The sequence below is a fragment of the Roseofilum capinflatum BLCC-M114 genome, from assembly GCF_030068505.1.
GTDB lineage: Bacteria > Cyanobacteriota > Cyanobacteriia > Cyanobacteriales > Desertifilaceae > Roseofilum > Roseofilum capinflatum.
Genome location: NZ_JAQOSO010000002.1, coordinates 1 through 90,088, shown reverse-complemented (window position 1 = coordinate 90,088; position 90,088 = coordinate 1). Strand labels below are relative to the sequence as shown.

At 46.5% G+C, this 90,088-nt stretch carries 81 protein-coding genes and 2 pseudogenes; 46 read left to right on the top strand and 37 right to left on the bottom strand.

Going from position 1 to position 90,088, the window contains the following annotated elements; genetic code table 11:
• Positions 1 to 293: 293 nt before the first annotated feature.
• From PMG25_RS00835 to mnmG, 3 genes are all read left to right on the top strand, one after another.
• Positions 294 to 500, top strand: a complete 207-nt coding sequence (locus PMG25_RS00835; protein ID WP_283752753.1) for a hypothetical protein — start codon at positions 294 to 296, stop codon at positions 498 to 500.
• Positions 484 to 648 (top strand): hypothetical protein, encoded by a 165-nt coding sequence (locus tag PMG25_RS00830; RefSeq protein WP_283765017.1) that lies wholly within the window; start codon positions 484 to 486, stop codon positions 646 to 648. The genes PMG25_RS00835 and PMG25_RS00830 overlap by 17 nt, the downstream gene beginning before the upstream one ends.
• An 80-nt stretch (positions 649 to 728) precedes the next feature.
• The gene (gene mnmG / locus PMG25_RS00825; RefSeq protein WP_283765016.1) at positions 729 to 2,633 is read left to right on the top strand and encodes a tRNA uridine-5-carboxymethylaminomethyl(34) synthesis enzyme MnmG; all 1,905 of its coding nucleotides are present in this window, start codon (positions 729 to 731) and stop codon (positions 2,631 to 2,633) included.
• A gap of 248 nt (positions 2,634 to 2,881) precedes the next feature.
• Here mnmG and PMG25_RS00820 read toward each other — a convergent pair whose 3' ends face one another.
• From PMG25_RS00820 to PMG25_RS00795, 6 genes are all read right to left on the bottom strand, one after another.
• Positions 2,882 to 3,913, bottom strand: coding sequence for a M23 family metallopeptidase (locus tag PMG25_RS00820; RefSeq protein ID WP_283765015.1), 1,032 nt, complete (start codon positions 3,911 to 3,913; stop codon positions 2,882 to 2,884).
• A 152-nt stretch (positions 3,914 to 4,065) separates the two neighbouring features.
• Positions 4,066 to 5,238, bottom strand: a complete 1,173-nt coding sequence (locus PMG25_RS00815) for a cysteine desulfurase family protein (protein WP_283765014.1) — start codon at positions 5,236 to 5,238, stop codon at positions 4,066 to 4,068.
• Positions 5,201 to 6,358 (bottom strand): HNH endonuclease domain-containing protein, encoded by a 1,158-nt coding sequence (locus PMG25_RS00810; RefSeq protein ID WP_283765013.1) that lies wholly within the window; start codon positions 6,356 to 6,358, stop codon positions 5,201 to 5,203. The genes PMG25_RS00815 and PMG25_RS00810 overlap by 38 nt, the downstream gene beginning before the upstream one ends.
• Positions 6,359 to 6,455: 97 nt before the next feature.
• Entirely contained in the window at positions 6,456 to 7,115 is a 660-nt protein-coding gene (locus PMG25_RS00805) for a type I restriction endonuclease (RefSeq protein WP_283765012.1), read from the bottom strand.
• 9 nt (positions 7,116 to 7,124) lie between these two features.
• Complete coding sequence (locus tag PMG25_RS00800) at positions 7,125 to 10,640, bottom strand: hypothetical protein (RefSeq protein ID WP_283765011.1); 3,516 nt, start codon at positions 10,638 to 10,640, stop codon at positions 7,125 to 7,127.
• Between the two features lie 10 nt (positions 10,641 to 10,650).
• Positions 10,651 to 11,514: a DUF4007 family protein gene (locus PMG25_RS00795; protein WP_347178705.1), complete on the bottom strand. Its 864-nt coding sequence runs from the start codon at positions 11,512 to 11,514 to the stop codon at positions 10,651 to 10,653.
• A 255-nt stretch (positions 11,515 to 11,769) separates the two neighbouring features.
• Here PMG25_RS00795 and PMG25_RS00790 point away from each other — a divergent pair, with 255 nt between their 5' ends.
• Positions 11,770 to 13,128, top strand: coding sequence for an AAA family ATPase (locus PMG25_RS00790; RefSeq protein ID WP_283765009.1), 1,359 nt, complete (start codon positions 11,770 to 11,772; stop codon positions 13,126 to 13,128).
• Complete coding sequence (locus PMG25_RS00785) at positions 13,128 to 13,820, top strand: Rho termination factor N-terminal domain-containing protein (RefSeq protein WP_283765008.1); 693 nt, start codon at positions 13,128 to 13,130, stop codon at positions 13,818 to 13,820. The genes PMG25_RS00790 and PMG25_RS00785 overlap by 1 nt, the downstream gene beginning before the upstream one ends.
• On the opposite strand, the gene PMG25_RS00780 is transcribed toward PMG25_RS00785, so the two are convergent.
• The 5 genes from PMG25_RS00780 to PMG25_RS00760 form a co-directional block, all read right to left on the bottom strand.
• Positions 13,812 to 14,444: a rhomboid family intramembrane serine protease gene (locus PMG25_RS00780; protein WP_283765007.1), complete on the bottom strand. Its 633-nt coding sequence runs from the start codon at positions 14,442 to 14,444 to the stop codon at positions 13,812 to 13,814. The two genes, PMG25_RS00785 and PMG25_RS00780, sit on opposite strands and share 9 nt — an antisense overlap.
• A gap of 104 nt (positions 14,445 to 14,548) precedes the next feature.
• Positions 14,549 to 15,421, bottom strand: a complete 873-nt coding sequence (locus tag PMG25_RS00775; protein WP_283765006.1) for a DUF4435 domain-containing protein — start codon at positions 15,419 to 15,421, stop codon at positions 14,549 to 14,551.
• A complete protein-coding gene (locus PMG25_RS00770) occupies positions 15,418 to 16,764 on the bottom strand; it encodes an AAA family ATPase (protein ID WP_283765005.1) in 1,347 nt (448 codons plus the stop codon). Before PMG25_RS00770 ends, PMG25_RS00775 begins: the two co-directional genes overlap by 4 nt.
• A gap of 37 nt (positions 16,765 to 16,801) precedes the next feature.
• Positions 16,802 to 21,439, bottom strand: coding sequence for a hypothetical protein (locus PMG25_RS00765; protein ID WP_283765004.1), 4,638 nt, complete (start codon positions 21,437 to 21,439; stop codon positions 16,802 to 16,804).
• Between the two features lie 85 nt (positions 21,440 to 21,524).
• Complete coding sequence (locus PMG25_RS00760) at positions 21,525 to 24,032, bottom strand: hybrid sensor histidine kinase/response regulator (protein ID WP_283765003.1); 2,508 nt, start codon at positions 24,030 to 24,032, stop codon at positions 21,525 to 21,527.
• 129 nt (positions 24,033 to 24,161) lie between these two features.
• On the opposite strand from PMG25_RS00760, the gene PMG25_RS00755 reads away from it, so the two are divergent.
• Positions 24,162 to 25,853, top strand: a complete 1,692-nt coding sequence (locus PMG25_RS00755) for a peptide ligase PGM1-related protein (protein ID WP_283765002.1) — start codon at positions 24,162 to 24,164, stop codon at positions 25,851 to 25,853.
• Positions 25,854 to 25,931: 78 nt separating this feature from the next.
• Here PMG25_RS00755 and PMG25_RS00750 read toward each other — a convergent pair whose 3' ends face one another.
• The 4 genes from PMG25_RS00750 to PMG25_RS00735 form a co-directional block, all read right to left on the bottom strand.
• Complete coding sequence (locus tag PMG25_RS00750) at positions 25,932 to 26,282, bottom strand: carboxymuconolactone decarboxylase family protein (protein ID WP_283765001.1); 351 nt, start codon at positions 26,280 to 26,282, stop codon at positions 25,932 to 25,934.
• 169 nt (positions 26,283 to 26,451) lie between these two features.
• A complete protein-coding gene (locus PMG25_RS00745; RefSeq protein WP_283765000.1) occupies positions 26,452 to 26,634 on the bottom strand; it encodes a hypothetical protein in 183 nt (60 codons plus the stop codon).
• Between the two features lie 214 nt (positions 26,635 to 26,848).
• The gene (topA, locus tag PMG25_RS00740) at positions 26,849 to 29,443 is read right to left on the bottom strand and encodes a type I DNA topoisomerase (protein WP_283764999.1); all 2,595 of its coding nucleotides are present in this window, start codon (positions 29,441 to 29,443) and stop codon (positions 26,849 to 26,851) included.
• Between the two features lie 33 nt (positions 29,444 to 29,476).
• A complete protein-coding gene (locus PMG25_RS00735) occupies positions 29,477 to 29,644 on the bottom strand; it encodes a hypothetical protein (protein ID WP_283764998.1) in 168 nt (55 codons plus the stop codon).
• 311 nt (positions 29,645 to 29,955) lie between these two features.
• On the opposite strand from PMG25_RS00735, the gene PMG25_RS00730 reads away from it, so the two are divergent.
• The 7 genes from PMG25_RS00730 to PMG25_RS00700 all read left to right on the top strand — a co-directional run bounded on the left by PMG25_RS00730 (position 29,956) and on the right by PMG25_RS00700 (position 38,423).
• Positions 29,956 to 31,653 (top strand): SpoIIE family protein phosphatase, encoded by a 1,698-nt coding sequence (locus PMG25_RS00730; RefSeq protein ID WP_283764997.1) that lies wholly within the window; start codon positions 29,956 to 29,958, stop codon positions 31,651 to 31,653.
• A gap of 5 nt (positions 31,654 to 31,658) precedes the next feature.
• The gene (locus PMG25_RS00725) at positions 31,659 to 32,087 is read left to right on the top strand and encodes an ATP-binding protein (RefSeq protein ID WP_283764996.1); all 429 of its coding nucleotides are present in this window, start codon (positions 31,659 to 31,661) and stop codon (positions 32,085 to 32,087) included.
• A 32-nt stretch (positions 32,088 to 32,119) separates the two neighbouring features.
• Positions 32,120 to 33,097, top strand: coding sequence for a tRNA epoxyqueuosine(34) reductase QueG (gene queG / locus PMG25_RS00720; protein ID WP_283764995.1), 978 nt, complete (start codon positions 32,120 to 32,122; stop codon positions 33,095 to 33,097).
• A 142-nt stretch (positions 33,098 to 33,239) separates the two neighbouring features.
• Positions 33,240 to 33,761 carry a photosystem I assembly protein Ycf3 gene (locus tag PMG25_RS00715; RefSeq protein WP_283764994.1) on the top strand — a complete coding sequence of 174 codons (522 nt, stop codon included), beginning with the start codon at positions 33,240 to 33,242 and terminating at the stop codon, positions 33,759 to 33,761.
• Between the two features lie 34 nt (positions 33,762 to 33,795).
• Complete coding sequence (gene gatC, locus PMG25_RS00710; protein ID WP_283756037.1) at positions 33,796 to 34,083, top strand: Asp-tRNA(Asn)/Glu-tRNA(Gln) amidotransferase subunit GatC; 288 nt, start codon at positions 33,796 to 33,798, stop codon at positions 34,081 to 34,083.
• 144 nt (positions 34,084 to 34,227) lie between these two features.
• On the top strand, positions 34,228 to 36,195 hold the full coding sequence (locus PMG25_RS00705) for a bifunctional aldolase/short-chain dehydrogenase (protein ID WP_283764993.1): 1,968 nt from the start codon (positions 34,228 to 34,230) through the stop codon (positions 36,193 to 36,195).
• A 497-nt stretch (positions 36,196 to 36,692) separates the two neighbouring features.
• A complete protein-coding gene (locus PMG25_RS00700) occupies positions 36,693 to 38,423 on the top strand; it encodes an MASE1 domain-containing protein (protein WP_283764992.1) in 1,731 nt (576 codons plus the stop codon).
• Positions 38,424 to 38,506: 83 nt separating this feature from the next.
• On the opposite strand, the pseudogene PMG25_RS00695 reads toward PMG25_RS00700, so the two are convergent.
• Together PMG25_RS00695 and PMG25_RS00690 are read right to left on the bottom strand one after the other, a co-directional pair.
• Positions 38,507 to 38,620: pseudogene (locus tag PMG25_RS00695) on the bottom strand (hypothetical protein); the annotation flags it as partial.
• Positions 38,621 to 38,776: 156 nt separating this feature from the next.
• Positions 38,777 to 40,402: an ABC transporter ATP-binding protein gene (locus tag PMG25_RS00690; protein ID WP_283764990.1), complete on the bottom strand. Its 1,626-nt coding sequence runs from the start codon at positions 40,400 to 40,402 to the stop codon at positions 38,777 to 38,779.
• A gap of 217 nt (positions 40,403 to 40,619) precedes the next feature.
• Here PMG25_RS00690 and PMG25_RS00685 point away from each other — a divergent pair, with 217 nt between their 5' ends.
• Together PMG25_RS00685 and PMG25_RS00680 are read left to right on the top strand one after the other, a co-directional pair.
• The gene (locus tag PMG25_RS00685; protein ID WP_283764989.1) at positions 40,620 to 41,459 is read left to right on the top strand and encodes a DUF488 domain-containing protein; all 840 of its coding nucleotides are present in this window, start codon (positions 40,620 to 40,622) and stop codon (positions 41,457 to 41,459) included.
• Positions 41,460 to 42,278: a hypothetical protein gene (locus tag PMG25_RS00680; RefSeq protein ID WP_488199666.1), complete on the top strand. Its 819-nt coding sequence runs from the start codon at positions 41,460 to 41,462 to the stop codon at positions 42,276 to 42,278.
• A 19-nt stretch (positions 42,279 to 42,297) separates the two neighbouring features.
• On the opposite strand, the gene PMG25_RS00675 is transcribed toward PMG25_RS00680, so the two are convergent.
• Both PMG25_RS00675 and phnD read right to left on the bottom strand, forming a co-directional pair.
• A complete protein-coding gene (locus tag PMG25_RS00675) occupies positions 42,298 to 44,667 on the bottom strand; it encodes a response regulator (RefSeq protein ID WP_283764987.1) in 2,370 nt (789 codons plus the stop codon).
• A 70-nt stretch (positions 44,668 to 44,737) separates the two neighbouring features.
• Positions 44,738 to 45,637, bottom strand: coding sequence for a phosphate/phosphite/phosphonate ABC transporter substrate-binding protein (gene phnD / locus PMG25_RS00670; RefSeq protein ID WP_283764986.1), 900 nt, complete (start codon positions 45,635 to 45,637; stop codon positions 44,738 to 44,740).
• A gap of 233 nt (positions 45,638 to 45,870) precedes the next feature.
• Between phnD and PMG25_RS00665 the strand changes: the two genes are divergently transcribed.
• From PMG25_RS00665 to PMG25_RS00655, 3 genes are all read left to right on the top strand, one after another.
• Positions 45,871 to 46,092 carry a hypothetical protein gene (locus tag PMG25_RS00665; RefSeq protein ID WP_283764985.1) on the top strand — a complete coding sequence of 74 codons (222 nt, stop codon included), beginning with the start codon at positions 45,871 to 45,873 and terminating at the stop codon, positions 46,090 to 46,092.
• 23 nt (positions 46,093 to 46,115) lie between these two features.
• Positions 46,116 to 46,556 carry a hypothetical protein gene (locus tag PMG25_RS00660; RefSeq protein ID WP_283764984.1) on the top strand — a complete coding sequence of 147 codons (441 nt, stop codon included), beginning with the start codon at positions 46,116 to 46,118 and terminating at the stop codon, positions 46,554 to 46,556.
• Between the two features lie 168 nt (positions 46,557 to 46,724).
• A complete protein-coding gene (locus PMG25_RS00655; RefSeq protein WP_283764983.1) occupies positions 46,725 to 47,540 on the top strand; it encodes an SDR family NAD(P)-dependent oxidoreductase in 816 nt (271 codons plus the stop codon).
• Positions 47,541 to 47,659: 119 nt separating this feature from the next.
• Here the strand turns inward: PMG25_RS00655 and PMG25_RS00650 are convergent, their stop codons facing one another.
• The 3 genes from PMG25_RS00650 to PMG25_RS00640 all read right to left on the bottom strand — a co-directional run bounded on the left by PMG25_RS00650 (position 47,660) and on the right by PMG25_RS00640 (position 52,800).
• Positions 47,660 to 48,478 carry an SDR family NAD(P)-dependent oxidoreductase gene (locus tag PMG25_RS00650; RefSeq protein WP_283764982.1) on the bottom strand — a complete coding sequence of 273 codons (819 nt, stop codon included), beginning with the start codon at positions 48,476 to 48,478 and terminating at the stop codon, positions 47,660 to 47,662.
• Between the two features lie 184 nt (positions 48,479 to 48,662).
• Positions 48,663 to 49,298, bottom strand: a complete 636-nt coding sequence (locus tag PMG25_RS00645) for a class I SAM-dependent methyltransferase (RefSeq protein ID WP_283764981.1) — start codon at positions 49,296 to 49,298, stop codon at positions 48,663 to 48,665.
• 136 nt (positions 49,299 to 49,434) lie between these two features.
• Positions 49,435 to 52,800 carry a bifunctional diguanylate cyclase/phosphodiesterase gene (locus tag PMG25_RS00640; RefSeq protein ID WP_283764980.1) on the bottom strand — a complete coding sequence of 1,122 codons (3,366 nt, stop codon included), beginning with the start codon at positions 52,798 to 52,800 and terminating at the stop codon, positions 49,435 to 49,437.
• Positions 52,801 to 53,029: 229 nt separating this feature from the next.
• Between PMG25_RS00640 and PMG25_RS00635 the strand changes: the two genes are divergently transcribed.
• Positions 53,030 to 54,130, top strand: coding sequence for an isocitrate/isopropylmalate family dehydrogenase (locus tag PMG25_RS00635; protein WP_283764979.1), 1,101 nt, complete (start codon positions 53,030 to 53,032; stop codon positions 54,128 to 54,130).
• Positions 54,131 to 54,282: 152 nt separating this feature from the next.
• Here the strand turns inward: PMG25_RS00635 and lpxB are convergent, their stop codons facing one another.
• Positions 54,283 to 55,452 (bottom strand): lipid-A-disaccharide synthase, encoded by a 1,170-nt coding sequence (lpxB, locus tag PMG25_RS00630; RefSeq protein ID WP_347178704.1) that lies wholly within the window; start codon positions 55,450 to 55,452, stop codon positions 54,283 to 54,285.
• 139 nt (positions 55,453 to 55,591) lie between these two features.
• Here lpxB and PMG25_RS00625 point away from each other — a divergent pair, with 139 nt between their 5' ends.
• The 3 genes from PMG25_RS00625 to PMG25_RS00615 all read left to right on the top strand — a co-directional run bounded on the left by PMG25_RS00625 (position 55,592) and on the right by PMG25_RS00615 (position 58,142).
• Positions 55,592 to 56,398, top strand: a complete 807-nt coding sequence (locus PMG25_RS00625; protein WP_283764977.1) for a Uma2 family endonuclease — start codon at positions 55,592 to 55,594, stop codon at positions 56,396 to 56,398.
• A 65-nt stretch (positions 56,399 to 56,463) separates the two neighbouring features.
• Positions 56,464 to 57,312 (top strand): Uma2 family endonuclease, encoded by an 849-nt coding sequence (locus PMG25_RS00620; RefSeq protein ID WP_283764976.1) that lies wholly within the window; start codon positions 56,464 to 56,466, stop codon positions 57,310 to 57,312.
• 65 nt (positions 57,313 to 57,377) lie between these two features.
• Positions 57,378 to 58,142 (top strand): Uma2 family endonuclease, encoded by a 765-nt coding sequence (locus tag PMG25_RS00615; RefSeq protein ID WP_283764975.1) that lies wholly within the window; start codon positions 57,378 to 57,380, stop codon positions 58,140 to 58,142.
• A gap of 32 nt (positions 58,143 to 58,174) precedes the next feature.
• Here the strand turns inward: PMG25_RS00615 and lpxA are convergent, their stop codons facing one another.
• The 6 genes from lpxA to PMG25_RS00585 all read right to left on the bottom strand — a co-directional run bounded on the left by lpxA (position 58,175) and on the right by PMG25_RS00585 (position 65,629).
• The gene (gene lpxA / locus PMG25_RS00610) at positions 58,175 to 58,975 is read right to left on the bottom strand and encodes an acyl-ACP--UDP-N-acetylglucosamine O-acyltransferase (protein ID WP_283764974.1); all 801 of its coding nucleotides are present in this window, start codon (positions 58,973 to 58,975) and stop codon (positions 58,175 to 58,177) included.
• A 50-nt stretch (positions 58,976 to 59,025) separates the two neighbouring features.
• On the bottom strand, positions 59,026 to 59,520 hold the full coding sequence (gene fabZ, locus PMG25_RS00605; RefSeq protein ID WP_283764973.1) for a 3-hydroxyacyl-ACP dehydratase FabZ: 495 nt from the start codon (positions 59,518 to 59,520) through the stop codon (positions 59,026 to 59,028).
• Positions 59,521 to 59,609: 89 nt separating this feature from the next.
• Entirely contained in the window at positions 59,610 to 60,425 is an 816-nt protein-coding gene (gene lpxC / locus PMG25_RS00600) for a UDP-3-O-acyl-N-acetylglucosamine deacetylase (RefSeq protein ID WP_283764972.1), read from the bottom strand.
• A gap of 2 nt (positions 60,426 to 60,427) precedes the next feature.
• Positions 60,428 to 63,166: a BamA/TamA family outer membrane protein gene (locus tag PMG25_RS00595; protein ID WP_283764971.1), complete on the bottom strand. Its 2,739-nt coding sequence runs from the start codon at positions 63,164 to 63,166 to the stop codon at positions 60,428 to 60,430.
• Positions 63,167 to 63,311: 145 nt separating this feature from the next.
• Positions 63,312 to 64,040 carry a phosphoribosylaminoimidazolesuccinocarboxamide synthase gene (purC, locus tag PMG25_RS00590; RefSeq protein WP_283764970.1) on the bottom strand — a complete coding sequence of 243 codons (729 nt, stop codon included), beginning with the start codon at positions 64,038 to 64,040 and terminating at the stop codon, positions 63,312 to 63,314.
• A 287-nt stretch (positions 64,041 to 64,327) separates the two neighbouring features.
• A complete protein-coding gene (locus PMG25_RS00585) occupies positions 64,328 to 65,629 on the bottom strand; it encodes a hypothetical protein (RefSeq protein ID WP_283764969.1) in 1,302 nt (433 codons plus the stop codon).
• 194 nt (positions 65,630 to 65,823) lie between these two features.
• On the opposite strand from PMG25_RS00585, the gene PMG25_RS00580 reads away from it, so the two are divergent.
• From PMG25_RS00580 to PMG25_RS00560, 5 genes are all read left to right on the top strand, one after another.
• Positions 65,824 to 66,393 carry a Uma2 family endonuclease gene (locus tag PMG25_RS00580; protein WP_283764968.1) on the top strand — a complete coding sequence of 190 codons (570 nt, stop codon included), beginning with the start codon at positions 65,824 to 65,826 and terminating at the stop codon, positions 66,391 to 66,393.
• 360 nt (positions 66,394 to 66,753) lie between these two features.
• The gene (locus PMG25_RS00575) at positions 66,754 to 67,515 is read left to right on the top strand and encodes a response regulator transcription factor (RefSeq protein WP_283764967.1); all 762 of its coding nucleotides are present in this window, start codon (positions 66,754 to 66,756) and stop codon (positions 67,513 to 67,515) included.
• Between the two features lie 89 nt (positions 67,516 to 67,604).
• Positions 67,605 to 68,975 carry a sensor histidine kinase gene (locus PMG25_RS00570; protein ID WP_283764966.1) on the top strand — a complete coding sequence of 457 codons (1,371 nt, stop codon included), beginning with the start codon at positions 67,605 to 67,607 and terminating at the stop codon, positions 68,973 to 68,975.
• 220 nt (positions 68,976 to 69,195) lie between these two features.
• A complete protein-coding gene (locus tag PMG25_RS00565; protein ID WP_283764965.1) occupies positions 69,196 to 69,990 on the top strand; it encodes a pseudouridine synthase in 795 nt (264 codons plus the stop codon).
• A 57-nt stretch (positions 69,991 to 70,047) separates the two neighbouring features.
• A complete protein-coding gene (locus tag PMG25_RS00560; RefSeq protein WP_283764964.1) occupies positions 70,048 to 70,809 on the top strand; it encodes a helix-turn-helix domain-containing protein in 762 nt (253 codons plus the stop codon).
• 7 nt (positions 70,810 to 70,816) lie between these two features.
• Here the strand turns inward: PMG25_RS00560 and malQ are convergent, their stop codons facing one another.
• Positions 70,817 to 72,322: a 4-alpha-glucanotransferase gene (gene malQ, locus PMG25_RS00555; protein ID WP_283764963.1), complete on the bottom strand. Its 1,506-nt coding sequence runs from the start codon at positions 72,320 to 72,322 to the stop codon at positions 70,817 to 70,819.
• 286 nt (positions 72,323 to 72,608) lie between these two features.
• Here malQ and PMG25_RS00550 point away from each other — a divergent pair, with 286 nt between their 5' ends.
• Together PMG25_RS00550 and PMG25_RS00545 are read left to right on the top strand one after the other, a co-directional pair.
• Positions 72,609 to 73,040 (top strand): NUDIX domain-containing protein, encoded by a 432-nt coding sequence (locus PMG25_RS00550; RefSeq protein WP_283764962.1) that lies wholly within the window; start codon positions 72,609 to 72,611, stop codon positions 73,038 to 73,040.
• A 19-nt stretch (positions 73,041 to 73,059) separates the two neighbouring features.
• Entirely contained in the window at positions 73,060 to 73,449 is a 390-nt protein-coding gene (locus PMG25_RS00545) for a RidA family protein (protein ID WP_283764961.1), read from the top strand.
• On the opposite strand, the gene PMG25_RS00540 is transcribed toward PMG25_RS00545, so the two are convergent.
• A complete protein-coding gene (locus PMG25_RS00540) occupies positions 73,446 to 73,652 on the bottom strand; it encodes a hypothetical protein (protein WP_283764960.1) in 207 nt (68 codons plus the stop codon). The two genes, PMG25_RS00545 and PMG25_RS00540, sit on opposite strands and share 4 nt — an antisense overlap.
• Before the next feature lie 21 nt (positions 73,653 to 73,673).
• Positions 73,674 to 73,943, bottom strand: coding sequence for a hypothetical protein (locus PMG25_RS00535; protein WP_283764959.1), 270 nt, complete (start codon positions 73,941 to 73,943; stop codon positions 73,674 to 73,676).
• Between the two features lie 138 nt (positions 73,944 to 74,081).
• Here PMG25_RS00535 and PMG25_RS00530 point away from each other — a divergent pair, with 138 nt between their 5' ends.
• Together PMG25_RS00530 and PMG25_RS00525 are read left to right on the top strand one after the other, a co-directional pair.
• Positions 74,082 to 74,426 (top strand): helix-turn-helix domain-containing protein, encoded by a 345-nt coding sequence (locus PMG25_RS00530; RefSeq protein ID WP_347178703.1) that lies wholly within the window; start codon positions 74,082 to 74,084, stop codon positions 74,424 to 74,426.
• Positions 74,423 to 75,079: an ImmA/IrrE family metallo-endopeptidase gene (locus PMG25_RS00525; protein ID WP_283764958.1), complete on the top strand. Its 657-nt coding sequence runs from the start codon at positions 74,423 to 74,425 to the stop codon at positions 75,077 to 75,079. Before PMG25_RS00530 ends, PMG25_RS00525 begins: the two co-directional genes overlap by 4 nt.
• Before the next feature lie 92 nt (positions 75,080 to 75,171).
• On the opposite strand, the gene rpsU is transcribed toward PMG25_RS00525, so the two are convergent.
• Positions 75,172 to 75,354: a 30S ribosomal protein S21 gene (gene rpsU / locus PMG25_RS00520; RefSeq protein WP_271937305.1), complete on the bottom strand. Its 183-nt coding sequence runs from the start codon at positions 75,352 to 75,354 to the stop codon at positions 75,172 to 75,174.
• A gap of 1,096 nt (positions 75,355 to 76,450) precedes the next feature.
• Here rpsU and PMG25_RS00515 point away from each other — a divergent pair.
• The 4 genes from PMG25_RS00515 (at position 76,451) to PMG25_RS00500 (ending at position 84,166) form a co-directional block, all read left to right on the top strand.
• On the top strand, positions 76,451 to 82,510 hold the full coding sequence (locus PMG25_RS00515; RefSeq protein WP_283764957.1) for a S8 family serine peptidase: 6,060 nt from the start codon (positions 76,451 to 76,453) through the stop codon (positions 82,508 to 82,510).
• Positions 82,511 to 82,638: 128 nt separating this feature from the next.
• Positions 82,639 to 83,184 (top strand): transposase, encoded by a 546-nt coding sequence (locus PMG25_RS00510; RefSeq protein WP_283764956.1) that lies wholly within the window; start codon positions 82,639 to 82,641, stop codon positions 83,182 to 83,184.
• A 320-nt stretch (positions 83,185 to 83,504) separates the two neighbouring features.
• The gene (locus PMG25_RS00505; protein WP_283764955.1) at positions 83,505 to 83,825 is read left to right on the top strand and encodes a nucleotidyltransferase family protein; all 321 of its coding nucleotides are present in this window, start codon (positions 83,505 to 83,507) and stop codon (positions 83,823 to 83,825) included.
• A complete protein-coding gene (locus PMG25_RS00500; protein WP_283764954.1) occupies positions 83,822 to 84,166 on the top strand; it encodes a HepT-like ribonuclease domain-containing protein in 345 nt (114 codons plus the stop codon). Before PMG25_RS00505 ends, PMG25_RS00500 begins: the two co-directional genes overlap by 4 nt.
• Positions 84,167 to 84,233: 67 nt before the next feature.
• Here the strand turns inward: PMG25_RS00500 and PMG25_RS00495 are convergent, their stop codons facing one another.
• Positions 84,234 to 84,389 carry a hypothetical protein gene (locus PMG25_RS00495; protein ID WP_283764953.1) on the bottom strand — a complete coding sequence of 52 codons (156 nt, stop codon included), beginning with the start codon at positions 84,387 to 84,389 and terminating at the stop codon, positions 84,234 to 84,236.
• 39 nt (positions 84,390 to 84,428) lie between these two features.
• Between PMG25_RS00495 and PMG25_RS00490 the strand changes: the two genes are divergently transcribed.
• The 3 genes from PMG25_RS00490 (at position 84,429) to PMG25_RS00480 (ending at position 85,417) form a co-directional block, all read left to right on the top strand.
• A complete protein-coding gene (locus tag PMG25_RS00490; protein WP_283755536.1) occupies positions 84,429 to 84,755 on the top strand; it encodes a hypothetical protein in 327 nt (108 codons plus the stop codon).
• A complete protein-coding gene (locus PMG25_RS00485) occupies positions 84,752 to 84,934 on the top strand; it encodes a hypothetical protein (protein ID WP_283764952.1) in 183 nt (60 codons plus the stop codon). Before PMG25_RS00490 ends, PMG25_RS00485 begins: the two co-directional genes overlap by 4 nt.
• Before the next feature lie 225 nt (positions 84,935 to 85,159).
• Positions 85,160 to 85,417, top strand: a complete 258-nt coding sequence (locus PMG25_RS00480) for a hypothetical protein (protein ID WP_283764951.1) — start codon at positions 85,160 to 85,162, stop codon at positions 85,415 to 85,417.
• Positions 85,418 to 85,517: 100 nt separating this feature from the next.
• Here PMG25_RS00480 and PMG25_RS00475 read toward each other — a convergent pair whose 3' ends face one another.
• Complete coding sequence (locus tag PMG25_RS00475) at positions 85,518 to 85,721, bottom strand: type II toxin-antitoxin system HicB family antitoxin (protein WP_283764950.1); 204 nt, start codon at positions 85,719 to 85,721, stop codon at positions 85,518 to 85,520.
• Positions 85,722 to 85,935: 214 nt separating this feature from the next.
• Here PMG25_RS00475 and PMG25_RS00470 point away from each other — a divergent pair, with 214 nt between their 5' ends.
• The 4 genes from PMG25_RS00470 to PMG25_RS00455 all read left to right on the top strand — a co-directional run bounded on the left by PMG25_RS00470 (position 85,936) and on the right by PMG25_RS00455 (position 87,733).
• Positions 85,936 to 86,379, top strand: a complete 444-nt coding sequence (locus tag PMG25_RS00470) for an aspartyl protease family protein (RefSeq protein ID WP_283764949.1) — start codon at positions 85,936 to 85,938, stop codon at positions 86,377 to 86,379.
• A gap of 405 nt (positions 86,380 to 86,784) precedes the next feature.
• Positions 86,785 to 87,000, top strand: coding sequence for a type II toxin-antitoxin system HicA family toxin (locus PMG25_RS00465; protein WP_283764948.1), 216 nt, complete (start codon positions 86,785 to 86,787; stop codon positions 86,998 to 87,000).
• 11 nt (positions 87,001 to 87,011) lie between these two features.
• A complete protein-coding gene (locus tag PMG25_RS00460) occupies positions 87,012 to 87,233 on the top strand; it encodes a type II toxin-antitoxin system HicB family antitoxin (RefSeq protein WP_283753724.1) in 222 nt (73 codons plus the stop codon).
• A gap of 176 nt (positions 87,234 to 87,409) precedes the next feature.
• Positions 87,410 to 87,733, top strand: coding sequence for a nucleotidyltransferase family protein (locus PMG25_RS00455; RefSeq protein WP_283753718.1), 324 nt, complete (start codon positions 87,410 to 87,412; stop codon positions 87,731 to 87,733).
• 20 nt (positions 87,734 to 87,753) lie between these two features.
• On the opposite strand, the gene PMG25_RS00450 is transcribed toward PMG25_RS00455, so the two are convergent.
• Both PMG25_RS00450 and PMG25_RS00445 read right to left on the bottom strand, forming a co-directional pair.
• Positions 87,754 to 88,086, bottom strand: a complete 333-nt coding sequence (locus tag PMG25_RS00450; protein ID WP_283764947.1) for a XisI protein — start codon at positions 88,084 to 88,086, stop codon at positions 87,754 to 87,756.
• The gene (locus PMG25_RS00445; RefSeq protein ID WP_283764946.1) at positions 88,071 to 88,490 is read right to left on the bottom strand and encodes an element excision factor XisH family protein; all 420 of its coding nucleotides are present in this window, start codon (positions 88,488 to 88,490) and stop codon (positions 88,071 to 88,073) included. The genes PMG25_RS00450 and PMG25_RS00445 overlap by 16 nt, the downstream gene beginning before the upstream one ends.
• 54 nt (positions 88,491 to 88,544) lie before the next feature.
• Between PMG25_RS00445 and PMG25_RS00440 the strand changes: the two genes are divergently transcribed.
• From PMG25_RS00440 to PMG25_RS00430, 4 genes and pseudogenes are all read left to right on the top strand, one after another.
• Positions 88,545 to 88,739, top strand: a complete 195-nt coding sequence (locus PMG25_RS00440) for a hypothetical protein (RefSeq protein ID WP_283764945.1) — start codon at positions 88,545 to 88,547, stop codon at positions 88,737 to 88,739.
• Positions 88,740 to 88,803: 64 nt separating this feature from the next.
• Positions 88,804 to 88,878, top strand: a pseudogene (locus PMG25_RS24355) (aspartyl protease); the annotation flags it as partial.
• 404 nt (positions 88,879 to 89,282) lie between these two features.
• The gene (locus PMG25_RS00435) at positions 89,283 to 89,534 is read left to right on the top strand and encodes a type II toxin-antitoxin system ParD family antitoxin (protein ID WP_283764944.1); all 252 of its coding nucleotides are present in this window, start codon (positions 89,283 to 89,285) and stop codon (positions 89,532 to 89,534) included.
• Between the two features lie 32 nt (positions 89,535 to 89,566).
• A complete protein-coding gene (locus PMG25_RS00430; RefSeq protein ID WP_283764943.1) occupies positions 89,567 to 90,010 on the top strand; it encodes an aspartyl protease family protein in 444 nt (147 codons plus the stop codon).
• Positions 90,011 to 90,088 lie beyond the last annotated feature (78 nt).

Sequence of the window (90,088 nt, the reverse complement as noted above, 5' to 3'; positions counted from 1 at the left end):
AAAAGTTCACTTTTCTTTTAAAGATTGCCCCGGACTTTGAAAACCCCCTGCTTTTCAAGGGGGATTTAGGGGGATCGATGTGTATCTGATCAACTTGAGAAAGGCTATAGTGTCGCAGAACTGAACAGTAGAAAATCGCTACAATAAAAATCTAGGTTTTCCGTTCAACCGCAGTGCCATGACTCTTGTAGACTTAGTATTAGAGGAGATTTAAGCACCCAAGAAACCCTCTTTCTGACCCTGAGCGCCAAAATTAGCTAAAATGTCAACAACCCCTAGAACCCAACTCAAAAATGACTCAAACTATTGATATCACTGGACTCACCCCAGGACAAATCGAGCAAATTTCTCTGATGATAGAAACCTTTAAAACGCGAAATCAACAGCAGAAGCAATTAACCCCAGAAAATTCCTCAGAATCAGACCTAAATTCCTTGTTTTTTGCCAGCGAAATTCTCCAGCCCTTTAATCGGACGATGCTTTATGGCAACAGAAGCTAAACGAATTTATCTGGACACGAATATACTCGCTTATGTTGCTAATCTCAAAGCTCCTCAACATCAAGCCGCCTTAGAAATATTTAGACCTACCGACCGGGAAATTTTGCTTGGTGTTCTCAAATTGAGGCGATCGATCCGAGCAAGTTGATATCTTAACGAAAATCAAGTTCCTTCAGGTTGTCAGATTGCTACAATAAAAGTCTATGTTTTCCGTTCAACCGCAGTGCCATGACTCTCGTAGACTTCCAAGATGAATTTGATATCGTTGTTGTCGGTGCAGGCCATTCCGGGTGTGAAGCAGCCCTCGCCTCGGCCCGCCTTGGATGTCGCACCCTGCTGCTGACGCTGAATTTGGATAAAATTGCCTGGCAACCCTGTAACCCGGCAGTGGGTGGCCCCGCTAAGTCCCAATTGACCCATGAGGTGGATGCATTGGGGGGAGAAATTGGTAAAATGAGCGATCGCACTTATCTCCAGAAGCGCGTCCTCAATGCCTCACGCGGCCCCGCAGTTTGGGCCCTACGCGCTCAAACCGATAAGCGCGAATACGCTGCGGTGATGAAAAACATTGTCGAAACCCAAGAAAACCTGGTCTTGCGCGAAGGCATGGTTACCGACTTGGTACTGGGAAACAATGATGAAATTATTGGCGTAGAAACCTACTTTGGGGTTGCCTTCGGATGTCGTGCCGTCATTCTCACCACCGGAACCTTCCTCGGTGGTAAAATTTGGGTCGGTAAAAAATCCATGGATGCCGGACGAGCCGGAGAATTTGCCGCCGTGGGACTCACGGAAACCCTGAACCGCTTGGGGTTTGAAACTGGACGACTGAAAACCGGAACCCCTGCGCGTGTCGATAAGCGCTCCGTGGACTACGGCAAAATGGAGCGGCAACCGGGAGAAGATGCGGCTGGTTGGTTTAGTTTTGACCCAGAGGTGTGGATTCCACGGGAACAGATGGACTGTCACATTACCCGCACCACCGCCGAAACCCATCAACTCATTCGTGATAATTTGCACCTTTCCCCCGTCTATGGCGGATGGGTGGATGCCAAAGGGCCGCGCTATTGTCCCAGTATTGAGGATAAAATTGTCCGCTTTGCCGATAAGGACTCCCATCAAATCTTTATTGAACCGGAAGGGCGCACCATTCCAGAATTGTATATCCAAGGGTTTTCCACCGGTTTACCGGAAACGTTGCAATTGAGGATGTTACGCTCTTTACCCGGATTGGAAAACTGTGTGATGTTGCGCCCAGCCTATGCGGTGGAATACGACTATTTACCCGCCACCCAATGTTATCCCACCCTGATGACGAAGAAGGTGGAAGGCTTGTTTTGTGCCGGACAAATTAATGGCACAACCGGTTATGAAGAAGCAGCCGCTCAAGGATTAGTAGCCGGAATTAATGCGATGCGTTTAGTGCGCGGTCAAGAGCCGATTATTTTTGCCCGCGAACAAAGTTATCTGGGCACATTAATTGATGATTTGTGTACCAAAGAATTGCGCGAACCCTATCGGATGCTCACCTCTCGTTCTGAATATCGGCTGTTGTTGCGCTCTGATAATGCCGATCGCCGGTTAACCCCTTTAGGTCGAGACATTGGCCTGATTGATGACCGACGCTGGAGCCTTTTCACCCAAAAGCAAGAGAATATTATCGCCGAAAAAGAACGGCTGTATGAAACTCGCGTCAAAGAACACGATCCCATCGGTAAGCAGATTGTCGCCGATACCGGGCAAAAAATCAAGGGGTCGATTACCCTCGCTGATTTGTTGCGCCGTCCCCGTTTTCATTATGCCGATTTAGAGCGCTATGACTTGGGCAATCCAGAGTTAGCCTCGGAGGAAAAACAAGGGGCAGAGATTGAGATTAAATATTCCGGCTATATCCAACGGCAACAAAATCAGATCGACCAAATTCACCGTCATGCCAATCAGAAGTTGCCGGAGACTTTGGATTATTTCCAAATCGAAACTCTGTCGATGGAAGCCAGGGAAAAGTTAGACCAGGTGCGTCCGTTGACGGTGGGTCAAGCCTCTCGAATTGGCGGAGTAAATCCGGCGGATATGAATGCCCTGTTGATTTATTTGGAGGTGCAAAACCGGAGGAAAGTCACCCTTAATAATTAGTAGCTTCGCGGATATAGCTAGTCTCAATGAGTTGTGTAACTGGAAATGCCCTCTCCCTCAATCCCTCTCCCACGGGAGAGGGACTTACAGCAGTTTCCCTTGCTATGAGGTACATTAATGACTGTTTTTAACGATAGCTAAAATGGCTCAAAGTGCTACCGAGTCTGCTGTTTGTTCCCCCCATCCCCCCATCACAGCGCGAAGCGCTGTAACTTATTTAGGTTTGCTATACAGCACCTTGCGCTGTATTATTGGACTTCAATGGTTTCAGTGACATTAATCAGGGTGGTATTGCCCCGTTTAAGTTGATATTCACCGCGCCAAGTGCCGGGGATGAGGGGCCGATCGCGGGTGTTTCTTTTTCCCGCATAGGCTAAAATGATGCGGTTGGGGCGATCGCGAACAGTCTTGTTTTCGGCGATCGTCTGACCCTGGGGATCGACTACCCGCAAGTATTCCTCGTCCCCTTCCAAGACTCCGAACCCATGCACCCAAAACACCAAGGCCTCTCCCTGCAAAGATAACTGCTCTTGGCGAAACTCACCCGACCACACGCGATCGAGATCGGGCACTTCACTGGCAAACCCAGCCCGAATTAACCCCGTGGGTTGATACTCAATCTCCGTACTCCACAGAGAAGTCCCCGAAACATTACAGCCCGGCCCCGCTTCCGGCCCCACAAAGGGATCGACCACATTCCCCTGATAGCGCACCGTTAAATGGACATGGGGAAAGGAAGACTCACCCGAAGACCCCACCATACCTAATACCGTGCCTGTTTTGACCTCCGTTCCCGGTTGGACTGCCACACTTCCCTGGCGTAAATGACAATATTGAGTCTCCCAACCCTGACCATGATCGATGACCATACCATTACCACAATTCATACCTTCAATGGCTTCTAACTCTGCCTGAGAGGTAATCCGCCGATCTTCGACCCCATCCCGTACCCGCAACACCCGACCCGGAGCAGAGGCAAGCACCGGTACACCTTGTTGCATCACCCACTCATCCGGAATCCCAAAATCCGTTCCAGAGTGGCCATCCTCCGTCATCCGACCGCATCCCACATCCACAGCCCCCGGCCCCGGATCGCGGTCTACATAGCGGAGAATATAACAGTCATCCCCTAGAGAACACTGAATGGGTTGGGCGAATTTCGGCCAGGTTTGGGTTTGGGCGTTACTATTGCCGTTTAACAGGCTACAACTGGTAAAGAGGATTACGCCTAGAAGGATCAGCACTATGGTGGGTATACGGTTCAGTTTGGGGAGTTTCATAGATATCAATGAATAATTAACAATGAACAATTAACAATTTTCATGTCGGCGATCGCGGAAACAATGGATCTTGGATTCTGAGGAGTGCGAGCGTCTCGCTCGCTTGCTCTTTATCTTATCTTGATCGCTCTTTACAGCCCCATCTCTAGAGTTTAATTCAAGAGTTGGTTTAGTTGGGTAATAGCATCGATGAGAATGGAGGCAGCGCGATCGCTCTCGGTTTCTGTGGTAAATTTACCGAGGCTGATTCGCAGCGCTCCGTCCATTTCTGGCTCTGGTAGTTGCATGGCTCGCAGGACGTGGGAGGGGGCTGGGGTTCCGGAGGCACAAGCGGCTCCGGTGGAGATGGCGAGTTGGTTACGGATGCGGGCGATGATGGCGCTGTTGGGGATATTCGGGACGGAAATATGGAGATTTCCGGCTAAACGGTGGTTGAGGTCGCCGTTGATGCGGAGGTTGGGGATGTGTTGGGTGAGCAGGGCTTGCAGGCGATCGCGATTTTGGGCGATTTTGGTTTCATCTTGTTCCATTTCCTGCTCCCGTAAGGCACAGGCTTCTCCTAAGCCAACGATACCGGGAGTATTCAGGGTTCCGGGACGGATTTCTCGCTCTTGCGCTCCCCCATGGAGCAGGGAATAGAGGGAATAACGGGGACGGATGACTAATGCACCAATGCCTTTGGGAGCGTAGAGTTTATGACCGGAAATGGCCAGATAGGTCATTCCCCAGTCGGAAAAGTGGATGGGAATTTTACCCACGGCTTGAGAGCCATCACAGAACCAGGGGATGGAGTATTGTTTGACAATTTCACCAATGGTTTCTAGGGGGTAAATGTTGCCGACTTCGTTATTGGCTGCCATCAGGCACAGGAGAGCAGCCCCCTGGGAACAGAGGTGTTCGAGATGGTCTAGGTCAATTCGCGCTTGGCGATCGACTTTGAGCCACTCAATTTCAGCGAGTCCATCGTCTTCTATGGCTTGACAGGTGTCTAAAACGGCTTTGTGTTCCACGGGAGAAACAATGAGACGAGCTGGAGAAAAACCCGTACATTTGGGAAAGTGCCCTTGAATGGCTAGATTGATGCTTTCGGTGGCTCCAGAGGTGAAGATGATATCTTTGGGGGCAGCATGGACGAGGTGAGCGATTTGTTTACGCGCTCTTTTGACGGCTTTTGCAGCTTGGTCACCATAGCTATGATCGATGCTGCTAGGGTTGCCGAAGCTGGTGGTCATGGTTTGGAGGATGCGATCGGTGATCCGGCGATCGACCGGGGTCGTCGCCTGATAATCAAGGTAAATGGCTTGGTCTTTTTGCTTCATTGTCATACACCCATCCCTGGCTAAATCCTTGTAAACTCGCTAAACCGATCAAAGGGTTGATGGTGCGTTCATAAGCATGGCTTAAAATCTCTAAGTTTAATAAATCCTCGCCCTGACTGACTTTGAGTTCAGCAATAAAAGACTCAGTATACTTGAGCCATTTGTCTCTGGGATAGTTCTGGTGAGAGACCGTTAGCCCTAAATGTTGTAATGCAACAAATTCATCAAAATATTCTGGCGCAGGCAAGTGATTAGACTTAGCCGAATTAACCGAGGGCAGGGTCGGAATCAGATTCCAAAGGCGATCGTGAGCAACAAATGACCAAGGCAAATAATGATCTAAAGAAATTTGATTTGGATCTAATCGAGTTTGAGAGTAAATACAGTTAACTTCTTGATTGGTTAAAACCGTTTTCCAGTAATTCTTTTGTTGCGTCAGTGAATCTCGTTGCTGAGGCATAAACAGCTTATTCACCACATTGGGAATATTCGGGTTACGTGCCTGCATATACTTCAACCATTCCCACGAGATCCAGCCTCGAACGATCGCGTAATTATCCTGAATATATTTGACCCAATCCGGATGTAAAACAATGGCATTACAATCTTTTTGTTCTTCAGCATCAAAGCAATATAAAGGATTTTTGAGATTAAACTCTGCTTTCGCTAACTGAATGATTCGGCCATTGACTTCATAATCTTTTACTCCTCTCATCTCTTGCCCGAAAAAAGGCCGGATTAACCGATAGGGAACATAACGACTGATAAAAGCCACAATATCATCTATATTTTGCGCTGCAATCGTTTGACGCAATAACTGTTTATCCGTATCGGTAAATCGTAAAATTGGATCGGTAATCTCCAATTCAAGAGCATCTAATTTATTGGCGATCTGATCTTGTGTCCCAAACGAAAGCTTAAAGTATTGATGAGCGTACCAGGCATTCGCCAACATCTCAATTACCAGTTCTCGAAAGCTAACTGATTCTGTCGGATCAAAATCCCGTCTTTTGAGGATATCCAGGATCGACAAAAACCATAAATACTTATAAGAATTGGTAGTTGAGTTGAATAACCCCGATAGTGCGGCGATATTGAGTTGACTAGAATCCGGTAATTGATACATAAAGTGAATTAATTCTAACTGAGAGTGACTGAAATCAGGACTAAAAAGTTTTTCATTTTTATTTGATCCAATTTGGAGATCACCCCATTTTTCTTAATTATGGCTTGATCTTGGGTTCTAGATTTTTCAAAACCCTCAGCACTTCATACAATTCATTCCGTAAAGGCAACAGGGAAAAACTGCGAGAAATATCATATTGTCGCATTCCTTGACCACTGAGCTTGAGGAAAAAGAATTCTCGACCATTGGTTACCATTGCAAATACCGGTTTCCCTGGATCGGGATTTGCCATCATATAGGCAAGAGTTTGAGGAATTGCTGTATCGAGATTCAGTTGGCTACTTTTCGATTCTAATACTGCGATCCAGATTCCTTGGGAGATCACTAAAAAGTCAATTCTACCGCGTAAGACTTCCTCAGCCCCTTCACTCACAGCCACGGATGTATTGACTTCAACAGGAACTTCTGCTTGCATTTGAAACGGCGGATCGTAAAATCCTGCCAATTCTAACAAGGGAGATAAAACGACTAAATTCACTAATCCTTCAGCCAGATTTCCCTGAGCGCCATGATAACGATATCTAGCTTTAATGCGATCGAGTTCTGCTTTTTCTGTCTCGGTTAACTGGGGTAAGTCAACCTGCCATTCTGTAAAAAAATCAGGATCTACTGTCTGCACTAAGTTAAAGTGCTGCTCCCCTTCGACTTCGCTCAGGGCAGGGTCTGGGGGATGAGGGGCAATCGTTATATCACTCATGTAGGTTTGCTATAGGACTTGATCGGGTTTATCTTTAGGTTTACGCTTTTTTCGTTTTCTTTGTGGTTTAATGTTACTCTCTGTAACAGTTTCACCGAACACCTGTTCGCTCAGTTTAGCAATAAAGGCTCTCTGGAGTTTGGGATTATCCTTCAATTCTTCTAACTCTAGGGTTTTTTGCACTAAAGCTTGTAGTTGCTGATTGGGTTCGCGATCGAGCCAAACTACCTGATGAACTTCTCGACCATCGGACTCAGTGACGGTGATGCGCTTGGCTGTAAACTCTGAACTCTGAGCGTCCACATCTTTTTGCAGGCTCTCCAGATTCTTGAACCGGCGCACTAAATCGCTTAAGGTCATCTCAAACTGGGTTACATCTCCATCCGTGAGCGATCGCGGCGGTTTGTCGGCTATAATCATTACCACGCTCTCCAACCACTGCTGATCCGACTTCTGCTCATCCACCGCCGCGAGAAGAAACCGCTTCAAAGACGACTCCACACAGCGCCCGATTAAAACACGGGCACGAGTGGCTAAATCATCCCGCACCTTATCCTCATCCCGGACACCAAATCCCTCATGGAGCCGTTGCCGAAACTCACTCAATAGGCGATCATAGGCGGTTTGAATTTCGTGCAAAGCTTGCACCAACTTCTGGCGATAAACCTTCGCCGTGGCCAGGTCTTGATCCAGTTCATCCGTAAACGTAATTGGGGATAAACCGCAGGCTTTTGGCAAAGAATTAAACAATAAATCGTCAGGTTCCTGGGCCTCTTGCAACGCCTGTAACACCTGCCGCGCTCCTGCACTTAAACGCCCCGTCGATCGCGTATATTTCGGTAACTGAGCCACAAAACTCAACAAGGGTTTAGCCACCGCCAACAGGGACGCATTACGCAAAGATTGATTCGCCTGGAGTTGGGGAGAACTAAAAATCGATTGTAACTCTTTGAAGACCTGCGATCGCAACCCGACAATCTGAAAATACTTCACCCCAAAGCGGCCAGGATTTTTCAGCAACAATTCAAAATGCTCCACACCCAACATCGGGATAAACGTCCCATCCCGATAAATGCCCACATCATCACTGTGATACAACAAAACCGCCGCCAACAACACCGGAATCACCCCTTGCTTAATCCCAAAGGGAGGATGTTGTAATTCTTGCCCCAGTAAATCCAGAGATTTTTGAGACTCGTGAGCCGAAAAACAAAACTCTTCAATGGCTCTCCAGAGGGTATACACTCCCGACTCCTGATCCGGGGGATAAAAATCCCATACTCCGTCCTCTTGCCGATGAATCCCTGTAGTTTCCAACACCGAATAATAAATCGCCACTTCCGGCCCATATCCCGTGAACCCTAACCGCTCTTGGGAGGACTTTTCAATCATGGCCGAAATTAAAACTCTCCGCGCTTTCACCCCTTGACCGGTTAATTGCCGACGATTAATTAACTCATTGTCGAGCTTCAGTCCTCGATGGTAGATGCGATCGCACAAATCAGATAATTTAGACTGAAACTGTCGGTCTCGGCCAATGCTCACCCATTCTCCAGCAACCCAGCACTCTTGATTCCCCAACCAAGCAAGAGACTTAGCAAAGCTTTCATCTAACAACCGTTTCGCCTCAATGCGGCGGTGTTTGACCTCCCGTCGCGCCACCCCATCATTTTGCAATTCCGGAGCCTGTTTAACCCTCTCCAGCGCCCTAAATTCTCGCCCCCGCATCCCCAGCTCGTCTAACTGATGCACCTTCACCACCACTAAGGGTTTATTCTGGGCAACTTTATCCGGGATAACCGGGGGAAATTCAGGCCCTAACCAATAGAGAATCAAGCCATCATAACTGTCTAGGGTGCAACTCAACTCCTGTAAATTCGTGGACTGATCCCCATATTGGCGCTCAAAATAGCGCAGGGTTCCCGTTTTGGTATAGTGACGTTGAGCCACCAGAGGTTTTAAGGGGTAAACTTGACTGAGCAGCTCCAGTAAAGAAGAGCGGTCTTTTTCTATTTCATCATCGATCGCCACTTCCACATTAAAATCAGAGCCTTCCCAAATCCGCAATTCCTCCACCTGTCTGCGGTAGGTAATCAACCCTTGCTTCTGTAACTTGGCGATCGCCGTTTGCCACTGCTCTCGATCCTCCCTAGGGCGATCGCATAAAGCCAGAGCTACGAGATCTCGACTCGCCCGCAAGCCTCCCGTCGAAGTGACCAAATTAAAAATACCAATGGTTTTCAGCAGTTTTAGCGTGTCTGGAGAGCGGTCTTGTGCATCCTGAATTAAACCTTGAATTTCCACCCAACGCTGTAAATTAAACCGCGAGGTTAACCCAGTCACATTTTCCACAAAATAATCATAGAGTTGATACAGTTTCAGCGTCGGAAAGCGATCGCTTGACCGGTCAAATTCTGTAGTCTCTAAAAACCTCTGAAACCCATAGGGTTCATCACTGGTTAAAAACGTAAATAAAGAGCGGTCATTCTGAGCATAGCGGGTACAGAGCAAGGGCAACACCAGAGCGGTTAAGGGATGCAAAGGATAGGTTTTTTCGATTAATCCCGCTTTAATGTCCTCCTCTGACAACACCCCAGCCAAAACTGAACACCATTCCTCTGCCCACTGATGAACACCGCAGGATATTGGCTCGGCCTCACGAGTATCAATTGCCTGACCGATCAACCGCGTTATTTGACTAGGGGAGTCGGTAAAGGGAATATCTTCAAAGCGCCCTTGAATTTTAATCCATTCGTTCTGCTCACTGCTGCTCAGGCGATCGCCATAACCAGCAAAGGATTGATGGAGCAACCCTAATAAATAGACCTGTTGCTCAGGATCAGACCGAAGCTCGGCAATTTGTTGCAACAAATATAAATCGCTCACCCCCTTGTTCGTGCTGGCAAACTCTAGATTTTTGCCCAGTTCATCCAGAACCAATAAAATCGGGGTATTCGCTTCACGAGCCACTGTTTGCAGCGCTTGCACAAGTTGGCGATCGCTTATTTCACACTTGCCCTCATCGGCGGCAAATTGCCAATCATTCAACTGCATCAAAATCTCCGGTTTTCGCCTCTTCCCTTGCCAAAACCGTTCCGCTCCTAAAGCCAAACCACGGGCGATCGTCCAACTCAGGGGTTCACTGCGTCCTGTGGCAACTGCAATCACAAAACCGCGATCGGGCAATTGGGCGATCGCCTCCATCACTGGCGAATTCTCCCCAAACGCCTCCTGTGCAATGGCGATCGCTTCTGCTTGAATTGCACTCTCTTTCGGGTGGCATAACCCAGCCACATAGTGAGCAAACGCCGATTTTCCCGACCCATAAACCCCCGTTAACGTCCAAGATTGATGAGAGCCTTCCGCCGTTAGAGCCAAGGCAATTCGCTCCAAAGTAGACGCAGAACGCTCCGTAAAAATATAGCCTTGAATTGCCTCTGCTTTTTCAATATCTCGCTCCAAACTTACCGAGCGATAATAACGCCGATAGACCTGAAAATAATCGGATAAAACAGTCTGACTCATGGGTTCTCCCTTACCGAGCATCATAATAAGTTTGAAGGATGCTAAAAGCTAGGCTTTGTGGTTCATCATCAAACGCCAATTGTAACTTACCTGCCACATCCGTAATCTGAATCTTCTTAAACTGACGGCTCACCTGTTCAATCGCCCTACAAATCACGCTCTCAGTCAGCTTAAAAACCAAACCCGGACTACCCACATCATAGAGCAGATTAGCCAGAGCAATAGTACGCGCCGAAGACTCTTTTTGCGCCGCATAATCAAGACAAGCATAAACAATTATAGCCTCTGGTAAACTGGGTTTATAGCCAATCCGAAACGTATAATATTTAGACTCTCCCACCCGATGAATCAAGCCTAATTCCGCAAACGGACAATCGAGAGAGTCTTCCCCCTGGAAAGATCGAGAAGGCTGTTCTACATACATTCTTAACAAACAACTCACATCTTTACGCAGGGAAGAGTCCGCAATTTTAGAACTCTGGCGATCGCGATAGTCAACCAGATAATTAAACAAGTTTTCTGGGCTAAATTCAACCATACGAAATCCATTAAAAATCGCTTCCCAAGCTGTTCCTGAGCAAGGAGCTTTCAAGAACTGCCAATGCAAAAGCCACAAAGAAGCCGGATCTTCGAGGTAGGTATCCCAACCCTTTTCTGCCAAAAGCTGTTCACCAAACCCTGTGGGTTGATCGTTTGCTAAAATCTTAAACGCACCACACCAATAGCGAATTGAGCGTACCATGTTTTTGCCCACACCCAACCGAATGGTGGCATCCTCTGCCAGAAACACCTTATCATCTTCTTGGGCACAATCAAAACCTTTTTTGAGCCAACCAAAGCGAGGATGAAAGGTCTCATGACGCGCGAAAATCATGGGGGAATTCGGAGGATTAGTCGAGCCAATTTTGGGAAAGTTTTCTATAGCTAATTGATTCAAGACAGTTTGCGATCGCTTCTTGAACAACTTTCCCATTTTACTATGATTTTATAATCAATGCTGAAGTAGAGCGGCCCCAACCTCTGTATATTTATGTAAAGAAATAAAACAATTTTATTAAAAATCAGACTTTTAAATTTAAGTAAGTTACGATCCTGAATGTGAATCTATTATACTCACAGTCCTGACGTTATGACCCAATCTGCACTCCAGAAGGCTTGGTTATCCCTTCCCCAAAATGCTCAAGAATCGATTGTTAACCATAACTTCATGCCCGTTTTATTAGATGCCCTAGGGTTTGGCAATCATGAGTATTATCCCGAATATCCGACGGGTAGGGGCAATGATAAGGTTGATTTTGCTGCTCGTAAGAATAAAAACAATCAGAGTTTTTTAGACAAGCCTCAAGACCCTTTTTTACTGATTGAAATTAAAGGCAGAGAGGTTAACTTTAACCAGTCTACCCGATATCAGGCAACGGTGAATCAACTTAAGCGTTATCTTTCTCCGGATGCCATTAACTGTAAATCCGTGCGCTGGGGAATCATTACCAATGGAGACGCGATTCAACTCTTTCGCAAGCATGGAAAAGTGGTTTTTCCGGTTACCCAACTTACGTCCTTAAATGCCGAAAATATCGATCAAAAAGTAGCGGATCTTAAACAACACCTGAAACAGACAGCCAGGGCGCTATTTGTGGTTTGTTATAATAATAAAGGTGGAGTGGGGAAAACCACCACAACTATCAATGTTGCTGCTGCATTGAGTTTATGTAAACAAAAGGTTTTGGTAATTGACTTTGATCCCAACCAAAGAGATTTAACCCATACCTTAGAGATTGAGCCAGCATCGAATCAATTATATCAATGTTTACAGGATTATCGAAACTATAATATCAAAGATGCGATCGCTCAATATCGATACAAATTCAAATCAGGGAAAGAGTACGGATTTGATGTTATTCCTGCTGATGAAGCCTTTCTACGCTTGAAAGAACAGGAGTTAACGGCAAAAGTGACTAGGGGGAGATTAAGACAAGTGCTGCAAACCCTGCGGAATGAGTATGATTATATTTTTATCGATTCTCCTCCCAATTGGCAACTGTTTAGCCAAGAGGCAGTGATGGCGGCTGATGTAGTATTAATTCCGACGAAACATAATAATTTAGCTTCTTTAGAAAATGCGGCTTTAGCCATCTCTCAATTTTTGCCAGAGGTGGGCAGTCGCAGGCGAGATATTTTATCTCCGGATGCGGATAACCCCACGGCTTTACCGATATTCTATAATGGGGAAGCGATGACGGATGCCCAACAAAGACAGGCTCAGAGTGCGATCGTTAAAATCATTGATACTTATAAAAAAAAGATGAGTTTAAATTTGTATCCTTATTTTTTTCCAAAATATACCAAAGGAAATAAAAATCTGGATGTGTTTACGCTCAAGAATTATGCTAATATTTCCAATGCAGTATTTAAACGTAAACCGGCCACCTATCTCTATAAGGACATCTTTGCCTCCTATAAGGAATTAATTCAGGAGTATTTTATCTAATGAAACAGGAAATTGGCGCTCTCATCTATCTCTATTTAGAGGAAATTGAGCCGGGAGAACCGGTAAAGATCCATGAGTTTTTGATTAAGGAAACGGCTAAGGCAGTCAGTCGAGCAGGCGATCGCAACTGGCTCCCCATCATCGTCAAACAAATGGGTCAAGATCGCTACCAAGTGATCGGTAATATGTTCGCCTATGCCGTGGCTGAAGAAGCGGGCTTAGAAAAAGTCTGGTGTATCATTGCTGACGATTCAGAAGCGACTCAAACCGCCTGCGAGTTACTTTCGCAAGAGCGCTTACCGAAAATTGACTTAGCCACGGCAACGGTTGACGACATTCACCGGGGGTTAGATTACTTAATCCATCGTGCCGTTAATCCCTTAAAGGGGGTAAAATTGCCAGTTGCTACCAGTCGCATTTTTGAAGCGCCGCGCCCAACCTGGAAACCGAGTTTAATGGACGTAACTCAACTCAAGTGTGGCATCACCAAAGGGGCAAAGCTGAATGCGTTTAAGGAGGTTTTTTATTTGTCTGCTCAAGCCAGTAGCACCATGCAGGAACCGCAGGAGGAGATACAGCCGACGGATCTCAACAGTTTAACCGTTTCCCAGTTGAAGAAAATTGCTAAAGAACGGGGATTATCGGGCTATTCTAAGCTGAAGAAAGGAGAGTTAATTGATTGGTTACGTTAAACGCCGAGTGAAGGCGATCGCCATTCCCCAGCCTACAGCCAGCAGTTGTTGCAGCACATAGCCAGGGGTGAGCGGGTTAACCTGGAGATTTAACGAGCCAATACCGTAGGAAAACTGCTGCAAGAACCACCAAAACAGATAAAAAGCGGCTGGGAGTTGAATGGGGATAAACACAATGATCAGGGGAAGCAGGGTTTCAATTTTAGCTTTAGGAAACCGGATTACATACGCGCCGAGGAGAGCGGCGATCGCCCCATTTGCACCAATGATCGGTAACCCAACATCCGGATCGAGGAAAACTCGGATTAAACCCATGAGGAAGCCACTGAGCAAATAAAACCCCAGAAATCTCCATCGCCCCATTTCATTTTCGAGCCGTCTTCCAAACACGAATAAGAAGATTAAATTACCCAAAATTTGGGCATAGCTACCATGGATAAATATCGCTGGTAAAATTGAAAAACATCGCCAGAGAAACACTACCCATACCGCCGGATTATCGCTAACAATCACTTCTTGCCCCAATCCAGTAATCTCTCTGGGAATCATCCCCCAATATCCCACCCAATCGGACAATTCTCCAGCGAAATCTAAGTGAATTTCTGCTAGAAAAATTATTAACATTAACCCGATTAAACCATAACAGATCGGTGATGGGCGAGAGATGACTTGGGTATCGCGGATGGGAATCATGACAGCAGGGGGCAGGCAGCAGAGTATTCCCAATCTTAACAAAATCTTCGTGCGATCGTAAAATTTTTATTATCCCTTTCCCAAGCACAAATCTTGAGGTAAAGTTGAGTCTCTTGAAAATAAGCCTCTTCATAAGCCAACCGTAAGCAAATCTCCAAGCGATCGGCTTTTACCTCCGTCGGCTTTTGATTACCAATCGCTTTGCATAAGGCTAAGGAAAGAATGTCCACTAAGTGATGTCCACAGCAGACTTGCCAAGGATCATGATCGTCACTTTTCTGTTGATTCAGACGCTCCTGTAACTCTGAAACTTTTAGTGAATACAATTTCGACTTATTAATCACTTCTTGAATGAATGTTTGTGGATTAATATCCAAGGTTTTATCGTTAATAAATTTACTATACTGAATTCCTTCAAATTTAAGATTTAATCCATCTATTTGAGAAATCCATAGGAGATATCCCAGAACCATACCAGCCTCTCGTAAAGCCATCCTCACAGATTTACCCAATTTTTGAAACTGTTCCACTTTCTGTTCTGAACCTAATTCAGCAATCACTTTATCTAGAGCCGGAGATTCAAGCAGCATCGTCTCTAAATCATGGGTATCAGTACGCAACAGATTCGGACTAGAGGTTTCAATATTTTCTAGGCAATCAAAATCGGCATCCACAATCGCTAAAACACCTGCAAAATTGTCATTTTCTAAAAATTCTAAAACTTTTATCACTCGTTGTTTACTAGAAGGCTTACCTGAAAGAATTTCGATTTTACAGTTGTCATCAGTAAAGCGTTGATAAAATTTTTTATCCGATCCTCCTTCAACCAATAAAAAAGCACCCGTAAACGTTTGTCGTTTAAGCCGAATCGCATTAGCATCACGATCGGGAGTTAGTTGATCTCTCATGATTTTGGTCTTTTCAGTTCTACCGTCCAATCCCAATGATCTTGGATAATATCGGGTGAGTGAGTTGCCATAAGAATATCTATATCTGCCAGCTTAATAATGTCTTGCAAGTCCTGTAAAAACTCGGATTGCCATCCCACATGCAGAGAAAGTTCTGGTTCATCAATTAACACCAAAGAATTAGGTTTAACTTTGAATAATAGCTCATACAGTAAAACCAATTCATGTTGTTCACCAGAGGACAATTCCGCGAGTTCTAAATGTTGTCCATTGTACTCATCAGATAAGGGATGATCGGATACGCTAACCACAAATCCATTCTTTTGATTAAACTCTATTTTTTTATAAGAATATTGAAATTTATGATTAATGACTTTCCTGAGCAGTTCTATCTTATTGGCAATTTCTTGAAAAACGCCTAGCTTTCTCTTCACATCTTCAATATAAACTGATAAAACACTTTGAGTGCTTTCATCTATCTCTTTGAAAGCGATCTGAATTTCAATATTTTCACCCCTATCGAGTAATCCCAAACCTATTAAATGCGAGCGATATTTTTCTAGTCTATCCAATTGATCTTGTAGCTCCTCTTTAGTAAATTTAGGTTCACTTTCCTTTTTAACTAATCTGGCTGGAAATGTTCTGTCTAAAGATTGTGATACTCTACCATATTCACTCCGCGCATGTTGAATTGAACTTGCTAAATTTTCAGAATATTGTACAATGGTCGCTTCCATCCCAAATTCTTGATTCATTTTTTTAGAATTATTATAAGAATAAAATGATGATAATCGCTGAGATTTGACTAATTTTACAGGAATATTTTCTTGGATTTTTTCTAACCACTCTGGATTTTTGATATCCTTCAAAAAACCTTCAGGTATTCTATATTTTGCAAACCGATAAATAATTTCTTCAAGCGACAGAATATCATTAGTTGGGGTATATAGCCATTCGTTTCTACTGATTCTCTTAATTTCTGGCAGAAAATCTTCTAAGATATCACCAGGCATTTCAAGGTTAGATTTTATGGATTTTGGATAAAATTGCTCTTCACTTAAAGAAGAAAAAATGCAAAGTGTAGAGTCAGGGTGATGATCGATATCTTTTTTTGAGACTTCGAGGGTATTTCCATCATCGAAAGCGAGCTTAAAAGTGCTAAAAGGGATACTGTTCAAAACAGAATATTTGGCATTAAATAATCCATCTATTAAGCGGAGAATTGAAGTTTTACCAAAGCCATTGGGGCCGTGAATGATGGTGATGCGATCGTCCTGATTGAGAGGGATGACATGATCGAAGACACCAAATAAGCCAGTAATAGAAATTTGTTGGATTTTCATGGTTGATTCCATAGTTTTTTAAATTATACTATTAAAGTTACTCCCACTGTTGTAAGTCTTGGAACCAGGCTTGAATTTGGTCGCGGCGGGTTTCAAAGGTGGCGGCGATCCAGATGAGGGCAATTCCGACTCCTAGGGCGACTAACCATTTGGAGAAGGGATAATCAAAAATGAGGATGCCTAATTGATAGAAAATGTTGAGTAAAAAGGTGAGGGTTCCGACATAGAGAAAGGCGCGAGTTTTGAGGGAGAGTCCGGTGAAAATAGTGAGTAAACTTAGGCTTCCGGTGAGTGTGCCGATCCATTGTTGGGCAGTGAAGGAGATTAAGCTGATGATGACAGAAATTAGGGTGCGGAGGTTGTGGCGAAGTTTGCGGTTTTGGGGAGATTTGAGGAAGGGGTCAACTTGGATGATGTAGAGGAGGGAAAGGCTGAGGGTGAGGCTATACCAGAAGATTTCGGTGATGGGAACTTGGAGAAAATATCGCCAGATGATCCAGTTGAGGACGGCTACGGTGAGGTAGGTAAAGCGGATTTGTTTGGTGGCGATCGCCAATCCGATATAATAAGCGGCAATCACTACGAGACTGGCTTGATTCAAAATAGCGGGATTTTCCAACATGGCATACAAGGGAATCACAATGCCGGCCAGTTGCCAAGGGCGTTTTGGCCAGCCCCAGGTTTGCCAAGGGAGGAAGTAGAGAAAGTAGGCAAATAGGGTGGCAATGGCTCCTTTCCAAGCCACTAAGGGGCCGCCTAAGAGTTGGGCGACGGGGGTATTGAGCCAGTAGATTCGCATTCCTAGGGCTTCTAAAAAGCCGAGATAGACCCATAATTCTTGGGGTTTGACCTTTCCTATGGGAGGTGTGCCCTCTCCCCCAACCCCCTCTCCCACGGGAGGTGTGCCCTCTCCCCCAACCCCCTCTCCCACGGGAGAGGGGGCTATATGACTACGACCTTGATTGATGGCGTAGAGAACTAGGGTTGCACCGGTGGCAAATCCTAGGGTCATTCCTTTTTGAATGGGGTTAAAGGTGGCGATGATGAGGAGGAGGCTAGAGGCGAGCCAATGGAGATGACAAAGGGAGCGAAATTCTCTAGGGGTTAGATGGAAATAGGGGCGTAAAAATTTCCCTAATAGGCGATAGGCGTAGAGGATGCCACTGCCTAGGGTTGCCATGAGAATGAGTCCATCGCCGGTTGCTCCTGGGGGTTGCAAGGAGAGTTGATAAAAGAGGAGTTCATAGGCGCAAGCGGTGATTCCAGCGAGGGCAAGATAAATGAGGGGTTTGAATTTCGGCGATCGCTTGCCGATGCCGAGGATAATAAGAGCTAGGGCTAGGGTGGTGACTCCTGTCCAACTGGAAACGGTTCCCCAACGGAACAGCGCCCCCAATATGCCATAGGTTAGCGGGATAATGTGCCAAGCTGCACGAAGATTTTGGGATGCATTGGGCTGTTTTGAACTCCACCAGTCGCCGAATAATTGAGCGCCTAAGCCCAAAATGAGGTTGACTACGGCAAGGTTAATGATGGGTGATTCAAAACTTCCCAAGGTTTCCACGGCTAACAGTTCAATTGTCCAGCCGATCGCCAATAATTTCCAGTTGCTGATTGTAGGGGCGGGTTCACCAGTTTTTTGGCTATTTTCCCAAAATCTGGATAAACCCGCCCTTACGGAATGATCGGGGTTTTGGGTTTGACTATCTGGGGCAGGTTCACCCGTTGTCTGCCTATGTTGCCAAAATCTGGATAAACCCACCCCTACAGAATAACGGGGGCGTTTGGTTTGGCTGTAGAGAAGGGCGATAAAGAGCAGAATTAAGCTAATAAAAACACTGGTTTGGGGGAGGAGATCGTTGGTGTAAACGAGAACGGAATGGAGGGTGAGGAGGGTTAAGCAAAAGAGACAGAGGGCGATCGCCCATCCATGGAAACTTTTACGATAGAGTCGAGTTAACTGCCGTTGCCATGCCTGTTTACCCAAGCGCAGATTTTTGGCTCCTATCCATAATCCTAGAACATTGACTGCACCGACAATCCACCAAGCAGTTGAGGGAATATCAACCCAGTCAGAGAGGATGACGCGCTCGGTGACTAAGCCTAAGCCAACAGTCATGGCAGTCAGGTAAATTTTAGGAGAATAGCGACTATGAGCGATGAAAATCAGGGTGGCAACCAGTAAACTTAAACCCCTGAAATCGAATACTTGCATCGTCGGTAAGACTGCCACCATCACAGCCGCGCTACTCCATCCGATGGCGGCGGGTTGAGGGGTGGGATACCAACTGCGATAGGCGGTTGCCCCACTGAGGAGCATACTGGTACTGATGGAGAGCGTGTTGGGACTGAGTAAATCTTGACTTACCCAAGTTCCTTGAAGGGTGAGAACTGTTCCGCAGAGGGCGATCGCCCAAATATCGAGTGCTTGAGTGTAATGGGGAATACTTTTGGATAAAGTATAATGACGGACTCCCCATAATCCAGAAACGGCGATCGCCCCCAGCATCAACCACAGGGTACTGACGAGGGGAGGCATTCCGGGAACCCAATCCCACAAAGCTAACCCTAGGGTACTTAAGGCGCAACCGATGGTAATTCCAGCAGTGGCAACATTAGCCAGTTTACGGGTATTGAATACCATAATGAGAGTCGCAACAGCCAGCCCCAAAACGCGCCATCCTGGAGTTTCAAACACCAAGGTTTGAGCTAAACAGAGCATCACTAGACTTGATTTAGGCGTGAGATCGAGTCTGTGGGAATGGGGCGAATAGCTAATCAGGGTAAGGGTTGCAGGCAGGGCGAACCCAGTGAGATGAGCAAGAGTAAAGTAATACTCTTTGAGAGTAGAGAACAGCAGCAAATAGGCGATCGCCCCTAATCCGAATCCCATCAACCAAGCGCTTTGTTGCCAAATCTTTTCATAGTTATTCGCTTCTGGAGAACGACGCAGATCCGAAAACCACCATTCTATAACCGTAATTGCCAGCAAAATCAGCGCCCAAGTATTTAAGCTTAAGTCAGAATTCACATAATAAATCAGGCTTAAAAGTAGCCCCAATCCAGTGCAATGATTGAGATAAACAAGCAAGTGAAACGAATGCAAAATTTGCAGATCGTATCGCCGCTTAGTTACCCAAATCAGCAGAAACACCACATTAGTTAAACAGAAAATCCGTAAAATCACATTAGGAAAACTGAAGATCAGCAAGCTAATGCCTAACCCCAGAGCGACAAACTCGGAAAAATGGGCGAGTTTAGCTTGTTCCCGTCGATAGCAGCGATCGCCCGTGTTAACGATCCAGATGAGGTAAGGCAGTCCGATCGCACTAATCAGAGCGATCGGAAAATCTTGCGCTTGGGTAATTTCTATTGCTGTGGCAAGAATCCGTAATTGTAATATCTGGGGAATAAAGCTCCACACCAGCAGAGACATCTCAATCCCAATCAACCAAAAGATCGCCAGATCCCGCCGATGTTGCCAGCGAGAAATAAATTTTTGGTATATTTTTATAGCAATAAAACTAATGATTACGCCTTGCCAAGGAAAGCTCACCCAGATAGAAACTAACCAAGCAAAAAACAGGAGACTTAAGCCCAGTCTATTAATCGATTGATGGTAGTGAGAACGACGGGTAAAAGAGAGCCAAATCGTAAAAGTTCCGCAGAGAGCGATCGCTAATCCTAAATGGGGTAAAATAACCCCTTGCACAAAGATCGCCCGAAAGATGAGAATACTTATCGCATAAAGGCTTAAGCGGCTCAGTTGCAGCGTTTGTTTTAACGAATGTTCCGGATATTGAAATTGATTGACATAGAATCCTAAGCTGCCAACTATTGCCAAATAAACCGAAAAAATTGGGAAATTTGGGATACCCCAACCCCAATGGAGAAAGCTGGAAAAGCAGTAAATCAGAAAGGGGAAAGAAACCCGGCTTTCACTCTGCCATAGGGAGCCAGCAATAACAGTTAAATACACCGCCGATCCGAGACTTGCCAACCCATTAACAGGATTACTCCATAAGCCAAAGTCATCCATCGCCCAAAAATTGACCGGAATTAAGAGCAACGTCACCAATTTTAGGGCTTGTGACGTTAACCTTAAATTCTCTTTCTGGCTGGCTAAACGACTCATCAGCCAAAATAAAGAGGTATATCCTAACAGCACCCCATATTGGACAATAGCAGGAAAATTTTCCCATTGACTCGCGGCAAATACGCCAGACGAGAGAACGACAAGAAACAAACCTAAGAATAATAACCAGCGCACGCTTAATTCGGCTTTCAAAGACTCTAAGCGTTGTCCGATCCAACTGGGTTTAGTTGTAAGTTTAGGCTCAGGAACACTCGGTTCAGGTGTTAAAACCGGCGCTGATGGCATCGGGGGTTGCTCTGCAACGGGTGGCGCAATCACCTGGGGTTCTGGAATGGCACAACAGAGATGAGTTCGAGCAATTTGTTTTACCTGTAACTCATCAATTAAGCCTAAACGTAAGCCAATTTCTAACCCTTCTAAGAAATTGGCATGACGGGTATCAACTTTCAAGCAAAGATAGACCGAATCCTCGGTTAAAATTCCCAAATCTTGCCAAACCTTCAACCCTTCCAGTACAGAAGTAATCGGTAAGGCTGGATCTAGCTCAATTTCAGCGATCGACTCAGAAATAGGAGCCATGGTGTTATGTGCAGTTAGGATAGCACCAATCTTAACATTTTATGTCCTGCTTAAAAGAGGGTAAAGCGCTGTAGGCTAAAAGTAGCTACACTAAACGCCGTACTGTTTCTAATAATAACTCTTGACTAAATCCTCCCTTCGTTAAATAGGCACTTGCTCCGGCTTCTGCACCTCGATGTTTATCTTCATCAGAAGCCAAAGAGGTGACTAAAATAATTGGCAGATCTTCATATTCCTTATGCTCCCGAATTTTTGCGGTTAAGGATAACCCATCTAAGTTGGGCATTTGCACATCAGAAATCACACCATCAAAATGACGAGTTTTCAACTTATTATAGGCATCCAAGCCATCTACAGCCGTCACCACCTCATAACCTGCACTTTCCAAAATTCGTTTTTCTTGAGTCCGGGTGGCGATCGAATCTTCTGCTAATAACAAAACGGCTTGTTTTACATTTTCCTCTGGCGTTTTGATCGTCTCAGATGACTCGATTTTTCGTTGGATATTTTTCTTTTGGACTGACTTGACTAAATCTTGAGGATTTAAGACCATACAGACTTCGCCTGTTCCTAAAATGGTTGCCCCGGATACATTTCGCACCCGTTGCAACAGGCGACTTTGGGGTTTAAGGATAATATCCTGTTGATCGAGCAATTCATCTACAATTACCCCTAACAATTCTGGCCCTACTTGCAGGATAATACAGGGCAAAAGTTCTAGGGTTTTAGTTTTTGCAGATTCATCTTCAGATTGAAAAGGAGAGGATAATTCTAAAATGTCTTCCAGCCGGGCAATGGAAATGGGTTCCTGATCCATGGCATAAGTATCTCGACCCTCGATCGCAAAAATTTGATGTTCTGGAATGAGTAAAGTGGTCTTCACAAATTCTACTGGAATGGCATAGGTCGCACCCTGGACGGACACCAACAAGACGGAAGCGGTGGCTAAACTGGTACTCAGTTGAATGGTAAATTTACAGCCTTTACCGGGAGTGGATTCAACATGGATACTTCCCTTCAAATGCTCTACATTGGTGCGTACCACATCTAACCCAACACCGCGCCCAGAAACTTCAGTAACTAACTTACGAGTGGAAAATCCAGGGGCAAAAATGAGGGATTGAATTTGTGATTCGGTCATGGCTTCGAGTTCTTCGGGTCGTCGCAGCCCCTTGTTTTTGGCTGTACGTTTAATGTTGTCTATGTTTAAGCCTTGACCGTTATCCTCAAGTTCAATAATGATACTATTGCCAATTTGAGACCCTTTCAGATGAATGGTTGCTTGAGGGGGTTTGCCTTGGGCGATGCGTTCGGCTGGGGTTTCAATGCCATGATCGATGCTATTGCGGATCATGTGCATTAAGGGGTCTTTCATTTCTTCTAAGATGCGTTTATCGGCTTTGGTTTCTGCTCCTTCTAGGATTAAGTTGACTTGTTTTCCTTGTTGTTTCGCTAAATCTCGCACTAAGCGCCCAAAGAGGTTAAAAATGGTGGATAAGGGTAATAGGCGTAGGGTGCGAATGCCAGAATCGAGTTGATTGGCGATCGCCTCTAAACGAGCGACATCTTCGGAAGCTCGCGATCGCAACTGATTTAACAGTTTCCCCATCTCTTGTAAATACTCTTCATGGCGTTGTTTGAGCGCTTGCAACTTATCAACACTCTGCTCAAAACTAAGATTGCCATAGGTTTGCCGGTTCCACTCTTCCCACAACGAGACCATATCGTTCATCGTACTAATATGGTGAGCCATGCGGATTTTACTGACGGTTAACTCTCCGGTTTGCGTCATCAAATCATCTAGATTTTGAGTGGCAACCCGCACACTCTCAATCCGATAATTCGATCCCATGACCGGTGCTGCGGTCTTCGAGTTAGTCTTTTCTGGTACAGGGGGGGGAGAAGGAGGCTTTTCTGGTACAGGGGCAGGAGAGGGCGTTTCAGAAACCGGTTTTGCTGGGGCTGGTGGCTCCTCTGGCTGGGGTGCTGGCTCCGGTTCGGGAAGGGACTCCTCTGCTACCGATGGGGTCTCTGCTGGCTCTTCTGGCTCCTCTGGTTGGGGTACTGGCTCCGGTTCGGGAAGAGACTCCTCTGCTGCCGATAGGGTCTCTGCCGGCTCTTCTGACTCCTCTGGCTGGGGTTCCGGTGCGGCTCGATCGACCTCTGGGGGTTCCTCCTCCACCGGTTCAGCTTGTGCAGTGGAATGGCCAGGGAGATTTGCCCCCATGAGGACGGCTAAGACTTTATAGGCTTCAATACCTGAAGGTTCGCCAGTGACGGCTTCATGGACAACTTGGCGAATGGCATCTAAGCCATAATAGAGGCGATCGTCCATTCCCCCCTCAAGGGCCTTAGTATCCTCTTTGAGTTTACCGACCACTTGCTCGATTTGATGGGCCAGGGATTCCACATCCTTGACTCCCAACATCCGAGAGTCTCCTTTGAGGGTATGAGCTTCTCGGAGAACTTCTTGGAGTTTGTCTCCATCGTCTGGATGTTGCTCTAGGTGCAAAATACCTGCCTCTAGATTTTGCAGGTGTTCCTCGCTAGAGACTTTATAAAGTTGTCGCAGTTCTTCATCTTCGATGATCATGATTCACCTGGGATTGACTCAAAGGACTTAACTGTAAAAGGCCGGTAGTTGCTCAAAGATTATTCATCAAATAGCAGACATCCAATCTGATAGGGTTTTATTATATAGACGTTATAGTGGGTTGACCGAATGCACCACTCCAACCACGGAATCGAATGTAAAGATCGACCGGATGTCATTGACCAATTTCGATATCTTCAAACTCAGTGGCGAAATTCACTCTTTCATCAAAGTTGTGAGTTACCCCAACTCCTGGATCAAAGTGAGATTGCCCCGAATTGGCAGACTTCCCCCATAACCGAACCTGATGATTATGATATCTTGGTTATTCCCTCCCTGACCTTGGATCAACAAGAACTTCAGAAAGTTGAAGGGGTGATGCATTACGAAGAGCGGATGCTGTTTTCCCTGATTCGATTAAAAAATCCTCGCACTCGCTTAGTTTATGTGACCTCCGAACCCCTACCAGAGATCATTGTTGATTATTATCTCCACCTTTTACCCGGTATTCCCTTTTCCCATGCTCGCGATCGCCTGTTACTCTTTTCTGCCTACGATCGCTCCTGTAAATCTCTAACGGAAAAAATTTTAGACCGTCCTCGCTTAATCGAACGAATTCGGCGATCGCTCCGTTCCCCAAAATCTTATATGGTCTGCTTCAATTCTACCTCCTGGGAGCGGGAATTATCAGTCAGATTACAGCTTCCCCTGTTTGCTTGCGATCCGGAACTACTCTACTGGGGTACGAAATCGGGCAGTCGGGAAATTTTTGCCCAATGCAACATTCCCCATCCCGATGGCTGCCATTCGGTTTGGAATTCCCAAGACTTAGCGGAAGCATCGGCTAATTTATGGGAGCGACAACCCCACCTGAAGCGGATGGTGATTAAACTCAATGAAGGATTTTCCGGTGAAGGCAATGCCTTACTCAATTTAAGCCCCATTGCTGATTATCAACCCGGAAGGGCTAGTCATGGCGATCGCGTCCGCGCCATCAAAAACCAGTTCCAGCACCTCGCCTTTCAAGGCCCCGGAGAAACCTGGCCCACCTTTGGCTCCCGTATTCCCGAATTAGGGGCTATTGTGGAAGCCTTTATTGAAGGAGACAACAAGCGATCGCCGAGTGTCCAAGCCCAAATCAACCCTTTAGGAACCGTCGAAATTCTCTCCACCCATGACCAAATTTTAGGCGGCCCCGATGGCCAAATTTACCTCGGCTGTCAATTTCCTGCCGACGAACCCTATCGCCTTAAAATCCAAGAATATGGCCGCTTAATTGGCGAAAATTTAGCCCAAAAAGGAGCCTTAGAGCGCTTTTCTGTTGACTTTATTGCCCTCCCTTCTACTAACAGCCCTTCCTCAGATTGGGATGTATTTGCCATTGAAATTAATTTGCGCTGCGGTGGCACAACCCATCCATTTATGACCTTAAAATATTTGACCGGAGGATTTTATAATTCTGAAGATGGCTTATTTTATAGCCAAAAAGGACGACCCAAATATTATTTAGCAAGCGATAATTTACAGAAAAAACGCTATCAAGGACTCTTGCCCCACGATTTAATCGATATTATCGCCCATCATAATCTACATTTTGATACCGGAACTGAAACCGGAACCGTATTTCACTTAATGGGAACCTTATCAGAATTTGGGAAACTCGGATTAACCAACATCGGTGATTCCTTACCCCAATGTGAACTCTGTTATCAAAAAGTAAGTTCGATTTTAGATCGAGAAACTCAACTCTATAACGGAACGCCTACAACTCCTATTTTACCCAGCTCTAACGTTCCTGGGACTCCTCTCATTCCTCATTAAAATATGAGAGCGCTTCGGGCTTACAAAAAAAAATCCCTCTGCCAATTGGAGGCGAGGGACTTGTCATTGAGTTAATCTTTAAGATTTTTCTGCCATAAACTGGTCATAAGCCATCAAAGCCTCTGCACCATAAACCGTTGAGGGCCCGCCCCCCATCAGTTGACAAACCCCGATCATTTCTACCAGTTCTTCACGGGTTACTCCGGCTTTGATGCAAGCTTCTGTATGATGGGCGATACAACCATCACATCGGGCCGCAATCCCCAGAGCCAGAGCAATCAATTCTTTAACTTTGGGCGAGAGCGCTCCCTCTTTGGCCGTTGTGGCCATAATTAAGGTCTTAAACGCTTTCATGGTGTCTGGCTCTGCTTTCCCCAGTTCTTTACTCCCGGCCATAAAGTGTTTGCCGATTTCGGGATAGTTTTTCATCAGGCGATCTCCTAGGAATCTGAATCAGGATGATTGAAGAGTTCAAGTATAATTATAGCGCAATATATCTTTTTAGTGATTAAGTTTTCAATATCAACTCTGGGTCATCCATTAAACTACAGCTAAACGGACTGGATATAACCCGGCCATGCTGCCACTGCTTTCTCTGTTACAACTGGGGTTTAATCTGATTCTGGGGAATCTCTGGAGCCGTTTTAGTCTCTTTGAACTGATAGCCTTGTTGCTGAATCTCCTGGACAAAATCAGTTGTCTCTAAAGGCACAGTCTCCGGTTTAGCATCTGGAGACTGGACTTGATGGCGTTGATGTTTCAGTTTAGCTTTACGTCCCATAGAATCGGCTCTATCCTACTCAAGGGGGTCACTCCCTAGTTTAACAAAGAATTGGGTGATAGTCCGATCGCCGTATCATTTCCATCCAACAAAGACCTGTCCTCCGTTCTGTGGATCGGGTCTCTTTTTGGGAGAATTTCCACATTTTTTCCACAAGCTTTGGAAGTTTTCCACAAGAGTTTGAGGAAAAAGGGGAGAACTGGCCCTGTTGTCACTAAGCCTTTTTACGACTGCGGGAGCGGGTACTGGTCGTTTTAGTGCTTTTCTTAGCCTTGAGTAACTCTAGGGCTTCGTCTAAGGTCACCTCTTCAACCGGCCGCTCCTTGGGTACACTAGCATTGACCTTACCATGCTTCACATAGGGGCCATAGGGGCCATCATAAAGATTAACTGCCTCCCCATCCTCTGGGTGTGCCCCTAACGCTCGCAGGGGTTCCTTGGTCTTTCCACGACCCCCTCCCCGACTTCGCTTCGGTTGGGCCAGTAATTCCAGAGCGCGATCGAGGCCAATAGTTAAGATATCATCTTCTTTCTTCAAAGAGCGATAATCCTTACCTTCCTTACCTTGATCGTGGACAACATAGGGGCCAAAGCGACCTAAACCCGCTTTAATTTTCGCTCCGGTTTCGGGGTGTTGGCCCAACAGTCGCGGTAAGGATAACAAACCCACAGCCATATCCAAGGTGACATCTTCCGGTTTCATGCCTTTGGGGAGGGATGCGCGTTTGGGTTTTTTATTTTCTTCGGAAACTTCCCCAAGTTGCACATAGGGGCCATAGGTTCCATTGAGCATAAAAATCTCCTCTCCCATCTCCGGATGAACACCGAGGCAGTCAGGCCCCTCAGTTTTCTGCTTGATCAGGGTTTGCACCTGATCTTGATCCAGGGTATCGGGGGTGAGGTGAGGGGGAATAGAGGCCGTAAGCGGTTCATCCTCTCCATTTTCCACTACCACATAGGGGCCGTATTTCCCTAAACGGACTTTAGCCTCTAAGCCTTCCAATTCCAGAGTTTTCGCCGTATTCGGATCGATTTGACTCTCCCGTTCCTTCACTTGAGTTTCCAGACCCGTTTCTCCCTGATAAAAGGTTTTCAGATAGGGTAACCAGTCCACTTCCCCCGTAGAAATATCATCTAGGGTTTGTTCCATGCGCGAGGTGAATTGAGTATCCACCAGGTCGGGAAAATGTTGCTCTAGCAAATTGGTTACTGCAAAGGCCGTAAAGGAAGGGATCAGGGCCTTGTTGACCATTTGGGCATAGCCTTTGCCGATAATCGTATCAATGATGCTGGCGTAGGTACTCGGACGGCCCACCCCTTCCTTTTCCAGGGTTTTGACTAAGGAGGCTTCCGTATAGCGAGCGGGGGGTTGGGTTTGGTGACCGATCGCCTCTAATTGTTTACAATCAGGATGATCCCCTGCCTTCAGTTCCGGTAGAATCACCTCCTGATTTTCCAAGGCTGCATCGGGATCATCGGAACCCTCCACATAAGCGCGGAAAAAGCCAGGAAAATTAATCCGTTTACCAGAAGAGCGAAACTCAGCCGTTTCCACTTGCAGGTTAACCGCAATTTGGGTTAACTGGGCGTTGGCCATTTGAGACGCTACGGTACGCTTCCAAATCAGGTCATAAACTTTCGCTTCCCGACCTCCTAAACCGGTTTCTTGGGGGGTGCGAAACTGCTTTCCGGCTGGACGAATGGCTTCGTGAGCTTCCTGCGCTCCCTTGCTTTTGGTGCTGTATTGGCGTGCTTGGGGAGAGAGATATTCCGGGCCATACTTTTGTTCTACACAACTACGAGCGGCGGCGATCGCCTCCTTCGACAAATGCACCGAATCCGTCCGCATATAAGTAATATAGCCCTGCTCATACAAATTTTGTGCCGTCCGCATCGTCTCCTTCGCCGACAACCCCAATTTGCGGTTCGCTTCCTGCTGCAAAGTCGAAGTCGTAAACGGAGGCGAAGGTTTGCGCGTTGTCGGCTTTTCATCCACCTCCGTCACCGTCCAAGTTTTCCCCTCTAACTGTTTTTGCAGCGCCTTCGCTTCCGTCTCATTCAGCAGTTTAACCTGACGGTTTTTAACGATTTTCCCCGTTTCCGGATCAAAATCACTACCCGTGGCAATTTTCACCCCATCCAGAGTGATTAACCGGGCTTCAAACGCCGTTTTGGTTTGTTCCAATTCCGCCTTCAGATCCCAATAAGACCCTTGACGAAACGCTCGCCGTTCCCGCTCGCGAGCCACCAACAACCGCACCGCCACCGACTGCACCCGTCCGGCTGAGAGTTTCGGCGCGATTTTTTTCCACAATAAAGGAGAAATCGTATACCCCACCAAACGGTCTAAAATCCGCCGAGTTTCCTGAGCATGAACCAATTGCAAATCGATATCTCGGCAGTTTTGCAAGGCAGCCCGAATCGCCTCTTGGGTAATCTCATGAAAGACCATCCGTTTAATGGGAACCTTGGGTTTGAGCAATTCCTTCAAATGCCAGCTAATGCTCTCCCCTTCTCGGTCTTCATCTGTCGCTAGAATCAACTCATCGGCTTTTTTCAGAGCATCCTTGAGTTCTTTAACAATTTTCTTTTTATCTTTGGGAATCACATAAAGCGGTTCAAAGTTCGATTCTACATTGACTCCCAATTGGGCCCATTTCTCCTTTTTGAAACTGGCCGGAATTTCATCAGCAGCAGAGGGAAGGTCGCGAACATGACCCATGGAGGCTTCTACTTGGTAACCCGTGGGTAGAAAGTTGCGGATGGTTCGCGCTTTGGTTGGAGATTCAACAATAACGAGGCTTGACATAGGGCATAGGGGGAATGGATTGGCAGAGATGGGTTAATCTCTAGCTAGTTTGTCAACTTGAAAGATTTTTGGGAAATTGTCAAGGGGGAAAAGATTAAGATTTGGGGGAATGGGGAATGGGGAATGGGGAATGGGGAATGGGGAATGGGGAATAGGCAATAGGGAATGGGGAATAGGGAATGGGGAATAGGCAATAGGCAATACTGGGTTTTACCCTTTCCTTGTTATATCCGATTTTTCCCCATCCTCCCCATCCTCCTCATCTCCCCACTCCCCCATCCCCCTATTCAGGCCTAGTCCAGTCGGTGTAAACTGTCTAATAATGCAGATCAATATCCCCAAATATTCAACTGCTTCGAGCAAATGATCCTGTAGATTGAGATGACCTTGACAAACCTCATGAAATCTAGTAAAGATAGCAGCTTTGAATGGCCCGTGAAACCGAAAGTCTTATCCCCACTGGGTGAGATTATCTACTATAGTGTCAAACTAACCGGCAATGGGAGTGTGGCATGAGTCAGGGTGAACGCCGAGAACGACGGAGCAAAAAAGCCAAATTAATGGTCGTTGATGACGAGCGGGATAACCTCGATCTACTGTATCGAACCTTTCGGCGGGATTTTCAAGTTTATCGCGCCGAAAGTGCAAAGGCCGCTCTAGAGATTCTGGATCAAGAAGGAGAAATGTCGATCATTATCTCTGACCAACGGATGCCAGAAATGAATGGGACTGAGTTTCTAGGTAAGACCGTAGAACAGTATCCCGATACGATCCGCATCTTGTTAACGGGTTATACGGATGTGGAGGACTTGGTTGAGGCCATTAATGCGGGGAAGGTGTTTAAGTATATTGTTAAACCCTGGAACCCGACGGAACTGAAGGCCTTGATTGAGCAAGCCTCAGAGACCTATCAGGTCATTAAACAAAGTACCAATAATTTGAGGCGATCGCTACGACGGGAGTCCATTCAGAATACGGTGATGACGGCCCTCAGAGATAAGCTGGATTACAACAGCATGTTGCAAAATATCAGCGAGACAGTGGGCAAGAATTTTGAGGCGGATTTCTGCTGTCTCCAATCTGTGGAAGACAATAAGTTAACACAACATCGGTTTGCTTATCGTAATCCGTCTGAAGAGGCAGACGAGGCGAATTTACTCAATTCTCCAGACTCTCAAGCCTTAATAGAAGCGGCTCTAGAGAATCATCAAACCCAAAGTCAACGGTATGCAGAAGGCGATCGCCCCTATCTGCACTTAGCCGTCCCCCTCATCTACCAAGAAACCTTCTTCGGTATCCTCTCTCTCTATCAATATGACACCGATGGCCTGTGGCCCGATGAGGATGTTCAACTGCTAGAGAGCATCATCGAACAAGCCTCCTTAGCGCTCTCCCAAGCCAGACTCTATGAACGAGCGACTCAACTGGCTAATCAATTGCAATCGGAACTCGAAGTGGCTCGTCAATTTCAGGCGAACCTACTGCGGCAAAGTTGGCCTGAAATTGATGCAGTTGATGTGCAAGCCTATTGCTATCCGGCACGGGAAGTCGGCGGAGATTTCTTTGAAGTCTATGTGCATCCCCAAGGCGATATTTGGGTAGCCGTGGGTGATGTATCTGGTAAAGGGGTTCCGGCAGCTCTATTTATGGCCAGTGCCATTTCCGTACTGCGTCGCGAACTGTCCCAGGATACGTCCCAGGAGCCGAATGAAGTGATTCGCAACCTCAATAGTTCCCTGATCGATGATTTGACCAATAACAACTCTTTTATCACCATGGCGGTTGCTCGCTATCGTCCTTCGACTCAGGAACTCGCCTATGCCAGCGCTGGCCATGTTTATCCCCTGGTTTGGTCTCACAAAAAACTGATGGAGCAATTGGCGGCAAATGAGCCAGTTACAGTCGAACCGAATATTCTCAAAGTTCGCGGTATTCCGGTGGGTATTTTACCCGTTTGGAAAGCTCAGTCTGGACAGGTGAAAATGGAACCAGGAGATGTGCTTTTACTGACGAGTGATGGCATTACCGAAGCGAAAGATCACAGTGCTGGTCAAATCGATTCAGAAGCCATGCTGAATCAAGAAGGGTTATGGAAATTGTTGATTCAACAACCGGGCAAACTGAGTTTAACCCAACTGCTTGATAGTGTTCGAGCAGATAGTGCTATACAAGAAGATGATCAAACGCTGCTATCTTTGGAGGTTTTGTAGGTCTCATGAAAACGGAGCTAAATGTGCCAAGCGATTTGAAATTTCTGGGAATTGTTGAGTCCTGGTTATTAGGCTGTTTGGAAGTGGAGCTGGGGGAGTCACCGGATTGGTCAAGACAATCCACTCGGTTTCGATTGGCCTTAGTAGAAGCCTATTCTAATGTGGTGCGCCATGCCCATAAAGAGAAGGCGGAATTGCCTGTGGTGATGTGTTTGGAACTCAAAAATAGTGACATTGCCCTAGAGATTTGGGATCATGGCCAAGGATATGATCTAGCTACTTATTTGCCTCCCGATCCAGAACAAAAACAGGAAGGGGGTTATGGATGGCTGATTATGAATCGGTTGATGGATCGGGTAGAGTATCGCCTGCAAGTTGAAGGTCGTAATTGCCTAAAATTAGAGGCAAGTGTCCCCGCTTTGAAGAAAGAATAAGTTGGGTTGGCAAGGTGAGTTTGGGGGGATTGATGTCTGATGATTCTGGAACCTTAAGTTCAGAACAGGTGAAAGAAAAAGCGATTGAGCTTGGCTTTAGTCAAGTGGGGATAGCAGTGGTAGATCGGGCGATCGCCCAAAAAGCGGCTGAACGGCTCAATTCTTGGTTAGCCCAGGGCTATCATGCAGACATGGATTGGATGGCTAATCCCAAACGCCAAGAGATCCGCACCGCCTTCCCCCAAGTAGCTTCGATTATTAGTTTATCACTCAATTATTATGCTCCCTATGCTCAACCCCAAGGGCTAGAGTATGGCAAAATTTCTCGTTATGCTTGGGGACGGGATTATCATCGAGTCATCGGCAAAAAGTTAAAGGCTTTTGCTGCGTGGTTACAGCAGCAGGGGCAAGATATTCAACTTAAGGGCTATGTGGATACGGGGCCGGTTCAAGATAAACTCTGGGCCGAGACGGCAGGCTTGGGTTGGGTGGGTAAACATGGGAATCTGATTACCCGTAAATTTGGCTCCTGGGTGTTTCTGGCGGAAATTTTGACGAATTTGACCTTAGAGCCGGATCAACCCCATACAGAGCATTGTGGGACTTGTACGCGCTGCATTCAGGCTTGTCCTACAGGGGCGATCGCCGAACCGTTTGTGGTGGATGCCAATCGCTGTATTGCTTATCACACGATTGAAAACCGTGCTGAGGAACTTCCGGAGGCGATCGCCAAAAACCTCAACGGATGGGTGGCTGGATGTGACATTTGTCAAGACGTTTGCCCCTGGAATCAACGGTTTTCCCAACCGACGCAGATCGCAGACTTCCATCCCTATCCGGAAAACCTCGCCCCCAAACTCATCGATCTCGCCAACCTTTCCGAGCAAGAGTGGGATCGACGGTTTCGCGCTTCCGCCCTCAGACGCATTAAACCCGAAATGTGGAGAAGAAACGCCCGCGCTAACTTGCCAAGCGGAGACTGCGCTCAGGACGAGCAAGGTAAGCCTTAAAAAAGGGAACTGTCTTAACTCCCCCCTGGGTTAAGGTTAGCTCAGGGAGATCGGGTGCTGCTGTACCTCTTGAGAGTGCTTTGCGCTGTAACTGTCTATCCTTGTTACAATGAAAAATTGAAACCCTTTAATCTAAACGGTTATGCCCAGAACCCAGCGCAACGATAACTTTATTGATAAAAGCTTTACGGTGATGGCAGATATTATTCTCAAGATTCTGCCCACCAGCAATAAGTCGAAAACTGCCTTTGCCTATTATCGCGATGGGATGTCTGCCCAGGCTGATGGGGAGTATGCAGAGGCTTTGGATAATTATTATGAAGCTTTGGAGTTAGAGGACGATCCCAACGATCGCAGCTATATTCTGTATAATGTGGGCTTGATCCATGCCAGTAATGGGGAGCATGACAAGGCGATCGACTATTATGAGCAAGCCTTGGACTTGAATGATAAGATGCCCCAAGCCCTGAATAATATTGCCGTCATCTATCACTATAAGGGCGAACAAACAAAAGCAGCCGGTGATAATGAGAAGGCGGAAGAATTATTTGATATCGCCGCCGATTATTGGAGCCAAGCAATTAAAATGGCTCCCAATAACTATATTGAAGCCCAAAACTGGTTGAAAAATACCGGGCGATCGCAAGGCGAAGTCTTTTTCTAAGTATACTTTTTTGCTGTAGTCTTCCATAACCCCTATGCTCGACCAAGAACAAGTTCATAAAGTTGCCCATCTGGCCCGTTTAGCCCTGACTCCGGAAGAAGAAGCCCAGTTAAGTGGGGAACTGAGCCAGATTCTCGAATATGTGGAACAGCTCAATGAGTTAGATACTGAAGGGGTTCCCCCCACCACGCGAGCGATCGAATTAAGCAACATCACCCGCGAAGATTTACTCACCCCCGATGAGTTTCGGGAAGCCCTTTTAGACAATGCCCCCGATCGCGATGGGGACTTTTTTAAGGTTCCCCAAATCCTTAGCGAGTAAAGCCCTCATCCCCCAGCCCCTTCTCCCGTGGGAGAAGGGGAGAAAAGTTCCTCTCCCAGTGGGAGAGGGCAAGATCTTGGCAACTCACCAATCGACCCATTGTTAATTGTTAATTGTTAATTATTAATTGTTAATTGTATAATCATGGTTAAAAACTTATGGAATGGGAGCGAAGCCGCTCAATATAAAACAGATGTAGAACAAAGAGTTTATACCTCGCGCCTATTAGGAAAAGATCCCTCCCTCGTCCTCCATGGAGGGGGCAATACCTCCGTCAAAGTCAAAGAAAACAACCTCTTCGGAGAAGCAGAAGATATTCTCTACGTCAAAGGGAGCGGATGGGATCTCGCCACCATCGAAGCCGCAGGATTTGCCCCGGTACGCATTCCCCACCTGCTCAAATTAGCACAGCTCAAGCAATTATCCGACCCGCAAATGGTCAATGAACTGAAAACCCAGATGACCCGCGCCAGCGCTCCCTCTCCTTCTGTAGAGACCATTTTGCACGCCATCTTGCCCTACAAATACGTCGATCATACCCATGCAGATGCGATCGTTACGGTTACAAATACAGCCAATGGTAGAGAACGGATCGAAGAGATTTATGGCGATCGCCTCATCATCATCCCCTACGTCATGCCCGGATTCGACCTCGCCAGAGTCTGCGCCAGTCAATTCTCCCTAGAAGCCGGAGAACAGACCCTCGGCATGGTACTGATGAATCATGGTATCTTTTCCTTCGGAGCTACTGCCCAAGAATCCTACGAACGGATGATCGAGCTAGTCAGTCAAGCCGAAACCTACCTACAAAAACAAGGCGCAATGGTTTCCATCCCCAAACATCCGACCCCTGAACCCCCTCCCCTCAGTCAAACCCTCGCCCAACTGCGCCATACCCTCTCCACCACCGCCCAATTCCCCATCATCCTCAGCACCCACCGCACCCCCAAAACCCTCAACTTCGCCCAAAGAGACGACATTCAGCAGATCTCCCAACAAGGCCCCGCCACCCCAGATCACGTCATCCGCACCAAACGCCTCCCCCTAGTTGGCCGAGACATTCAAAGCTATGCCCAAGACTATCAAGCCTACTTCCGCGCCCACGCCACCCCAGATCTAACCATTCTCGACCCCATTCCCAGAGTCATTCTTGACCCAGAACTGGGCATGTGTACCATCGGCAAAACCATCAAACAAGCCCACATCGTCGCCGACATTTACGACCATACCATCGACATCATCAGCGCCAGCACCCAACTCGGCGGCTATCAGGCACTCTCTGCCAAAGACATCTTCGCCGTCGAATACTGGGACTTAGAACAAGCCAAACTCCGCAAAGGCGGCAAACCCCCCGTCTTCACTGGCGAAATAGCCCTCGTCACCGGCGCAGCCTCCGGCATCGGCAAAGCCTGTGTAGACTCCCTCCTAAAGCGAGGAGCAGCCGTCATCGGCTTAGATCTCGATCGCAACATTGAAGACCTCTACAACCGTGCAGACTTCTGTGGCATCACCTGCGATGTCACCGATGAAACCGCCCTCAATGCCGCCCTAGAACAAGCCGTGCAACAGTTTGGCGGTCTAGATATGCTCATCCTCAACGCCGGTATTTTTCCCGGTGGTTGTCCCATTGCCGACCTCAGCAGTAGCGAATGGCGCAAAGTCATGTCCGTCAATTTAGATGCCAACCTCGCCCTGTTGCGCCAAGCTCATCCCCTGCTCAAACTCGCCCCCCAAGGCGGTCGAGTCGTCGTCATCGGCTCCAAAAATGTCCCCGCCCCCGGCCCCGGAGCAGCCGCCTATTCTGCTTCTAAAGCTGCCCTCAATCAACTCATGCGCGTCGCCGCCCTAGAGTGGGGCAAAGATAACATTCGCCTCAACACCCTTCATCCCAATGCCGTATTTGATACGGGTTTATGGACAGAAGAAGTCCTCAATTCTCGCGCCGCCCATTATGGGTTAACCGTGGAAGAATATAAAACCAACAATGTCTTAAAAGTAGAAGTCGATAGCCATTCCGTGGCTGAACTTGCTGCCGAAATGTGCGGCCCTTTGTTCGCTAAAACCACTGCTGCTCAAGTCCCCGTTGATGGGGGCAATGACCGGGTGATTTAAGACCAAAGACTCTCCTGAGCAATCGTTGTGTCCTCTTCGTTAACCCGTTGATTCATAGATTTGAGTTGTGATTGCGACCGCAGGGAAGTATTCGCGCTCCGCGCAAGCGTCGCTTTCATGTCCGCGAAGCGGAAACGCACAATCCTCGAATCTTGGCGATTGCTTCATTCTGCTTCGCTCCATTCGCAATGACTCACATCAATAATACTGTACTCTGTTATAGCGTTTCGTACTGTATACACCCATTCCCCCACTACAGTGTGAAGCGCTGTAACAATTCAGGGGAGATGGGGTAAACTGGGAAGCATGAAAAAGAAGATACTCAATATAGAGGAGTATATAAGGGTAAACTCTTGCTTTTACTCTTTGGATAGTTACACAACAATTTAGTGATGCTTAGGTTTCAATTTCCAACATTCAATATTTTACCTCGACAGAAATTTGAGGCATGGTGTGCTGGGGTATGCGAGGGCAGAATGCTTCTATGGAATGGGCTAATGATTGTCATCTTGCACATTATCGGCACGTTTGCCTTTCAGTTTGCCAGTTTCAATGATGTAACTCCTGTTTGGCCCCTCTCAGGCATTTCTTTAGCAGCATTACTCTTGAGTCAATTTCGCATTTTACCCGGAATGCTGATCGGCTATTGGTGGCTAGACAGTAACCTCTATGAAAGCTGGTCTTTAGGGCTTCCCATCGGCACAGGAGAAACGATAGAGGCGTTAATTGCTGCGATTTTGATTTTATGGTGGAGTGGCGATCACAAAATTCTCAATTCGGTTAAAGCCACTTTGTTTTTTACGATCGCAGTCAGTTTTGCCCCCATTTTTAACGCCACTTGGGGAACCTCTATTCTCTATTTTCAAGAAGTAATTTCTACAGTAGACTATGCTGGAGTTTGGCGAACCTGGTGGACGGCAGATACTGTCGGATTTTTGGTCTTTGCCCCCTTTATACTCACCTGGGAACGAGGATTTCGCGGTCTCAAAACCAACCCACAACAGTTAAGGGAACTCATGCTGCTGATTGCATTTATCGCCTTTATCTCTTGGGAAACCTTCGTGCTAAGTTATTCCGTAGAATATATGTTTTTGCTGCCTATGGTTTGGGCAGCCTTTCGCTTTGGAAAGCGAGGTGCTACCTTATTGGTTGTGGTGTTATCGTTAATTTCTATCTTAACGACTGCCCAAGGAATTGGGGCATTTGCGAAAGAAACAGATCTAGACTCTATGCTGTTGTTGCAATCTTTTGTGGGTGTAGTGAGTCTCACTATTCTGATTTTGTCCTCAACCATTAGCGAACAAAAGGCCGCAGAGCAGCAACTCCGGCGGTACAATGAAGTCTTAGAAAGTCAAGTTCAAGAAAGGACGGCTGAATTATCCCAAACCTTAAAAGATTTACAAAGTATGCAAACTCAACTGGTGCAAACTGAAAAAATGTCCAGTTTAGGACAATTGGTGGCGGGAGTTGCCCATGAAATCAATAATCCTGTGAATTTCATTCATGGTAATTTAACTCATACTGAAAACTACACCCATAGCTTATTCAAGATTATTAGTCTTTATCAGCAATATTATCCTCAACCTCAAAACGAAATTGAAGAACTCATTGAAGACAGCGACCTCGATTTTATTCAAGAGGACTTCCCTAAACTCCTCCAATCGATGAAAGTAGGAGCCAATCGTATTCGTGAAATTGTTATATCTCTGCGTAATTTTTCCCGTCTCGATGAATCAGACTGTAAAGAAGTGGATATTCATGAAGGTTTAGAGAGTACCTTGATGATTTTAGAAAATCGCTTTAAGCGCAGTGTGGATCAATCGGAAATTCAACTCATCAAAAACTATGGTGAAATTCCTTTAGTGGACTGTTACCCAGGGCGGCTTAATCAGGTATTTATGAACCTGCTTACCAATGCGATGGATGCTTTAGATGAGTCTTCAGACCCAGACCGGATTGATACCATTCACCTAACTACAGAGTTAAAGGACTCTAATACGGTCAGAATTCGCATTGCCGATAATGGCCCAGGAATCCCAGAGAAAGTACAATCTAAACTCTTCGATCCCTTTTTTACCACGAAACCCGTTGGTCAAGGTACAGGTTTAGGTCTGACAATTAGTTATCAAATTATCACCGAAACTCATCAAGGAGCTTTATATTGCGATTCTACCCTGAATGAAGGTACAGAGTTTATTATTGAGCTGCCTGTGAAAAAAGTACATTGAAGACGAAAATGAAAATCCCCTGCTGTTTCAGTAGGGGATTTAGGGGGATTAAAATTTATCGCTTAGGAGCGAATACTGCTATATTATGTGCCCACGGCTTCTTTGGCAGCGTACATGACTTCAATGGTAATCTCATCCAAACCGCGATCGCGGGAAAATTTCTCCGTATTCCGTTTCACCTTACCGCGCACAAAGCCAGACTATTTTTTTAACTGATTTCGCTTTTTACTTCAAATATCCCTACTCCTTATAGCACGAGCGAGTCAGAGAAGATAAATCTAGAGATGAATCAGTTGTCAGCATTTTCGCAGAGTTAGAAAAAAATGCCAACAAGCATCAGTGTTTTTTGGGTCTTAGGAAGATTTGGCGAGTAAGGGAGCAGCAGCGAGGAGGGTTTGGGTATAAGGATCTTGGGGATGGGTGAAGATTTGGTGGGTGGTGTTGAGTTCGACGATTTTACCTTGATTCATGACGGCGATGCGATCGCATAAAAATCGCGCGACCCACAGGTCATGGGTGATGAACAGATAGGTTAAGTCAAACTCCCGTTTTAGGTCTAGCATCAGTTGCAGCACTTGCGCTTGCACGCTGGCATCCAGCATACTCACGGGTTCATCGCAGATGATTAGTTTGGGACGGGTAATCAGAGCGCGGGCGATCGCCACCCGTTGCTGTTGTCCCCCAGAGAGTTCCCCCGGATAGCGAGCAGTGTAGGTTTCGGTGGGGGTTAAGCCCACTTTTTCTAGCATCTCTGAGACCCTTAGCTTCGCCGTCTTCGGGGTTTCGAGACCATGAATGAGGAGGGGGTCGGCAATGCTCTCACCCACGGTCATGAGGGGATTGAGACAGGCGTGGGGGTCTTGGAAAACCATTTGCATCTGTTGACGCAGTTGGCGCAATGCTCTGGAGTTAATGGAGGTAATGCCATTGCCGAGGAATTCGACTTTGCCAGAGGTGGGTTTAATCAGGTGTAAAATCGTGCGCGATAGGGTACTTTTGCCACAGCCCGATTCTCCCACCAATCCTAAAATTTCTCCGGGATAGAGTTCAAAGGTTACCCCATCCACGGCTTTAATTGCGGTTGAGGTTCGGCTAAAGAGTTGTTGGATTAAATTACTTTCTAGGCTGTAATGTTTGTTGAGATCGGTAACTTGAAGTAAGGGTTGTTTTTCTGGGGGAGTGGTTACCGCTTTGGTTTCGATCGCGTGAATATGCAACGCTGCTTCCAGCAAGGATTGGGTATACTCCTGTTGGGGATGGAAGAGAACTTGCTGGCTTTGATTGCGCTCAATGAGTTTGCCTTGATACATGACGGCAATTTCGGAGCAATATTCCCCCACCAAAGCCAAGTCATGGGAGATGAGCAATAACCCCATTTCTCGCTCCGCACATAACCGGGTTAATTCCTGTAAAATTTGGGCGGAGACGGTGACATCTAAGCTGGTGGTGGGTTCATCGGCGATAATGAGCTTGGGGTTTAATAATAGCGCTAAGGCGATCGCCACCCGTTGACGCATTCCCCCGCTAAACTCGTGGGGATACTGAGACCATCGGGACGCGGGAATACTGACCGTTTCTAAAACGGCGATCGCCTGCTCTTTGGCTTCGCGATAGGATATGGACTGGTGAGACTGTAGGGTTTCCACACAATGATCGCCAATAGTCATCAGAGGATCGAGACGAGTCATCGGATCTTGGAAAATGAGCGCCACTTCTTCACCCCGAAACCGTTGTAGTTCTTCTGGGGTTAACTCTAGGACGGATTTTCCCTGTACCCGAATATCTCCCTGTATCTGGGACTGGGAGGGCAACAGACGCATAATGGCCCGTCCCAGGGTCGATTTCCCACAGCCGGACTCCCCCACGAGACCCAGGCGATCGCCCGCTCTGAGGGTCAAGGAGACATCTCTAGCGGCCCATTCTGAATTGGGAGTGTAGGCGATCGACAACTGGTCAAGCTGCAACAGAGGTGGAGTCATAGGAAAGGACATATAGGGAAATTGAATATCCTTGACTTTATACCATTTGTGATTTTACAGCAGGGCGACCCAAAGATCGATCTCGTCGTTTCTAGCCCTTGCGCGGTTGGCAGAAATTGCAGCAACAATCCCTGTAATACCAGAATTAAATGTTATAATTACAAAGAAAAGATATGACATAAATTTTATGCTTTATCGTCAAAGAATCCTCCTAACCATGATACAAAAAACAGGGGGCAATATTTCTTCATTACAACTGATGAAATGGTCATTTTTGCTGCATCAAGAAACTCCATCTGGTGGGGGGTCAACATTTTATGGCTTTATCCCTTATCGATACGGCCCTTATTCATTTACACTAAATCGTGAAATCGATGTCTTAGTCCGCAATGGTTTCTTAAATCAACAAGATTCCGATTGCTGGCAACTTACCCCCGTAGGGAAACAGCATAAAGTCCATTTACCCAAGCAAATTCATGAAGATATTTCTACCGTCATCAAGGAATATGAAAAGTTATCCATGTCTGAGTTAATAGATACAGTTTACGATCGTTATCCCTGGTTTACAGTCAACAGTTCTCTAGAGATCGAGTCCAAACCCAAACGACCGATTGCACCCCTGGCAATTTATACGGCAGGATATGAAAAGAAAACCGTTGATGATTTTCTCAATCTCCTGATGCAATCAGGAATTCGGAGGCTGATTGATGTTCGCTATAATCCGATTGCACGCCGCTATGGTTTTCATAAAAGTACATTGAAAAAGTTGTGCCATTCTGTTGATATTGACTATCAACATCTTCCCGGATTAGGAATTCCTGGAGCGGCTCGCAAAAACTTAAGTTCAACAAATCATTATCAATCTCTCTTTCAAGACTATCATGCCAGTCTATGTAATTGTACAGATGACATTGAGACAGTCATATCTCTCTTAACCTCTGAACCTAGTGTTTTAGTTTGTATGGAAGCCAATCCAGAATGTTGCCATCGCAACGTTCTAGCTCAGTATCTAGCGGGTATAATTAACTTACCCATTGAGCATCTTCGGTATTCCTAAATGAGCGATCGCCCCACAAAAACCAAAGTTTTGATTACAGTCATGACCTATCCTCATCCATCACGCAGTTATCAAGAATTAATTTGCACTGCTGGTATTACAGAGAATTATGAATGGGTGAGGCTCTATCCTATTGATTATCGGTATAGAGGTAGAGATCAACAATTTCGCAAATACCAGTGGATAGAAGTCGATCTTTTAGCTCATGGTGATAGAAACGATCGCCGTAAAGAAAGCCGAAAGCCTATTTTAGAGACTCTACGGATACTGGGAGAGCCTCTGTCAACCCAGAAGGGTTGGCAAGAGCGACGGGACATAATCGATCAAATGCCAATCTACACCATAAAACAACTGAAAGAATTACATGAATCCGATCGGACTTCTTTAGGAATTGTCCGTCCAACCCAAGTTCTTGATTTAAAGATTGAACCGGATGAATCTGAATGGAAACCTGAATGGCAACAACTATTTAATCAACTGAAACTATTTGGCCCAGCTCAAAAGCCTTTGCGTAAAATACCCTATAAATTTAGCTATGTATTTAAATGTGAAGATAGCGATAAACCCCATAAGGCAAGTATTACCGATTGGGAGTTAGGTGTTCTTTGGCTCAAGGAAGTGGAGCGATTAGGGGATGAGGAGCAAGCTGCTTTAAGTGTGCGAAATAAATTCTTGAAGGAAATTTGTAGCGACCAGAAAGATACACTATTTTTTATGGGAACAGTGTTTCCTTATAATACTTGGATTGTTTTGGGTGTTTTTTGGCCTCCCAAAACAATTAAGAAACAACCCGAATTTATTCAAGGGAGCCTATTTTAGCACTAAACTGTTAGAAATATCAAACTTTTGGGTTTGCATTTTGTACTGTAGCATCAATCATTTTAATAATACCTTGATCGTCAAACTCTTCAAGTTTTTCCATGACTTGTTGACAAAACCAATGATAAGTTCCATTGTAGTTTTTAAGAGATTGCACTACAATTTCAATCCCTTCAATATCTCCAATTTTTGCCGCTTCCATGATTTTTTCTAATGTCTCTAGGGGCGGAAGCTCTTGATTTTTAGGACAATCTCCTGATTCAACTGTAGGGGGATCTGGGTCTAAGGAGCGAGTTACCCAGTCTAAATGGAGATACTTTTTCAACAGAGTAAACAATTGCTGAAAATCAATTGGCTTAGTCAAAAAATCATCACATCCTGCTTCAATACTGGCGACTTGATCTTGGGTTAGCACACTAGCACTCGAAGCAATAATAGTGAGATCTTCAAACTCAGGTTGAGCGCGAAGTCTACGGGTCATTTCAAAGCCATCTAAAACCGGCATGACTAAATCGGTAATAATCAGATCGGGATGAAAGGTTTGGGCTAGAGCTAATCCCCTTTCTCCATTAGAGGCTTCGCGACAGTCAAAATCTAGAGAGCGTAAAACTTCTCGTAACATCTGTCGATTAACTTCTTTATCATCAACAATCAAGATTTTGCGTCGGGGGCCGAGATAACCTATAATTTCGTTTTGTTCCTCATGCAGAACGGTTCCCCAAGATTCGGCTGTGGGGAGTTCTAGGTCAAACCAAAACTGACTGCCTTCACCTAAAACGCTGGTGACTTGAATTTCACTGGCCATTAAACCGATAATTTGCTGACTAATGGCTAAACCGAGTCCAGTTCCTTGGGCTTGTTGACTTTTTGCGCCCACTTGTTCAAAGGGTAAGAAGATTTTTTGCAGTTGATCTAAACTCATGCCTACTCCGGTATCTTGAATAGTAAATCTTAACCAGAGGTGATTTTCGGAGGTTGTTGGCAAATCTTCTAGGGGTTCAACTTTTAAGATGACGCGCCCTTGATGGGTAAATTTAATGGAATTTCCTAAGAGATTTAAGAGAACTTGGCGCAGCCGTTTATCATCGGCAATGACAGCTTTAGGTAAGCCGGGGTGTTGGGTATATTCAAATTGAATTTCTTTTTTGTCTGCTCGAACTCTGGACATTTCGGCAATGCCGGAAAGAAAGGCGGGAAAATGAAATTCTTGGGGAATGAGGTCGAGTTTGCGGGCTTCGATTTTGGCTAAATCGAGGATGTCGTTGATCAGGTTGAGTAAGTGGGTTCCACATTGGTCGATAATTTTCACGCCGTGACGTTGGCTATTGAGGTCTTCGGTACGTTCCATGATTTGGGTATAGCCAAGAATGCCGTTGAGGGGGGTTCGCAGTTCGTGGCTCATGTTGGCAAGAAATTCACTTTTGGCTTGGTTGGCTTCATCAGCACTGAGGCGGGCTTTTTCGAGTTCTTGGGTGTAGGTGCTGATGCGCTCTACGAGTTGGTTAAAGGCTTGGGAAACGGTGGCAACTTCATCTTGGGTGGTGACGGGGCAACGGAGGTTAAAGTTGGAGTCTTGGGTAATTTGGGTGGCGACTTGTTCGAGGGACTGGAGGGGGCGGGCGATCGCCGAACTGGTGAGGAAAACCAGTACACTAGACAGGAGTAGGGAACTGGCGATACTGGCAACAATGATCCAGCGACGCAACTCTTCGGCTTGGATGCGTTCGACTTCCGCTCTGTGATACTGGTTATCAATCACTTCTTCGATCCATACCAGGGTTTCCAGTAAGCGGTCAAATTCGATCGCGATTTGCGTGGCTTCTTGGGAGGTGAGGGTATCGATAATCGTTTGTCGTGCGGGTTCAATTTGGTTAGCCGTGAGACTCGGAGGGTCAATTTTTCCCCAGAGTTTAAGGATCAGAGTTTTATAGTCTTGGGTAACTTGACGATATCTAGCGAGGGTATTTTGTAGTTTGGGCAGATCGACATCGGAGGCGTAAGCGTAGTTTTGTAAAAACTGCTCGAAGGCTTGGGTGGCTTCTTCCACCCGGTCGATATCGGCGAGGAATTTATCCGCTTCATAGCTAAACCAAATGGTATCTCCGAGGATACCAATGAGTCTCTGAGGATGTAAGCGGATAGCGAAGACGGCGTTTTCTTGATCTTTTAAGAGCAGTTGTTGGCGGGAGGCGATCGCCAATTCTTGATCGGCTCTATGCTGATAATATTCGCCAATAAATAATCCGGCTAAGGTTCCGAAAATGGCGACCCCCAAGGAAACTCCATACCCGATCGCAATTTTTTGACTAATACTCAGATGATTGATCGGTTCGATCGCTCGATCCCTAAAGGATGAGTGAGTCCACCACTGCTGAATTTTATTGATCATAACCCAATGTAGGGAGTCCTCAATACCATGATACTCAAGAGCCTTCCGGGATAGAAAATGACCCATCTCCTTAGAGGAAATTCCCTTCTCCGATCGCCCGATACACATTGCGGATCATATCGTAATCTGCATCGTCTACAGAAATTATAGTTGATTCTTTATACTTGCTATTCGCGGATGTGGAAGCTAAGGCACGAATGATCGCCTCTTGATCCACCAGCAGGCGATCGCGTAGACTTTCTATCTCCTGGGGTTTGGTACGACTATTAACAATGAACACATCACTCGGCAGAGCTGGCCCTTTGGCTAACAGCCGAAACTCATCAGCAGAAACCCCTTCTGCTTCTAAAAACTCTTCATAATCAATAATTGGCCCGGCCCAAGCGTCCACTTCTCCATTTTTCAGCGCCGCCAAAGACCCTTCTCGACCCAACATTTTCACCTGATAATCGGTTTTCGGATCGAGTCCAGCGCTCATAAATATCTCCGTGGGCCCTAAATGGCCGCTGGTGGAGCCAACTTTAACCATGGCAATGGTTTTACCTTTCAGATCTGGGATCGATTGTACTGGAGATTCTGGAGGCAGGGCGATCGCCGCATGATAATTGGGTCGGGTAATGGCAATGACGGGAATGGCATTAGTGCGAGCGCGAATTAACACATATTCCGAAGGGCCGACAACGGATAAATCTACGTTTCCCGCTTGCAACGCTGAAGCCACTTGAGTATAACTCTGGACGGGATAAAACTCTACCGATCGCCCCAAACTTTCCTCTAGGGCCACTCGAAAGGGTTCATAGTCTCTTTTAAGGTCTTCGAGTCCTTGAACGTCACTGATGGCTAATTTTAGAGGCGCTCCAGAACGATTTGCAGCAGGGGTGTTATTAGATGAACTTGGTGCTGAGGTCTGGTTGGCAGCACAACTGGCCAACAGTCCTAGGGAGAAGGCGAGGAAATACCGTCTTTTCATAGTCTTCAACCCAGTTATACTCTACGGCAGAAAAAAACAAACATAGATGGGCCCAGTATAGGGGATAGCTTTGGGGGTTGAGGTTATGGTTTGGATAAGAACACAGTTGAGTGAAAGAGCGTACATTAAGCGATCGCCCTTCAACTTGAGTCATCTTGAATCATCAACGCGATCAGACTGCACCCCTTGAGTTATGATCGTTTTTCGACATCACCCAATCAAGCTTATTATCTATGACTTTACCTAAATCTGAAAACCGAGACCTCTTAGAGCGCCTAATTTTTGACGATCAGATCCCCGAAGATTGGGCCAGAGATGTGTGGGATATGAGTCCCACCTTGGGTGAGACAGCCGCTAAGTTAGTCGATGGGTTCGCGGCTGTGATTGAATGTTGCTCAGAAGAAAAATTAGATAATTTAGTGCGATCGCTCTATCGCAATCAACTAGAGCAATAATCATAATCACCCTAGTCTAAACTATGTCACCCCAACAACTCGGATTACTGATCGGCGGACTCCTGCCGGCCCTATTGTACGGTCTCGCTGGCATATTCGCTAAAGTCAGCACCACTGCGGGAATGCCCGTCGGCGCTCATTTGATCTGCATTGGCGTAATGGTTAGCTTCGTAGGAGCGATCATGCAGCAAGTTCTACCCGCTCCCCTCCCCTCAACCGGGGCAATGATTTCCTCCTCCATGCTCGGCCTACTCTGGGGCTTAGGAACCGGCTTTGTGGCTCTGGGTTTACTCAAATATCAGGCCCCCTTGTCTAAACTGGTTCCCCTCTACAACATGAATACCTTAATTACGGTATTGTTAGCCTTAATCATCTTTCTAGAATGGAAAACCGTCGATCCTCTAAAACTCTCTGTAGGCGCAATTTTAGTCATTGTCGGCGGTCTGCTGGTTTCTAGAGCCTAAGCGTTGAGTAATACAGCGCTTCGCGCTAGGCAAAAGGCAAGAGGCAAAAGGCAAAAGTCTTGTGGCAAAAGGTTTTGAGCCTTCAACCCTGTCTTCCATAACAGAGCAAAGTGTTGTAAGTAATGAGTAACAAGTAATAAGTAATTAGCCCTCTCCCCATCCCCAAACATGACTGAACTGAAAAACGCGACTGTATTACTCACCGGTGCATCTGGAGGGTTTGGCCAGGAGTTTATCCAACAACTGGTTAAAGCAGGAAGCCGATTAATTCTAACGGATATTGATCAAAAGGCGATCGCCAAAATCCTGGATACCCTAGAAACCCCCTTAACCGATCAGATCGTAGCCACCTTAGAAGCCGATCTTACCTCTAGCGCCGGGTGCGAGCATCTCTATCAACAAGTTAAAGCCCTCGATCAGCCCATTGATATTCTGATTAATAATGCCGGTATTGCCCTATTTGGTCGCATCGATGAAGTGCCGACGGAAAAATGGGAACAACTGATGGAGCTTAATTTACTCACTCCCATTCGGTTAACCACCCGATTTTTACCCGCAATGATTGAGCGGCAAAAGGGGCATATTGTCAATATTTCCTCGGTTGCGGGTTGGTCAGCTCCTGGCGGTTTAACCCATTATGCCACCAGTAAATTTGGCTTGCGGGGTTTTAGTGAAGGTCTCCGAGATGAACTAAAAGCCTACAATATCAAAGTTACAGCAGTGTATCCCTATTTTAGCCGTACTCCGATTCTGCGATCGCCGCGCTATGGCACTCTAGCAGAAACCATTCCCGGTTTTCCCGAAAGTCAAGCCACCCAACCCGCCATGGTGATTGCCAATGTGCTGCAAGGTATACTCAACAATCAAGCCCAAGTTTTTCCCGATCCGACAGCTAAAGCCATTCATTTAATTAAACGCTATTCGCCACCCCTATTAGACTGGCTCAGTCAGCAATTAACGCGGAAAATTGCCAAAAAAGTGTAGGGGCACATGCCCCTACAAGAGATTCAGTCTAGCAGGGTGGGCAGGAAGATAAGCCAAATCCTTCAAATCCTACAAGCATAGCCTGCCCACCTTACTGCTATATTTTGATTGATTACCGATTAAGCAGCTCGATCGCTCTCAGAAGGCGATCGCAACGGTAAGACGTTCCGATCTGGGGCTGCTAGGGCAACCACCTTCTGGATCACTTGCGGGAAAAAACGCCCCATGAGAGAAGCCACTTTTCCTTGCCATCCGACCACAATTTCATCATCTCGATCGCGTAAACCAGCGACTAAGGATTTGGCCACCATTTCGGCGCTATCGGTAGCTACCCAACGGAATTTTTCCGTATTCCGCACCATGTCGGTGTCGGTGAGCGATGGCAGCAGGGCGACAACGCGCACGCCTTTGGGGGCAAGTTCTTGGCGGAGGGCTTGGGTAAAGCCAACAAGAGCAAATTTGGTGGCGGAGTATGTGGCGTAGGTGGGAGCGGCAACTTTACCCATGAGACTTGATACGTTGACAATTGTCCCCTGGGAACGGGAAACCATGCGTTTAGCAATTAACCGCGTAATGCGGAAGGTTCCCAAGAGATTGACATTAATTTCTTCTTCGATTTTACGGGGGTTGGTGGCTAGAAAGTCCCCTTGATGGGCAACTCCAGCGTTATTGATCAGTAGGTCAATGGGGCCATAGTCTCGCCAAGCTTTGGCGATCGCCCCATCTAAGGTCGGAGTATTCGTCAAATCAACCGCTAGGGGCACAGATTCAACTTCAGGATAGTGCTGTTGGAGTGTTTCAACCATTTGTTGCAAGCGCTGAGGATCGCGGGCAACCAGGAGTAAACGTTTCACTCCTTGGGCAGCAAGTTCTAGAGCGATCGCTCGCCCAATGCCTCGTGATGCTCCAGTTATGAGTACAACTTGTCCTTGGATCATGGATGGAACCTCCTTCATCGGACAGGGTTGACAACGGCCACAGGATGACGACGCTATCTATAGTATTGTTGCAATGGGGTTGACAAATCGAGTGTGAAATGCATCTCATAATAATGTGACCGCGATCACAGCCTCGACTACAGCGCTTACGGACTAAGGAATAGAGAAATCTTGATGACTTCAATTATTCTTGATCGGGTTTATAAGCTTGCAGCACTTGCAGACTTCCCCCTCCATAGAGGGTCGGGGGTTCCACCTGAAACCCTATATCCTGTAAGGTTTGTCTTAAGTCAGTTTGTAATAACTGCCAGGCAGTTTCCGTTTCAAACAGGAACAGGAACAGATATAATCCGGGGATAAAGATGGGGTTGGTAGGAGGATGAAAATCGGCGATCGCCAAAACTCCCCCCGGTTTCAACACCCGATACACTTCCCGCAAAATATCCTTCAGTTGCTCTGGGGACATTTCATGCAACGCAGCGCTCGTATGCACCAGATCGAAACTCTCATTTTCCAAAGGTATATTTTCCGCAAACCCTTCCACAAATTTCGCTTCAGGAACATTTTGTTGCGCTCTTTTGAGCGAAAGAGGAGACGCATCCAACCCCGTCACCCGATCCGAATATGTCACTAAAACTTGCGTCGCTTGACCGCTTCCACAACAGAGATCTAAAATTTCCGTATCTGAATGTATCGTCAAATCCTTTAGAGCCAGGCGACGAAACCGGTATTCTCCCCCCACCGCCAGGGCAGACACCCGCGAAATCGAATCATATAACCACTGATATTGATAACTTAAATCTCTTAAAAACGTTGCCATAATTCTAGCGCTTCCCGTTGGTAATCCGTAATGGGTAAACTATTTTTAACCTTCAATCAGGATACAGCAGTTTTTGCACATACAGCGCTTTGCGCTGTATCGGTGGACAGTAGGACAAGATCCCCCCTTGCCCCCCTTAAAAGGTGCGCCCGGTTGCTAAAAGATCGGTAGCAGCCGTTGGAGTTAGGGGTCGCGAGAACAAATAACCCTGGCCCAATTCGCAGCCTAGTGCTTTTAGCCAGGCTAACTGTTCTTCCATTTCAATACCTTCGGCGATCGCCCCTAACTGTAACTGATCGCTCAGACTGACCACCGCTTGCACAATCTTGTAGTTTTTCTCACCCGGCTGCATTTTGCCCACAAAAGATTGGTCAATTTTTAGATAGTCGGCAGGCAAGTTATACAAATAGCTCAGGGACGAATACCCAGTTCCAAAATCATCAATACTGATGCGAATCCCCAAATTTCTTAATTGTTTCAGCAGGTTGATAGTCGTTTCGATATTTTCAATCAGCAGGCTCTCGGTAATTTCTAAAGTTAAGGAAGTCGCTGGTAACTGAGCTTGAGTCAGGGTTTGTCGAATCGTTTCCACTAGATTCGGTTGCCGTAAGTCTTGCCCCGACAGATTAATACTAATTCTGAGATTCTCCAAGTTTGGGAATTGGCGCTGCCATCTAGCAACTTGCTCGCAAGCTGACTGCAATACCCACTGGCTAATCGACACAATCAGCCCCGTTTCTTCAGCAATGGGAATAAAGTGAGTCGGAGAAATAAAACCTTGCATCGGGTGCTGCCAACGGATGAGGGATTCAAATCCAGTTAGCTGTCGTGTCTTGAGATCGACAATGGGTTGGTAGTAGGTCATGAATTCCTGTCGAGCGATCGCAACCCGCAGATCATGCTCCAGAGTCATGCGTTTGACCGCCTGAACGTGCATTTCAACGTCAAAGATTTCGTATCGATTGCGACCTTTAGCTTTAGCTCGATAGAGGGCAATATCAGCATCCCGGAGCAGATCGGAGGCTTCGGTGTAAGTATTTGTGCCCCAGACAATGCCGATGCTAGTGGTGATAAAGACAGTATGGCCATCGATCGCCGTTGCTTGATTAAACTCAGCTAACAGGCGTTCAGCGACGTGGACAATGGCGGGGAGGTCGGGAATCTGTTCTATGAGAATGACAAATTCATCCCCACCCAAACGAGCCGCTAAATCTGTGGGTCGAATGATCCTTTGCAACTTTTGGGCGACTATCAGTAATAATTGATCTCCAACCAAATGCCCCAGGCTGTCATTAATGACCTTAAATTGATCCAGGTCGAGAAACAACACAGCAAAATGATAGGTGGGCGATCGCTGTGCCCTTTGAATCGATAATTCCAATCGATTGGTGAGCAGGGTACGATTGGGTAAATCGGTGAGTTTATCGTGGAGAACGCTGTAAATCAGTTGTTCTTCTGCCTGTTTGCGATCGCTGATATCTAAATTCACCCCAATCATTCGTAGGGCTTGCCCTTGGGCATCTCGCTGGACAATAGCATGGGCCTCAATGTAGCGAACCGTTCCATCAGGCCAAAGCACTCGAAATTCAGAATTAAAGTCTTTCTCCCCATTCAGAGTTTCTTGCAAGGCAGTTCTAGATGCCACCAAATCGTCCGGATGAACGCCTGCTTCCCACGCTTGATAGGCTTGACTAAAGTCTCCAGGGCTGATGCCGTAGAGTTCATACATCCGGTCATCCCAAATTAGGCGATCGCTGACCAGATCCCACTCCCAGATCCCCATCTGTGCCGAGCGAGTCGCTAACTCTAATCGGTTCGTTAAATCCTGAAGTTGGATCTGGGCTGCTTTGCGATCGCTCACATCCAGAATGAGTGTATGCCAAAGCACCGAACCATCTGGGTTTTGGGTCGGCTGACCAATTCCCTCTAGCCACTTGCGGCGACCTGATGGGGTCGTAATACGCCATTCGTAATTCCACGTCTCAAGTCTTTGAGCCGACTTCATCACCGCAGCTTGCATAGCGGGAAAATCCTCTGGATCGACCATATCCCAAAGAATCTTAGCGTTTTTCTCCACCACATCCGCTTCAATTTCCCAGAGCTGATAACAACCCGGACTCATGTACAGCACAGTATCCGTGCCGTCGGGATGCAAAATGTAGCGAAATATTGCGCCTGGCACATTGGCTGCCATGTTTTTAAAGTTTGCCTCACTCTCTTGTAACACAGCAAAGGAGGCTTGGAGCTGTTGGGTCATCTGCTCGAAAGAGCGACTTAACTGACTGAGTTCACGGGTGCGGTTGGTGACCATTTCTCCTGACACAGAGTTGGACGGTAAGGAATTCTCAGCAATGTCCTTCGCCACCTGGTTAAGTCGCAGCAAAGGTTCTGTAATCCAGCGAGCCGTCATAATGCTAGACCCGGTTGCCAGGACTAGGGCCCCTAGAGACAGCCAAAGGGTATTACGGGTATTAGCATCAATTTGGGCCATAAAGTCCGATTCTGGTACGACGATGACAATCAGCCAGTCCAAGCCAAGATCGTCAGAAAAGGGTGTAATCCGAACAATTTCCCGTTGTCCATTGGTGATAAATTCGGTACGTTTGCCTTGTTGAATCTGATGGAGAGGGCCGAATTGCTCAATCAGATGTTCTGCCGCTTGCCGAACTCGTAAATTGCTGCTCTCGACAGCCTTCAGTCGCTTTGGCGTTTTACTCCTTCCAGTTGCGTCTATGTGTGCAAGGGGTTCGCCGGTTGAGGAAGCAACTAAATCCCCTGTATTATCCAGGATAAAAATTTCTCCCGATCGCCCGATCTTGAGCTGTTCTAAAAAATGGCTGATTTGCCAGAGTGAGAGAGTGGCATTGGTGACCCCAATCAGTTGGTTAGTCTGGGTATCATAAATGGGACTGACCGCACTCAGAATATTGAAGGGCGGATTGTAGTTCGGGTAAATATCCGTCCAGGTTAATTGTTTAGCTCGAACCCCATCCCGATACCAGGGCCGACTTTTGAGATCAAAGTCATCGGCGCTGATCAATTTTCCGCGATCGCCTTGTCCAGAAACGACATAAGTATGCAGTTGGGTTTGGCCGGGGTCAATGGCTCGAATCACCCATTGCCCATCTTCTGTCACCCCTACCCCGACGACTTCTCCTGTCTCATAGCCAACAGCAGTAATAAATAACCCCGGATGATGGTGCATCTGATGCCAGAGATATCGAGTTAATCGCTCTTTGTCAGTAATATCAACTAGGTTTAACTGGGCATTCGCAAGGGTGTCTAAAACAACATTTTGAGGAATTTGGGTATATTCGTTAATATGCTGCACTGTTCGGGCTGCAATCTCATTCCAAAGATCGTCAGCAACGTTATCAACTGCCTTTTGTCCATTGCGAATCGAAAGCCACGCCGTTAGCCCCACTGCTGCTGTAATCTGTATCACAAAAGGAACAATCAGGATGATTCTTAATGGGGTGTTGACTAGCAAACGATGGTGCATTTTGCTCTTTCCTTGGCAGTTACTCGGCCCCTCTGTAGGGTTGTTGTCGGATTTTCACGACACAAGCTGATGGGGAGACTCACTCTATCTATCGTAAGCTATATTCTGGTGCGATCGCCTCAGCAACGCCCAGAAGCAGGTGTAGATTAGTATTTGTGTTTACAGTGTCGGCGATCGCCGATCAAGGACAATATATAGAAGCAAACCCCTTCAAGGATTGACATTTGTTATGCCAACTCAAAACCCCACACCAGCGATCGTCGTTATGCATGGCGATCAGACCGGAGAGGAACTTCTAGCCGAGGCTTTACGGGTCTTGCAACCGGGGGTCATTGGCCAAACCCTGGAATTTATTGATTATGACTTGAGTTTGGAAAACCGTCGAGCCACTGAAAATCAGGTGGTTTGGGATGCTGCCAAGGTTGCCAGTAAAACGGGGCTGGCCTTGAAAGCTGCCACCATCACCCCAGAAAAATCGGGTGATGTGGGAAGTCCCAATGCCATCTTGCGAGAAGCCTTGGGAGCCTCAGTAATTTTACGAACGGGGCGACGCATTCCCCAAATTTTACCCGTAGGCGGAGTTTATGCGCCCATTACCATTGTTCGCATGGCTGTTGATGATGCCTATGGTGCGAAGGAATGGCGCGAAACCACCGAAAGCGGCGATGAAATTGCCTGGCGCACGTCCAAGATTAGCCGTTCTATCTGCCGAACGGTGGCCGAGTTTACGTTTACCCATGCCAAGCGGACAGGGGCTAAAGTGTTTGGCGGGCCGAAATTTACGGTCAGTGCCACCTATGAGGGCATGTTTAAGGAAGAACTCGATGCGGCCAGCGATCGCCATCCGGAGGTCACCTATCAACCCCTGCTCATTGATGCCACCTTTGCCCTGTTGCTGCAAAATAGCGGCGAAGCCTTAGTTATCCCCGCTCTCAACCGGGATGGGGACTTGCTCTCGGATATGGTGTTACAAATGTATGGCAGTATTGCCGGTTCCGAGAGTTTAGTCATGGGCTTTGATGCCGATACGTTGCAGGTGAAAACGGTGATGGCAGAAGCGCCCCATGGCACAGCTCCCGCTCTCTATGGCAAAAATATTGCTAATCCCATGGCCATGATATTAGCTGGTGCTGCCCTGCTTACCTATGTGAAAACTCCGGCCGGCGATCGGGCTTCGCGCTCGATTTATGAGTCAGTCTTTGAAGCCATTTATGAAGGGAAAGCCACTCCCGATCTGGGGGGACAAATGATGACTTCTGAGTTTACTGATGAGGTAATCCGCAAGGTGAAAACAAAGCTGGAGGTCTGGTCTACCTTAGAGTCCACCTGATCTCAATTAACAATTAACAATTAACAATTAACAATTAACAATGGGTCTGGGTAGGTGGGCAGGGTCTGCTTGTAGCATTTGTAAGGATATCGCCGCTCTTCCTGCCCACCCCATTCCCTATTCCCTATTCCCTATTCCCCATTCCCCATTCCCTATTCCCTCGATCGCCAGAAGTCAAAAATCGCTGTCGCAGCGCGATCGCATACTCCTGGTTGTCCCAGAGCTTGGCGCATTTGGGCATAACCTTCTAGTGTTTCTTGGCGGATCTGGGGATTCAATAACCGCTCTAAAGCACTTTCACTAATGGCTTCAGGAGTCGCCTCTTCTTGCAAGAATTCGGGCACAATGGGCTTCATCTCCACTAAATTAGCTGGGGAAACATAGGGTAGAGAGAGCTTGAGAATATGGCGAGCAATCCAAGCCGTGAGCGGACTTAAGCGATACATGACCACTTGGGGCACATCTAAAAGCGCTAACTCTAAATTGACTGTACCCGATTTACAAATAGCCAAATCTGCACCGGCTAAAACCTCCCGTGCTTGGGTCTCGATGAGGGTTGCATTCAGACCAAAATCGGCGATCGCCTGTTCAATAGGTTCTCGAAACTCCGCTAGAGACAAGGGAATCCAAAATTTTACCTCTGGCAGTTTCTGCTGAATCTGTTGTGCTGCTGCAAACATCACCGGCAATAAATAAGTGATCTCTTGACGGCGCGACGCTGGCATTAAGGCGATCGCCCTTTCATCCTCTCCAATACCTAACGTAGCACGAGCCTCTTGCCGGGACGGGAACGCCTGCATCCGGTCAATCAACGGATGCCCCACCCAATTCACATTAACATCATACTCCCGAAAAAATCGCGCCTCCTCCGGAAAAATAGCCAACAACAAATCCGTGATTTTAACAACTTTTTTTCTATCCCGTTTATTCTGAGACCAAACCCAGACCTGTGGCGCAATATAATAAACAATCGGCACTTCAGGCAAATGGCGCTGTAAATAACTCCCAATACTCAAATTCGGCCCCATATAATCAATCAAAATAATCATATCCGGGGGATATTGCCGTAAATAGCGCTTCACTCCCTCCTGAATTTTCAGCGTCGGCAACACAAAAGGCAAAGCTTCCAACAGTCCCACAGAACCAATTCCCGTAGTTTTTCCCAACAATTTCGCCCCCGCATCAGCCATGCGTTCTCCTCCCAACGCCACAATGTCGAGATCCAAACCATTTTGGCGACCATAACGATACAACGCTTCCACCAACAAAGCGCCTTGCAAATCTCCTGAAACTTCACCGGTACTGATAAAAATGGTGGTCATGGGAATAGGGAATAGGGAATAGGGAATAGGGAATAGGGAATAGGGAATAGGGAATACCGGATTCCACCCTTTCCTTGAATATCCCATAAATACCGTTCTTAAAGCGATAGTATAGAACAAAAGCACTTTATTGAGCAAAATGGTTAATCTAACCCCAAAGCCAAGCAAAATCTCTCGCACCCCCAAAAGAGAAGACCTACCCACCATGTACGACTTACCGAGTGAAGAAGTAGGAGAGTCAGGTTTGCCAGACCAATATCATCCCATACAAGCTCAACTGTTAGAGCAAACCTTTCAACCATCGACCTATCCCCCAGAGCAGGTATTTTCAGCCATGGATTTGAATCTCTACTACGATGTAGAGAATACTAACCGATACAAGCGTCCGGACTGGTTTGGAGTCGTGGGAGTCTCTCGACTCTACGAACAGAGAGACTTACGGATGAGTTATGTGGTCTGGCAAGAAGAAGTGAATCCGTTTATGGTGGTAGAACTGTTATCACCGAGTACCCAACAAGAAGACTTGGGACAAACGACTCGTAAAGAGAATAAACCGCCAACCAAATGGGAAGTTTACGAAGAATTGCTACGAGTGCCATACTATATTGTTTATGAACGGGAACAGGACTATTTTAGAGCTTTTCAATTGCAAGGAAGTCGCTATCAAGAGATAGAGATCAGGAATAGTCAATTGTGGTTAGAAGAGTTGGGATTAGGATTGAGATTGTGGCAAGGAAGTCATAAAGGAATCGAACGGCGATGGCTGCGGTTTTATGATGCGACGGGGAATTTAATCCCTACAGAGGCCGAGGAAAGGGAGCGGGAACGCCAGGAGAAAGAACGGGAACGACAGGAGAAAGAGCAAGCGCAGACTGCATTGCAGGAATTGAGAGATCGCCTGATAGCTATGGGTTTAGACCCTGATAATTTGCCGAATGATCGTTGATTGATTAAAGAGCCGAATCCAGCCCAAAACGATACGATAGAACAAAAGCACTTTTCCCTGTAATTATGGTTAACTTAACCCAAAGGCAGAAAAACCTCTCTCGAACTCCTAAAAGAGAAGACCTACCCACCATGTACGACTTACCGAGTGAAGAAGTAGGAGAGTCAGGTTTGCCAGACCAATATCATCCCATACAAGCTCAACTGTTAGAGCAAACCTTTCAACCATCGACCTATCCCCCAGAGCAGGTATTTTCAGCCATGGATTTGAATCTCTACTACGATGTAGAGAATACTAACCGATACAAGCGTCCGGACTGGTTTGGAGTCGTGGGAGTCTCTCGACTCTACGAACAGAGAGACTTACGGATGAGTTATGTGGTCTGGCAAGAAGAAGTGAATCCGTTTATGGTGGTAGAACTGTTATCACCGAGTACCCAACAAGAAGACTTGGGACAAACGACTCGTAAAGAGAATAAACCGCCAACCAAATGGGAAGTTTACGAAGAATTGCTACGAGTGCCATACTATATTGTTTATGAACGGGAACAGGACTATTTTAGAGCTTTTCAATTGCAAGGAAGTCGCTATCAAGAGATAGAGATCAGGAATAGTCAATTGTGGTTAGAAGAGTTGGGATTAGGATTGAGATTGTGGCAAGGAAGTCATAAAGGAATCGAACGGCGATGGCTGCGGTTTTATGATGCGACGGGGAATTTAATCCCTACAGAGGCCGAGGAAAGGGAGCGGGAACGCCAGGAGAAAGAACGGGAACGTCAGGAGAAAGAGCAAGCACGGCAGGAGAAAGAACGGGAACGTCAGGAGAAAGAGCAAGCGCAGACTGCATTGCAGGAATTGAGAGATCGCCTGATAGCTATGGGTTTAGACCCTGATAATTTGCCGAATGATCGTTGATTGATTAAAGAGCCGAATCCAGCCCAAAACGATACGATAGAACAAAAGCACTTTTCCCTGTAATTATGGTTAACTTAACCCAAAGGCAGAAAAACCTCTCTCGAACTCCTAAAAGAGAAGACCTACCCACCATGTACGACTTACCGAGTGAAGAAGTAGGAGAGTCAGGTTTGCCAGACCAATATCATCCCATACAAGCTCAACTGTTAGAGCAAACCTTTCAACCATCGACCTATCCCCCAGAGCAGGTATTTTCAGCCATGGATTTGAATCTCTACTACGATGTAGAGAATACTAACCGATACAAGCGTCCGGACTGGTTTGGAGTCGTGGGAGTCTCTCGACTCTACGAACAGAGAGACTTACGGATGAGTTATGTGGTCTGGCAAGAAGAAGTGAATCCGTTTATGGTGGTAGAACTGTTATCACCGAGTACCCAACAAGAAGACTTGGGACAAACGACTCGTAAAGAGAATAAACCGCCAACCAAATGGGAAGTTTACGAAGAATTGCTACGAGTGCCATACTATATTGTTTATGAACGGGAACAGGACTATTTTAGAGCTTTTCAATTGCAAGGAAGTCGCTATCAAGAGATAGAGATCAGGAATAGTCAATTGTGGTTAGAAGAGTTGGGATTAGGATTGAGATTGTGGCAAGGAAGTCACAAAGGAATTGAGCGACGATGGCTGCGGTTTTATGATGCGGCTGGGAATTTAATCCCTACAGAGGCAGAGGAAAAAGAGCAAGCACAGACTGCATTGCAGGAATTGAGAGATCGGCTGATTGCTATGGGTTTAGATCCTGATAATCTGCCGAATGATCGTTAAAACGTTTAAGGATATCGAAGAAAGCCGATCGCCTACTCCCGATTCCCTGGAATGGGGCCTCGGCGCTGTTTGTCCGTTAGAGAAAGATGCAGGAACTGGCGCAGATGGCGTAATTGCTCAGTTTCGGGTAGGGTGTTTAGCTGTTCTAGAGCTTCCTGAAAGGTCATTTCCGAGCGATATAACAGGCGATAGGCAGATTTGAGGATACCAAAATCCTGGTGAGTTAAGCCAGAGCGTTTTAAGCCGATCGCATTAAGCGATCGCACCCTAGCCGGATTTCCCTCGACCGTCATATAAGGAGGCACATCCCGCTCAATGCGACTCATTCCCCCTACCATAGCCATTTGGCCAATATGCACAAACTGGTGAACCCCCAACAGTCCGCTAATTCGAGCTTTCGATTCCACCACCACATGACCAGCAAAAGCAGTACAGTTAGCCACGACCACCTCATTTTCGATCGCGCAATTATGGGCCACATGCACATAGGCCATCAGTAAATTGCGATCGCCAATCACCGTCGCTTCATCGGGCCCCGTCGCTCGATTAATCGTCACATATTCGCGAATACAATTACCATTACCGATTCTGACCGCAGTTTCGGCTCCATCATACTTGAGGTCTTGGGGAGCCAAACCAATGGCTGCTCCAGTAAAAATCTCATTGCTTTCGCCAATCTGCGTCCATCCTTCCAGCACCACATGGGGGCCAATAATGGTGTTTGCCCCAATGGTCACATTTTCCCCAATCACGGCATAGGGGCCAATGCTCACCGTCGGATGAACCTTTGCACCACTGTGGATAACTGCCGTTGGATGAATTAGGGTGGTCATATCTCTCCCAGTCCTGATTTCTCTTAAATCTTGCTCACACCGAAGCGTGATTAACTCTCACTCAGAATTGCAAATTTCAGATCTCCTTCTACCGCTAATTCACCATTGACTTCTATTTTCCCTTCCATGACGACAAAACCCCGTTTTGGCATAGCTTTGATAATTTTGGCAGTAATAATTAACTGGTCTCCAGGAACGACAGGCCGGCGAAATTTTACCTTATCGATACCCGCGAAGGCAAATAATCCGCTAGGAAAGCTATCCATTTGCACAACCACAATACCCCCGACTTGGGCCATGGCTTCGACCATCAGTACCCCTGGCATAATGGGGCGATCGGGAAAATGCCCTTGAAACTGCGGTTCATTGAACGTGATGTTTTTCAGTCCCACGGCTGATTTTCCGGGGTCATAAGCAATAATTCGGTCTACCAGGGCGAAGGGATAACGATGGGGAAGGAGTTTGTGGATCTCTTCGACACTGAAAACGGTGTGGGTTGGATCGAGAGCAGGGGGTTCTGGGCTGGTTTGGGTTTCTGTGGACATGGATTATATCAATTAACAATTAACAATTAACAATTAACAATGGGTCTTGATTGGGGGCCAGTTCATGTTTGCGACAGCAGAAAGCGCTCTCAATTACATTGGGCAATTTTTCTCGCCAGTTGCACATGAAGGTGATGGCTGGCCTTGAATGCCAGATAGTGAGCTACAGGGGGAACGCCCAATAAACTCAGGTCTCCCACCAGGTCTAGGAGTTTATGACGGGCGGGTTCGTTGGCAAATCTCAAGGGAGGATTAAGCCAACCTTCAGGGCCGCAAACGAGGGCATTATCCAGACTACCACCTTTGATTAACCCCTGCGCCTGTAAGTGTTCAATTTGGTGGGCGAGGCCAAAGGTGCGAGCGGGGGCGACTTCGGTGGTAAAGGGTTCGCGATCGGGTTGCCAACTGTGCCATTGTTGACCGATCGCCTCTAAATCAAACTCAATCCCATAGGTAAAGCGCAGTTGGGGCGCGGGAATAGCAGCGACAAAGGCATCTTTGTCGTAAACAGCCATGGGTTCAGTTAAGGTTTTTTCGGATACAGGAAATTTCCCCACCTCCTGTTGATGGGCGCAAATCGCCTCGACCCAGAGGGCGGCTGAACCGTCGAGTAGGGGCACTTCGGGCCCATTGATCTCGATTTTGGCATCGGTGATGCCCAGGGAAAGGAGGGCGGCGAGCAGGTGTTCGACGGTACGGACGCTGGCTTCTCCGACGGCGAGTTCTGTGGAGAGGATGGTGGAGTTTACGGCTTCAATGTGGGCGGGAATGGTGGGGCGATCTGGGAGATCGACGCGCACAAAGTAGCGTCCGCTTCCGGGTGGGGCGGGTAGAACTTTGACTTGGGTTTCGAGTCCACTATGCAGACCAACGCCAGATTGGGTAAAGGGGGTTGCGATCGCCATAATTAAAATTTCTCTCCAATCCCAAAGTGGACTCGACTACTGCCATCAGTTGTGAATCCGTAGTCAATACGGATGGGGCCTAGGGGGGTATTGATCCGCACGCCAACCCCGGCAGAGGCTCCCGATCCGGGCAATCCACGCCGTCCGGAGGGATCGCCAATGACAGCACTACCCGATCCGAGGTTGGTGGCTGCATCGACAAATAATACGCCTCCTAACAAGTCAACCACGGGGAATCTGTATTCTAGGGTTCCTTCTAGGAAGTATCGACCACTGCCGAGATCCCCTTCTGCAAAGCCCCTCACTGACTCTAGACCGCCGAGAATGAAGGCTTCATAGGGGGGGAGGTCTCCCAAGGTTGCACCCCCTTCAACTTGAAAGGCGAGGACTTGGGGGCCTTCATGGAAGTCGGTGAATTTGACGGGCACATAGAAGGTATGACTGCCCCGCAGACGACTCATAATCACGCTGGTGACGGGGATCGACTGCTCGATACTAAAGCGGGTGACTGAGCCACCGGTGGGTTGAGCGGGGTTGTTGCGGCTATCTTTGACAATGCCGAATTGGAGCATGAATAGGTCGTCAACCCCGGTATTATGGAAAGCTAGGCGTTCCCCGTCTTCGTCTCTAGCGGTCAGGTCATTATCGGCATCGCGGATAGAAACATGCTGGTATTGTAAGCCCAGAGACCCAATCCAATCCGGGTTTAAGGGGTCTTCGCCCAAGGGACGGGAAAAGCGAATTCCTGCACCAGTACGCAGGATGCGGGGGCGATCGCCATTATCTAAGCGGATTGGGTTTTCATCCCCGTCATAAACCAGAGAAATCGATCGCCGCCTAAACCCATTCATCGTATAAGCTGTACGCTTGGGATCTCCGCCAATCCACGGATCGCTAAAGCTAACATCAAATAAGAAATCGCGGGTTCCGATCTGCACTTCCGTTCGTAGAGTTTGATTATTACCGCCGAAGTTGGTTTCTTGATAACTCAAGGAACCGAAGAAACCACTCGCAGAACTGATACCACCTCCGGCGGCGATCGATCCCGTATTTTGTTCCTGCACATTCAGCACTACTACCACCTTCGTTGGGTCAGTTCCCGGATTCAACGTTACATTCACATCCTGGAAAATACCCAAGCCATACACCCGTTGCAAATCAGCTTGAATCCTATCCCGATTAAAAATATCTCCAGCTTCTAAACTCAATTGCCGAGTGATAATATACTCCCGCGTTTTCCCCCTAACCGGTTCTCCAGTCTCTTCTATATCCTGTCCATCCCGATTCAGATAAACAATCTCAATATCCTCAATCACCCCTTCAGGAATTACCAGGTTAACTGTGCCATCCTCATTCACATCTGGCGCATCCACAACCTGAGCTAAAATATACCCATTCTCTTGATACCAGGTATTCAAATCTTGAATGCTCACTTGCAAGCGACGCAAGTTCAAGATGTTACCATATTGATCTCCAAAAATCTCATCAATCACATCCTGGGGAACCACCGAAGGAATATCTGTTCCTGGATTAGCATTAATATTCACTTGTCGTAAAACTGGATTAGGCTCTACTTCAAAGGTGACGCGCACACCTAATGGGGTATCCTCTGGAGTCGCTCGCACATTAGAAAAGAATCCCGTCGCAAAAATAGCATCAATATCTTCTTGCAATCGAGAACGAGTTGTCGTCCGTCCAGCTTGGGTACTAATCACCTCAAATACCCGATTTCTTAAGTCACCTTCTACTCCCATCACCATCACCTCGGCAACTAATACCCTCGGTTCTGGTTGTGATGAATTATTTTGGCTCAGTTGAGCTTTTAAGGAAACAGTGTTTGCCGGTACAGTTTCTACCCGAATAGGAGTTTTTGCTATTAGCACATTTTCCTGTATTTCTGATTCCTGAACTTTAGAAAACGGAGTAAATGCTAACGGTTCTGATGTTTCCCCGAATGGTTGCGGTTGAGACAGTTGGGTAAAGGCTAATGTTTGTTGCTCCCTTACTGCCTTTTCCTGTACCTCTGAAAAAGAGGTAAACGCCAATTGCTCTGATGTTTCCCCTAATGGTTGCGGTTGAGACAGTTGAGTAAAGGCTAATGTTTGTTGCTCCCTTACTCCCTTTTCCTGTACCTCTGAAAACGGAGTAAACGCCAATTGCTCTGATGTTTCCCCTAATGGTTGCGGTTGAGACAGTTGGGTAAAGGCTAATGTTTGTTGCTCCCTTACTGCCTTTTCCTGTACCTCTGAAAAAGAGGTAAACGCCAATTGCTCTGATGTTTCCCCTAATGGTTGCGGTTGAGACAGTTGAGTAAAGGCTAATGTTTGTTGCTCCCTTACTCCCTTTTCCTGTACCTCTGAAAAAGAGGTAAACGCCAATTGCTCTGATGTTTCCCCTAATGGTTGCGGTTGAGACAGTTGAGTAAAGGCTAATGTTTGTTGCTCCCTTACTCCCTTTTCCTGTACCTCTGAAAAAGAGGTAAACGCCAATTGTTTTTCTAAAGATTTAGAAGCAACAAACTGTAAAGATTGATGAATAATGGGGATCGATTCTTTCGCCGATCGCGTTATGATCTGCACTAACTGCCCATCGATCTCCCGATCGCTATCAGTCGTATAAGGATAAGGAGAGGGGTCTACCGTTTTTGAAGTATAATCTGAAACTTTACCTTGGACAGCATCGACAAAACCGAGAGTTGCCGAACTTGTTAAAAGAGTCAACCAGACAGGAGACAAGCGCATTGTTTTCACGTTCCGTAAACTTCCACACACCACATTGAACCGTTGGTTTGGCTGTTGAGCCGGGTATGGGTCTTTAGAAAACCCTACGACTCCAGCCAAAACACCTCAATCAACCCCTTAACTTAACACTTCTGGGGAGCTATTTTCATTTTGTCTGGCCTAAAACTCTCTCTAGCACTTGTTCATAGGCTGATTCAACATTACCTAAATCTTGTCTAAACCGGTCTTTATCTAGGATACGCGCTTGGGGGTCTGTTTCATCCTGTTTCCATAGCCGACAGGTATCCGGGCTAATTTCGTCAGCTAAAATAATATTATTTTGGCGATCGCGCCCAAATTCCAGCTTAAAATCAACCAGGATGATACCACACTCTCGGAAAAAGGCGCTCAGGTGGCGATTAATGTCTAGGGACATTTGCCGGATGTGGTCAAGGTCTTCCGGCGTAGCGAGATTGAGGAGCAAGAGGCGATCGCGAGTCAGCAAAGGATCGCCCAAACTATCATTCTTGTAGCAATATTCTACCAGAGGCGGATCGATTGGAGTTCCCAAAGCCAAACCCGTTTGTTTGCACAGACTCCCCGCAGCCCGGTTACGCACAATCACCTCAATCGGCACAATCGTTACTGCTTTGACGCGCATTTCCCGGTCTGAAGGACAATCAACATAGTGGGTGGGAATACCCTGCGCTTCCAACATTTGGAACAAATGACGGGAAATCGCACAATTAATCTGTCCCTTACCCGTAATCGTGCCTCGTTTTTGGGCATTAAACGCCGTCGCATCATCCTTAAAGTAAGTCAGAAGCAGATTCGCATCATCCGTGGTATAGACGATTTTGGCTTTCCCTTCGTAGAGTTGAGTCGGTTCGGTCATAAAACATTGAAAACTGATATCTAACAGCCCTACCATACCTCATCTAGCCAACCTCAATGAGTGATATAGTCAAGTCCAATAACAGTGAGACATTTTTGTAGGGGCGTTTCATGTCGCGTTGGCGTAGCCTGCGCGGAGCGCATAGCGAAACGGCCGCTCGCCCCTACAGATACGGGTATTCTAGACAGGTTCTGTGTGTATATTGTCGTGTCTCAACCTTAATCGAATTGACTATAAACGATTGCCCCTCATCCCCCTACCCCTCCTTTCTAGATTTGATATTACCTTCAAGAAGTAGCAGCAGAAGACATCCAATCATCATCATCCATGGGTTCAACACCACTGGCTAAATCACCACTGCCCGATCCCGCTCCTGCTAACAGACTTCCATATTCTGTATGACGCTCCTCATAGGTTGCCATAGTTGCAAACATCTTTTCGATCCTCTCCTGCGCTTTAAACATGTTTGGGACTATCTTTTCCTTCTCAAAGGATTTAACGATTCTTTCTATGTCTGGATCGTCTTCCACCTCTGGTTTGGTTGCAAATAGTTTGTGAATATCGTGAACTAAGTGTATTATCTCCTGACATCTATTGAGGATCTCTTGTTTATGTCTGCTGTTGCCTTTGGCAAACTCAGCGAAATACGACATCTTTCTTTTTTTGCGTGCGTCATCACTCTCTGCGATCGCCTTACCCCCTTTATATAAAGCCCGACCACTACCGATCACTGTCGCTGCTGTCCAATGTAAACTTTCGGCTCCAACTGCGGCTCCTTGTTCCACAGTTTGTTTGGCGCTCTCTGTTCCTCCTTTCCCTAATTTCCGTTTCTCGCGTATCGCTGTACCCGTACCATAAGCTGCATCTGCATAGCCTAAACCCGTCCCTAAACCGGGCAGGATTAGATCTCCAACTGCAAAAATTCCGGCTTTTCCCCAAGTTATTCCTAAATCTTTGACGGCCGCAACTGCCTCATCAGTGCGTTTTGACTCTAGTTTTTCAGTAATACGTTTGGCTTGGCGACCTATTTGCTGGAGTTGAGGGTATCCTTGTCGAATCTGTTGATTTTTCTCTTGAATCTCTGCCTTAATCGGCGAAATAGCGGAGTATCCAGCATCATCGCTATCACTCTCAGAATCACTTTCATCTGCCAGAAGTGAGCGATATTCATCTGGCCCTCTTTGGATCAGTCCCTGTTGCACCCCATGGGTTATCTCAAGTGGTTCTCGTTGCAGGTGTGATTTCATCTGCAATTGGCCGTTCAGTTTGTTTTGCTTTGCTCGTTGTAACGTTGCTTCCCGTGAGAGGAGATAAGGAGCGCTAATCCGCTCGACCACTGTTTTAGCCATGGTATCCGCTTGTTGTTCCTGTGGATCGCTAGATTGCCCGGAGTAGGATTTGGCTTGCAGGGGGATTTGTGAGAGTTTCGCCGCCCAGTCCACCCCATTTCCCCCAGGTTTCCACTCTGGAAGTTCCTTTTTAGTCTTTTTTGTGGCTTTCGGTTGAAGAACAGGGGAAGGGCCAAACCGAGCTTTTGCCGGGTCTGAGGAATGGCGATCGGAACTCCGAGTTTTATATTGGCGGCTCATGACAAGTTTTGGGGTTGTCGATTTCCCTATGATACAGCGCTTCGCGCGGTAATAGGTAATAGGTAATGGGTGATAGAAGAGGGGTAAACCCGCGATCGGCTAATCACTCATTTGAAACTTCCCTCGGTATAATGGATTAGCATACACTAACCCCACCCCCATCCCTAGCAACTCTGTAGCGTTTGAGTGTAACTATGATTTCATCAGAAGTAAAAGCCGTCCGTTGGACAATTGATGATTTAGAAGGATTCCCCGACAATGGCACAAGGTATGAGATTATTGATGGAGAATTATTCATGACCAAATCGCCCCATTTATATCACCAAAGAATCACCACTAGAATTGGTCGATATCTGGAAAGTTGGTCAGAGCAAAGTGGTCTCGGTGTACCTGTCGTTGCACCCGGTGTGATTTTCTCGGATAGTGATAATGTTATCCCTGATGTGATTTGGATCTCTCATGAACGTCTGACCGAACTTTTAGATGATTCGGGACACTTGACGGGTGCGCCAGAGTTGGTTATTGAGGTATTATCGAAGTCAGAGAAGGATAAAAAGCGAGATAAAGAAACAAAGTTAAAGCTCTATTCGGTGGAAGGAGTGCAAGAATATTGGATTGTAAATTATCAACAACGAGAAATAGAAATCTATCGTCGTAACCAAGGAAGTTTAGAAAAAGTAGCCACCCTATTTGAGCAGGATACGCTCACCAGTCCCCTTTTGCCAGAGTTTGAATGTTCTCTAGAAGTATTGTGGAACTACTAGTATCAATTAAAAATTAAAAATCGATCTATAGCAAACCTAAATGAGTTGTGTAATGGCTGCCCCTCTCCCGTGCTTGTCTTGTAGGGGTTTCATTGAACTACAATGCTGTAATGCCCATTTTCCAGTTTTTTTTATCAGAATGGACTTTCAAGCAAAATAGTATCAGAAACACATAAAAAAAACGACTATATTGAAGTGAAATCAAGAGACATCAACCCGTATAACAACTGGAATTTATGGTCTATTGATATAGACAAAATATAGACGAAGGATACATAAATTGAATTGGAAAAATCTGATTGAATTCAAAAAAAGCTGGTAGGCTTAAAAGGATAAGCAGTCGTAGTGGGCACGCCAGTTATGGTATTCACGTTATCGGTAGAACCAACCCAAACGAATTCACAACGGAGTTTAGGGCGAGTGTTGGTGGTCGAAGATGAAGAACTGATTCGGGAGACGGTCGCCTTATCCTTACGGGATGAGGGATTTGAGGTGATCGCGGCTGAAGATGGTCGGACGATAGTAGATTTATTTCATCAACAACACGAGGGAAGCGATCGCTCCCTAGAGTCGATCGATGCGATCGTCCTCGATCTGATGTTACCCTCCATTAATGGTCTCGATCTCTGCCGTTGGCTACGTCAGAAAGGACAAACTGTACCGATCCTGATTCTCAGTGCTAAAGGCTCGGAAACCGATCGCGTCGTCGGCCTAGAAGTCGGTGCAGATGACTACCTGACCAAACCCTTCGGTGTGCGAGAATTAGTCGCCAGAGTTCGCGCTCTCCTGCGACGTAACCGCTACCCCATCCCCCCATCTAACCCTTCAGTGCTGAGAATCAAAGACATTACCCTATTTCCCCAAGAATGCCGGGTGATCGTCCGCGACCAAGAAATTAGCCTCTCGCCGAAAGAATTCCGCCTCCTGGAGCTATTTATGAACCATCCTCGGCGAGTGTGGTCGCGAGACCAACTGATTGAACGGATATGGGATGCGGACTTCATGGGAGACACCAAAACCGTAGACGTACATATTCGTTGGCTACGAGAAAAAATTGAACTCGATCCGAGCCACCCAGAATACTTACTCACCGTTCGTGGATTTGGATACCGCTTTAGCTAACTCGACTCTGCCATTGAGAATTCCATCCAAAACCTAGACCATGGGGTGATAATCAAGGGAAGCTTTCATCAATTGAGAATACTGTGATTGTGCCACTATTCGGATTCTTGCTGGGATTAGCCATAGGTTTGCTCCTATGGCTAGGATGTCAACTGCGCTTAGAACTACAAATTAAGCAAATTCTACCGGAATTGACTGGCCATTCAGGACTGATGCGCCGCTTCCCCGATCGCCTCCTGCGGGCGATCGCCTATCAACGGCAACATCAACACCATCTACAACAACAAATCGACTACTGGAAATCCATCCTCACTGATGCTCCCTTGGGACATTTACAAGTCGATGACCAAAACCAACTGATCTGGTGTAACACCCAAGCCTACGAAATCTTGGGCATCCATCCTCCCCAATCCAATAGCCCCCGTCTCCTGTTAGAAGTGGTTCGCTCCTACGAACTCGATGAACTGATCGAGCAAACCCGCACCACCCAAAAACCGGCGGAAAAACAATGGCACTTTCAACCCATTGCCCCCACCCTAGACCCGGAAAACACTAAGCGGCGATCGCTCAAACCCAAAATCGCCCTCAAAGCCTATAGCCTTCCCCTCTCCCAAGGTCGTGTCGCAGTCTTCCTCGAAAACCGCCAAGAACTGGTCACCTTAGCCAACCAGCGCGATCGGGCCTTTTCCGATGTGGCTCACGAACTCAAAACCCCCCTCACCTCCATTCGCCTCGTGGCCGAAACCCTGCAAACTCGCCTCGATCCCCCCCTCCGCAACTGGATCGATCGCCTCCTGTCCGAAGTCATTCGCCTCAGCGATATTGTCCAAGTTCTCCTCGATCTAAGCCAACTCGAACGGGGATCGAGCTACAGCCTCAAGTGGAAATCTATCAACCTACCCGATCTGATCCGCTCCTCCTGGCTATCCCTCGAACCCCTAGCCCGACAGAAAGAAATCCAACTCCAATACTCAGGCCCAGAACAGCTCTTTATCCACGCTGACGAACATCGGTTATGCCGAGTTTTAATTAACCTACTCGACAACAGTATTAAATATAGTCCCCTTCACGACCACATCTGGGTTAAACTAAGCCTAGAAAAATCAGCCAGTGCAACCCCCCAATCCTCTCAACACTTCGTGCATCTTCAAGTGATTGATGGCGGAGTCGGCTTCCCAGAAACTGACTTGCCCTACGTCTTCGAGCGATTCTATCGGGGAGAACCTTCCCGCGCCAGAGTCCTCTCTAACTCCAAAATCACTCCCACTCCATCTGAGACATCTTCAGATACCCCACCAACCCCCTTAACTCACAGTAGCGGATTAGGATTAGCCATTGTGCGGCAAATTGTCGAAGCTCATCAAGGATGGGTGAGTGCCAGTAACCATCCAGAAACCGGTGGGGCCTGGATTGAAATCTATCTCCCTCAATATCCATCAGGGGATTTCAGCCAAAATTAACCCCAACCTAGCCTCGGCTAGGGCCTTCCAGTTCCCTCAGACCCTAATCATTTTCAATTTTGAATTTTGAATTTTTAATGGAACTACCCCTGTTCTGGGCAACTTCTTGTAAGATTTGTAAAGATCGCCCATCAGGTCGATCGCCGGGACTGCCCAACCAGCCCACCCCTTTCCTTAATAACCTCTGAACTCAACTATCCCATTCGCAAGTATTACCACAATGATGGAGGCTCCTTCGGGTCATCTACCTAGGGATGAACGATTACAAAAAATTTTATCTCGTTGGGGAGTCGCTTCCCGACGACAGGCAGAGGTCATGATCCAAGCGGGTCGGATTCGCATTAATGGCCAAGTTGTACATCAACTCGGCCAGAAAGCTAACCCCGATCGCGACACCATCGAAATTGATGGTTCTCCCCTTTCCCGTCACCACCGTCCCAAACCCCTTTATCTGCTCCTCAACAAACCCCTAGGAGTCATTTGTACCTGTGCCGATCCCCAAAATCGCACCACAGTCTTAAACCTACTTCCTCCCACTCTGTCTGAAAATACCGGTATTCATCCAGTCGGCCGTTTAGATATTGATTCCACAGGTGCGCTACTACTGACCAATGATGGAGATTTTACCTTTCAGATGACCCACCCTCGCCATAGTATCCCCAAAACCTATCGGGTTTGGGTAGAAGGGATTCCCCCAGAATCGGTTCTTGACCACTGGAGAAACGGTATAGTTTATGAAAATATCCAAACTCTACCGGCTCGAGTGAGGCGAATGCGATCCCAAGGCACTCACAAAACCCTGCTAGAGATTATCTTATGGGAAGGTCGGAATCGACAAATCCGTAAGGTGGCCCAAGCCCTGGGGCATCCAGTAGTCAGTCTTCATCGCAGCGCCATTGGCTCGATTCGACTACAATCCTTACCTAGAGGCCAATATCGAGATCTAAGAGACTTTGAAATTGAAGCATTGAGAGGAAACTGTGGTACAAAACAGATCGGTGGTGAAGGAGCGTAATTGATGAAGAAACAGAAGACCATACAATCCTCGACAAATGAGTTTGAGTCCTTGAAAATGGTTCTTATTGACCTGGGGTCTCAATTGCGAGATCGCCGTCAGGAAAAAGGTTGGAGTTTAGACTACATTGCTACGAAAACTCGTATTCGCCAACGCTTGCTAGGGGCGATCGAAGAGGGAAAACTCGAACAACTGCCTGAACCGGTTTATGTCCATTATTTTCTCAGACGCTATGCCGATTTTTTAGGCTTTGACGGCTGCCGTTTTGCTAGTCCTTTCCCCTCAGAATCTCGGTTTAATTTACTCAAGCCCTCTTGGATGCGTTTACCGATGTGGCAATTGCGCCCAGTGCATTTGTATATGTTGTATGTGGCGATTATTTTTGCTTCAGTCAATGGCCTTTCTTATTGGATCGAGCGTTCTGTGGGGACATCGATAGATTATTTAGTTGAACAACCGGCAACAGAAACGGAGGCGATCGCTTCTAGTCCCCCCTCTGTTCCTTCTCCAGAACCTGAACCCACTTCCCTGGTGGTAAAATCCCAACCTGATGGTGACTCGGTAGAACCGGTTCGTGTCAGTGTGGTGGTTACTGAACCGGCTTGGGTACGCATTGAGGCTGACGGAGAAACGGCTTTTGAGGGAACCCTGAATGAGGGAACCCAACAAACTTGGGTCGCGAATCAAAAATTGATTATCTTAGCGGGTAATGCAGGCGCTGTTTCAGTTGCCCTTAATGAGGGAAAATCCCAGAAACTTGGAGAACGGGGTGCTGTAGAAGAAGTGATCTTTACAGCTAACCAGCTCTCCCGCAGTTAAGGCCACTTTAAGATCGGCCATAGAGTTGTGTTAGGAGTTGCAGGCGATCGCACAACCACTCGCTAATGGAGTCCGGACGATAACGCCAACTCCAATTTCCCTCTGCTTTTCCAGGGGTATTCATCCGCGCCCGTTGATCTAAACCGAGCAAGTCCTGCATGGGAATAATGGCCCAGTTGGCTACAGAAGACAAGGCCAAACGAATCAGATCCCAATGAATCCCATTGGGACTTAAATGACCCAAATAGTTCACCACGCGATCGCACTCCCAATCGGGCAGATCGCTCTCAAACCAGCCCAAGGTCGTATTATTATCGTGGGTTCCCGTATAAATCAAGCAGTTGCGCGGCAAGTTATAGGGCAAAAAGGGATTACCGGGGTCGGAACCAAAGGCAAAATGTAACACCTTCATCCCTGGAAAGCTAAACTTATCCCGCAGGGCTTCCACTTCTGGGGTAATAATCCCCAAATCTTCTGCTAACACTGGGAGCTGACCCAAAGTTTCCTCTAGTTTCTCAAAAAAGGCTTCCCCAGGAGTTTCCATCCAAGTGCCATTAACCGCCGTTTCCTCCCCTTCAGGAACCGCCCAAAAGGACTCAAACCCCCGGAAATGGTCGATGCGAATCCAGTCCACATAGTCGAGCATGGTTTGGAAGCGATCGATCCACCACTTAAACCCAGTCTTCTCTAAATACTCCCAGTCATAAACCGGATTTCCCCATAACTGACCGGTTTCACTAAAATAATCTGGCGGTACACCGGCCATCAACTCCGGTTGTCCCGTTTCCTCATCAATCAAAAAGTTATCCCGATTCGCCCACACATCCGCACTATCATGGGCCACATAAATGGGAATATCGCCAATAATTTCCACGTTCTTCCCATTGGCATAGCTTTTGAGCGCATCCCATTGTTGGAAAAACTTAAATTGGGTGAACTGGTGATAAAAAATTCTCTCTTTTAACCGCTCTTGAGACGCTTTCAGAGCGCTCTTATCCCGGTCAACCAACTCTTCATCCCATTCATACCAGGGTTTTCCCTCCTGATCGTCCTTGAGCGCCATATACAACACATAATCATCGAGCCAACTGGCTTTTTCCTGGCAAAAGGTCTCAAAGGCTTTTTCAGCTTTACTGGAGTCTTGCAATTTTGCCTGAAAGGTTTGACAGGCTTTTTCCAATAAGGCTGTTTTTACGGCAATGACTGGCTCGAAGTCTACCCAATCTAAAGGAAATTCGGGCAGATGGGCAAAATCTTCTTCTTGCAGTAAACCGTCATCCTTAAGTCGCTCAGGACTAATGAGCATGGGATTCCCAGCCATGGCGGAGTAGCACATATAGGGGGAATTCCCAAAGCCAGTTGGCCCTAGGGGCAAGATTTGCCACAGTTTTTGGTGCGTGTGGGCAAGAAAGTCAACAAAGCGATATGCTTCGTGGCCTAAGTCTCCAATACCAAATCGACTCGGAAATGAGGTGGGATGGAGTAAGATGCCACTAAGTCTGGAAGAGGGCATATTTTACAATTGGCATATTTTGCAGCTAACATGATGACCTTATCATGTTCTTGGGATCTCCTTGGGTTTAAATTTAATGCCCTCTCCCTAAATCCCTCTCCCAAGGGAGAGGGACTTTCCCCCTTCTCCTGTGGGAGAAGGGGGTAGGGGGATGAGGGCAATATGTTATGTTCATGCCCTCTCCCTAAATCCCTCTCCCAAGGGAGAGGGACTTTCTCCCCTTCTCCTGTGGGAGAAGGGGGTAGGGGGATGAGGGCAAGCAAATCTTTAATCTCTCACTTGAACTATGGAATATCGTAATCCTACGCCGACGGTTGATATTATTATTGAGATGATTGACCGGCCGGAGCGCCCGATTGTGTTGATTGAACGGAAAAATCCTCCTTTTGGATGGGCCATTCCTGGAGGGTTTGTGGATTATGGGGAGTCGGTGGAAACGGCGGCTATCCGGGAAGCGCAGGAGGAAACGGGGTTATCGGTGGAGCTGGTGGAACAGTTCCATGTGTATTCCGATCCCGATCGCGACCCTCGTCAGCATACCCTATCGGTGGTGATGATTGCCGCAGCGATGGGGGAACCTCAAGCGGCTGATGATGCTAAGAATTTGGCTTTGTTTGAGTTGTGGCAAGTGCCGTCGGATTTATGTTTTGACCATGACAGCATTTTGAAAGATTATTGGATGTATCGCAATTATGGATTGCGTCCGAGGTTATTTTAAGTGGATGTGAGGAATTACCATGACTCGTAAAGTGATTCAAACCGATCGCGCTCCGGCTCCGGTTGGGCCTTATAATCAAGCGATCGCTGCTACCGGTGAGATGTTGTTTGTTTCTGGTCAAATTGCGATCGATCCCAACACCAATCAATTGGTCTATAGCGATGATGTGGCCAAACAAACCGAACAGGTGATGAATAACCTGAAAGCGGTTCTAGAGGCGGCTGGCGCGACGTTTGAGAATGCCGTAAAAATGACGATTTTCCTCAAGGATATGGGTGATTTTGCTACCGTCAATCAGGTCTATTCTGGCTATTTTAACCCCGAAACCGCCCCCGCTCGCGCTTGTGTAGAGGTAGCCCGTTTACCGAAGGATGTTTTGGTCGAAATTGACTGTATTGCCGTTCTTTAGGGAATGGGGAATGGGGAATAGGGAACAGGGAATGGGCAAAAGGCAAAAGGCAAAAGGCAAAAGGCAATGGGGAATGGGGAATAGGCAATAGGCAATAGGCAATAGGCAATAGGCAATAGGCAATGGGGAATGGGGAATGGGGAATGGGGAATGGGGAATGGGGAATAGGGAACAGGGAACAGGGAATAGGCAATGCTCCCCATCTCCCCATCTCCTACCAAAAATCATCCCGCCAATTCTGCCCGCGAAGTGCGACAAAGGGCAACGGGTTCAGCTTGGGAGAGGCGATCGCCACCCTTTACCTGCTTTAATTGATCTAACAGCGTCTCCAGCAACTCAATATGATCTGGGGTAAAGAAAATTGAGAACCCATTTCCCCCCAAAGAATACCCCGGTACATACAGCGAAACCTGATCGTGACGAGGGTGACTCGTCAAAATCGTCATCTCCGTACCATCAAGCTTATAGGTCGTATCTGTCCAAGTTTGAGCCATCATTTCACCTCCAATTGCTGCGTTGATTATTTTTTCAACACCCTCATCCTAACCCAGAACCTCCCTGACCGACAACCCATTTTTTGATTTTTTATTCAAACTAGAGATAGGATAGACTTGTAATGGAGAAAACAAATGATCCCAGAAACATTTGGTAAAATCTTGCGTAGGGCACGCAAAGACAAAGGCTACTCTCAAAGGAGCCTTGCCGCCTTGGTCAAGCTTGACTTCACCTACCTGTCCAAGCTAGAGAACGACCGCGCTGACTATCCTCCCAAAGAAGAAGTCATCCGCTCCCTTGCCAAACATCTCGACCTCGACCCCGATATGTTAGTCTGTCTAGCCGGACGCATTCCTCACCAATATGAGGAACTGCTCAAGCAAAACGCCCAAGCCATGCCCATGCTCCTCAGACGGTTACGGGAAAACCCAGACTTCGCCCAAAAGATCTTTCAAGCAGCCAGCGAGGATGCCCCCAGTTGAGTCTAATCAAACCCTACCGCTTTTATCCCAAACCAGAAATCGAGCGTCGGGCCAACGACCTCCTGTCACGCATGGAATACACCTTCAACGTGAAACTCTCTTGGCCCCTAGAAGTAGACCGCATCGCCGATTTGCTGGACTTAGGAGTGGTTTGGGATCAGATTCCCTCAGACGAGTACGGGCCCATAGCGGCCCGCATTCTCCCCCAAAATCGTCAAATTGAACTCAACGAAGAAATACTCACCTTACCCGAAGGATTTCAAGCCTCCACCCTAGCCCATGAAATCGGCCATTGGATGCTCCATATCAACCATGCAGAAGTCCAGGAAGAAGCAACTCATCTCAGCAGCAGTGACGATTCCTTTCTGTGTCGTCCCAATAGTTCCTTAAGCGAACTCGAATCCATTGAATGGCAGGCCCAATACTTTGCCAGTTGCCTGCTCATGCCAGAAACTCTACTGCGCGAATATTGTCATCGTAAAAATCTTACTCGATGGTCTACCCTTTACCAACTGCGAGACCAACTAGGGGTCACCATCTCCAACTTAGTCAACCGACTCCAAGACTTAGGTTGGATTCACATTCCCCAAGGGTCTAGAAAACTCATGTTAGGCCCAGTCAACCGGGAAGAAGAAACACAATCCTGGGGATAGATCATACCAACTTGTAGGGGCGAACGGCCGTTCGCCCCTACAGCCATATCTCATTCTAAAATGAATCAACTATATATCTCAACAATTATTCCCTAGCGAGACATGCGCCGCTTGCGGCGAGCTGCAACTGCTTTACGCTTGCGCTTCTCTTGAGGGGTTTCAAAATGGCGGCGGCTTTTCACATCCGCCAGGATTCCGGCTTTGGACACTTGGCGCTTAAAGCGACGTAGAGCTGAATCAATTCCTTCGTTTTCTCCGACTACCACTTGGGTCATTCTTGTTTTTGTCTCCTAATTTCAGTCAATAGTTGGGTGAACAAGTTTAATTATATTCTATAGCATTGTCAATTGATTCGCGTCCCCCTCCAGACCTCTTGTATGCGGTCTTGTCTGAATGGTGTTCCAGGGTTCGCTTCACAAAAACTTCACAAATGGCGCTCAAGACCAAAAATGATGAGTACAATTACTGATTTTCCTCCACTGGCGAAAAGTCCAGTAGATCTGACGATTGATCGGATTCTCTTTGGGCGTATGAGTAATAAATAACAGAGCATTAATTTAATAAGTACCAAGCTGGCAAGACAGTTTTAGAGGTCTCCACTGCATCAATCCCAGAGATTATGTAAAGAATTGTTGCGTCTTGCATAAAAACAGGTGGAAAAAAACGAGAACCCTATAGAGGGGTAAATTGAATCCACTCTGCACATACTTCTATACGATTCACGATTCGGGTGAATTCCTACCATCATGAGCTTCTTCAAAAACTTCCGCCGTTCCAACTCCCCTAAACCTCAGTCTGAGCCAGGTCAAACCTTCATCCTCGAACCCATCCTCACCCCTTCCGGATTGTTAGTAGATGTAGAGGGGGGGTGGTGAAGCGAATAACACTGATATAGACGTAGATTTAGGGGGAGAAGACATAGACCTAGATGGGGTAGAAACCTCCGAAATAGAAGCAACTCCAGACACTGACTCGGAAGACGTTAGCAATGCAGACGAAACCGATGATACAGAAGAAAGCAACAGTCCTGAAGCAACCGACTCAGAAACCGAGCTAGAAATAGAAGAAGAACTGCCCTTTTTTGACTCCCTCCCCGAACCCAAAGATGCTGAAGATGTAGAAAGTCTCAGCTTAGACAGTGATGGAACCCTTGAAACTGATGGAGAGCAGCAACTGATTTCCGCTCTCTCGGCGAACTCTAGCGAACCCGAAGAAGCAGAAACTCCAGACACCGATGGTACTGAAGAGAACCCAGAAGACACGGTAGAGGAGACAGAAGAAGACAGTGAAGACATTACCCCAGTTTTAGACATTTCCCAACCCAACTTTACCTTTGACTCCGGTATCTTCACCGTCGGAGAAACAGGACAAGTGGAGATTGACTACATCTTTGACGGTGGGGGATACAAGGGAGAACTGGCTATCTTTTCCCTAGACGGAATGGATGAATTTGAACCGGGTTCCGAAGACTTTATTCAAGAAGCAGCCAATCGTTCCTTGAGTAGCTCAGAACAAGGTCATGTGGTAATTTCCGATGCTGATGAAGGCGCGAGATTTAGCGGAAACTTAGGCGAGCGCGACCAAAATGCTGGAGAGTATTTGGGCGTAAAAAGCTTTAATATGCGATCGGGGGATACCTTCGGCGTAATGTTAGTTCCCAATAAAACCGTTGCTAGAGTCTTTGACAATCCAGGACTTGGCGGTTCTGGTCGTCCCCTATTCTCCATGGTAACCTCCAATCCCTATGAAGGCTTCCATGTGGGACAAATTGCCGATGTCACTGGAGATGGCTCTACATTCGTGATGGAAGACATCCGCATGGATGGTAAAACCGATTCCGACTACAACGATATCATCTTCCAGATTCGGGGAGCCAAAGGCAAAGCCGCACTGATGGATGAGGTGCTGGGTGAAGGAGAAGATTGGCGCGAGACGGAGTTAGGTAAAGGGATTATTGAATATGTTAAACCCTATGTCACTCCCGATGCAGTGGATGAAGTCGCAGGAGACTTAGTTGAGGATATAGAGACTTTACTAGAGTTCTTGGACAAGACGACAGAACCAGAAGCGGTAGAGAATTCTGTAGAAGAGAATTTAGGTGAAGAAGCTTTCACTACTGATGTTGTTGAACCGGAGGTGGTGGAGCAGGAGAGCGAGGATAACCTCGTTGAGGAAGGTGAAGATTCTGAAACTGAAAATACGGTAGAACCAGAGGTTGTGCAGGAAGCGACAACGGCTAGTGAAGAGAACTCAGATGAGGAAGAACCAGCAATTACAGTAGAGGAAAATAATTCCGTTGCTGAGGAAGAAGAAGTAGTAGTTGCGGAGACTACGGAGACCGAAAACGGGGAAAGTTCTGATGATTTAGAGGAAAATGCGGTAGAAGCGCAAGAAATTGTTGAAGAGGTTGAGGGAGAGAATACGGATACGGAACCGGTGGAACTGGAACCGACAGTGAAGCAGGAACTGGTAGCGCGGTTGGAAACGCTGACGAGTAACCTGGAGGAGATTGACACCGAAGAGAGTTCGATTACTCAACTGAAAGAAACCGTTACTACCCTCGCGGATAGTTTAACCCGGAACTCTGAAGAGCTTTCCCAGGTGCAGGAAGTGGCAACGACGCGGTTAGTGAACCGGTTGGAAGCAGTAGCGCAGCAGTGGGTGTCGGGGGGAGAAGAACCCACGGTATTCGAGTTTGCGGAAACGGAGCAACCGTTGGTGGGTGTGATTGATACGGGATTTAGTGGGGATAATCCAGATATTGATTATTCTCGGATTACTCTGGGAACCGATTATGTTGAGGGTGATGAGAATCCCTTGTTGTCGGAAGGAGAGGGGAATGAACATGGAACTCATATCCTGGGCATTATTGGCGCAACTCAAGACAATGGTATTGGCATTGATGGGGTGAATGATACGGCTCCTCTGTGGGTGAGTCGCGCCATTGGTTCGGGACAATGGGCAGAGTCTTTGATGGAGTTTGTGGATGCCGCTCAAGAGTCGGGACAACCGAATGCGGTGGTGAATCTGAGTTTGGATTTAACTCAGGTGGATGCCGAAGGGAATGTGACGACGCGCTATGAGTTAACCCCAGAGGAGCGGGAAGCCATTGAATATGCCCGGCAGAATGGAGTGTTAATTGTGGCGGCTGCTGGGAATGATGGGGATGTCATGTCCGTGTTGGGACAAGCCTCTCAGGAGTTCGATAATATCCTCACGGTGGGAGCAGCCGAGCAGGTGAATCCCAGACTGTCGGTGGCTGAAGGGTTTAATCGGGCTGAGTATTCCAGTTATGGTCAAGGGTTAGATTTGTTGGCTCCAGGAGGGACAACGGATAACCCGGTGGTTTCTACGGTGGGTGAAGGTGTCGGAACGATGGCAGGGACTTCCGTAGCCACAGCGAAGGTAACAGGGGCGGTGTCTCAAGTTTGGGCAGCCAATCCAGAGTTGAGTTATCGCCAAGTGGTGGAGATTTTGAAGGAGACGGCGACGGATTTAGATGCACCGAATGGGGATGAGACGACGGGCGCTGGATTGTTGAATCTGTTGGCTGCTGTTCAGGTGGCGAAGGAGACGAAGCCAGAGGTTTATGAACCGGAAAAACTCTTAGCTCCATTGACTTGGGGAGGAGAAGGAACCGTTACCCCACAAGAGCGGGCGGTTAGTGAGAGGTTCTGGAAGAATGGTAAGTATTATGATTGGGTTCCGTATCAAATGAAATGGGGAGATACGTTAAATGCGATCGCCCAACGGACTCTGGGCAGTGGGGCTTACGATTACTATATGTGGATTGCTCAGAAGAATGGTATTCGCAATCCTAACTATATTGTAACGGGAGACTGGATACAAATTCCCCAGGAAGTCCCTGCTAGTCCTGTAGTTGTTAACCCTGTAATTGAACCGAAAATTCCTGTCCCCGTTCCTCCACCTGTGTCTATCAGTCCGGCGGCAAAACAAAGTATTGAGGAACTCTATCAACAAAATAAGACAACATTGGGCCAGAAAACGGGTGAGATTATCGACTTGGGTAATGGATTTCTGAAGCAAAACTTTGAAGGGGGTTATATTATCTGGAATGGGCAGAAAGCGTTAGTTTATTTCTTGGGAACAGGAACGCCTAAATTCCCGAAACCGACACCTGAACCCAAATCATTGATCTATGGATCGCTTGTTCAAGGTTCTGGAGCAGCCGTTTACTATATCGATAATGGATATCGCCGTGATATTCCCGATCCAGAAACGTTCTATCTCATGGGTTTCGAGGTGAAAAATATTAATCGGATTCCAGATAGTCAGTTGAATACTATTCCCTTGGGTAGATCCATGCCTTCACGGAAAAATGGCGCTCTAGTTCAAGGTTTTGGCTCAGAAGTTTACTATATGGAAAATGGGTATCGCCGCCATATTCCGGATGCAGTGACGTTTAATGTAATGGAACTCAATTGGGGAGGGATTCAGCGAGTTTCGACTGAAGATTTGAATGATATTCCTTTGGGGAATCCTTTACCGTCTCAGCGTGATGGTGCTTTGTTACATGGTGATGGGCCGGCAGTGTATATTACGGAAAATGGCTACCGTCGCCTGATTCCCGATCCAGAAACCTTTAAGGCAATGGGGTTAGATAAGGCAGATATTCAGTTTATTTCCGAGAGTAGTTTGCAAACTATTGCCTTGAAAAATCCTTTACCTTCACGGAAAGATGGTACTTTGCTTCAAGGTTTTGGCTCGGAAGTTTACTACATGGAAAATGGCGATCGTCGTCTAATTCCTGATGGTGTCACTTTCAATACGATGGGATTGGATTTAGCTGATATTGAGCAAGTGTCTAATGATGATATTAATGCTATTCCATTGGGCGAACCTCTACCATCCCAGCGTGATGGCGCTTTGTTACATGGTGATGGCCCAGCAGTGTATATTACGGAAAATGGCTACCGTCGCCTGATTCCCGATCCAGAAACCTTTGATGCTATAGGGCTAGATAGGGGAGAGATTCAGTTTATTGCCGAGAGTAGTTTGCAAACTATTCCCTTGAAAAATCCTTTACCTTCACGGAAAAATGGCTCTTTGGTACAAGGTTCTGGCTCGGAAATTTACTATATGGAAAGTGGATTCCGTCGCTTGATTCCGGATGCAGAAACTTTCGATAAAATGGGTTTGGATATGGAGGATATCCAGCATGTTTCAGATGCTGATGGGAATGCGATTCCTTTAGGTCAACCTTTGCCGTCGTTATCTGAGGTGACACAGGATAATAAACTCTCTCCCGCTCAACAGATTTCGTTCAATCAAACCACTCAAGAGTCTGTCAATCCTCAAGATGTCAATGATATTTATACCTTTACTGTAGACCGCCCTCAATATGTGCGTTTGGAGTTAGATGGGTTAAGTGATAATGCCAATATTGAATTGATTGAAGATGTGAATCATAACCAGCAGCTAGATATTGGTGAAGTTCTAGGGCGATCCGATAAAGCGGGTAGCGATTCGGAGGCATTCACTCGTTTTCTCACTCCAGGACAATATTATGTGAGGGTTGCATCTGGTACTCAACACGCTAATACGGACTACAATTTAAGTCTGCGAGGTTGGTTAAATGTTCAGCCGGATAATGGGCCGCAACCCGTCAATAGAATACAAGGTATAGGCGGACAAAAGGGCTATAAAATCGACTCGGTTTATTTTAGTGATGTTACGGGAGACGATCAGGCAGATGCAGTGGTTGTGAATAACTGGGGAACAACTACTCGTCGGTCAAATAGTTCTGAATTTTTGCGGAATGAGACTTGGACAGAATTTCCCCATTTTGGCTCACACCGAACGTTCTTTGCTGATGTCAATGGTGATGGTAAAGCGGATGCTATTGCTGTGAATGACTTTGTTCATCCTGATGTGGATGCTGTTTATGTCAAACTTTCTAATGGTTCTGAGTTCCTGGAAACCCAAAAATGGACGGAATTTGGTTACGGAGGAAAATATGGAACGTTTTTCGCTGATGTAACTGGTGATGGTAAGGCAGATGCCATTGTGGTTAATGATGAAGGAGTTACGGTTCGGCGATCGGATGGTACTCGCTTTTTATGGAATGAACCTTGGACGACTAATGGTTACGGAGGAAAATATGGAACGTTTTTCGCTGATGTAACTGGTGATGGTAAGGCAGATGCCATTGTGGTTAATGATGAAGGAGTTACGGTTCGGCGATCGGATGGTACTCGCTTTTTATGGAATGAACCTTGGACGACTAATGGTTACGGAGGAAAATATGGAACGTTTTTCGCTGATGTAACTGGTGATGGTAAGGCAGATGCCATTGTGGTTAATGATGAAGGAGTTACGGTTCGGCGATCGGATGGTACTCGCTTTTTATGGAATGAACCTTGGACGACTAATGGTTACGGAGGAAAATATGGAACGTTTTTCGCTGATGTAACCGGTGATGGTAAAGCCGATGCCATTGTGGTTAATGATGAGGGAGTTACGGTTCGGCGATCGAATGGTAGTAGCTTTTCATGGAATGAACCTTGGACGACTAATGGTTATGGGGGTGAAGGTGGCCCGGGCACAATTGTTAAAGGAAGCGGCCCTGAAGTGTATTTTATTGATGGAATAGTACGCCGTCATATTCCTGATGCTGAAACTTTATCCTATGTGGGAGTGGGATATATTACTTCTCAAAATTCTCTTTCTGATGAGGATTTGAACTCAATTCTTCTAGGCGATCCTTTACCATCCCGGAAGAATGGAGCATTAGTCAAAGGTTCTGGGCCAGAAGTTTACTATATGGAAAAAGGTCAGCGTCGTCATATTCCCGATGCTGAAACTTTCGAGGCAATGGGTTTAGACTGGGGTGCGATTCAGTATGTCTCAGAACGCGATTTGAATGATATTCCTTTGGGTTTACCTGTGCCTTCAGTAAAGGATAGTCGTCCATCTAATCCAAATCCAGGTTATATTTACAATGACAATGACTACTTAAAGGCATTGTATCAAGATAATGTTGGGAATCGTTTAGGAACTAATGCTCACAATCACGATCATATAATTCGTGAAGCTCTTGATACTATTGATGGAGATGGAGATGGGAGAGTTCATGCCTTAGTTGGTGGAGAAGTCGTTTCTGCGAAAAATGGACAACACATCAAGGATTGGAAATATAATGGTGAGGTTGCTATTTACAATAAAGAGCTAAATAAAACCTTTATTTATTGGCATTTTGCTCCAGGATCGGTAAACACATCACTTCTGGGACAAACAATTAATGCAGGTGACTTTATTGGTCGCGAAGGTAATACTGGGTCATCTTATGGGGCCCATACTCACGTTCAGATTCATAATGGTCGCGGGCCAAACTATGCTTTTGAAGCTCGATTGCATATTCCTTCTGTCTTCCAAGATGCTGTAAGAAAGGGACTGGTTAAGTTCCCATAATGGTTGAACGCGACAGTGTAGGGGCGAACGGCCGTTCGCCCCTACAGATTTGGGTACATACCGACAATTTTTGGCGATCGCTTTCTATCTTGGTGTAAAATGAGGAAGAATTTCTGCTTTTCTTACTTATGAAACGAGATCGCCGTTCCATTCGTCTTAAAGGATATGACTACAGTCGATCGGGTCACTATTTTGTTACCGTTTGTACCTATCAACGTCAATGTTTCTTCGGTGAAATTATTGAAGGTGAAGTCCAATTAAATAACCTGGGACAGATTGTAGCAGAGGAATGGCAAAAATCTGCGGACATTCGACAGGAAATTCAATTAGATTTGTGGGTGATTATGCCTAATCATATGCATGGAATTGCGATCATTGATTCTGAAAACCCGCATCCAATTATACAATCAGAAAACCAGACAACCCAAACAGGAATTATAAAGCCAATGAAACCGCGATCGCTCTCTTCATTGATGGCGGGATTTAAATCAGCAACAACCAAGAAAATTAATCAATTTCGTTCAGCTCCAGGAACTCCCGTTTGGCAACGGAACTATTACGAACACCGAATTCGTAATGAAGAATCTTTACAGAAAATTAGGCAATATATTTGTACCAACCCCCAACAATGGAAATCTGACCAATTGCATCCCCAAAATCCATCTAAATGGTAAACATGAAGCAGCACATTGTAGGGGCGAACGGCCGTTCGCCCCTACAGTCATCAGAGAAAGGTGATCGATCGCCTCCCTCATTTCCATTAAGCCAAGAAACCGGGTTTTTCAGTAACTTTTGCTTCTGAACCCGTCGAGGTGGCAAAAACCCGGTTTCTGAGTCTCAGGCGATAGGCGAGCCATTGCTGGGGCGATAATGGGAGGCATGGTTCAGGCGATCGCACCGGAGAAGAGGTTGTGGGGGCGATAAAACTCCGTTTCGCTTCGCGATCGCTTAAGTTATAATCAATGAACCATTCAACTCATCATTTGCATCCATAATGAGTATCACTGAAACTCAAGGTATCACCTCTGAAACCATCCTAGAATCTCTCCGGGAAATCTACCCTCACATTCAGAAACAATACCAAATTAATCAGCTAGGACTTTTTGGTTCCTATGTTCGAGGAGAAGCGACTGAAACGAGCGATATCGATGTACTGGTTGAATTTAGTCCGGACATTAATTTTGGTCTAATTACCTACTGTCAACTTGAAAATTACTTGAGTGAAAGACTGGGGAAAAAAGTCGATCTGGTTACTAAAGATGGATTAAAACCCTATATTGGCGAACAGATACTCAAGGAAGTGGTTTACTTATGAGCCGCACGATCAAAGACTATTTACAAGATATTATCGATGCGATAAACAACGCAGAAGAATTTATCACGGGTTTTGATTTTGATACCTTTGAATCCGATCAAAAAACAATTTTTGCTGTTACCCGTGCTGTAGAAATCATTGGCGAAGCATCTAAACAAATTCCGCCAGAATTCAAAGAACAGTATCCTGATATCCCTTGGAAGGAAGTTGCTGGAATGCGGGATAAAATGATTCATCATTACTTTGGGATTAACTTAAAAATCCTCTGGAATACGGTGAATAACGATTTGCCACCGCTAAAAGTCACTATCCAAACTATGCTAAACACTATACAACAGTAAAAACCGGGTTTTGAAGTCATATTTGCTGCTTAAGCGATGTCTGTGGCAAAAACCGGGTTTCTGAGTCTCAGGCGATATGGGAGCCATTGCTGGGGCGATAATGCGAGGCATCGTTCAGGCGATCGCACTGGAGAAGCGGTTGTGGGGGCGATAAAACTCCGTTTCGCTTGGCGATCGCATCTTGGGTAGGGGCGATCGGGCGAGGCATTTCAGGCGATCGCACAATCCTCTAAAATTAAAAGGTCAAAAACGGGTCGTCTCAATGTCCGATATTTTCATCACCATTCGCAATCAAGACGGTTACGCTATGGCTTCTTATCAAGGAACCCTGTTTGTGGCGATCGCCCAACAAGATGGAACGGCGATCGGCGAAAAACCCGTTAATTGGCGCTGGGCAGATGCTCAGTTTCCCGATCTGCCTCCTGGAGAGTATACAGCGATCGCCTTCCATGAATCGGTCAACCCTCCAGAAGCCTCTCAAGATGTTACTCTAGGAGTTAATGAGCTACTTGAAGTTCGATTTATCTACCTCGAACCAGAGCAACAACTCTTAGATATTCGTATTAGAACTTTTCCTCTTGACCTATGAGTATCGATATTAATCCCATTAATGATTCAGAATCCATACGTGCTTATCGTCATCGAATTCTAATTTTTACCCAAGATCTTAAAGAAGAAACCGATCCTAAAAAACGAGCTTTAACTGCTCTATATCTGGCAGAAGCAGCAACTACACTAGCTCGTCTAGAAACTGAAAATAATCAATAATTGCGACATTTCCTCTCGCCCACCCCAAGAAACCGGGTTTTTAGGTCGCTTTTACTGCTTAAGCAATATCTGTAGCAAAAACCCGGTTTCTAAAGTTTAGGGGCGATCGGGCAAGGCATGGTTCAGGCGATCGCACGGGAGAACCGCTTGTGGGGGCGATAAAACTCCGTTTCGCTTCGCGATCGCCCTTATAATGAACGTGACCATACTAATAGTACCCATCTCATGCAAGCAAACCTTAACTCTACTCTGGTTGAACTGAAGCAACATATCGAGGATCTTCCAGTTGGCGATCGCTGGGCATTACTAAAATGGTTAGTAGAATTATTACAACAAAACCCTCTGAGTGCTGAAGAAGAAAAAACGAAAATCAATCTTGAAGCAGTACATCACATCTGCGATCGGATCAGAAATTTACCCGTTCTTGATAGTCGATCAACTGACGAAATCATTGGCTACAATCAATTTGGAGGTTTAGATTAGTGGTCATAGATCCCTCGGCTATTCTAGCAATTATATACTTTTTTCAAGATCCAACCATTTTTTTCTAAGATCTTACAAAAATTTTTTCCAGAAACTAACTTCATACTGCAATTTCCACAATGCGATCGGTTTCTTGGAGCTGGGAACTTTCATTGGCGACTTCCAACCATCCCATAATTGCTTCTTGCAGATTCTCCATAACTTCTTCCCAAGAATCTCCCTCAGTAATACATCCGGGAAGAGCTGGAACTTCTGCCCAATATCCGCCCTCTTCGGCTTCATGAATAATTGCTTTAATCTTCATAAATTGAACCGCGTACAGTATTGCTCCAATCTAGCATTGTTGATGGCGATCGCCAATCTGTGGAGTTGATCGGGGAGCGATAGTGCGAGGCATCGCTCAGGCGATCGCAGGGGAGAAGTGATTGTGGGGGCGATCGGGCGAGGTATGGTTTAGGCGATCGCCTCTCTGCTCAAAAATTAGTCATAATCGAGGTAGAGTAACAGGACGTACAACTATGACAACTCCAACCGAAACGCCCATGGGCAAAATTATCACCACTTTAAACATAACTAACCGTATCGACCAAGCTAATGCCAAACAAGGTTTAATTCCGTCAGAACAAGTGCGATCGCTGACCCTGAATAATGTGCTTGTAGATACAGGAGCAAGCACCTTGTGTTTACCTTCCGAGGCGATCGCCCAATTAGGCTTAGAATTGCTCAAAGAAGTTGATGTAGCCACTGCCAATGGCTTCAGTAAAGCCCGACTTTTCCAAGACGCGAGGATTTCCTTATTAGGTCGAGAAGGAACGTTTGAATGCTTAGAATTACCAGGAGGACGCGATCCTCTCTTGGGGGTTTTTCCTCTGGAATCATTAGGAATTGAACTGGATTTGAAAAATCAGACCCTTAAAGTGTTACCGGAAACCTCAATGGATACTTATTTGACGATTTTGTAGCACTACGCGATCGCGAAGCGAAACGGAGTTTTATCGCCTCCCTCATTTCCATCAAGCCAAGAAACTGGGTTTTTCAGGTAACTTTTGCTTCTTAACCCGTAGAGGTGGCAAAAACCTGGTTTCTGAGTCTCAGGCGATAGGCGAGCCATTGCTGGAGGGATATAGCGCTTTCCGCTTCGCGGACATGAACGCGCTAGGGAATAGGGAAACCCCCCCTGTGTCCCCCCAAGGGGGGAAGGGAATAGGGAATAGGGTTGTGGTACATGGCTTTGAGCCTTTAAGACTGTACACCATAACAGCGCCAAGCGCTGTTATGGGAGGCATCGTTCAGGCGATCGCATTATGGGTAGGGGCGATCTCTGAATTACACAGTGATATAATTTGATATAAAGTACAGCCATAAAGATGCCGAGAAAACTGAGAGAACTCAAAGCTGAAATTGCCCGTGCTGGATTTGTTTATTTACCAAAGCGAGGTAAAGGTAGTCACGAACGGTGGCGACACCCTCTCCTGAAAAAAACACTCACAATTTCCGGTAAAGATGGCTCTGATGTACCCCCTTACCTAGAAAAACAAGTGGCTCAGTTATTACTTGAATTAGCCAATATTGAAAACAAATAGGAGGATGACGAGTGAGGAATCAGTACACTACAATTATTCAGTGGTCAGAAGAAGACCATCTATTTCTAGTTACCATTCCAGAATTTTCTGACCGAGTGATGATGCCTTGTACTCATGGAAAAACTCGTGCAGAAGCTATTCAAAAAGCGGAAGAAGTGATCGAGATGTATTTAGAAGCTTGGCATGAAGAAGGAGACTCAATTCCTGAACCGCAATTTTTGCAAACAGCTTAACTATCAATACAAAAATCTCGTTGGTGAGTCTTAGGTGTAATAATGCGACCCATCGCTCAGGCGATCGCACAGGAGAAGGGGTTGTAGGGGCGATCGGGCGAGGCATTTCAGGCGATCGCCCCTCGTCTTTCTGTTAAGATCAAGAAAATCTTCTGTTTTTTAACCCCGATCGCAAAATGAAAGTTGTTGCACCACCGAACGGCTACCCCATTGAAATCGGCACACTGCAAACCCTACTGACGGATTTCAAACAAAACTATGGCGATCGCTATCATCTTACGGCTTTAGGTTATTTTGGTTCTTATGCACGAGGAGAAGCCCAAGCAGACAGCGATCTAGATATTGTTTTTCAAAGCGATAAACCTAACTTGCTAAAAACAGCAATTCTCAAACAAGAACTAGAAGAAATTATGGGTTGTTCTGTAGATCTGGTTCGCTGGAGAGAAACGATGAATCCTAGCCTAAAAGTGAGAATTGAGGAAGAAGCCTATTATGTCTAATACCAGCGATCGCACATCCATCATGCGATCGCAAAATCAGTTAGTTTTCGATGTTCCGGATGATAGAATCCTAATACAATATCGGCTTTATCGATACCGCGATCGAGAAGGTCTTGGGTAACGCCTTCTTCAGTTTCATCTCGCTCAATCCAAATTTTACCCCCAGCAATGCGTAAATGTAACATAGTAGTATGGACTCGGCGATCGCCATTCCAGCCAAAACTTAATAACAGAAAACAATTGCGATTGCAAATCGCTTGTAGTTCAATCTCACCATAGCTTGGTTTATACTTCGCATACTCATTAACCACATCGCTAATAATTTCGGCATAGCTATCTAGTTTATGATCCATGTGACAATTTCCTCCTGTTCTGGATTAAAAACGACATAAGAAATTTGACGTTCTTTGACAAACAATTGAATTGAAGGACGTTGAAAGAATGTATTATAGATTTTTTCTGGAATAGCTAAATAAAGCTTGCGATCGTCCTCTTGTTTGGCAATAAACGTTGAATAGAGATAATATTGTCCTACGGCTCGTTCTAGCTCGGTTACCGGAGAAGAGCTGCCAAACACTTTAACTTCAATGGCAATCTTTTCACGCTCTTTTTGAGCCGCAATTACTTTTTCGGCCCCAAGATCGGCATAAACCGTTAAATCTTCAAATGCGATCGTCAAAGGCTCGTCAGTAACCGTCCAGCCTGCTTTAACCAGAGCATTTTTAACTACATCATGATAAAGATCTAGTCGAGGCATAGATTACGAGCCTAAATGAGCTTAGGCTTTTAGTATAGCTCAAAGAACAATAGATTGGATAAGCAAATTTGCGTACTTTCCTGCGGACATAAATATCTCACCTTTGGCGATCGCCTTTCCATTGGTTTCAAATGCGATCGCGCTTCGGTGGTTTTCTGTGGTGCGATCGTACATCCATCATGCGATCGCACTCATCAGTTAGTTTTCGATGTTCCGGATGATAGAATGCTAGAACAATATCAGCTTTAGGGATAATGGAAGACATCGTTCAGGCGATCGCACTGGAGAAGCGGTTGTGGGGGCGATCGCCTAAGTTGATGTAGCCACTGCCAATGGATTCAGTAAAGCACGACTTTTCCAAGATGCGAGGATTTCCTTATTAGGTCGAGTCAGTGGTAGTGCCGTGACAACCCTAAAATGGTGGGTTACGGCGGATTGATAGATTGCTGTCAGAGTCTAGGTTTTAGCCGCCTAACCCACCCTACGCTAATGCACATTTTTAGCTGTGTCACGGCAGTAGGGTGTCCTGCGCGGGAAATAAAATTTACTTGATTTTCGCCCAAATTAATTCCCCGCTAACACACCCTACGCGATCAACTGCCGATCTAAACAAACCAGTTCTCAATCGTCAATCCTTCAAAGTCCACAAAATCGGGTTTTCAGGTCACTTTTGCTGCTGAAGCGAGTCCGTGGTAAAAACCCGGTTTCTGAAGTTTAGGGGCGATCATGGCAATAATTGCCATTTTTTGCCATAATAGAAGAAAGATTCAAGATGACTAGGCTATGAAAACCATGAATGTCTCTCTTCCCGATCCCATGCGGGATTATATTGATCGCCAAGTTCAGAGCGGAGGTTATGGAAGTGCCAGTGAATATATACGTGATCTGATTCGTCAAGACCAAAAGCGAAAAGCTCAAGAACAGTTGGAAAGCTTGCTTTTAGAAGGACTCAACTCTGGTTATGCTACTCCAATGAGCGATCGTGACTGGCAAGCTATTCGCCAAGCTATTCAAGATAAGTTCAGCCAACAGCAACATGGTTGAAATTCGCAAGCGTCCCCAAGTTATTCACGACTATGACTACTCCAACCGAAACGCCCATGGGCAAAATCATCACCACTTTAACAATCATTAACCGTGCTGACCAATCTGCTGCCACACGAGGATATATTCCTCAACAAGAAGTGCGATCGCTAACTCTGAATAATGTGCTTGTAGATACAGGAGCAAGCACCTTGTGTTTACCTTCCGAGGCGATCGCCCAATTAGGCTTAGAATTGCTCAAAGAAGTTGATGTAGCCACTGCCAATGGCTTCAGTAAAGCCCGACTTTTCCAAGACGCGAGGATTTCCTTATTAGGTCGAGAAGGAACGTTTGAATGCTTAGAATTACCAGGAGGACGCGATCCTCTCTTGGGGGTTTTTCCTCTGGAATCATTAGGAATTGAACTGGATTTGAAAAATCAGACCCTTAAAGTGTTACCCGAAACCTCAATGGATACTTATTTGACGATTTTGTAGCACTACGCGATCGCTGCTTGGGTAGCAGGGGGTTTTCATTTTCACAAATTATACCACAACAAAAGCAAAATCTTTGCT

Excerpts from the sequence above, each read along its gene's own strand:
- PMG25_RS00835 (WP_283752753.1), top strand. The coding sequence starts at position 294 with ATGACTCAAACTATTGATATCACTGGACTCACCCCAGGACAAATCGAG.
- PMG25_RS00830 (WP_283765017.1), top strand. The coding sequence starts at position 484 with ATGGCAACAGAAGCTAAACGAATTTATCTGGACACGAATATACTCGCT.
- mnmG (WP_283765016.1), top strand. The coding sequence starts at position 729 with ATGACTCTCGTAGACTTCCAAGATGAATTTGATATCGTTGTTGTCGGT.
- PMG25_RS00820 (WP_283765015.1), bottom strand. The coding sequence starts at position 3,913 with ATGAAACTCCCCAAACTGAACCGTATACCCACCATAGTGCTGATCCTT.
- PMG25_RS00815 (WP_283765014.1), bottom strand. The coding sequence starts at position 5,238 with ATGACAATGAAGCAAAAAGACCAAGCCATTTACCTTGATTATCAGGCG.
- PMG25_RS00810 (WP_283765013.1), bottom strand. The coding sequence starts at position 6,358 with ATGTATCAATTACCGGATTCTAGTCAACTCAATATCGCCGCACTATCG.
- PMG25_RS00805 (WP_283765012.1), bottom strand. The coding sequence starts at position 7,115 with ATGAGTGATATAACGATTGCCCCTCATCCCCCAGACCCTGCCCTGAGC.
- PMG25_RS00800 (WP_283765011.1), bottom strand. The coding sequence starts at position 10,640 with ATGAGTCAGACTGTTTTATCCGATTATTTTCAGGTCTATCGGCGTTAT.
- PMG25_RS00795 (WP_347178705.1), bottom strand. The coding sequence starts at position 11,514 with ATGATTTTCGCGCGTCATGAGACCTTTCATCCTCGCTTTGGTTGGCTC.
- PMG25_RS00790 (WP_283765009.1), top strand. The coding sequence starts at position 11,770 with ATGACCCAATCTGCACTCCAGAAGGCTTGGTTATCCCTTCCCCAAAAT.
- PMG25_RS00785 (WP_283765008.1), top strand. The coding sequence starts at position 13,128 with ATGAAACAGGAAATTGGCGCTCTCATCTATCTCTATTTAGAGGAAATT.
- PMG25_RS00780 (WP_283765007.1), bottom strand. The coding sequence starts at position 14,444 with ATGTTAATAATTTTTCTAGCAGAAATTCACTTAGATTTCGCTGGAGAA.
- PMG25_RS00775 (WP_283765006.1), bottom strand. The coding sequence starts at position 15,421 with ATGAGAGATCAACTAACTCCCGATCGTGATGCTAATGCGATTCGGCTT.
- PMG25_RS00770 (WP_283765005.1), bottom strand. The coding sequence starts at position 16,764 with ATGAAAATCCAACAAATTTCTATTACTGGCTTATTTGGTGTCTTCGAT.
- PMG25_RS00765 (WP_283765004.1), bottom strand. The coding sequence starts at position 21,439 with ATGGCTCCTATTTCTGAGTCGATCGCTGAAATTGAGCTAGATCCAGCC.
- PMG25_RS00760 (WP_283765003.1), bottom strand. The coding sequence starts at position 24,032 with ATGATCATCGAAGATGAAGAACTGCGACAACTTTATAAAGTCTCTAGC.
- PMG25_RS00755 (WP_283765002.1), top strand. The coding sequence starts at position 24,162 with ATGCACCACTCCAACCACGGAATCGAATGTAAAGATCGACCGGATGTC.
- PMG25_RS00750 (WP_283765001.1), bottom strand. The coding sequence starts at position 26,282 with ATGAAAAACTATCCCGAAATCGGCAAACACTTTATGGCCGGGAGTAAA.
- PMG25_RS00745 (WP_283765000.1), bottom strand. The coding sequence starts at position 26,634 with ATGGGACGTAAAGCTAAACTGAAACATCAACGCCATCAAGTCCAGTCT.
- topA (WP_283764999.1), bottom strand. The coding sequence starts at position 29,443 with ATGTCAAGCCTCGTTATTGTTGAATCTCCAACCAAAGCGCGAACCATC.
- PMG25_RS00730 (WP_283764997.1), top strand. The coding sequence starts at position 29,956 with ATGAGTCAGGGTGAACGCCGAGAACGACGGAGCAAAAAAGCCAAATTA.
- PMG25_RS00725 (WP_283764996.1), top strand. The coding sequence starts at position 31,659 with ATGAAAACGGAGCTAAATGTGCCAAGCGATTTGAAATTTCTGGGAATT.
- queG (WP_283764995.1), top strand. The coding sequence starts at position 32,120 with ATGTCTGATGATTCTGGAACCTTAAGTTCAGAACAGGTGAAAGAAAAA.
- PMG25_RS00715 (WP_283764994.1), top strand. The coding sequence starts at position 33,240 with ATGCCCAGAACCCAGCGCAACGATAACTTTATTGATAAAAGCTTTACG.
- gatC (WP_283756037.1), top strand. The coding sequence starts at position 33,796 with ATGCTCGACCAAGAACAAGTTCATAAAGTTGCCCATCTGGCCCGTTTA.
- PMG25_RS00705 (WP_283764993.1), top strand. The coding sequence starts at position 34,228 with ATGGTTAAAAACTTATGGAATGGGAGCGAAGCCGCTCAATATAAAACA.
- PMG25_RS00700 (WP_283764992.1), top strand. The coding sequence starts at position 36,693 with ATGATTGTCATCTTGCACATTATCGGCACGTTTGCCTTTCAGTTTGCC.
- PMG25_RS00690 (WP_283764990.1), bottom strand. The coding sequence starts at position 40,402 with ATGACTCCACCTCTGTTGCAGCTTGACCAGTTGTCGATCGCCTACACT.
- PMG25_RS00685 (WP_283764989.1), top strand. The coding sequence starts at position 40,620 with ATGATACAAAAAACAGGGGGCAATATTTCTTCATTACAACTGATGAAA.
- PMG25_RS00680 (WP_488199666.1), top strand. The coding sequence starts at position 41,460 with ATGAGCGATCGCCCCACAAAAACCAAAGTTTTGATTACAGTCATGACC.
- PMG25_RS00675 (WP_283764987.1), bottom strand. The coding sequence starts at position 44,667 with ATGATCAATAAAATTCAGCAGTGGTGGACTCACTCATCCTTTAGGGAT.
- phnD (WP_283764986.1), bottom strand. The coding sequence starts at position 45,637 with ATGAAAAGACGGTATTTCCTCGCCTTCTCCCTAGGACTGTTGGCCAGT.
- PMG25_RS00665 (WP_283764985.1), top strand. The coding sequence starts at position 45,871 with ATGACTTTACCTAAATCTGAAAACCGAGACCTCTTAGAGCGCCTAATT.
- PMG25_RS00660 (WP_283764984.1), top strand. The coding sequence starts at position 46,116 with ATGTCACCCCAACAACTCGGATTACTGATCGGCGGACTCCTGCCGGCC.
- PMG25_RS00655 (WP_283764983.1), top strand. The coding sequence starts at position 46,725 with ATGACTGAACTGAAAAACGCGACTGTATTACTCACCGGTGCATCTGGA.
- PMG25_RS00650 (WP_283764982.1), bottom strand. The coding sequence starts at position 48,478 with ATGATCCAAGGACAAGTTGTACTCATAACTGGAGCATCACGAGGCATT.
- PMG25_RS00645 (WP_283764981.1), bottom strand. The coding sequence starts at position 49,298 with ATGGCAACGTTTTTAAGAGATTTAAGTTATCAATATCAGTGGTTATAT.
- PMG25_RS00640 (WP_283764980.1), bottom strand. The coding sequence starts at position 52,800 with ATGCACCATCGTTTGCTAGTCAACACCCCATTAAGAATCATCCTGATT.
- PMG25_RS00635 (WP_283764979.1), top strand. The coding sequence starts at position 53,030 with ATGCCAACTCAAAACCCCACACCAGCGATCGTCGTTATGCATGGCGAT.
- lpxB (WP_347178704.1), bottom strand. The coding sequence starts at position 55,452 with ATGACCACCATTTTTATCAGTACCGGTGAAGTTTCAGGAGATTTGCAA.
- PMG25_RS00625 (WP_283764977.1), top strand. The coding sequence starts at position 55,592 with ATGGTTAATCTAACCCCAAAGCCAAGCAAAATCTCTCGCACCCCCAAA.
- PMG25_RS00620 (WP_283764976.1), top strand. The coding sequence starts at position 56,464 with ATGGTTAACTTAACCCAAAGGCAGAAAAACCTCTCTCGAACTCCTAAA.
- PMG25_RS00615 (WP_283764975.1), top strand. The coding sequence starts at position 57,378 with ATGGTTAACTTAACCCAAAGGCAGAAAAACCTCTCTCGAACTCCTAAA.
- lpxA (WP_283764974.1), bottom strand. The coding sequence starts at position 58,975 with ATGACCACCCTAATTCATCCAACGGCAGTTATCCACAGTGGTGCAAAG.
- fabZ (WP_283764973.1), bottom strand. The coding sequence starts at position 59,520 with ATGTCCACAGAAACCCAAACCAGCCCAGAACCCCCTGCTCTCGATCCA.
- lpxC (WP_283764972.1), bottom strand. The coding sequence starts at position 60,425 with ATGGCGATCGCAACCCCCTTTACCCAATCTGGCGTTGGTCTGCATAGT.
- PMG25_RS00595 (WP_283764971.1), bottom strand. The coding sequence starts at position 63,166 with ATGCGCTTGTCTCCTGTCTGGTTGACTCTTTTAACAAGTTCGGCAACT.
- purC (WP_283764970.1), bottom strand. The coding sequence starts at position 64,040 with ATGACCGAACCGACTCAACTCTACGAAGGGAAAGCCAAAATCGTCTAT.
- PMG25_RS00585 (WP_283764969.1), bottom strand. The coding sequence starts at position 65,629 with ATGAGCCGCCAATATAAAACTCGGAGTTCCGATCGCCATTCCTCAGAC.
- PMG25_RS00580 (WP_283764968.1), top strand. The coding sequence starts at position 65,824 with ATGATTTCATCAGAAGTAAAAGCCGTCCGTTGGACAATTGATGATTTA.
- PMG25_RS00575 (WP_283764967.1), top strand. The coding sequence starts at position 66,754 with ATGGTATTCACGTTATCGGTAGAACCAACCCAAACGAATTCACAACGG.
- PMG25_RS00565 (WP_283764965.1), top strand. The coding sequence starts at position 69,196 with ATGATGGAGGCTCCTTCGGGTCATCTACCTAGGGATGAACGATTACAA.
- PMG25_RS00560 (WP_283764964.1), top strand. The coding sequence starts at position 70,048 with ATGGTTCTTATTGACCTGGGGTCTCAATTGCGAGATCGCCGTCAGGAA.
- malQ (WP_283764963.1), bottom strand. The coding sequence starts at position 72,322 with ATGCCCTCTTCCAGACTTAGTGGCATCTTACTCCATCCCACCTCATTT.
- PMG25_RS00550 (WP_283764962.1), top strand. The coding sequence starts at position 72,609 with ATGGAATATCGTAATCCTACGCCGACGGTTGATATTATTATTGAGATG.
- PMG25_RS00545 (WP_283764961.1), top strand. The coding sequence starts at position 73,060 with ATGACTCGTAAAGTGATTCAAACCGATCGCGCTCCGGCTCCGGTTGGG.
- PMG25_RS00540 (WP_283764960.1), bottom strand. The coding sequence starts at position 73,652 with ATGGGGAGCATTGCCTATTCCCTGTTCCCTGTTCCCTATTCCCCATTC.
- PMG25_RS00535 (WP_283764959.1), bottom strand. The coding sequence starts at position 73,943 with ATGGCTCAAACTTGGACAGATACGACCTATAAGCTTGATGGTACGGAG.
- rpsU (WP_271937305.1), bottom strand. The coding sequence starts at position 75,354 with ATGACCCAAGTGGTAGTCGGAGAAAACGAAGGAATTGATTCAGCTCTA.
- PMG25_RS00510 (WP_283764956.1), top strand. The coding sequence starts at position 82,639 with ATGAAACGAGATCGCCGTTCCATTCGTCTTAAAGGATATGACTACAGT.
- PMG25_RS00505 (WP_283764955.1), top strand. The coding sequence starts at position 83,505 with ATGAGTATCACTGAAACTCAAGGTATCACCTCTGAAACCATCCTAGAA.
- PMG25_RS00500 (WP_283764954.1), top strand. The coding sequence starts at position 83,822 with ATGAGCCGCACGATCAAAGACTATTTACAAGATATTATCGATGCGATA.
- PMG25_RS00490 (WP_283755536.1), top strand. The coding sequence starts at position 84,429 with ATGTCCGATATTTTCATCACCATTCGCAATCAAGACGGTTACGCTATG.
- PMG25_RS00485 (WP_283764952.1), top strand. The coding sequence starts at position 84,752 with ATGAGTATCGATATTAATCCCATTAATGATTCAGAATCCATACGTGCT.
- PMG25_RS00480 (WP_283764951.1), top strand. The coding sequence starts at position 85,160 with ATGCAAGCAAACCTTAACTCTACTCTGGTTGAACTGAAGCAACATATC.
- PMG25_RS00475 (WP_283764950.1), bottom strand. The coding sequence starts at position 85,721 with ATGAAGATTAAAGCAATTATTCATGAAGCCGAAGAGGGCGGATATTGG.
- PMG25_RS00470 (WP_283764949.1), top strand. The coding sequence starts at position 85,936 with ATGACAACTCCAACCGAAACGCCCATGGGCAAAATTATCACCACTTTA.
- PMG25_RS00465 (WP_283764948.1), top strand. The coding sequence starts at position 86,785 with ATGCCGAGAAAACTGAGAGAACTCAAAGCTGAAATTGCCCGTGCTGGA.
- PMG25_RS00455 (WP_283753718.1), top strand. The coding sequence starts at position 87,410 with ATGAAAGTTGTTGCACCACCGAACGGCTACCCCATTGAAATCGGCACA.
- PMG25_RS00450 (WP_283764947.1), bottom strand. The coding sequence starts at position 88,086 with ATGGATCATAAACTAGATAGCTATGCCGAAATTATTAGCGATGTGGTT.
- PMG25_RS00445 (WP_283764946.1), bottom strand. The coding sequence starts at position 88,490 with ATGCCTCGACTAGATCTTTATCATGATGTAGTTAAAAATGCTCTGGTT.
- PMG25_RS00435 (WP_283764944.1), top strand. The coding sequence starts at position 89,283 with ATGAATGTCTCTCTTCCCGATCCCATGCGGGATTATATTGATCGCCAA.
- PMG25_RS00430 (WP_283764943.1), top strand. The coding sequence starts at position 89,567 with ATGACTACTCCAACCGAAACGCCCATGGGCAAAATCATCACCACTTTA.